This is a genomic window from Burkholderia ubonensis (genome assembly GCF_001718695.1).
Taxonomy (GTDB): domain Bacteria; phylum Pseudomonadota; class Gammaproteobacteria; order Burkholderiales; family Burkholderiaceae; genus Burkholderia; species Burkholderia ubonensis_B.
Map to the genome: position 1 here is coordinate 1,322,113 of NZ_CP013422.1, position 115,343 is coordinate 1,437,455.

At 67.1% G+C, this 115,343-nt stretch carries 101 protein-coding genes and 5 pseudogenes (2 of these 106 only partly in view); 39 read left to right on the forward strand and 67 right to left on the reverse strand.

The window, feature by feature from the left end; genetic code table 11:
• Window positions 1–1,747 carry the 5' portion of a type VI secretion system Vgr family protein gene (locus WJ35_RS25570; RefSeq protein WP_069240297.1) on the reverse strand. Its footprint begins 800 nt before the window's first position, so 1,747 of the gene's 2,547 nt are visible here — the first part of the coding sequence; its start codon is at window positions 1,745–1,747; its stop codon lies off the left edge, out of view.
• A 290-nt stretch (window positions 1,748–2,037) separates the two neighbouring features.
• Here WJ35_RS25570 and tssC point away from each other — a divergent pair, with 290 nt between their 5' ends.
• From tssC to tssE, 4 genes are read left to right on the forward strand one after another with little or no spacing between them, the layout of a single operon-like run.
• Window positions 2,038–3,360, forward strand: coding sequence for a type VI secretion system contractile sheath large subunit (tssC, locus tag WJ35_RS25575; protein WP_069240298.1), 1,323 nt, complete (start codon window positions 2,038–2,040; stop codon window positions 3,358–3,360).
• A 57-nt stretch (window positions 3,361–3,417) separates the two neighbouring features.
• Window positions 3,418–4,764 carry a type VI secretion system baseplate subunit TssK gene (tssK, locus tag WJ35_RS25580; RefSeq protein WP_080434965.1) on the forward strand — a complete coding sequence of 449 codons (1,347 nt, stop codon included), beginning with the start codon at window positions 3,418–3,420 and terminating at the stop codon, window positions 4,762–4,764.
• Complete coding sequence (locus WJ35_RS25585; protein WP_069240299.1) at window positions 4,761–5,423, forward strand: DotU family type IV/VI secretion system protein; 663 nt, start codon at window positions 4,761–4,763, stop codon at window positions 5,421–5,423. The genes tssK and WJ35_RS25585 overlap by 4 nt, the downstream gene beginning before the upstream one ends.
• Window positions 5,424–5,435: 12 nt before the next feature.
• The gene (tssE, locus tag WJ35_RS25590) at window positions 5,436–5,867 is read left to right on the forward strand and encodes a type VI secretion system baseplate subunit TssE (protein WP_069240300.1); all 432 of its coding nucleotides are present in this window, start codon (window positions 5,436–5,438) and stop codon (window positions 5,865–5,867) included.
• A 236-nt stretch (window positions 5,868–6,103) separates the two neighbouring features.
• Here the strand turns inward: tssE and WJ35_RS25595 are convergent, their stop codons facing one another.
• The gene (locus WJ35_RS25595) at window positions 6,104–7,291 is read right to left on the reverse strand and encodes a porin (protein WP_069240301.1); all 1,188 of its coding nucleotides are present in this window, start codon (window positions 7,289–7,291) and stop codon (window positions 6,104–6,106) included.
• A 156-nt stretch (window positions 7,292–7,447) separates the two neighbouring features.
• Between WJ35_RS25595 and WJ35_RS31630 the strand changes: the two genes are divergently transcribed.
• Window positions 7,448–7,636 carry a hypothetical protein gene (locus tag WJ35_RS31630; RefSeq protein ID WP_124259745.1) on the forward strand — a complete coding sequence of 63 codons (189 nt, stop codon included), beginning with the start codon at window positions 7,448–7,450 and terminating at the stop codon, window positions 7,634–7,636.
• A gap of 413 nt (window positions 7,637–8,049) precedes the next feature.
• Here WJ35_RS31630 and WJ35_RS25600 read toward each other — a convergent pair whose 3' ends face one another.
• The 17 genes from WJ35_RS25600 to WJ35_RS25680 form a co-directional block, all read right to left on the reverse strand.
• Window positions 8,050–9,432, reverse strand: coding sequence for an LLM class flavin-dependent oxidoreductase (locus tag WJ35_RS25600; RefSeq protein WP_069240302.1), 1,383 nt, complete (start codon window positions 9,430–9,432; stop codon window positions 8,050–8,052).
• 26 nt (window positions 9,433–9,458) lie between these two features.
• Entirely contained in the window at window positions 9,459–10,226 is a 768-nt protein-coding gene (locus WJ35_RS25605) for an ABC transporter permease (protein ID WP_060235253.1), read from the reverse strand.
• Window positions 10,223–10,957 carry an ABC transporter permease subunit gene (locus WJ35_RS25610; RefSeq protein WP_060235255.1) on the reverse strand — a complete coding sequence of 245 codons (735 nt, stop codon included), beginning with the start codon at window positions 10,955–10,957 and terminating at the stop codon, window positions 10,223–10,225. The genes WJ35_RS25605 and WJ35_RS25610 overlap by 4 nt, the downstream gene beginning before the upstream one ends.
• A 3-nt stretch (window positions 10,958–10,960) precedes the next feature.
• Complete coding sequence (locus WJ35_RS25615; RefSeq protein WP_060235258.1) at window positions 10,961–11,764, reverse strand: transporter substrate-binding domain-containing protein; 804 nt, start codon at window positions 11,762–11,764, stop codon at window positions 10,961–10,963.
• Between the two features lie 363 nt (window positions 11,765–12,127).
• Complete coding sequence (locus WJ35_RS25620; RefSeq protein WP_011882426.1) at window positions 12,128–12,706, reverse strand: LysE family translocator; 579 nt, start codon at window positions 12,704–12,706, stop codon at window positions 12,128–12,130.
• Between the two features lie 49 nt (window positions 12,707–12,755).
• On the reverse strand, window positions 12,756–14,279 hold the full coding sequence (gene ilvA, locus WJ35_RS25625; RefSeq protein WP_069240304.1) for a threonine ammonia-lyase, biosynthetic: 1,524 nt from the start codon (window positions 14,277–14,279) through the stop codon (window positions 12,756–12,758).
• A gap of 34 nt (window positions 14,280–14,313) precedes the next feature.
• On the reverse strand, window positions 14,314–15,825 hold the full coding sequence (locus tag WJ35_RS25630; RefSeq protein ID WP_230459728.1) for a gamma-glutamyltransferase family protein: 1,512 nt from the start codon (window positions 15,823–15,825) through the stop codon (window positions 14,314–14,316).
• A 59-nt stretch (window positions 15,826–15,884) separates the two neighbouring features.
• The gene (locus WJ35_RS25635) at window positions 15,885–16,712 is read right to left on the reverse strand and encodes a thioesterase II family protein (protein ID WP_224056423.1); all 828 of its coding nucleotides are present in this window, start codon (window positions 16,710–16,712) and stop codon (window positions 15,885–15,887) included.
• Window positions 16,713–16,733: 21 nt separating this feature from the next.
• Window positions 16,734–17,357, reverse strand: coding sequence for a LysE family translocator (locus WJ35_RS25640; protein WP_011882430.1), 624 nt, complete (start codon window positions 17,355–17,357; stop codon window positions 16,734–16,736).
• A gap of 65 nt (window positions 17,358–17,422) precedes the next feature.
• Complete coding sequence (locus WJ35_RS25645; protein WP_041494188.1) at window positions 17,423–18,001, reverse strand: GNAT family N-acetyltransferase; 579 nt, start codon at window positions 17,999–18,001, stop codon at window positions 17,423–17,425.
• The gene (locus tag WJ35_RS25650) at window positions 17,998–18,750 is read right to left on the reverse strand and encodes an alpha/beta fold hydrolase (RefSeq protein WP_230459729.1); all 753 of its coding nucleotides are present in this window, start codon (window positions 18,748–18,750) and stop codon (window positions 17,998–18,000) included. Before WJ35_RS25650 ends, WJ35_RS25645 begins: the two co-directional genes overlap by 4 nt.
• Window positions 18,751–18,899: 149 nt before the next feature.
• Complete coding sequence (locus WJ35_RS25655) at window positions 18,900–19,136, reverse strand: phosphopantetheine-binding protein (RefSeq protein ID WP_011882433.1); 237 nt, start codon at window positions 19,134–19,136, stop codon at window positions 18,900–18,902.
• An 89-nt stretch (window positions 19,137–19,225) separates the two neighbouring features.
• Window positions 19,226–20,149, reverse strand: coding sequence for a chlorinating enzyme (locus WJ35_RS25660; protein WP_014725222.1), 924 nt, complete (start codon window positions 20,147–20,149; stop codon window positions 19,226–19,228).
• Window positions 20,150–20,178: 29 nt separating this feature from the next.
• Window positions 20,179–20,436, reverse strand: a complete 258-nt coding sequence (locus WJ35_RS25665; protein ID WP_034195170.1) for an acyl carrier protein — start codon at window positions 20,434–20,436, stop codon at window positions 20,179–20,181.
• Complete coding sequence (locus WJ35_RS25670; RefSeq protein ID WP_069240306.1) at window positions 20,369–21,964, reverse strand: amino acid adenylation domain-containing protein; 1,596 nt, start codon at window positions 21,962–21,964, stop codon at window positions 20,369–20,371. The genes WJ35_RS25665 and WJ35_RS25670 overlap by 68 nt, the downstream gene beginning before the upstream one ends.
• 82 nt (window positions 21,965–22,046) lie before the next feature.
• The gene (locus WJ35_RS25675; RefSeq protein ID WP_069240307.1) at window positions 22,047–22,883 is read right to left on the reverse strand and encodes an alpha/beta fold hydrolase; all 837 of its coding nucleotides are present in this window, start codon (window positions 22,881–22,883) and stop codon (window positions 22,047–22,049) included.
• Window positions 22,884–22,952: 69 nt separating this feature from the next.
• The gene (locus WJ35_RS25680; RefSeq protein WP_011882438.1) at window positions 22,953–23,762 is read right to left on the reverse strand and encodes a hypothetical protein; all 810 of its coding nucleotides are present in this window, start codon (window positions 23,760–23,762) and stop codon (window positions 22,953–22,955) included.
• Between the two features lie 705 nt (window positions 23,763–24,467).
• On the opposite strand from WJ35_RS25680, the gene WJ35_RS25685 reads away from it, so the two are divergent.
• The 6 genes from WJ35_RS25685 (at window position 24,468) to WJ35_RS25710 (ending at window position 31,265) form a co-directional block, all read left to right on the forward strand.
• On the forward strand, window positions 24,468–25,265 hold the full coding sequence (locus tag WJ35_RS25685; RefSeq protein WP_230459754.1) for a GHMP kinase: 798 nt from the start codon (window positions 24,468–24,470) through the stop codon (window positions 25,263–25,265).
• 9 nt (window positions 25,266–25,274) lie between these two features.
• Window positions 25,275–26,279: a PLP-dependent cysteine synthase family protein gene (locus tag WJ35_RS25690; protein WP_045577892.1), complete on the forward strand. Its 1,005-nt coding sequence runs from the start codon at window positions 25,275–25,277 to the stop codon at window positions 26,277–26,279.
• A 3-nt stretch (window positions 26,280–26,282) separates the two neighbouring features.
• Complete coding sequence (locus WJ35_RS25695; RefSeq protein ID WP_069240308.1) at window positions 26,283–28,865, forward strand: lyase family protein; 2,583 nt, start codon at window positions 26,283–26,285, stop codon at window positions 28,863–28,865.
• Window positions 28,862–29,674: a formyl transferase gene (locus tag WJ35_RS25700; RefSeq protein ID WP_059623117.1), complete on the forward strand. Its 813-nt coding sequence runs from the start codon at window positions 28,862–28,864 to the stop codon at window positions 29,672–29,674. Before WJ35_RS25695 ends, WJ35_RS25700 begins: the two co-directional genes overlap by 4 nt.
• Window positions 29,675–30,277, forward strand: coding sequence for a LysE family translocator (locus WJ35_RS25705; protein ID WP_011882443.1), 603 nt, complete (start codon window positions 29,675–29,677; stop codon window positions 30,275–30,277).
• Between the two features lie 79 nt (window positions 30,278–30,356).
• Complete coding sequence (locus WJ35_RS25710; RefSeq protein ID WP_230459730.1) at window positions 30,357–31,265, forward strand: D-aminoacyl-tRNA deacylase; 909 nt, start codon at window positions 30,357–30,359, stop codon at window positions 31,263–31,265.
• 11 nt (window positions 31,266–31,276) lie between these two features.
• On the opposite strand, the gene WJ35_RS25715 is transcribed toward WJ35_RS25710, so the two are convergent.
• The 6 genes and pseudogenes from WJ35_RS25715 to WJ35_RS25735 all read right to left on the reverse strand — a co-directional run bounded on the left by WJ35_RS25715 (window position 31,277) and on the right by WJ35_RS25735 (window position 39,342).
• Window positions 31,277–32,152, reverse strand: a complete 876-nt coding sequence (locus WJ35_RS25715; RefSeq protein ID WP_059463121.1) for a helix-turn-helix transcriptional regulator — start codon at window positions 32,150–32,152, stop codon at window positions 31,277–31,279.
• Window positions 32,153–32,804: 652 nt separating this feature from the next.
• Window positions 32,805–34,502, reverse strand: coding sequence for a methyl-accepting chemotaxis protein (locus WJ35_RS25720; protein ID WP_069224670.1), 1,698 nt, complete (start codon window positions 34,500–34,502; stop codon window positions 32,805–32,807).
• A gap of 211 nt (window positions 34,503–34,713) precedes the next feature.
• Window positions 34,714–35,904 carry an EAL and HDOD domain-containing protein gene (locus WJ35_RS25725; RefSeq protein ID WP_011882448.1) on the reverse strand — a complete coding sequence of 397 codons (1,191 nt, stop codon included), beginning with the start codon at window positions 35,902–35,904 and terminating at the stop codon, window positions 34,714–34,716.
• Between the two features lie 561 nt (window positions 35,905–36,465).
• A pseudogene (locus WJ35_RS32390) lies at window positions 36,466–36,740 on the reverse strand (IS3 family transposase); the annotation flags it as partial.
• A 101-nt stretch (window positions 36,741–36,841) separates the two neighbouring features.
• Complete coding sequence (locus WJ35_RS25730) at window positions 36,842–37,936, reverse strand: potassium channel family protein (protein WP_069240309.1); 1,095 nt, start codon at window positions 37,934–37,936, stop codon at window positions 36,842–36,844.
• A 71-nt stretch (window positions 37,937–38,007) separates the two neighbouring features.
• Window positions 38,008–39,342 (reverse strand): NAD(P)/FAD-dependent oxidoreductase, encoded by a 1,335-nt coding sequence (locus WJ35_RS25735; protein WP_069240310.1) that lies wholly within the window; start codon window positions 39,340–39,342, stop codon window positions 38,008–38,010.
• Between the two features lie 195 nt (window positions 39,343–39,537).
• Here WJ35_RS25735 and WJ35_RS25740 point away from each other — a divergent pair, with 195 nt between their 5' ends.
• The 4 genes from WJ35_RS25740 (at window position 39,538) to WJ35_RS25755 (ending at window position 42,865) form a co-directional block, all read left to right on the forward strand.
• Entirely contained in the window at window positions 39,538–40,185 is a 648-nt protein-coding gene (locus tag WJ35_RS25740) for a hypothetical protein (RefSeq protein WP_069240311.1), read from the forward strand.
• 373 nt (window positions 40,186–40,558) lie between these two features.
• Window positions 40,559–40,843, forward strand: coding sequence for a hypothetical protein (locus tag WJ35_RS25745; protein WP_014725235.1), 285 nt, complete (start codon window positions 40,559–40,561; stop codon window positions 40,841–40,843).
• A 529-nt stretch (window positions 40,844–41,372) separates the two neighbouring features.
• On the forward strand, window positions 41,373–42,278 hold the full coding sequence (locus WJ35_RS25750) for a manganese catalase family protein (RefSeq protein ID WP_011882454.1): 906 nt from the start codon (window positions 41,373–41,375) through the stop codon (window positions 42,276–42,278).
• 68 nt (window positions 42,279–42,346) lie between these two features.
• Window positions 42,347–42,865: a ferritin-like domain-containing protein gene (locus WJ35_RS25755; RefSeq protein WP_011882455.1), complete on the forward strand. Its 519-nt coding sequence runs from the start codon at window positions 42,347–42,349 to the stop codon at window positions 42,863–42,865.
• An 18-nt stretch (window positions 42,866–42,883) separates the two neighbouring features.
• On the opposite strand, the gene WJ35_RS25760 is transcribed toward WJ35_RS25755, so the two are convergent.
• From WJ35_RS25760 to WJ35_RS25775, 4 genes and pseudogenes are all read right to left on the reverse strand, one after another.
• On the reverse strand, window positions 42,884–43,162 hold the full coding sequence (locus WJ35_RS25760) for a hypothetical protein (protein ID WP_034195210.1): 279 nt from the start codon (window positions 43,160–43,162) through the stop codon (window positions 42,884–42,886).
• Window positions 43,163–43,258: 96 nt separating this feature from the next.
• Window positions 43,259–44,881: a chaperonin GroEL gene (groL, locus tag WJ35_RS25765; RefSeq protein ID WP_069240312.1), complete on the reverse strand. Its 1,623-nt coding sequence runs from the start codon at window positions 44,879–44,881 to the stop codon at window positions 43,259–43,261.
• Window positions 44,882–44,961: 80 nt separating this feature from the next.
• Window positions 44,962–45,279 (reverse strand): co-chaperone GroES, encoded by a 318-nt coding sequence (locus WJ35_RS25770; RefSeq protein ID WP_069240635.1) that lies wholly within the window; start codon window positions 45,277–45,279, stop codon window positions 44,962–44,964.
• 166 nt (window positions 45,280–45,445) lie between these two features.
• A pseudogene (locus WJ35_RS25775) lies at window positions 45,446–46,095 on the reverse strand (diguanylate cyclase).
• A 201-nt stretch (window positions 46,096–46,296) separates the two neighbouring features.
• On the opposite strand from WJ35_RS25775, the gene WJ35_RS25780 reads away from it, so the two are divergent.
• The gene (locus WJ35_RS25780) at window positions 46,297–46,626 is read left to right on the forward strand and encodes a hypothetical protein (RefSeq protein WP_069240313.1); all 330 of its coding nucleotides are present in this window, start codon (window positions 46,297–46,299) and stop codon (window positions 46,624–46,626) included.
• 104 nt (window positions 46,627–46,730) lie between these two features.
• Here the strand turns inward: WJ35_RS25780 and WJ35_RS25785 are convergent, their stop codons facing one another.
• Together WJ35_RS25785 and WJ35_RS25790 are read right to left on the reverse strand one after the other, a co-directional pair.
• Entirely contained in the window at window positions 46,731–47,012 is a 282-nt protein-coding gene (locus WJ35_RS25785; protein ID WP_045577881.1) for a hypothetical protein, read from the reverse strand.
• A 209-nt stretch (window positions 47,013–47,221) separates the two neighbouring features.
• Window positions 47,222–47,431, reverse strand: coding sequence for a hypothetical protein (locus WJ35_RS25790; RefSeq protein ID WP_034195215.1), 210 nt, complete (start codon window positions 47,429–47,431; stop codon window positions 47,222–47,224).
• 382 nt (window positions 47,432–47,813) lie between these two features.
• On the opposite strand from WJ35_RS25790, the gene WJ35_RS25795 reads away from it, so the two are divergent.
• Window positions 47,814–48,668 carry a helix-turn-helix domain-containing protein gene (locus WJ35_RS25795; protein WP_060233657.1) on the forward strand — a complete coding sequence of 285 codons (855 nt, stop codon included), beginning with the start codon at window positions 47,814–47,816 and terminating at the stop codon, window positions 48,666–48,668.
• 125 nt (window positions 48,669–48,793) lie between these two features.
• The gene (locus WJ35_RS25800; protein WP_060233655.1) at window positions 48,794–50,461 is read left to right on the forward strand and encodes an ATP-dependent helicase; all 1,668 of its coding nucleotides are present in this window, start codon (window positions 48,794–48,796) and stop codon (window positions 50,459–50,461) included.
• A gap of 32 nt (window positions 50,462–50,493) precedes the next feature.
• Here the strand turns inward: WJ35_RS25800 and WJ35_RS25805 are convergent.
• Window positions 50,494–52,052: pseudogene (locus WJ35_RS25805) on the reverse strand (methyl-accepting chemotaxis protein).
• A gap of 221 nt (window positions 52,053–52,273) precedes the next feature.
• On the opposite strand from WJ35_RS25805, the pseudogene WJ35_RS25810 reads away from it, so the two are divergent.
• Window positions 52,274–53,807, forward strand: a pseudogene (locus WJ35_RS25810) (MDR family MFS transporter).
• 42 nt (window positions 53,808–53,849) lie between these two features.
• Here WJ35_RS25810 and WJ35_RS25815 read toward each other — a convergent pair.
• Entirely contained in the window at window positions 53,850–54,848 is a 999-nt protein-coding gene (locus tag WJ35_RS25815) for a quinone oxidoreductase family protein (RefSeq protein WP_069240314.1), read from the reverse strand.
• A gap of 125 nt (window positions 54,849–54,973) precedes the next feature.
• On the opposite strand from WJ35_RS25815, the gene WJ35_RS25820 reads away from it, so the two are divergent.
• The 4 genes from WJ35_RS25820 to WJ35_RS25835 all read left to right on the forward strand — a co-directional run bounded on the left by WJ35_RS25820 (window position 54,974) and on the right by WJ35_RS25835 (window position 58,486).
• The gene (locus WJ35_RS25820) at window positions 54,974–55,858 is read left to right on the forward strand and encodes a LysR family transcriptional regulator (RefSeq protein WP_060233650.1); all 885 of its coding nucleotides are present in this window, start codon (window positions 54,974–54,976) and stop codon (window positions 55,856–55,858) included.
• Window positions 55,859–55,927: 69 nt separating this feature from the next.
• Window positions 55,928–56,482 (forward strand): GNAT family N-acetyltransferase, encoded by a 555-nt coding sequence (locus WJ35_RS25825; RefSeq protein ID WP_060233649.1) that lies wholly within the window; start codon window positions 55,928–55,930, stop codon window positions 56,480–56,482.
• 57 nt (window positions 56,483–56,539) lie between these two features.
• Window positions 56,540–57,379, forward strand: a complete 840-nt coding sequence (locus WJ35_RS25830; RefSeq protein WP_060233646.1) for a MerR family transcriptional regulator — start codon at window positions 56,540–56,542, stop codon at window positions 57,377–57,379.
• A 126-nt stretch (window positions 57,380–57,505) separates the two neighbouring features.
• Window positions 57,506–58,486 (forward strand): sulfonate ABC transporter substrate-binding protein, encoded by a 981-nt coding sequence (locus WJ35_RS25835; protein WP_069240315.1) that lies wholly within the window; start codon window positions 57,506–57,508, stop codon window positions 58,484–58,486.
• A 192-nt stretch (window positions 58,487–58,678) separates the two neighbouring features.
• Here WJ35_RS25835 and speB read toward each other — a convergent pair whose 3' ends face one another.
• A complete protein-coding gene (speB, locus tag WJ35_RS25840) occupies window positions 58,679–59,641 on the reverse strand; it encodes an agmatinase (RefSeq protein WP_069240316.1) in 963 nt (320 codons plus the stop codon).
• Between the two features lie 348 nt (window positions 59,642–59,989).
• On the opposite strand from speB, the gene WJ35_RS25845 reads away from it, so the two are divergent.
• The 8 genes and pseudogenes from WJ35_RS25845 (at window position 59,990) to WJ35_RS25875 (ending at window position 71,445) form a co-directional block, all read left to right on the forward strand.
• The gene (locus WJ35_RS25845; RefSeq protein ID WP_069240317.1) at window positions 59,990–60,661 is read left to right on the forward strand and encodes a lysoplasmalogenase; all 672 of its coding nucleotides are present in this window, start codon (window positions 59,990–59,992) and stop codon (window positions 60,659–60,661) included.
• Window positions 60,662–60,909: 248 nt separating this feature from the next.
• Window positions 60,910–62,487 carry a flavin-containing monooxygenase gene (locus WJ35_RS25850; RefSeq protein ID WP_060233639.1) on the forward strand — a complete coding sequence of 526 codons (1,578 nt, stop codon included), beginning with the start codon at window positions 60,910–60,912 and terminating at the stop codon, window positions 62,485–62,487.
• 24 nt (window positions 62,488–62,511) lie between these two features.
• Window positions 62,512–63,453 (forward strand): SDR family NAD(P)-dependent oxidoreductase, encoded by a 942-nt coding sequence (locus WJ35_RS25855; protein WP_060233637.1) that lies wholly within the window; start codon window positions 62,512–62,514, stop codon window positions 63,451–63,453.
• Complete coding sequence (locus WJ35_RS25860; RefSeq protein WP_060233635.1) at window positions 63,450–64,355, forward strand: metal-dependent hydrolase; 906 nt, start codon at window positions 63,450–63,452, stop codon at window positions 64,353–64,355. Before WJ35_RS25855 ends, WJ35_RS25860 begins: the two co-directional genes overlap by 4 nt.
• A 4-nt stretch (window positions 64,356–64,359) precedes the next feature.
• A complete protein-coding gene (locus WJ35_RS25865) occupies window positions 64,360–65,223 on the forward strand; it encodes an alpha/beta fold hydrolase (RefSeq protein ID WP_069240318.1) in 864 nt (287 codons plus the stop codon).
• Window positions 65,224–65,398: 175 nt separating this feature from the next.
• The gene (locus tag WJ35_RS25870; protein WP_069240319.1) at window positions 65,399–66,298 is read left to right on the forward strand and encodes an urea transporter; all 900 of its coding nucleotides are present in this window, start codon (window positions 65,399–65,401) and stop codon (window positions 66,296–66,298) included.
• Window positions 66,273–66,359 (forward strand): annotated as a pseudogene (locus WJ35_RS32680) (class II aldolase/adducin family protein); the annotation flags it as partial. The gene WJ35_RS25870 and the pseudogene WJ35_RS32680, both read left to right, overlap by 26 nt.
• A 244-nt stretch (window positions 66,360–66,603) precedes the next feature.
• On the forward strand, window positions 66,604–71,445 hold the full coding sequence (locus tag WJ35_RS25875) for an NAD-glutamate dehydrogenase (RefSeq protein WP_060233626.1): 4,842 nt from the start codon (window positions 66,604–66,606) through the stop codon (window positions 71,443–71,445).
• Between the two features lie 21 nt (window positions 71,446–71,466).
• Here the strand turns inward: WJ35_RS25875 and WJ35_RS25880 are convergent, their stop codons facing one another.
• The 8 genes from WJ35_RS25880 to katG form a co-directional block, all read right to left on the reverse strand.
• Complete coding sequence (locus tag WJ35_RS25880; protein ID WP_069240320.1) at window positions 71,467–72,324, reverse strand: class I SAM-dependent methyltransferase; 858 nt, start codon at window positions 72,322–72,324, stop codon at window positions 71,467–71,469.
• Entirely contained in the window at window positions 72,321–72,482 is a 162-nt protein-coding gene (locus WJ35_RS31925; RefSeq protein WP_166677067.1) for a hypothetical protein, read from the reverse strand. Before WJ35_RS31925 ends, WJ35_RS25880 begins: the two co-directional genes overlap by 4 nt.
• 1 nt (window position 72,483) lies before the next feature.
• Window positions 72,484–72,627 (reverse strand): hypothetical protein, encoded by a 144-nt coding sequence (locus WJ35_RS31930; RefSeq protein WP_166677068.1) that lies wholly within the window; start codon window positions 72,625–72,627, stop codon window positions 72,484–72,486.
• Between the two features lie 102 nt (window positions 72,628–72,729).
• Window positions 72,730–73,563, reverse strand: a complete 834-nt coding sequence (locus WJ35_RS25885; RefSeq protein ID WP_069240321.1) for an arylamine N-acetyltransferase family protein — start codon at window positions 73,561–73,563, stop codon at window positions 72,730–72,732.
• A gap of 115 nt (window positions 73,564–73,678) precedes the next feature.
• Complete coding sequence (locus tag WJ35_RS25890; RefSeq protein ID WP_069240322.1) at window positions 73,679–74,371, reverse strand: hypothetical protein; 693 nt, start codon at window positions 74,369–74,371, stop codon at window positions 73,679–73,681.
• Between the two features lie 215 nt (window positions 74,372–74,586).
• Complete coding sequence (locus WJ35_RS25895; protein ID WP_069240323.1) at window positions 74,587–76,032, reverse strand: amidase; 1,446 nt, start codon at window positions 76,030–76,032, stop codon at window positions 74,587–74,589.
• Window positions 76,033–76,448: 416 nt separating this feature from the next.
• Window positions 76,449–76,907 (reverse strand): pseudoazurin, encoded by a 459-nt coding sequence (locus WJ35_RS25900; protein ID WP_069240324.1) that lies wholly within the window; start codon window positions 76,905–76,907, stop codon window positions 76,449–76,451.
• 57 nt (window positions 76,908–76,964) lie between these two features.
• Complete coding sequence (gene katG / locus WJ35_RS25905) at window positions 76,965–79,190, reverse strand: catalase/peroxidase HPI (RefSeq protein ID WP_069240325.1); 2,226 nt, start codon at window positions 79,188–79,190, stop codon at window positions 76,965–76,967.
• Window positions 79,191–80,013: 823 nt separating this feature from the next.
• On the opposite strand from katG, the gene WJ35_RS25910 reads away from it, so the two are divergent.
• From WJ35_RS25910 to WJ35_RS25925, 4 genes are all read left to right on the forward strand, one after another.
• Window positions 80,014–80,448, forward strand: coding sequence for a universal stress protein (locus WJ35_RS25910; protein WP_069240326.1), 435 nt, complete (start codon window positions 80,014–80,016; stop codon window positions 80,446–80,448).
• A gap of 636 nt (window positions 80,449–81,084) precedes the next feature.
• A complete protein-coding gene (locus tag WJ35_RS25915) occupies window positions 81,085–81,333 on the forward strand; it encodes a hypothetical protein (protein WP_059475213.1) in 249 nt (82 codons plus the stop codon).
• Window positions 81,334–81,802: 469 nt separating this feature from the next.
• Window positions 81,803–83,089, forward strand: a complete 1,287-nt coding sequence (locus WJ35_RS25920) for an Nramp family divalent metal transporter (RefSeq protein WP_014725267.1) — start codon at window positions 81,803–81,805, stop codon at window positions 83,087–83,089.
• A gap of 94 nt (window positions 83,090–83,183) precedes the next feature.
• Window positions 83,184–84,419: a DUF2252 family protein gene (locus WJ35_RS25925; protein WP_059739123.1), complete on the forward strand. Its 1,236-nt coding sequence runs from the start codon at window positions 83,184–83,186 to the stop codon at window positions 84,417–84,419.
• A gap of 153 nt (window positions 84,420–84,572) precedes the next feature.
• Here the strand turns inward: WJ35_RS25925 and WJ35_RS25930 are convergent, their stop codons facing one another.
• The 17 genes from WJ35_RS25930 to WJ35_RS26010 all read right to left on the reverse strand — a co-directional run bounded on the left by WJ35_RS25930 (window position 84,573) and on the right by WJ35_RS26010 (window position 101,255).
• Window positions 84,573–84,974 (reverse strand): PPC domain-containing DNA-binding protein, encoded by a 402-nt coding sequence (locus WJ35_RS25930; protein ID WP_011882493.1) that lies wholly within the window; start codon window positions 84,972–84,974, stop codon window positions 84,573–84,575.
• A gap of 95 nt (window positions 84,975–85,069) precedes the next feature.
• Window positions 85,070–86,092 carry a 2Fe-2S iron-sulfur cluster-binding protein gene (locus WJ35_RS25935; RefSeq protein WP_069240327.1) on the reverse strand — a complete coding sequence of 341 codons (1,023 nt, stop codon included), beginning with the start codon at window positions 86,090–86,092 and terminating at the stop codon, window positions 85,070–85,072.
• Window positions 86,093–86,105: 13 nt separating this feature from the next.
• The gene (gene hcp, locus WJ35_RS25940) at window positions 86,106–87,773 is read right to left on the reverse strand and encodes a hydroxylamine reductase (RefSeq protein ID WP_069240328.1); all 1,668 of its coding nucleotides are present in this window, start codon (window positions 87,771–87,773) and stop codon (window positions 86,106–86,108) included.
• A gap of 185 nt (window positions 87,774–87,958) precedes the next feature.
• Window positions 87,959–88,186 (reverse strand): DUF3079 domain-containing protein, encoded by a 228-nt coding sequence (locus WJ35_RS25945; protein WP_069240329.1) that lies wholly within the window; start codon window positions 88,184–88,186, stop codon window positions 87,959–87,961.
• Between the two features lie 172 nt (window positions 88,187–88,358).
• A complete protein-coding gene (locus WJ35_RS25950) occupies window positions 88,359–88,787 on the reverse strand; it encodes a YbaB/EbfC family DNA-binding protein (protein WP_230459733.1) in 429 nt (142 codons plus the stop codon).
• Window positions 88,788–88,894: 107 nt separating this feature from the next.
• Window positions 88,895–90,529 (reverse strand): Do family serine endopeptidase, encoded by a 1,635-nt coding sequence (locus tag WJ35_RS25955; RefSeq protein WP_069240330.1) that lies wholly within the window; start codon window positions 90,527–90,529, stop codon window positions 88,895–88,897.
• Window positions 90,526–90,867, reverse strand: a complete 342-nt coding sequence (locus tag WJ35_RS25960) for a hypothetical protein (RefSeq protein WP_046425394.1) — start codon at window positions 90,865–90,867, stop codon at window positions 90,526–90,528. The genes WJ35_RS25955 and WJ35_RS25960 overlap by 4 nt, the downstream gene beginning before the upstream one ends.
• A gap of 67 nt (window positions 90,868–90,934) precedes the next feature.
• Window positions 90,935–91,915: a hypothetical protein gene (locus tag WJ35_RS25965; protein ID WP_059568689.1), complete on the reverse strand. Its 981-nt coding sequence runs from the start codon at window positions 91,913–91,915 to the stop codon at window positions 90,935–90,937.
• 6 nt (window positions 91,916–91,921) lie between these two features.
• Complete coding sequence (locus tag WJ35_RS25970; protein ID WP_059696342.1) at window positions 91,922–92,812, reverse strand: peptidylprolyl isomerase; 891 nt, start codon at window positions 92,810–92,812, stop codon at window positions 91,922–91,924.
• Between the two features lie 87 nt (window positions 92,813–92,899).
• On the reverse strand, window positions 92,900–93,319 hold the full coding sequence (locus WJ35_RS25975) for a hypothetical protein (protein ID WP_224056194.1): 420 nt from the start codon (window positions 93,317–93,319) through the stop codon (window positions 92,900–92,902).
• A 17-nt stretch (window positions 93,320–93,336) separates the two neighbouring features.
• A complete protein-coding gene (locus tag WJ35_RS25980) occupies window positions 93,337–93,912 on the reverse strand; it encodes a YbjN domain-containing protein (protein WP_014725277.1) in 576 nt (191 codons plus the stop codon).
• A gap of 56 nt (window positions 93,913–93,968) precedes the next feature.
• A complete protein-coding gene (locus tag WJ35_RS25985) occupies window positions 93,969–94,664 on the reverse strand; it encodes a hypothetical protein (protein WP_069240331.1) in 696 nt (231 codons plus the stop codon).
• A gap of 12 nt (window positions 94,665–94,676) precedes the next feature.
• Window positions 94,677–96,491 (reverse strand): putative porin, encoded by a 1,815-nt coding sequence (locus tag WJ35_RS25990; protein WP_014725279.1) that lies wholly within the window; start codon window positions 96,489–96,491, stop codon window positions 94,677–94,679.
• Between the two features lie 92 nt (window positions 96,492–96,583).
• Window positions 96,584–97,282 carry an energy transducer TonB family protein gene (locus tag WJ35_RS25995; RefSeq protein ID WP_011882506.1) on the reverse strand — a complete coding sequence of 233 codons (699 nt, stop codon included), beginning with the start codon at window positions 97,280–97,282 and terminating at the stop codon, window positions 96,584–96,586.
• 4 nt (window positions 97,283–97,286) lie between these two features.
• On the reverse strand, window positions 97,287–97,697 hold the full coding sequence (locus WJ35_RS26000; protein ID WP_014725280.1) for an ExbD/TolR family protein: 411 nt from the start codon (window positions 97,695–97,697) through the stop codon (window positions 97,287–97,289).
• 19 nt (window positions 97,698–97,716) lie between these two features.
• On the reverse strand, window positions 97,717–99,522 hold the full coding sequence (locus tag WJ35_RS26005; protein WP_045578409.1) for a DUF2341 domain-containing protein: 1,806 nt from the start codon (window positions 99,520–99,522) through the stop codon (window positions 97,717–97,719).
• A gap of 68 nt (window positions 99,523–99,590) precedes the next feature.
• Window positions 99,591–101,255 carry a ShlB/FhaC/HecB family hemolysin secretion/activation protein gene (locus WJ35_RS26010; RefSeq protein ID WP_224056195.1) on the reverse strand — a complete coding sequence of 555 codons (1,665 nt, stop codon included), beginning with the start codon at window positions 101,253–101,255 and terminating at the stop codon, window positions 99,591–99,593.
• An 830-nt stretch (window positions 101,256–102,085) separates the two neighbouring features.
• On the opposite strand from WJ35_RS26010, the gene WJ35_RS26015 reads away from it, so the two are divergent.
• Both WJ35_RS26015 and gspK read left to right on the forward strand, forming a co-directional pair.
• Window positions 102,086–102,667 (forward strand): hypothetical protein, encoded by a 582-nt coding sequence (locus WJ35_RS26015; protein WP_046425334.1) that lies wholly within the window; start codon window positions 102,086–102,088, stop codon window positions 102,665–102,667.
• Between the two features lie 45 nt (window positions 102,668–102,712).
• A complete protein-coding gene (gspK, locus tag WJ35_RS26020) occupies window positions 102,713–103,708 on the forward strand; it encodes a type II secretion system minor pseudopilin GspK (protein ID WP_069240332.1) in 996 nt (331 codons plus the stop codon).
• Window positions 103,709–103,742: 34 nt separating this feature from the next.
• Here the strand turns inward: gspK and WJ35_RS26025 are convergent, their stop codons facing one another.
• From WJ35_RS26025 to WJ35_RS26055, 6 genes are all read right to left on the reverse strand, one after another.
• Window positions 103,743–105,383: a type II toxin-antitoxin system Phd/YefM family antitoxin gene (locus tag WJ35_RS26025; RefSeq protein ID WP_069240333.1), complete on the reverse strand. Its 1,641-nt coding sequence runs from the start codon at window positions 105,381–105,383 to the stop codon at window positions 103,743–103,745.
• A 555-nt stretch (window positions 105,384–105,938) separates the two neighbouring features.
• Window positions 105,939–106,193 carry a FecR/PupR family sigma factor regulator gene (locus WJ35_RS26035; RefSeq protein WP_059560454.1) on the reverse strand — a complete coding sequence of 85 codons (255 nt, stop codon included), beginning with the start codon at window positions 106,191–106,193 and terminating at the stop codon, window positions 105,939–105,941.
• 251 nt (window positions 106,194–106,444) lie between these two features.
• Window positions 106,445–107,443, reverse strand: coding sequence for a FecR family protein (locus tag WJ35_RS26040; RefSeq protein ID WP_052691538.1), 999 nt, complete (start codon window positions 107,441–107,443; stop codon window positions 106,445–106,447).
• 8 nt (window positions 107,444–107,451) lie between these two features.
• Window positions 107,452–108,018, reverse strand: a complete 567-nt coding sequence (locus WJ35_RS26045) for an RNA polymerase sigma factor (RefSeq protein ID WP_011882516.1) — start codon at window positions 108,016–108,018, stop codon at window positions 107,452–107,454.
• 6 nt (window positions 108,019–108,024) lie between these two features.
• On the reverse strand, window positions 108,025–108,762 hold the full coding sequence (locus WJ35_RS26050) for a secretin and TonB N-terminal domain-containing protein (RefSeq protein ID WP_034195242.1): 738 nt from the start codon (window positions 108,760–108,762) through the stop codon (window positions 108,025–108,027).
• Between the two features lie 159 nt (window positions 108,763–108,921).
• A complete protein-coding gene (locus tag WJ35_RS26055; RefSeq protein ID WP_014725291.1) occupies window positions 108,922–109,434 on the reverse strand; it encodes a prepilin-type N-terminal cleavage/methylation domain-containing protein in 513 nt (170 codons plus the stop codon).
• Window positions 109,435–109,491: 57 nt separating this feature from the next.
• Between WJ35_RS26055 and WJ35_RS26060 the strand changes: the two genes are divergently transcribed.
• Window positions 109,492–109,935: a general secretion pathway protein GspC gene (locus WJ35_RS26060; protein WP_059463096.1), complete on the forward strand. Its 444-nt coding sequence runs from the start codon at window positions 109,492–109,494 to the stop codon at window positions 109,933–109,935.
• Window positions 109,936–109,943: 8 nt separating this feature from the next.
• On the opposite strand, the gene gspF is transcribed toward WJ35_RS26060, so the two are convergent.
• The gene (gspF, locus tag WJ35_RS26065; protein ID WP_014725293.1) at window positions 109,944–111,161 is read right to left on the reverse strand and encodes a type II secretion system inner membrane protein GspF; all 1,218 of its coding nucleotides are present in this window, start codon (window positions 111,159–111,161) and stop codon (window positions 109,944–109,946) included.
• A gap of 652 nt (window positions 111,162–111,813) precedes the next feature.
• On the opposite strand from gspF, the gene WJ35_RS26070 reads away from it, so the two are divergent.
• The gene (locus WJ35_RS26070) at window positions 111,814–113,148 is read left to right on the forward strand and encodes a substrate-binding domain-containing protein (protein WP_045577856.1); all 1,335 of its coding nucleotides are present in this window, start codon (window positions 111,814–111,816) and stop codon (window positions 113,146–113,148) included.
• Between the two features lie 386 nt (window positions 113,149–113,534).
• Here the strand turns inward: WJ35_RS26070 and WJ35_RS26075 are convergent, their stop codons facing one another.
• Window positions 113,535–115,343, reverse strand: partial view of a filamentous haemagglutinin family protein gene (locus WJ35_RS26075; RefSeq protein ID WP_069240637.1) — the 3' end only. The gene runs 10,938 nt beyond the window's last position; only the last 1,809 of its 12,747 coding nucleotides appear in the window; its start codon lies beyond the right edge, outside the window — the gene reads right to left on this strand; the stop codon is at window positions 113,535–113,537.

Below are 115,343 nucleotides of genomic sequence, written 5' to 3' on the forward strand. Positions count from 1 at the left end.
CGTCGCCCAGCGACTTCGCCAACGCCAGCGCCTGCTCCAGTTGCGCGATCGTCTCCTGCATGTCGAGTTGCTTCCCGCTCGCACCCGGGCGGTCGTAGGCCGTCAGATGCAGCCCCTTGCCCGCGCGCTCGACACCGTGACCCGACGTGCGCAGTTCGAAACCCTCACCGCGCCGCTCCAGTTTCTCGTCGACCAGATAGCCCAGGTCCAGGTGGCTCGTGCCGGAGTGTTCCGTGCTAAGCTTGATCCCCTCCTGCCCGGCCCAGTCCTCCATCCGCAGCTTGTTGTTGCTTTGCGTGCGGATCACATTGCGCGACAGCCAGCGGCGATCGTTCGTCACCAGATCCCGCGCCTGACTGTGGTGATGGAAACCGATGATCTCCGGCTTGTCCGGGTCCGCATCCCGGAACGAAACGACCGCTTCGTCGTTGTCCAGCGCCGGGAAGTGAAAACCCGTCTGCAACTTGCCCGCGAACGGCTTGGCCAGCCGCAGCGGCACGCTCTCCCCGCCCGACGGCCAGTCCGCGAAGTCGACGTCGAACCGCACCGCGTAGTAGCCGGCCGCCGTCAGGTAAGCGTATTTGTACTTGTCCGGCGACGTGACCCGCGCACTCAGCGTGCCGGCGATCTTCGGCCATTTCTCCGGTTCGAGCCGGAGCCGGAAGCGCCGGTTGGCCGGGATGGCCTTGTAACTGTTCGTGTAGGCCCGATCGCGTGCGCCGCTGTGCGTCACTTCGATCACGACTTGCCCGTCGGGCGCGTCGGGCAGCACGGTGTCCAGGTCCAGCACGCGGCCGGCCTGCAGCGCGAGCACGTTGCTCTCGCCGTCGTAAACGACCTGCCAGGCGATCGCCGCCTCGTGGCGCAACTGCGCTTCCCACTTCGCGCCGGCCTGATCGAGGTGATTCGTACCGTAGACGTACGGCCGCCCATAGGTAGTCTGGTCCTGCGGCGCGACGTTGGCCTCGTCCTTGAAGCGCTCCCACGCCTGCTCGGGGTTGTAGTCGGCCACGCTGAACGCCTGCGGCACCGTCACCGTGTGGGTCTTGAGCGCCGTCACCGCCTCGGCACCCGCCGCCTCGAGCCCTGCCACCTCACGATAAGGAACCGTCAGATGTGGATCCCACAGGTAGTGGTCGACGTCGTCGGCGAACACGACCTGATCGCCGTGCTCGGTCTCGACGATATAGCTGTAGATGCCGGCCTTCTGCATCAGCATCTGCACGTACGACAGATCGTCGGTCTTGTACTGGAAGCGGAACAGGTGCTGCGGATATTCGCGGCGCAGGCGAAACGCGAACTGGTGCCCTTCGAGGCCGTGGCTGCGCAGCACCGCTTCGATGATCTGCGGCGTGCTCTGGTGCTGGTAGATGCGGCTGGTGGTGACGGCCTCGAGACGCGCGAAGTGCGACTTCAGGACGATTTCGTACTTGGTGAAGTCGCGCGTGGTCTGCAGCGTCGAGAAGCGGGCGATGAAGCCGGAGAACCGGCGGGGCGCGCCGTCGTCGGGGACGATCGTGCAAGCCGCGTCGCGATTCAGGTACTCGGTGCGCGCGAGCCGCAGCGGATGCGTAAGCACGACGCGCACCTCGGTGGGATATCCCATCCGCTCGACCGCCATCACCGACACGACCGAGAGTGCAACTGCGCTCTCGGTCCCCGGCACCTCGAAGAAATATGCCTGGCGCCCCGACACCCCGGTCAAGTCCGATACGAACCGCTTCGCATCGTCAAACAGGCTGGCCATTGTTGTTCACCCCGTGTCCAGATAGCGCTGCCAAACACCCGCATCGCGCTCAGAGCCGAGGAAGAACAGTAACTACACTCGCCCTTGTCGTGGAAGAGCGAGCGTGCATTATTCAGGCCGTTTGTTGTATTTGTCCGAAGTCTGACAATTGTTCACGTATTTCGCTATTTTTAAGATGTTCGCCATGCTATATGTCGCATTCCTCTGTTATCCGGCCATGCCAGATGCAACGTCCGATGAGTGAAGGCGCTCAGTGCGACCAATACACCGACGCCAAATTATCTTCAGAAATGCGCATAAATACGATTGCGTGCATCGATTCCGATTTGCTCGATTGGTGTCTGGCGGAACTGGACGAACAACTCGGCCGGCAGCTCGACGCCATCCTGCACCACCCCGCATTTCAGGCACTCGAATCGACTTGGCGAGGCCTGCAATTCCTGGTCGATCGCACCGATTTCCGTCAAAACGTCAAAATCGAAGTGCTCGACGTTTCAAAGGAAGCACTCCATCAAGACTTCGAAGATACGCCCGATATCATCCAGAGCGGCTTGTTCAGACTGACTTATGTCGGCGAGTACGACATGCCGGGTGGACAACCCATCGCCGCGATTATTTCGGCATTTGAATTCGATCATCGCGCGCAGGACGTCGCTCTGTTGCGCAATATATCGAAAGTCGCCGCGGCTGCTCACATGCCATTCATCGGCGCGGTCTCGCCCGCCTTCTTCGACAAACCCACGATGGAGGCAGTCGCAGGCATCCGCGACCTGCCGATCTGGTTCGAGCGGGCCGAATACCTGAAATGGAAAAGCTTCCGTGAAACCGAGGATGCGCGCTACGTCGCGCTGACGATGCCGCGCTTCCTCGCCCGATTGCCCTACGGGCCCGATACGCTGTCCGTGCGCACGTTCAATTACACCGAGAACGTACGAGATTCCGGGCGAAGCGCACATCTGTGGACGAGCGCGGCATTCGCCTTCGCGGTCAACATCGTACGCAGCTTTATACGCAACGGCTGGTGCGTGCAGATTCGCGGCCCGCAAGCGGGTGGCGTCATCAATGACATTCCCGCGCATCGGTACGACCTCGGCGCCGGGCAACTGGGTAAGATTTCCACGGACGCATTGATTTCGGAAACACGCGAGAATGAATTTGCCGATATTGGCCTGATCCCCCTTTCGTACACCAGCAATCACGACCAGACCTGTTTTTTCTCAGCGCATTCGACACAGCGACCGCGAACGTACGATGCGCGCGACGCTTCGGCCAATAGCCGAATCAATGCGCGCCTGCCGTACATTTTCCTGCTGTCGCGCATCGCGCATTATCTGAAGCTGATCCAGCGTGAAAACATCGGCACGACGCGGGACCGCCGATTGCTCGAGCTCGAGCTGAACAACTGGATCAAATCGCTCGTCACGGAAATGACCGATCCGGGCGACGATCTTCAGGCTGCACATCCGCTGCGCGAGGCGAAGGTGACGGTCGAGGATATCGAGGACAACCCGGGCTTCTTCCGCATCAAGCTGTTCATCGTCCCGCATTTTCAGATCGAAGGCGTCGACATCAACCTCTCCCTCGTTTCGCAGATGCCGAAGGCGAAGCAGTGACACGCGCACCGATGCACATTTTCGCATTGCGCCTTTTATTCAAGACCAGCCAATAAGATGAAGATAACCAGACCGCTGTGGGCCAAGGGGATTTTCATGACGCCGCAGCACTTCCAGCAGCAGGCGATATGGGAACAGTACGTCCACGACCAAGTTGCACGCATCGCGAGCCCCGACGCCTGGGGCGCGGTGCATGTGGCACTCGACGACCAGGCGCTGAGCGTCAATCGCCTGCAATGCACGGCGCTCGCGCTGCGCCTGCCGGACGGTACGCTGATCGACAGCGAAACCGCCGACTGGCTTCCCGCGGCGCGCAGTCTTGACGACGTGCCTGCAACGGTGGACACCGTGACCGTGCTGGCCGGCGTGGCGCTGATGGACGCGCAGGGCGGCAACTGCGTCGAACCCGGCGAAAAGCCGGCCCGCCCTCGCCGCGTGACCCGCGAGTACAAGCATGTTGCCGATCTGAACGGCGACGGGCAGGAAGAAATCAGTGTCGAACGTAACGTGGTGACGTTGCTGTTCGACTTCGAGCAGGGCGGCGACTATGTGACGTGTCCGGTCGCGCGACTCGTGCGCACCCCGCAAGGACGCTTCGAGCCCGACACGGCGTTTGTCCCGCCGTGCCTGTTTCTGTCCGCGAGCGATCGCCTGATGCATCGCGCGCAGCGCCTGTCGGAGATTCTGTTAGCCAAGAGCGCCAGCCTTGCGGTGCGCCGCAAAGAGCGCTCGGACCAGATCGCCGACTTCGCCGTGTCCGACGTGGCGCTGTTCTGGCTGCTCCACAGCGTCAATAGCGCCTGGCCCGAGCTCGCACGCCTCGTACAGGCGCCGGATCAACATCCCGAGCGACTGTACGCGGTGCTCGCCCGACTGGCGGGCTCGTTGCTGACGTTCTCCACGACCGAATCGCTCCAGGCGATTCCACTGTACGATCACCGCGCACCAGAGCCGACGTTTGCCGAGCTCGAATCGCTGATTCGCACGCTGCTCGATGCGGTCATTCCGTCCCGCGTCGTACCGATTGCGCTGGAACGCGTACGCGCGACCACATGGCTCGGCCGGATCAACGACGAACGGCTGACCGAAGGCGCGGAATACTATCTTTCGGTGCAAGCGGCGATGCCGGCACACGCCCTCATCGATCATCTGCCGCGTCTATGCAAAGTGGGCGCACCGGACGAGGTCGAGCAGATCGTCAATTCCGCGCTGCCGGGCATCGCCTTGCGGCCGATGTCGCGGCTGCCGGCCGCGATTCCCGTGCGGATCGAAAACCAGTACTTCGCGCTGGACAGCAATGATGCCGCGTTCAAGCGGATGATCGACGCGCACGCCTGCCAGATCTATGTGCCGGCATCGATTCCCGAGGCGTCGCTCGAACTGTATGCGGTGCTGCCGTCATGAGCACGATGACCGTCGCAGATTCCCCTCTGCTCCCCGTCGCGCTACGTGACACGGCGCGCACGGTCACCGCACTGGCCGAAGAGCCGCTGTCGTTCGACACGCTTCGAGGCCAATGCAACACGCAGATCGACCAACTGCGCTCCGATCTGGGCTTGCGGGGCCTCCCGGATCACGTGATCAACGATGCGGTCTACGCGCTGTGCGCACTGCTCGACGAGGCCGCATTGAAGCACCTCACGGGAGAAGCTCGCGAAAGCTGGGAGAAGCGGCCGCTCCAGGAGGAACGTTTCTCGAGAAACGATGCCGGCGAGGAGTTGGTACGACGCATCGAGGATCGCTTGCTCGAGCCACGGTCGCCGCGGGTGCTGCTCGCGATATTCGCAGCGGTGCTGTCGCTTGGCTTCACCGGACGGTTTGCGATGGACGGGAGTACAGCGCGTGCGGCGCTTATTCGCACCCTCGACGAACGGCTTGGGCGCACGACTGCGGCGGAGGACAACCCCGCAGCGGCCGCTTCGATCGTGGTGAACAGCACCGACGCCCGCCCGCAGCGCATTTCTCCGCTGACTTGGGTGGTCGCCTCGTGCGTCGCCGTCGGCGTCGCCTGGTTCATGGTCGATCGATGGTTCATCGCGTCGATTGCTCAGATCGCGCAATAAAGGAACTCCACGATGTGGGTGGGTCCCGGGTTATTCGAGCGGATCACCGGACACTTCGCGGACGGCTCTGGCGTGGACGACTTCGCGTCAGAAGTGCAGGTTTTCCTGTCGGTGCGCGACAATATCGAGCGCATCCTGAACAGCCGGCGCGGATCGCTCGCCCATCTCCCGGACTATGGGCTCGACGACCTGTCGGAGATCTATCGGCATCTGCCATCGTCGGCACACAAGCTGCAACGCGCCATCGAGGCAACCTTGCTCACCTACGAGCCGCGGCTGAAGAAAGTGGAAATCGAGATTCACCCGCCTGAACCGGGCATGCTGATCAGCTTCACGATGGCCTGCCATTTGCACCGGGAAGGGCTCGTGCGCTTCGGCACGAATTTCATGCCGGACGGGAAGACGCGGCTACGCATGCTGCAGGCAGCGCTCGACCGATACTGAAATAGCGTCGAATACGCGTTACATGAGCGCGATCATGATCGGCGACCTTGCATCACGCTGCACGCCAACCGGTCCACGCTCGACGACGGCGTGCCGCTCGCGGCGTAGATGGATCCGGCGTCGTGTACCGGCCTTAGTCATAATCGGCAGCGCTTCGCGTATCCACTCGCCGCAGGATGCAAGCCGCCGACGAAAAACGCGCGGCATCCACCACAGGTGCCCATCCGGCGAGACGATCAGAACCGGCGTCGCAAACCGAGTGACGCAATGAGCTGGTTCGCGCCGGACGCCCGTGAAAAATTGGCGATCTGCGCGCCACGGATACCTGTTCCGGCCAGTTGGTTGGCCCGTTGATAGACCGCCTCGGCGTAGATGTCCGTCGTCGGCGAAAGGAAGTAGGTGTTGACGATGCCGACCTGATGCCACTTCGGATAACGAACGCCCGCCGGCGTCGCGAAGCGGCCCGCAGTAAACGTATAACCGGCCGAAACGTCCCAGTTCTGCAGCACGCTATAGCGCACGTTCACCTCGACGTTCTGAAACCGCACGTCGTCGCCCGGCAGGCTGACTGCGGTATCCACGACGTCGTTGATCGACGTGGCATGATCGAGACGCGTCTCGCTGAGCACGAGGCCGGCCGCACCGTTGCCGAAATGGAGCAGCCCGCCCGCAGCCCAGGTGCGCTGGCGCGCCGCGTTGAACGGTGCGCCGGCCGGTGCCGCGCCGTTCACGTTGGCGCTGGAGAGATTCGATGCGTTGTTGAACTGCACATAGCCCGCGCCGAGATCGAGATTGCCGTATTGATACGACGCGCCGAGGCTATACGCGCGGTTGTTGTCGAAACCGCCAGCCTGGTTCGAAAATCCATACAGCATACCCAGCTTGAGGCCACCCAGCAGCGGGCTCACGTACTTGACCGAGTTGTTGATGCGCGTCCAGTTGTCGAGGTTGTCGTTGTCGAAGACGTGCGCGAACGCCGTGCCGCCATATCGCGTCCCTCCCAGGGAAAACGGTTCGACGAACTGCACGACCTCGTCGAACTGGCGCCCCGCAATCAGCGAGCCGAGCTGTTGCGATTGCAACGCAACCCAGGACTGGAAGCCGAACAACCGGCCCTGCTGCGAAGCCGTGCCCGTCATCGGCGCAAAGCCGTTCGCCAGCATGAACGCCGCATTCAGATCTCCACCGAGGTCTTCCCTGCCCGACAGGATCCAGCGGCTACCGTTGATGTCACCACTCTTTGCCTGCCACGCGCTCTGATGCCCGTGGGTATTGCCGCTATCGCTCACGTACGCAATGCCCGCGTCGATGATCCCCGACAGCTGGACGGCGCTCTGCGCCTGCGTCGCGGAACTTGTCGTCGCCAACAACGCGCCCGCGAATGCAATGGTATGGCTCGTTCTGAAAAGTGCTGCTTGTGTCATCTTCCGCTGCCTGCCTTCCGGTCACCGTCAATTCGGGTTACGAATTAGTAAATACGAATTCATGCTTGAACGATTCTGTCACTGGCCACGCAGCACGGCTGCCGCAAGCAAGATTGCCAGTCGGCAAATATTCGCGACGACGCACGTTTCGATATAGTGCAAAAGCTGGAAGAGTCCTTTGTCGCGTGCATCAAACGCATCGGTGTCCATACGGTGCAAGCCACAGCTCTCGATCCGCTTTTTATCTATATGGATTTCCAGATTTCTCGTTTGACAGCGTCATCGATTCAGGGCGGCAGATTCGCCGGGAGCGTGCGTCACGTCGCATTGCACGGTGCGCTGTGAGAGAAACCGCCGGGCCTGCGCATCGTGGCGGGATTCGTTGGACCGCGCCGATCACCGTCGGCACGCATGGATCGACGCGGCACATACCGGCACCGCTGCGTGGGCCGGCTAATCGCGGCGGCCACGGCCGACGAGCAGTGCCGCCGTGCGGCTCACGGAAACGCAGCTGATCGTCGGCACGACCCGTCGGTCTTGTCGCTCGTCAGCGTACCGTCAGATGCTCGCCGCCGCGAGAATGGGCTGCAATGGCGGCCGATGTGATCGACCGCCACGCATCGGACCGTTCCGCTCATTCGCCACGCTAGCGACACCGGTAGAATCGGTTCGCGCGAGCGGTGGATTCGCAATCGGAACAGCGCGTCACGATCCATGCCGCGCAACGCGCCGATCTTTGCTCCGTCGCTAACCGTTCGTCAGCGTCCGCCGGATGCCGATTGCCGGAACGATGCGCCATGCGCGGTATCCGGCAGCCTGTCGCGGCCGCTTAGCCGCGAGCGGAAGGTGCCGGCCGGCGGCGTCGTTCGGTACAAGCCGCGCTTTTTCAACTCCGGTACGATCAGTTCGGCGAAATCGTCGAGCGTTCCCGGGCTGATCAGCGGATTGAGCATGTAGCCGCTCGTCGTCGACTGCCGCGCATGCTCGGCGAGCCGATCGACGACTTCGTCGGGCGAGCCGACGAGGATCAGGTCGGTGCCGCGCGTGACGCTCGCGAACTTGCGCCGCACGTCGCCGGCGGTGAGCGGCTTGCCGCTGCCGTCGGGCCGCACCACGTAGGACGTGAGCCCTTCCGTCTGCGTCGTCAGCGGTTCGTCGTCCGCATAGCGATCGATGTCGATGCCGGTGTCGCCCGCATAGCTGACGAGTTGCGCGTGCCGGTGATAGTGCTGCTGCAGCGTGTGGTATTTCTCCTTCGCGTCGCTCGACGAGCGCGCGGTCACGATTCGCAGCACCGTCAGCGACTTCACGTCGTCCGCCGCACGGCCGCGCTCCGCCGCGAGCCGGCGAATCTCGTCGAGGCCCGCACGAATCTCGTGCGGATTCGACTTCGCGACGAACACCACCTCCGCGTGCTTCGCCGCGAACTCACGTCCGCGCCCGGACCAGCCGGCCTGGATCAGCACCGGCGAGCGCTGCGGCGACGGCGCACAGACGTGCGGCCCCTGCACGCGATAGTGCGTGCCTTCGTGCGCGATCGGCCGCACGCGATCGCCGCGCGCATAGCGCGGCGCGTGCTTGTCGGCGACGACCGCATCGTCCGCCCAGCTCCCTTCCCACAGCTTGTACACGACGTCGAGAAACTCGTCCGCGCGCGCGTAGCGTTCGTCGTGGCCGATCATCCGGTCGAGCCCGAAATTGCGCGCCGCGCTCGTCAGGTACGACGTCACGATGTTCCAGCCGATCCGGCCGTTGCTCAGGTGATCGAGCGTGCTGAAGCGGCGCGCGAGCGCGAACGGATGCTCATAGGTCGTGCTCGCGGTCACGCCGAACGCGAGCCGCTCGGTCTGCGCGACGAGCGCCGGAATCAGCATCATCGGATCGTTCGCGGGCGACTCCACCGCCCATCGCAGTGCCGCGTCGGCCGAGCCGCCATAAACGTCGTACAGGCCGAGCACGTCCGCGAAGAACAGCATGTCGAGATCGGCCTGCTCGGCCGTGCGCGCGAGGTTCGACCAGAACGCGAGCGTATTCGCGCGGAGCCGTTCGTCGGCCGGATGGGTCCACAGGCTCGGCGCACCGCCGCAGCCGACGCTGGCTTGTTCATACAGGGAAAACAGCAAGGGGCGAGGATCGGACATCGTGGAATTCGTTACCAGGACATGAATCAGTTGGGTGCCGCCCATGCGCCCGACGATGCGCGGCGGCGCCGGGCAGGCATGCGAGCGTCGGGCACGCGCGTCAGATAGCGATTGACGCGCTTCTCGAGACGAGCGGCCGGAATGGTCAGCAGCGCGACCAGCGCAACATAGACGATAGCCGCGCCGGCCAGCGGTTCGTACACGCGCAACGTCTCGAAGCGCACCGTATTGGCCGTCCCCATCACGTCGAACACGGTAACGGTCGACGCGAGGACGGTCGATTTCAGCAGCAGGATCGCCTCGCCGGCGAGCGCGGGCAGCGCGAGCCGCCACGCGCGCGGGCCGACGATGCGGCGCAGCACCTGCACGCGTGTCATCCCGTATGCGTGGCCGGCTTCGATCTCGCCGGCCGGCACGCCGGCGATCGCGCCGCGCAGGATCGTCGCGACATACGTGCTCTCGTTCACGCTCAACGCGACGATCGCGTACCAGAACGCGTCGCGCAGCAACGGCGATGCCCAGCTGTCGCGCATCCATTCGCGCGGGACGATCTGCCCGAATCCGTAGTACAGCAGATAGAGCTGAACGAGCAGCGGCGTGCCGCGAATCAGCATGAGCCAGCCGCGTGCGGACCAGCGCAGCGGCGCATGGCGCGCACCGGCGGCGAGCGCGAGCGGCACGCCCAGCAGCACGCTGGCCGCGCCCGACAAAAGCGTCAGCGCGAGCGTCGTCGGCACCGCGGCGAGCAGCTTCGGCATTACCGTATCGAGCAGGAACGGCAGCGAGAAGATCATGCGGTTGCGCGCCTCGTGCCACGGTTCGCATGCCGCTCGAGCGCCGCGAAGATGCCCGTCGACGCGATGCTCAGCAGCAGGAACAGCGCGGCCGTGACCAGATAGAAGAATACGTGGTGCCGCGTCGCGCCGGCCGCGAGCTGGCTCGCCTTCAGCAGATCCGTGAACGAGCCGAGCACGCTGATGAACGACGCATCCTTGGTCGCGTTCAGCCACACGTTGCCGACGCCCGGCAGCGCGAGCCGTGCGGCGGCCGGGAGCCGGATGCGGATCAATGTCTGCCATGGCGTCATCCCATATGCGTGCGCGGCTTCGACCTGGCCAGCCGGCACGTTGACGAGCGCCGCGCGGAAGATGTCGGTCAGATACGCGCCCTGGATGAACCCGAGCGACAGTGCGGCGACGACGACCGGATCGAACGCGAAGCCGTCGGACACGATCCCGCTGTCGCGAAGCGCATGCTCGACGGCCGGTGCCACCGTATAGAAGGCGAGCAGCAGGCACAACAGCTCGGGCAGCGCGCGCACGAGCATCGTGTAGAGCCGCGCGAGCGATGCGAGCGGCGCGTACCGCGACAGCTTGCCGAGCGCGCCGGTGATGCCGAGCAGCACGCCGGTGCAGAACGACGCTGCCGCGACGCCAAACGTCAGCGCGAACGCGCTCGCGAACACACGGCCATACCCGCCGTCGCCGAATGCGAGCAACGCGAGCAGCGAATCGTCCGCGGCCATCGGTCAGCGGCCCTTCTCGATCGTGCCCTTCAAGTTCGGATAGCGGGCGGTGATCGCATCCCACGTGCCGTCCTGCTGCAGTTGCGCGATCGCGGTCGACAGCTTGCCGCGCAGCGCATCGCCGTGGCGCACGCCCGCGCCGATGCCGAGGCCCAGCACCGGATTGTCCGCGCACGTGGCCTTGACCTCGAAGTCCTTGCCGTCGCGCGACGCGAGGAACGCCGTGAACAATCCCTTGCCTTCCTGCACGTAGTCGACACGGCCGGACACCAGATCCGCGAGCGCATTGTCGAATTTGTCGAACGCCTTGATCTGCGCATCCTGCTTGAAGCGGGAATCGAGGAACGCCGAGAAGTTCGTGCCGGCCTCGACGCCGATCACGCGGCCCTTGAAGCTCGCGGGCACCGCGCAGTCGACACGGCGCCGGTCGCTTTTCGCGCCGACGAACACCGTCGGCGATTCGTAATACGCACGGCTGAAATCGACCGCTTTCTGCCGTTCGCCGGTGATCGTCATCGACGACCAGATCACGTCGATCCTGCGGTTCTGCAACGCCGGAATCAGGCCGTCCCACGCAATGTCGGTGAGCTCGCACCGCACGTTCAGTTTGCCGCACGCGGCATCGAGCACGTCGATTTCCCAGCCCTTCCACTTGCCGGCCGCGTCCTTCGAAAAGAACGGCGGATACGACTCGGCGTCGATGCCTACGCGCAACGTCGGCTGGGCCGCATGGGAAGCCGGCACGAGGCCGAGCACGAACAGCGCGGCCGCGGCGCGGCGGCCCCTGGAACGCATCAAACGATTCATGTGGCGAATTTCTGAAATAACGTCGGAACGACCGGCGTCGCAGCCGGCAGGAGGCGAAACTGTAATGCGCGCCGAAGCGTGTACCAAATGGTTATTTTTTAGATGGATATCTGTTCGGACGATATGTGGCGAGTCGAGCATCGCGCGGGGGCTACGAGCAAGCCGTTCGGCGCTGCGCCGACACCGTCGGCAGTTGCCGTTGAACGTCGGCAGAAAGCCCGCTCGACCGGCACCCAGCGCAACTGTCAGGATCTTCACGTTGCCCACGACCGCGCCGTCCGACACCGCCTCGCCAATAGCAGCCGTGTTCGATCACCGCCGGCCCCGTCCCGCCGTTCATCGTCGCGTTGCAACGTCAGCAACTCATTTGACGAGCGAATACAGCAGGGTCCCTGAAAACAGCACCAGTACCATCGATGAAAAGCGAAGCACGGCAGTGACATGGTGTGAGCCGGACGCCAGCATGCGCGTTGCGCGCCCCAGGCTGGCCCATCCGGTCCCAACCGGTATGAGCACGAGCAGAAACACGCCGAATGCCTGGGCCGCGCTGCTCGAATCGTGAAACGTCTGCCATGGAAACGCCGTGCTTGCGAGCAGAAAGGCTTTCGGATTCAGCAAGGTGGCGACGAGCAGGTTCCGCCACGTCACCGCTTTCGGACGTTGATCTTCCTCCAGCCTGCCTCGCGTCCACATCTTGGCGGCCAACAGCAGCAGGTACGACGAACAGGCGAGCTTGATCACGCTCAGGACGTGAGGATGCTGCGCCGCGAACGCCAGCAGCGAAACGCCCCAGACGGAAATGGCGATGACGTACCCGGCCGCTTCCGCAAGCACGAGCGGCAGCGTGCGCGCCAGGCCCACGCTGATTCCCGACGAAAACAACAGCGTGTTGGTCGGCCCCGGAACGATCAATACCAGGATCGTGTAGAAGCACATCGTCATCAATTGATGGGAGTTCAACGTAGCCTCGCCCGCGATAGTGACCGGTCTTTCAGCGTCGCTCGCCCTGCAGCGAAGCCAGATACGGCGACGCATCGGCTTGCTCGCTGAACTCGAAATTCGTCGCCTCCAGTGCACCGTACAGGCGGGCCGAATCCGCCTCGCCGCAGCGAATGCCGATCAGTACGCGCCCGTAGTCGAACCCTTCGTTACGATAGTGAAACAGGCTGATGTCCCACGCATCGTCGAGCTTGCGCAGAAACTCCAGCAAGGCGCCGCGGCGCTCGGGGAACATCACCTGAAAGAGCTTCTCGTCGTCGATGCGGAACGCCTCCGCGCCGACGAGCTGATGACCATGCGTGCGCCAAAGCGTACTCCCGCCGAGATCGGTGGCCCGGTATCCGGCCGCCGCCAGATCCTGTACGATCTTGCGCGCGCCCTCGGCTCCCGGCGTCCGCACGCCGACGAAAACCTGCGCGTCGCCGCCCGTTGCGCGGCGATAGTCGAACGCGGTCACGACACAATCGCCGAGTTGCTCGATGAGCGCGCGAAAGCTCCCGGGACGCTCGGCGATCGAAACAGCGAAGCGCGCCTCTCGGTTTTCGCCGAGCGTCGAACGCTCGGCGATGTAGCGCAGCTGATCGAAATTCATGTTGGCCCCGGATGCAATCGCGACCAGCGTCCCGCCCTTCTGCTCGCGTCGTTGCCACGCCTTCAATCCGGCGAGCGCCAGAGCGCCCGACGGCTCGAGAATCGAGCGCGTATCGACGAAGACGTCCTTGATCGCTGCGCAAACCTCGTCGTTGTCGACGCGCACGACGCCGTCGAGATACTGCCTGCACAGCTCGAAGCTGTGGGCGCCGACCTGACGCACCGCCACGCCGTCGCAGAATCGGCCAACGTGCGCGAGCCGCACCGGCGCGCCGCCCTCGAGCGCCTGATACATGCTGTCGGCGTCGCTCGGCTCCACACCGAAAATCCTGATCTGCGGCTTCACGCGCTTGACGTACGCGCAAATGCCGGCGGCCAGCCCTCCTCCGCCGACCGGCACGAAAATCGCATCGAGTTGGGTCGTCTGCTGGAGAATTTCCATCCCGACGGTCCCCTGGCCGGCAATCACGTGAGGATGATCGAACGGCGGCACGAAGGTGCTGCCACGCTCGCGCGCATCGGCCAGCGCGGCATCGCAGGCATCGTCGAAATTGTCGCCGTACAGCACGACCTCGGCGCCATAGCGGGCGACGGCCTGGACCTTGATGTCGGGTGTGGTGTGCGGCATGAACACGCGCGCGCGGCACCCGAGCGTGTGTGCCGCGAGCGCCACGCCCTGCGCATGATTGCCGGCGGAGGCCGTCACCACCCCGCGGGCGAGCGCCTCCGCGGACAGCCGCGCCATCAGCGTATAGGCGCCCCGGACCTTGAAGCTGAAGCTCGGCTGCATGTCTTCCCGCTTGAGCAAGACGCGACTGCCCAGGCGTTCGGACAGCCGCGACAGGGATTCGAGCGGGGTCTTGACGGCCACGTCGTAGACGGGAGCGTTCAGGATACTGGTCAGATAATTGAAGTCTTCGTGCATGGTGTGATCGGACGTGAACTGAATCGCGGCCGCCTCAATGTGCGTCGCGCTCGGCCACCGCCGCCGACCACGGGGACGAGACGAACGCGCCCCCGGTCAGCTGGCGGGTTTGGCCATCGCGCAGGACGACGTTGGGGCAACCGAACAGATTGGGTGCGACGAGATTGGCGGCCCGCCTGACTTCGTGAGCCGCTCCGATGGCCTGCGCAACCGATGCGTCGAAGCGATCGTCGATCGTGACCCACGGGTCGCCGCTCGCATCGAGACGCGGGAAGTGAATCGCGTCCTCGATCGACATGCCGCAATCGACCAGATACGCGACGAGTTGCATGACGGCCGGCATTATCCGTCGGCCGCCCGACGCACCGAGCGCCAGTACGTCTCCGGTCGCGCGCTTGACCACCGTCGGGCACATGTTCGACAGCGGCACGGCGCCCGGCATGATCGAGTTGGCCTTTCCCGGTCGCGGATCGAACCACATGACGGCGTTGTTCATGACGATCCCCGTTTGCGGCAACGTCACCTTGGAGCCGAACATCGACAACAGCGTCTGGGTCAGCGCGACCGCGTTGCCGTGTCGATCGACGACACTGATATGCGTCGTGCACGTCCCGCGTCGCGCATCGTCGCCCGGCGCCGCGCCGCCGATCCGCTCGGCATAGGTCTGCGTCAGCGCGTCGGCGATGCGCGAGAAGAATCGCGCGTCCGGACGTGCCGTCCCGTCGGCGTCCGCTTGCCGCGCGAACAGGGACAGCGCGCGCGTCAGCGCCGGTCCTGCCGTGAGCGCCGATGAGGTCAGGATGGATGCATCGCGGTAGCGCAGCGCTTCGATCGGCGTGATTTCGGCCCGATACGCGGCGAGATCGTCGAAGCTCAGACGCGACCCCACGGTTGCGAAATCGGCGGCGATTCGGTGAGCGAGCGCACCACGATAGAAATCGTCGCCGCCGCGCTCGGCAATCGCCTCCAGCGTGGCCGCCTGATCCTCCAGCACGATCGGCGACGCCGCGCCCGCCCAGTCCGACGCAGGCGCGTGTCCGTCCCGCAGATAGCATGCACTGCTTCCCGGATAACGTGCGAGCCCCGCGGCAACGGACGCGATCTTCAAGGTCAAGTACCAATCGATTTCGAGTCCTTCCCGCGCGCAACGAACCGCCGGCTCCACCAGCCGCCGCCACGGCAACGAGCCGCATTCGCGATGTGCCAGCGTCATGCCGGCGACCTGCCCCGGAACGCCGATCGAGAACGGACCTTCCAGATTGCGGTCGTCGACGACCGCGGGCCACCCGAACATGCCCCGCGCCGGTTCTCCGGTCAGGCGATAGTCGTCGGCTTCGAGCGCCAACGGCGCTCTCGCTGCGAAGTCGATGCTGAATGCAGTTCGGCCGGCCGGCGCAACGACCATATGCCCGACGCCGCCCAACCCGCTTTGCCACGGTTCGAGCACGCCGATCGCGAAACTCGCGGCTATCGCGGCATCGACCGCGTTGCCGCCGTCCTCCAGCACCGCCGCGCCGATGCTCGATGCCTTGTAGTGCTGGCTCACGACGATGCCGCCCGATGCGGAAATCGCGGCCTTGCGGATCTGCCAATTTTCTAGATGCGTCACTTCATCCCTCTGTCGTGATCGGGCGCACACGCTTGGCGTGCCGGCGCAACGGATTCGCCGTGACGAAGCGCCAGCGAATGCTGGACGATCGCAGCCAGGTGATCCAGTACGGCTTGCATTGCCGAATGGATAAAAAAATGTCCGCCGTCGAAACGACGTATCGAAAACTCCGTCGACGTGAAGGCGTGCCACGCCAGCGCATCCGCTTCCGATACCAGCCCGTCGTCCGCGCCGGTCAGCACGTGGACCGGTATGCGCAGATCGTGCGGCGTGCTGCGCCAGGTTTCCCGGCACTGCAGGTCGGCGCGAATCGTCGGCATGAAGGTATCGAGGAAATCCCTGCGCTCGCGCGCAATGGGCGGCAGCCCGTCGAGATGGATCAACGCTTCGATCAGCGCGTCGCGCGGCAGCAAATGCAGCACGTGCTCACGCCGAATCGGCAGGTGCGGCGCGGCACATGCCGACGCGACGAGGGCGATCGGAGGCCGCCCGAGCTCGACCAGCCGACGTGCCAGCTCAGCCGCCACGACGGCCCCCATGCTGTGGCCGAACAACGCGAACGGCGCAGGCGGACAGTCGCCGACCATGCGAACCAGCTCGTCGACCACGGCATCCATATGCGTCAGCGCCGGTTCGGCAAATCGGCTGCCGCGCCCGGGCAATTCGATCGCACAGACTTCGAGGCTCGCGGGCAGCGCGTGTCGCCAGCCGGCGAAGATCGAGGCACTGCCGCCCGCGTAGGGCAGACAGAAAATCCGGGCGTCCGCGTGCCCGTCGGTGGGAAAGGACACGATACCGCGGGGAAGCCGCGTGGTTTCGGGCATGACGGGCATATCCGCGCGCGCCTATTTCCAGAACAGCAACGGCACGCATGCGAGCAGCAGCAGCGCCATCGTGCGGTTATAGATCACGCGCGCACGATCGGTATGCAGCAGCTTCTGCATCCCGACGCCGAGCGCGGCCCACACCGACACGGCCGGAAAATTGATCGCCACCATCAATATGCAGATTCCGATTACCGATGAAATGAAGCCCTGACCGTCGACCGAGAACAGAATGATCAGGTTCGCGGCCATCAGCCAGGTTTTCGGATTGACGAACTGGAACGTCGCGGCCTGAACGAACGAAAAGGGCTTCGTTTGCGCGTCCTTGGCCGCGGGCCGCCCGGCGTTCGCGATCTTGAACGCGAGGTATGCCAGATAGAGCGCGCCAACCACGAACAACGCCAGTCTTGCCGCCGGATATTCGGTGAACACGACCCCGAGCCCGGTCGCACTCAGCGCGACCAGAACGGTTGCGCCCACCGTAATGCCCAGCAAATGCGGTAACGTGCGCACGAATCCGAAGTTCGCGCCGGACGCGGCAAGCATCACGTTGTTCGGGCCAGGCGTAATCGAGAGCGCGAGAATATACGCGGCGACGGCCAGCGGCTTGAATTGTTCGATTCCTGATGCAAGAGCAAACGACATGAGGTCCCCCTGACGGACATTTCAACGGCGTTACGAAGACAGCACGCGCTGCCGGCGAATCGAGATCAGCGTGCGGTCGATCTGACGAATTTCTCGATGGCGTCGAGTTCTGCGCGCAGCACGCGATAGCTGACCGTTTTGACGGGATTGCGCAGCATCGGCATGTCAATGACGCCCTCGCCGTGCGGCTCGATCCCGAGCTTGCTTTTGACGCGCTGCGCCGAAACGTTTTCGGCAGGCGTCTCGAAGCGGATGCTCTCCAGATCGAATCGATCGAAGAAGATGCGCATGGCTGCCAGATACGACACCGGTCCGATGCCGGCGCCGCGGTATCGGGCCTGCCAGATATGGGCGTGCATCACGGCACTGCGCCCCGGGTCGAGGTGCGTCAGCTCGTGGACGCCGATCGCCTCACCGATGTGACGGATCGTCAATATCGGCGCAGGCGCGACACCGCCGCATGCCCGCCGTACCAGAATCGTCAGCAACTCGCGCATGCGTCGCTCGCTCGGCAGCTTGTCGACGTCGACGTTCATCGACTCCATCAGCGCCGGCGGCGACCGATACCAGTAGTCGAGACAAGGGCCGATGTCTTGCTCGGCGAAATCGTCGACGCGGATATCCGGCAAATGAATCCTGTTCATGATCGCGCCACAATGAAATCGATGATCGATCGGTTCACGTCGGCCGGCTTTTCAAGGTGAAGGAAATGCCCGGCCCCGTCGACGATCTCGCGCGTGAGCGCCGCTGAAAAATATTCCGGCACGCCGTCACCCGAAAATGCTTCGAGACGCCCTTCGCGATCGTGAGTGCCGTGCATCAGGAGCGTCGGCACGGTGACCGGCCCGGCGGCGATGCGGGCCTGCTGTTCACGACGCTCCGGGTCGCGCAACGCGACATGGCGACAGCGGTATTGCGCGAGCGCCGCGTCTAGCACGCCTGGCTGGCGAAACGTGGTCTTGACCGCTTCGACGATGTCCCGCGGCACGTCCCAGTTGCGCGAAGCATCGCGCCACCACGCCTCGATGAACGCGAAATCGTCGTGGGCCAGCACCTGCTCGGCCGACGGCGACTGAAAGAAGAACGTGTGCCAGATGCCTTTCAGGTAGTCGTAGTGCAGCCGCTGCGCCGCGTCGGGACGGCTCCATCCGAGCGCCACCAGCTTCGTGACGCGCTCCGGAAACAGAATGGCCGCCGCAATGGACGCCTGTGCGCCCCAGTCGTGCCCGACCAGGATCGCCTGTTCGACACCCAGCGCGTCGATCAACGCGCGCAGGTCATGCGCCATGTAGCAGGTGTGGTACTGATCCGCCGGGGCGGTGCCGGACGGCGCGTAGCCGCGCAGGTACGGTGCGACGGCCGTGAAACCCGCGTGCGCCAGCTCGGCGAGCAAAGGCAGGAACGAGCGCGCATGGTCCGGAAAGCCGTGCGAGCAGATGACCAGCGGGCCGCTGCCTTGCCGCAGATAATGAATCTCGATGCCGTTCGCGTCGATCGCGCCGCGCGTTACGTCCATCGGGTTCGACAAGCAGGCTGCGTGACTCATGCGACGTTGCTCAGCCGTTGTTCGACGACCGCGGCGAAACCGTCGACCGTCGAATGATTCATGAAGTCCAGCAACGACACTTCGATACCGCACGCCTGCTCGACCTTCGTGACCAGCACCGCCGCGGCCAGCGACCCGCCGCCGAGCACGAAGAAGTCCGCATCGGCCGCGACGTGCTCGACGCCGAGCGCTTCGGAAAACAGGCGCTTCACGAGTGCCCTGGTTGTCTGCATGTTCACTCCATCACGTGAATCGGATCGCCACCGCCGTCGCCGCGCGCGCGGCGACGATCCGGATATCGCTGGTATCGAGCCGTCGGCCGTCAGCCGCGGTCGTCGAAAGCAAACGCCCGCCCTCGCGCATTGCTGAGCGCGCGCCGGTTGTGACCGTAATGGTCCTCACCCGAGACCAGCACGACGCCATACTTGTCGAGCGAAATGGCGCTGCCGTACTCCTCGACGACGTTCGTATCCGGATACACCTTCACGCCGGTCGGAACGTAGCGGCTCGCGTAGCCGAGCCGCGTCACGTCGGCCGTCGAATTCGGAAACGACGAATGCATCAGCGTGGACCAGAAGATCACGCACTCGCCGGCCTGCATCGTGATCGACACCGCCTGCGACTCATCCGGCTTCCACGACGGATCCTTCTGAAGGGAGCGGTAGTCGTAACCGAAAAAACCGCGCTTGATCCCGTCCTTCTCCTGGGTATTGATCTTCGAAGCGTCGTAGGCCATCTTCTTCGACTCGTCGTAGAACATTTCCTCGTGCGTGCCGGGAATGAAGCGCAGACAGCCGTTCTCCTCGGTCGCATCGGTGAACGCGGTCCAGGCGGTAATCGCCCCGCCGAAACGGCTTTCGCCGGGCCAGACTATCTGCGGCGCGCCCGATGCATGCGCGAACGTATCGGCCTGATGCCAGTCCGTCCCTTCGTCGCCCGGGTACTTCGGAAACATCTCCGATCGCCAGCACAACAGGTCCGGCCCGAGCATGCTCGCGACGCGATCGACGATCTCGCGCCGGCCGATGTGCTCGCTGAGCAGGTTCACGTCGAGGTGACGATCGTAATTGGCGATCGGGCTCGTCGGCGGCAGATCGTAGATAGCGTGTTCCCTGTCGAACAGCTCGGCGCGAATCGCCCTGTATCGCTCGCGCGCCTCGTCGGGCGAGTACACGCGAAACGGCCCGAAAAAGCCTTGTGCACGGAATCGGGCAAGTTCGTCTGGAGTCAGTGAAAACTGCGTCATGTCGATCCTCTCGGTTGAGTCGCTTTGCGCTATTTCTCTACGGCGGTTGCGGCAACGGCTGCCGCTCGATAAAGCCCGGTCCAGCCGGCCAGCGTCGGCGCTAGCATCAGCTTGGCCGTGGGTACGGTCACGCCCAGATCCTCCTCGATCTTGACTTGCAGCTCGACGATCGACAGCGAACTGGCGCCCAGGTCGAAAAAGTCGTCGTCGTCGCCGATCTCACGATCCTTCAACAACTCGGCCAGTCGTTTCCGAATGGGTTCCTTGAATTGCAGCGATTCGCTCATGTTCATCTCCGGTATTGCGGTTCTCCTGCGAACTCATCAGGCTCCGCCGGTTGACCTTGCCATTGACGGTCAACGGCAGCGCCACTTGCACTTCGATTACGTCGGGAATCATGTAGCTCGCCAGATGTCGCCCGAGGTGGCGCCGGACGGCCGCCCTGACCTCGGCGGGATCCCGCGACGACTGCACGAACGCGACGAGACGCTTTTCTCCCAGCTCGTCGCGTCCGACGTCGACGATCGCGTCCTCCACGTCGTCGGCCGTCGCGAGCACCTGCTGCACCTGTTCGACCGATACGCGATAGCCGCGTATCTTCACTTGCCTGTCGACGCGACCGATGAATTCGTAGGCGCCGTCGTGGCCTTCCCGCACGAGATCGCCCGTCCGGTAAACCTTGCGATCCCGGTCGTGCGGATCGTCGACGAACACGGCCCTCGTTTTCTCCGGATCGTTCAGATAACCGAGCGCGAGGCCGATACCGCCCGCATAGAGCTCGCCCACCTCGCCCGGGCGCACCGGCTGCCCGCTCGCGTCGAGCACGCACACCGTGGTACCGGTGACCGGCCTGCCGATGGGCACCGTCGCGACCGGCGGTGCAGCGGCCGTCATCACATGGCAGCAGGTAAATGTCGTGTTTTCCGTCGGTCCGTATCCGTTGATCACGGTCAGCGAGGGAAATGCGGCGAGCACGCGTGCGACCGCGTCGGCCTGGACCACGTCGCCGCCCGCGAGGAGCACGCGAAGTTCCGATAGCAGCGGCAGCCGATTGCGCACCACCAGATGGAAAAGCGCAGCCGTCAACCACATGACCGTCACGCGCTCGTCGCGCAACAGACGGCCCAGCGCGTTCAGATCGAGCACCGGCGATTCCTCGACCACCAGCGTCGCGCCGTTGAGCAGCGCCCCCCATATTTCGAACGTCGATGCGTCGAACGTGATCGGCGCCATCTGCAGCACACGATCGTGCGGACTCAGCGCGATGTAGTTCGTCTCGACGACCAGACGGTGAACCGCTTGATGCGGCACCAGTACGCCCTTCGGCTTGCCCGTGCTGCCGGAGGTAAACATCGCGTAGGCCGGCGAGATCGGCGCCTGCGCGGGTGCGCTCGTCTGCGCACCGTCGCTCCGGTCCGGCAAGACCCCGTCGCGCCCGATCTCGACAAGCGCGATGCCGGCGAGATCCAGATCGGACCGCACCTGCGCGACGGACTCGGGCAACGTCAGTGCGACGCGCGCACCGAGTTCGCGCAATTGCTCGTTCAGCACCGAGGCCGGGCCGGCCGGATCGACCGGAACGTAGTAGGCGCCGGCCTTCAGCACGGCAATCATCGCAATCACTGCGCCGGGCGAACGCGGCAACAGCAGCACGACCGGCGAACCCGCGGTAACGCCGGATAGGGCGAGGCGCGCCGCCAACCGATCGGACAGCGCGTCAAGTTGCGCGTAGGTGTACCGCGCACTTTCCGCGGCAAGCGCGGTGTGCTCGGCATGACGCCGGACCATCTGTCCGAATCGCTCGAGTATGCTCATCTCCAGTCCTGCCGGCTCGACATCAAACAGACACTCGCTTCGGGACCGACGAATCGTCCGTAGCGAACCAAGGCGCACGTCGTCATGCCGCTCCTCTACCGCCAAGGAACTCGACGATCGAATCGTTGACCGCGTTCCTGCCCCGCAGGATCTCGTAGTGATCGCCCGGCACCACGACGTGTTGCTCGGCATTGCGCAACAGCGCCGCAATGACCCGCGAGCTGGCGGCACTCACCTGTTCGTCGCGGTCGGTCGAGATCAGCCGCGTCGGGTGCGGTACGCCGCCGGCCAACGCCATGAAATCGGTGCCGCGATACGTCAGGTAATTCAACCCGTGGCGATGCAGACGTGCAGCCGACGAGAACGGCACGAGAACCTCCTCGTCGAATTCGGTCCTGGCCGGCGCGCGCACGCGGCTCGCCGTGAGCTTCTCGCACAAGGCGGCCGCATGATTCAGGCTTTGCGCCGCCAGCGGCAACAGGCTGTCGACTTCCCGTTGAAAATTCGATTGCGGGCAGACCGTGGGGCTCAGCATGTACTCTCCGCAAACCAGCGCGAGACGATCGATGCGATGTCCCTCGATGGTTGCGGCGACGAGCGCGATGCCGGCGCCCGAGCAAAACCCGACGACGTCCGTCTTGCGCACGTCAAATGCGTCCAGCACCGAGCACATGTCCCGAACATGCGCCTCCGGCGTCATTCCGCTCTCGTGCGGCGCGAGGGGCCGATCGCACAACGAGCGCCCTTGCCAGGTGAGCACATTGAATTCGCTCGCCAACAGCGCGAACAGCGTGCGCGCGGCATCGACGCGAAGCCCGAACGGAAGTATCAACGTCAGGAACGGCCTCGTTTCAAGCCAGTCGCCATGCAGTACGCGCAGCTGCTTTCCATCGGACGCGGTAATGAACGATTCGTACATAGACAGGGTTTTCGTCGAGACTGGATGCATCTTGCGATGGACGAGCGGGCGTGATGGACGTCGACCGGACTAGTGCAGTAGTTTCCAGCCCGCCTCGTGATACACGAGGAACGTGCCGATCGTTCGGCGCAGCGACGAGCAGCGCTCGACCGCATGCAGATTGCGGCTATTGAAGACACACAGCTGACCGCTGCGTGGCCGCACCGTCAGCGCATCGACCCCGTCGAGCACGCCCAGCGTCTTGTGCTGCGCATACTCTTCGGCCCACTGGTCGAGCTGGCGACGCGATTCCGGGCGGATGTTCCACAGAACGAAGCCCGCTTCGTTCTCGGCCTTCTGTATCGTGATGAAGGCGCCCAGCTGCTCGAGATTGAGCCGGAACGGCCACCGTTCGACGTCGCGCCCGAAGTCGATGCAGTCGCAGTGCGGCGCGAAGCTGAACGGATCGCCTTCGAAAGGCGGATATTCGCGCTTCGTCGCCAGCATGAATTGACTCCAGTTGCCGAACTGGAGCGTTTCCGCGCCCAGCTCCTTCATGAACAACTGAATGAAGCGCGTGTCGCGCATCGGGATATTCGCGACGCCGGCATGGCCGAAGTACTCGGCGATATTGCTCACCAACGATTCGGGATGGGAACGCTGAAGCTGACCGAGCGTTATCCCGGTTGCGTTCAGCGCGCGGTGGTACTGATGGTTGCGCAAATCGGGGAAGCCGCGATCGTTCCACCATGCATCGATTTCGTCGGGGCCGACCACATCCAGCAATGCCACGGCAACTTCCCGATCCCGCACGCACTCGGCGGCCTCGCGCAGCGTCATGCGCCTGTCGACGCCTTGTCCGTCGAATGTCATAAACCGGCCAGCGAATACCGTTTCCATTTCACGTTTCCAGAATGGTTGAGTGATTTCCGCGTGCCCGCGAACCGACGCGTCCTGACTCGAAAGTCAAAACCCGTCGACGCGTCGACGCCGCAAACGAAGCTTCGATTGAATTGAATCGGATAACTACGCATCGACACGGCGGTCCGATCCATGTTCGATCGTGCGATGTCGACTTCGACGAAACTCGGGCAATGACGGATGCCGTGCGCACCGCCTCGTTGCAACGAGAGTGGGCACGCCGTCTTCCGTGGTGGAAACACTCTATCCCGCACCGGCCGCGTACGTAAAGAGTGGTCGACTCGCTCGAGCTCGCCACGCCACCGGCATCGCCGCGCGATCTCAGCGTCCCTGACGCTGCACCGCTCACCCGGCCTCAAACCCATACCCAGCAAGGATCCGAAGCGCTTCGTCGGCGCTTTTGGCGAGACGGAATCCGCTCCGGCCGCACGCGTTTTTCAATCGATCCGGCTCGCGCCGCCACGCGCGGCTGAGCAACATTTCGATACTAGTGCGCAATTTTCATAAAGAAGCGGACGAGCGGCCGTCGCTATGCTCTGGGCTCGACATCACGATTTGCCTTCATTCCGAGAGGAGAAAATGGCCGTTCTGTCAGAGCAAGACGATGCGCTACGAAACGACGCGTTCCTGTCGCTTTTCCCCAGAGGCGAATGTCACGGAACGTTCGGCGAGCTGATGCAAGGCGTGTTGCCGGACAATCGACATTTCCTGGTCACGTTGCCGGTCAACCTGAAGAGCGTCGTCGAGTTCGAGATCACCGGCGCCGATCGCGTTGCCGTGGATGTCGGATTCAAGACCAAGGCATGTCGCGCGGTTCAGGACTATCTGCGCCTGCACGGGCTGCCACCGGGCGGCATGCTGCATTTCAAGTCGATGTTCGCGGTCGGCAAGGGGCTGGCGAGTTCGTCCGCCGACATGGTCGCGGCGATCCGTGCGGCCGCATACGCGTACGGCCGAACACCGGCGCCCGAGACCATCGAGTCGATCCTGCGCGCCATCGAACCGACGGACGGCGTGATGTACGACGGCGTCGTGTCGTTCTATCACCGCGAGGTAAAGCTCGACGAGCGACTCGGCAAGACCCCCGCGCTCGTGATCGTCAGCGCCGATCGCGGCGGCGAATGCGACACGATCGAGTTCAACCGGAAGAAACGCGATCCGTCCGCGGAAGTGCGCGACGAATATCGCGGCATGCTGATGCGGATGAAAGCGGCGGTTCGCGCCCAGGACCTGCGCGAGCTCGGCGAGATCGCGACGCGCAGCTGCCAGTTGTCGCAGGCATTCAATCCTCATCCGCACATCGACGTCCTGCGCAAGCTGCGCGCCGAGACCGACGCGCTCGGCCTCGTCGCGACCCATTCCGGCACGTGCGTCGGGCTGCTCTACGACGCGAACGCTCCCGAAACGGCGACCGCGGCCGCCTATGCCCAAGCGCGCCTGCAGGTCCGTCGAATCGAATCCATTCAATACACAACGGTATAGGAATCGTACATGCTTCAATACGAATCGTCGCTGGATGCGATGCGGGACGCCGTGCTGTTTCCGATCGGGCAAGCCTTGCACATGGTGTCGTTCAAAGCGATGAAGATCGTGCCGGCCCATTACATCATCAGCAAGGCGCGCGATCGCGGCGACCTGCAGCCGGGCAAGACCGTGGTGGAAACGTCGAGCGGCAACTTTGCGCTCGGGATGGCCATCGTATGCAACCGCCTGAACCATCCGTTCGTGGCGATCGGCGATCCCGCGATCGATCCGGCGTTCAAACGCCAGCTCGAAATGCTGGGCGGCCGGGTTGAAATCGTCACGGACAAGAAGGGCAGCCAGGGATACCAAAAGGCACGACTTGACCGGCTGCAAGAGATTCTCGCCGCCGAGCAAGGTGCCTTCTGGTGCCGCCAGTACGACAACGAGAACAACGGGCTCGCTTATGCAAACATCGCGCGCGAGCTGCTCGAAATCATCGGCCCTCGCCTGATTCTCGTCGCACCGGTCGGTTCCGGCGGATCGAGCTGCGGGATCGCAGCCGCGCTGCGCGCCGGCGGGGCGGATTGCACGCTCGTCGGCGTAGACACATTCAACAGCGTCCTGTTCGGCCAGATCGACGGCCCGCGCAAGTTGCGCGGGCTCGGCAATACCATCATGCCCGGCAACCTGAAGCACACGCTGTTCGACGACGTGCATTGGGTCAGCTCCGAACTCGCCGATCATTTCACGCGCAAACTCTACAAGGCCACCGGCCATTTTCGCGGGCCGACCACCGGCGCCGCATTCGCCGTCGTCCGCTTCGTGCGCAACCGATATCCGGATGCACCCATCGTATTCCTCAGCCCGGACGATGGCTCCCGCTATGTCGACACGACCTTCGCCAGCAACGACGACAGCCCGGCCTACGATCAGCTGCGACCCGTGGAGATCGGGCACCCCACCGCGTACGACGCGAATACGGAATGGGCGTGGATGAAATGGGATCGCTCCGACATTCACCGGTTTCAATGAATCATGGCGATCGTCTACATCGAATCGAACACCACCGGGTTCGGGCAAAGCCTGCTCGACGCGTCGCTGAACCATGACGAAACCTGCTTTCTCGTGCGCGACCGCGCGCGCTACCCCTTTCTCGCGAGACTGTCGCCTGCGGTTCGGGTGATCGATTGCGACACGCAGTCTGTCGACGCGCTCGAGCGCGTCGTCGGCGAGATTCCGGACGTGCGTTATATCGCGTCGACGAGCGACGCGTTCATCGAGAACGCCGCACGACTGTCGCAGCGCCTGGGCCTGCCTGGCACGCCCGCGGAGGCCGTCGCATTATGCCGGGACAAGTTGCGGCTTCAGGATACGCTGCGCGACCATGGCGTCCCGTACCCGTACACGACGGCGATCGAATCGGCGGATGCCGCGCGCAAGCTGACCTATCCGGTCATCGTGAAGCCCAGGCAGGGCACCGGAAGCATCGGCGTGCGCCTTGTCGAACGCGAGCAGGACTTTCCGGACACATCGGGCGGCGCGTTCATTTGCCAGCGCTTCATTCCGGGCGCGGAGTTCTCCGTCGAATCGTTCAGCGACGCCGACGGACACCATGTGCTCGCAGTCACACGCAAGTTCCTGACCAAACCGCCCCATTTCCTGGAGCTGGCGCACGTCCTGCCCGCCGACCTCGACGCGGCGACCCAGGCCCGCATCGTCGATACCGTGCGGCGGGCGCTCGATGCGGTCGGTTACGCGTTCGGTCCCGCGCACACGGAACTGAAGGTCCACGGCGACACGATCACCATCATCGAGATCAATGCGCGCCTGGCCGGCGGCATGATTCCCCGTTTGATGGAACGTGCGTATGGATGGTCGATCGCCGACCTGTACGTGCGCAGCCATCTGTCGCGTCGCAGCCAGTTCGTCGTACCGACACCCGCGCTGTACAGCGCCGTTGCGTTCGTCGTGCCGGAAGTCGGGCGCCGCTACGTCGGCATCGATTTTCCGGACGGCTGCGCGGATGCCGGGCTGTTTCGCGACGAAGGCGTCAACGCCGGCAAGTTCGACTTTTCGGATCGCGCCGGCTACGTGATTTCGTTCGGCCGCAGCGCGTCCTCGGTGCTCCGGAAAGCGCTGTCGCTGCGGATGCGTTCGCGCGTGCTTTACGACGATCCGGAGCGGACGATTCCCGGCCGCGACGCGATTCACGACATCGTCTACGAATCCTCTCCCCCATGCTTCGGCAAGCTCACGGTCAATCTGCTCGCGATCGAGAAGGCCCATCTGATCATGCTGCGCGAACAAGGGATTCTCAGCGCGGAACAGTTTCGCTCGCTGCGAGAAGCGGTAACGACGCTGGAGGCGAATCCGGCATTGTTGAGCGAACATGTTTCCGGTCGCGGAGACTACTTCGACTACGAGCAGTACGTGATCGACCGCTGCGGACGAGACACGGGCGGCATGATTCAGGCGGCGCGCTCACGCAATGACATCAATGCCACGCACCTCCTGCTGACCGTGCGTCAGGCGCTGTCGCATGTCACGCGGCGCGTCGTCGATCTCGGCGAGACGCTCGCACGACGCGCCGCGGATTCGGCCGAGGTCCTGCTGCCGATCTACAGCCAATACCAAACCGCGATGCCGGGGTCGGCGGGCCACTATCTCGTCGCGCAGTGCGAGATATTGCTCGGCACGCTCGACGCGCTGGCGTCACTGCGCGACGGTCTTGGCTCTTCTGCGCTCGGCGCGTGCGCCGGTGCGGGCACCACGTTCGTCACCGACCCGCGGCGCACGGCGGTTTTGCTCGGCTTCTCGACGGGGCCGCTCAACTCGCTGAGCGCGATCACCGACAAGAATCCGGCGCTGCGCTGCGCCTGCCTGCTGACCGAGTTGAGCAGCAATCTGAACCGTATCGCGACGGATCTTCAGCTCTGGTCGATGCGCGAAATCGCGATCGTCACGCTGCCCGACGGCATGTACGGCGGGTCGTCCAACATGCCGCAAAAACGCAATCCGTATCTGCTCGAATGGCTGCGCCTCGGCCACGATCGCATCGCCGGATATTGCGCCACGGCGCTCTCTTCGCTATCGCATCTGCCGACCGGCAACTCCTATCAGGCAAGCCGCACTGCGGTGGAAACCGTCAGCGAGATGAGCGGACTCGTCATCGACATGCTGAGCGTGCTCGTCTATTCGATCGACGGCATCCGCTTCGACGCCAACGCCGCGCGCCGCGCGATCGACATGGGCAACGCAGGCGCAACGCTCGTTGCGGAATCGCTGGTGCAGCAACGCATGGCCTCGTTCAGGGACGCCCACGCGGCGGTCGGTCGTGCACTGTCGAGCCCGCCCGATGCCGCGCCGGATGCCGCAGCGGATCCGCTCGGCTCCGCCGCGGCCGCGTTGCTCGGGCGTCTCCATGACGAATTCGAAGGGGCGCACGTGTTCGACCGGCTCGACGGCGGCAGCGGACCGTCGACGCGCAACACGCACGCCGCGCTGACGATACTCGCCGCCCGCCTGCTGGAGCAGCGCCGACGCCAGCGATCGTGCGAATCGCGCGAGACTGCGGTAAGGCAGGCGCTCGATCGGTGCTTCATGAATGTGCAAGCATGACAAACATCACACTGCTTTGTTCGGACGGCCCGCATCATCTGTATCTCGCCGCGGAAATCCTCGACGCGTTCGGACGCGTTCGCGTCATCGTCGAGCCCGGGCGAGAACAGGCATCGCGCCTGCTGCGCAACGGCCACTATCGCGCGTATCTGTGGACGCGCTATCACGAATGGCGACGCAGGCTGTTCGGCTATGACGCGTACCGGCGGCGCTACTTCGTTCGCGAGCGGGAACCGCGCACATGGGACGCGCTTCGACGTCATGCGGGCGTGCGGTATCTGGAAACGTCATGGATCAACGACACGACCGTGCTCGATGCGCTGCGCGACGACCTTTCCGACGTCTATATCGTGATGGGCACCAAGAAGATCGGCGAGGCCTTGCTGTCGCTCGTCCCGGCCGACCGCATCATCAACATCCATGGTGGCCACCTGCCGTACTACCGAGGCAATCACTGCTTCTTCTTTGCGCTGCACCACGGCGAACTCGACAAGCTGAGCACGACGATCCACCGCGTGTCGGCGGGCCTCGATACCGGCGCCATCATCAGCCGCCATTCGGTTCGGTTCTGCGCGGACGACAATTCGGAAACGCTCTATTCGCGCGCCGAACGAGCCGCAATCGACAGCCTCGTGGCGCGCCTGAAGCGCGAACCCGACATCGCCGCATGGAGCAGCGAGCCGCAGCCGAACGTCGGCTCCACCTATCGCATGCGCGACCGCGGCCCGCTCGTCGAACTCGTGCATCACCTCGGCGCCATTCGCCGCCGGCTGGCGGCAGGCCCGAATCGCGGCAAGGAGACCAGTTAGATGAACGTTGACGATGCACTTGTCGGCAAGTTGCTGCAGATCATCCTGTTCTCGACCCCGCTGATCATTTCGCCGGGGCCGAACAACTTGATGACGACCGCCAACTGCGCGCAATTCGGCTATCGGCGCACGCTGCCATCGCTGACCGGCATCTCGGTCGGCGTGGTCGTCCTGTTCATGGTCGTCGCGCTCGGGCTGTTCAGCGTGATGAGCCGTCACCCGTTGCTGCAACACGCACTCAAGGTGGTCGGCTCCGCGTACATCCTGTACCTCGCCTACAAGCTCTACACGGCTCAGTCCGAACACGCCGAACGCCGCTCGATCGAGCGTCCCATCACGTTCGGCGAGGCAGCCCTGCTCCAGATCGTCAATCCGAAAATCTGGCTGCTCGGCGCCAGCGCGGCGTCGACGTTCCTGCCGTTGACGGGGAACGCCTACGTCGACGCGACGCTCCTGTCGCTCACGCTCGGGATCGTTTTCTTCCCGTGCAACTCGATCTGGGCGGTATGCGGTCTCATGATGCACCGCATGCTGCACGGCAAGACGCTCCAGCGCATCATGGCGCTGCTGTCCGCCTCTTCGATCGTGTTCCTGCTGTTCTGAACTCGCTCGCCCCTCAAGGAAACGCTCGACCGTGAATCACATCGTCCTGGCATTCTGTACCGATCTCGACAAGGACCCGGTGTCGTCGCGCGTGCTCGCGCGACTTCTGGCATCCGGCATCGACTGGCACGCCGATGGCGTCGTGGACGGGCGCCCTATCCTGCACATGCAATCCGGCGCGGTGCGCTACAGCCTGCTGCAGCTCGACAACGTGTTCAGCCACGACTATCGGCGCTACGCCCCGCTGGCGAACAGCGTCTTCGCCGACGCCGACGCGATCGTGATCGTCAACTGGCATGAAGGGAAGAACGCGCCCGACCGGATCTTCACGATCCAGACCACCGGCGACATGGAAAGCGGAACGTTCAGCCCGGTGGACCCGGCCGTCACACGCAGCCTGTTTCTGGCTGTCGAGCACGCGCGCCAGCAAGCGGGCCTGGATTCGTATTCGACCTGGATGGAGGCCACGCACTGGTCCGGCCCGCTCTACGGCGCGCAGTCCGGTTGCCTGGTCTCCGCCGTCGAGCCGTCGGTCATCGATCTGGAAATCGGCAGCACCACGGACGCATGGGCGTGCCCCGATGCCGTCGACGTGCTGGCACGCGCGTTGCTGACGGTAGGCGAGCGAATCGCTCGACCGGCGATCTCGCTGCTCTGTATCGGCGGCGTCCACTTCGAGCCCGGCTTCACGCAACTGCTGCGCGATTACGGCGACACGCAAGGACTCGCGCTATCGCACGTGCTGCCCAATCACTGGCTGGTCGCGTACGGTTACGATTCGCCCGAACGCCTGGCGGACCTGCTCGCGTGTGCCCGATCGATCAAGGGCGGTGTCGATGCGATCGCGTTTCATGACAACCTTAAGGGCGCGCACAAGCAGCAGGTGCGTAGTCTCGCGAGCGAACTTGGCGTTCCCGCGCTCTCGCATCGAAAATTGAGGTCACCCGATCTGGCCGGCCTGATCAACGATGCGAAAACCGTCGCTTGACGTCGGCGTTGTCACTTGCCGCGCACCGCGCCGGGAGAATAGCCGTAATGCCGCTTGAACGCGGTGGAGAACCGGCTGTGCTGGGCGTAGCCGCACTCGAGTGCGATGCTCATGATCTTGTGATCGGTATGTTTCAGCAGGTCGTGCGCGCGAAGCATCCGCAATTCGGTCAAGAATGCGTGCGGAGACCGGTCGAACGTGTTCTTGAATTTGCGCAGGAAGTGATAGCGGCTGAGATTGACCAGATCGGCAAGATGCTCGAGCCGCACGGCCTCACCGAGATTGGCGTTGCAATATTCGCGGATCTGCTCGGCCTGCTTCGCCGACAGCCGGCCGCGCGCATCCACGCGCTCCAGGTCGGCCATCGCGTAACGGCTGATCGCATTCAGCAGAATCCAGCTCATCAGGCTATCGATGCCGAGCGACAGCGTGTCGTCGTTCCAGTCGGCCTGCGCGATGCTGGTCGCGGCCGCGCTGATGACGGGGGACGCCTCCTGGAATACCTCGCGGAACCGGTAAGCCTCCGCCGGCTGGCGCAAGGACCGGATCAGGCTCGGCTCCAGATTGGGCAAATCGAAATAAATATGCAGGAAATTGAGGCGCTCGGTAATCCGCCACTGCGATTCGCCTTCGCCGACCGGGAACAGACAGACCGCGCTTTTAAAGCCTCGGCGTACGATGTGCCGGCCATCGACCTGCGCACAATTCTCGCCACCGGACAAATAGACGCTCAGCACGTTCTCGGACGAACTCTTATATTCGGTCAGTGTGTTCTGACCTGTCCATTCTGACAGGATGATGCCCGACGGCAATTGCATGGATCGAACGACTTCGGCCCCAGCCGAATTCAGCGCGCCTCGAACCGTAATCGAGTTTGAAGAAGACATGTGTCGCAATCGTAGGTTGGGAATCTGATGCGAAACGACGGCTTTCCCGCTGGAGAGATACCGCACGCGCGTTCTGAAGCACGTTGCACCACGCCGGGGAAGCATCCGCCAGTGACGCGCGAAGCCGTTCTGTCCTCACCGGCGAGTGCAGTCATGCGTCGTTAGATTACCTTAAGTGCGCCTCAAATGGTCGAACGATACGTCGCGAATTCGTGCCGGACTGCATGGGGATATGTGTCGCGAATTCGTCGCGGGACCGATGATTGGACTGAATCGCAAAGCCAGGAACGCCATCTCGGCGGGATTTTTCGGGAAATGCACGCGGCAAACGAAGCCAGCGGGATTCGATGAATGCTGTCCCCGAGGAAGCTGGCGTGATAATCCCCGCTTTACGTGGGATTCAGAAGCAGAAACTAAGCGGCCATGGCCGCCGCTGCTTTGGGGTTAATACGCGCAGCGGATTTGCTGTTCGGTGAACTTGCCCGCTTTCACGACGTGATTCCTCGTCTCGATGACAACATCACGCCGGAAATTTCGACTTTGAAGTCGGCAATTTTTACTGGACCGAGTCACAGCGACCCGTTCAACAAGAAACGACGCCGGCGGGCGCATGCCCGCCGGCGGTCCATCAAAAATCAGAACGTGTCACGGACTAGAACGACTGCCAGCTCGCGGCGCTTTCATTGGCCACGACTGCGGCCTCGGTTTTGCGTTGAACCGTCTTTCGCACGGCCGGCTTCGGGCGCGGCTGGACCTCTGCCGCTCGCTCCGTTGGGCTGGCCGCGACCGCCATCCCGTCAGGCAGGCGGAAGATCGAAACCAGTTCGCGTAACGCGTTCGACTGCGATGCCATCGACTGCGCCGCTGCAGAAGCCTCCTCAACGAGCGCGGCGTTCTGTTGCGTGACCTCGTCCATCTGCATGACCGCCTGATTGACCTGCTCGATGCCGGTATGCTGCTCGACCGACGCCGACGCAATTTCGCCCATGAGGTCGGTGACACGCTTTACCGCGACGACGACCTCGTTCATCGTGGCGCCGGCGTTGTCGACGAGAGACGTGCCGGCCTCCACTTTGGCCACCGACTGACTGATCAGCTCCTTGATCTCCTTGGCCGCCGATGCGCTTCGCTGCGCAAGCGCCCGCACTTCGCTCGCCACCACCGCGAAGCCGCGACCTTGCTCGCCGGCCCGGGCTGCCTCAACGGCCGCGTTCAGTGCGAGGATGTTCGTCTGGAAGGCGATGCCCTCGATGACGGCGATGATTTCAGCGACCTTTGCCGAGCTGTGGGAAATGTCGTGCATCGTATCGACGACCTTCGCCACCACCTGCCCGCCTCGGACCGCGACCTCAGAAGCATTGCCGGCGAGCGTGTTCCCCTGCCGCGCGTTCTCCGTGTTCTGTTTGACCGTCGCCGTCAACTGCTCCATGCTGGCCGCGGTTTCCTCGAGCGAGGCCGCCTGCTCCTCGGTACGCTGGCTGAGATCGGTGTTGCCGGCAGCGATCTGCGCGGAGCCCGACGCGATGCTTTCGCTGCTCGAGCGCACGCGCCCCACCACGTCCTGCAGCCGCGCGTTCATATTCCGCAGCGCCAGCAGAAGCTGGCTCGTCTCGTCGCGACCGGATACTTCGATATTGGACGTGAGATCGCCGCGCGCGACCGTCTCCGCGATGCCGACTGCGCGACCGAGCGGTGTGACGATGGAACGGGTAATCAACCATGCGACAGCGACCGACAGCAGTAGCGCCGTGCCGCACAACACACCGGTCAACAGGAGCGTCGAGTGATAGTTGGTTGCCGCTTCGGCCGTCGCGACGCCCGCGCCCGCGCGGTTCAGCTTCACATCTTGCTCGACGAGGTCCAATGCCTGCGCGAACAGCATTGCAGACTCCCCTGTCGCAAGCGATCTGGCCGCAGCAAATCCGGCATCGCCCGATTCCGACAGCGCCAGAAGTTTAGCGTCGGAGGCCAGGAATGCGCTCCATGCTTTACCCATACTGTCGAAAAGCTGTCGCTCCTCGGGCGAAGAAACGAGCTTCTCATAGCTGGCCATCGCAGCTTTCATGGATGCCAGCGCGGCATCGTGCTGACTACGCTGGCTATTCTTCGCCGAAGCCTCACTTTCCAGCACGGACCGGAGGGTAGCCCGCCGGACGCCGTTGGCGAGCGCCCTGATTTCACCCAATGTCTGAACGCTGACGAGCCAGTTGTCGGCGATCTCGCGGGTGCCCTCATAAATTCGCGATGCCTGCAACATGGCGAGTCCGCCCGTCACCATCAGCAGCAGCAACGTAATGCCAAAACCCACTCTGAGGCGAGTTCCAATGCGCAGGTTAACTAAGTACTTCATAAGCCATTCTCCATTTGACGTTCCATATAACGACTTAGTCTCATCAAGCCGACCGGCGATCGAGCGCAAAATCGACGCATCCGATCGCCATCGAAATCACTGCAGTTGCGCCCGGTATTCCGGGTCGCTTGGCGACTTCCTTCGGCCGGCGAGGGGTCCGCGAGACGCATTCGGCCTTCGCAGACGTGCCGGGCAAAGGAAGTGCCATCGGCTATCTCTGTCCTTGCCCCTCCGATGTGGAATCCCGTCCGCGCTCGAATATCTCGGCAGCGCCGAGCAGCTCTCCGAGCTTGCCGGACCGCCCGGTAAGAGCCGCTTTCATACCCGGCTCGAGCGGCAGTTCTTCTGCGAACTCATCCTGTTGCCGGCCGTAGACGACGTGCAACAGCGACAGCATGCCGGTCAGGTAAGCGGTCTGTGCGAAGGCCGTCTCGTTCGGGGACTCGAAGAGCGCGACGTCCAGCATGAAGGAAGCACGTTGTCTCGCTAGCGCGATCAGCGGATCTCGACAAACCGTCTCCGGATCGGGATGGTTGTAGAGCAGCAGGCTGCACCATTGGAATAGCCGTGTAGTGCCGATCGCAGCGAGTGCGTGATGCAGCGAAGCGATGGCCGTGCGCTTCGGGTTCACGTTGCCGGAGCAGTTGGCGAGGCGCAGAACCTGCGCCACCAGCACGGGCATGTCGGATAGCGCGTGAATGACGCGATGATCGCCAGCGTCTTCGATCAGCAGGTTGAGCAGATCCACCAGTTGCCCCAGGTCGGGCACCAGACGGCGCGCCTCCATCACCTGCGGTCTGCTGAAGTAAAAGCCCTGGACCATGTCGCAGCCGCTGCCAATTGCGGCATGCCACTGTTCGTGGCTATCGATCTTCTCGGCAACCACGATCTTGCCGGCGCGTTTCAGATCGCCCACCATCGCGCGCGCGCTCGGCGCGTCGAATGCCGGCCACTCGAGCTTGACGATGTCGACTGCCGGCAGAAACGCGACGATGTCGGGCGTGAGCTTCGCGACATCGTCGAGCGCCACGCGAAAGCCGGCTGCGCGCAATGCATTGCAGCGCTTTTTCAGCGACTCGTCGAGTTCACACGATTCGAGGACTTCGAGCACGAATCGCGGACCGGTCAAGATCTGCGGCACATCGGAGTGCAGGAAATGCGACGTGCAATTCAGGTATCCGTCGAGGCCCGCGAGCACCGTATCGAGGCCCAACGCACCCACGGTACGCTCGACGACATGTGCGGTGCTGCCGAAGCCGTCGACGACATCGGCGGTGGCCGTGTGGCCGTTCCTGAACAGCAGTTCGTAGGCGACGGTCCGGCCGTCCCGGTCGACGATAGGCTGGCGTGCGACGAACGTCGATGCGCCCTGATTGAGTACCCGTTGCCAAGCCTGGATCATTCCCTGATTCCCCGTTTTTTTTCGTCTCTTATTGCTGTCGCTGGCTGCGCTGCGCGGTTCCTGCAACGTATACGTATCGATGGGCGGTTCGGATGCGTTGCGGTGCGGGCCATCTGTACGAAATGTTCCGGACAATCGCCGGTCGCTCGATACCCAGGTACACGCCTGCCCGTGCTCTTCTTCCGCTTCTTACCGGTATGTCGGCACATTGCAAACTTACTGTAATTGATGCGCTCGCCGGCCAAGGAGACATTTCTCAAGACGGCCGAATAAATCGGTTCGCTTGCCCTGCCACGCGGACGCGTCAGCGTGACTGCCAGCCCTCGCAAACGATCAACTGCGAATTAATTTTTTTATTGGCTGATGAGAAAAATATTGTGTTGGACGTAATGAGAAATGTTTAAATCGTCAGATGAAATTGGGAATCGATGAATCTTTCTTCCGCGTCGTTGCAACGTCCGCGGATACGGCAGATAAACCCTCATCGATTCGTGAAGATCGATGAAGTGCCGACAGCGAAGGCGATCGATCTCATCCGCGGGGAGCGGAAAACCGGCAGCATTCGTACCGAACGGTTCGGTTGTATCGTTCGAGGTATGCGTTCTGCTGCGTCTTGCACGGACGGCTGTAGTCCAGCCGAATGTCGTACTGTCGAGCCCATTCGAAAATCGCCGCGCTCAGAGACTCCGGCGCGTTACCACACCGCAGCGTTTTGGGCCTCGCCATGCACGGCTCACGCGCTCTGACGGCAGCGAAAAGTCGATCTCGATATCAAGGGCTTCGCGGTTGAAATCTTCAATCACGTTGAACAACCGGAAGCAGCGCCCGTGGGCCAAATGTCACTACTGGACCGCGCATGCATCGCCACCTCATGCGCGCAAGGTGCAACTCAATCTTTTTTGCGAGCGAATTTGGATTTAATCAGAGGCAGCATCCCTCAACCATCCCCCTCCGGAATCCGCGCCGACTGGATCACGACGAGCGTATCGCCGGCCTGGATCCGGCACGGCGGGTCTTCGTAGAACGAGTGGATCTTGCCGCCGCGGTCGAGCCCGACGACGATCGCGCCCGGCACGACGTTCGTCATGCAGCCGATCTCGTGCTTCATCGCCGGCCGTTCGACCAGCGTCGCGCGGCCGCGGGTCGACAGCATGTCGTTGACGAACGGCACGATATAGCGGCTCTGCACCGCATCCGCGAGCAGCAGCGCGCCGATCTTCGTCGACGACACGATCACGTCCGCCCCCGCCTGCCGCAGCTGCCGCTGGTACAGGTTCTCCTGGATGCGCACGACGATCTTCGTGTCGGGTGCAATGCTGCGCACCGACAGCGTCAGCAGGATCGCGGTCGGATCGTCGGTCACCGAGATGATCACCGCCTTCGCGGCGCGCACCTGCGCCTGCTGCAGCAGGTCCTCGTGCGCGGGATCGCCGAGCAGCCCGGTCACGCCGAGCGAGGTCGCGGCCTCGAGCGCCTGCTGCTGCGAGTCGATCACGATCACCGTCGCCGGATCGACGCCGCTTTCGAGCAGCTCGCGCACGGCGATCGAGCCGGACAGGCCGTAGCCGCACACGACGATGTGATCGGTCAGTTGCTTTTGCAGGCGTTTCATGCGGAATTCCTCGACGACGCGCTGGATCACGAACTGATACGCCGTGCCCAGGAAGATGAACCAGATGCCGATGCGGATCGGCACGATGAAGAAGGCATCGATCAGGCGCGCCCGCGCGGTGACGGGCACGATGTCGCCGTAGCCGACCGTCGCGACCGTGACCATCGTGAAATAGACGAGGTCGGCGATGCCCATCGGCGTGCTCTTCGTCGAATCGCGCAGGCCGTCGCGATCGAGATACAGCACGAGGAACGCGAGCGCGCACAGGAACACGACGAGGGCGAGGCGAAACAGCAGCGTGCGATGCGGCGACGTCGCGGGACGCGTGAACAGCGTGCGCGCGCGCGGCGCCTGCCACGGATTGCGGGCGCGGCGCAGGCGGGAGCGCAACGACCGGCGCTGGTCGGAAGGCGTTGCCAACGGGATTCTCCTGAACAATGCGGGCTCGATTCTACGACGGCCTACGACGCGAGCGTGCGCGCCCACGCGCGTCACAGCACGCTGCGCGGACGCACCATCGTCCCGTCGACGAAACGCCGCGCGCGGAACGCGGCGAGATCGAGCGACGGCGCACCGGTGTCGACCCATTCGGCGAGCAGCCGGCCGACGATCGGCCCCATCGCGAACCCGTGGCCGCAGAAGCCGGTCGCGATCGCGAGCCCCGCCGGCGTGCCGGGCGCGTCGATCACCGGGATGCCGTCGGGCAGCACGTCGATCAGGCCGGCCCACGCCTCGACGACCTGCGCGTCCTTCAGCGCCGGAAAGATCGCCTTCAGCTTCGCGAGCGCGCGCGGCGCATGCGCGGGGTTCGGCTGCGGCTGCGGATCGCGCGGCTCGATCGGCCCGGGCCCGCCGTTGACCCGCGCGGCCAGGTCGCGCCACGCGGCGCCGTTCAGGTGGAGGCGGAATTTCTCGCGCTGCGACCAGAACTCCGGCCAGAACAGGCTCAGCCCGCGCAGGTGGCCGAGCGTCAGGTCGACGTCCGCCTGCATGTCGTCGGCGAGATTGATCGCGCCGTTGCTGCGCTGGCGGATGCCGAGGCCGTGCCCCCAGAGCGTCGACGCGGACACCGGCGGCAGCACGTTGGTGCGCATGCAGGTGCCGCGCACGGCCTGCTGCGGCAACCGGATGCCGACGCCGTCGAGCAGCCGGAAGCTCGTCGCGCCGGCCGCGCAGATCACGCGCGACGCGCGGATCGTGCCGCGCTCGGTCGCGACGCCGACGACCGCGCCGCCCGCCGTTTCGATGGCCGTCACGCCGCAGCCTTCGAAGAAGCGCGCACCGGCCTCGGTCGCGCGCGCGGCAAACGCGGCGGCCACGCGCTGCGGCTCGGCCTGGCCGTCCGAAGCCGTATATAGCCCGCCGAGCGTGCGCACGTGCGCGGAGAGTCCGCTCACGCGCCCGTCGATCTCCGCGCGTGTGACGGTGCGCGTGTCGAGCCCGTGGTCGCGGGCGACGCTCAGCCACGCCTGAAACGACGCCCAGGCCGCTTCGTTGTCCGCAATATAGAGACAGCCGCCCTGCCGCCATTCGAGATCGAAACCGAGCGCGGCCTCCAGTCCTTCCCAGATCCGCATGCCGGCCATCATCAGCGGCACTTCGGGGGCTTCGCGCCCCTGCTGGCGCACGAAGCCCCATGCGCGCGCGGATTGCTGCCCGGCGAGCCGGGACTTGTCGAGCACGACGGCCTTCAGGCCGCGCAAGCCCAGGTAGTACGCGGCCGCGCAGCCCATGATGCCGGCGCCCGCGATCACCACGTCGGCATCGGTCGGAAATGCCGTGTCGGCGCGGGTCAATGCATCGTGCAACGGATAAGTGGTCGTCATCGTTCTCGGTGGCGTGAGGTGTCCGGCCGCGCATCGCCATTCGCGATGGTCGCCGCCGAATCGGGCTGTCGAAGGTCGGATCGTGCGCGAACGCACGGCAAGGCATGCGAGCGGCCGTCCCCATTTTTTCGTCTTGACGGCGCTATGTTACCGCGCGCTAAACTGTACATCCATACAGTGTTTTATGCAGTGGCAATGATCCTCCCCCCATTCGATCCTCCGAAGCTGAACGACCTCGCCGAATGGTGGACGAAGTGCACCTATGCGGACGTGCAGCGCCTGATTCTGGAAGTCCAGCATCTGCGTCTGACGCTATGGGAACTGAAGGCGCATGTCGCCGACGCATCGCGCCGGATTCGCGTGCTCGATCCCGACATGCTCGCGCACGGCTCCGCGCTGCGGCGGCTGACCTACCTGCTCGAAAAGGAAATCGAACGCGCCAATCCGATCGGCCGCTCGCGCGACGTCTATGCGCCGTTTTCGGACGAATGGCGTGCTCGCGAAGCGCTGCGCTGCGCATTGCGCGCGCAACCGGGGCCGGCGCAAGCCGGCGCACGCGTACGCACGATGCCGGCGTTCGAGCGCGTCACGTGGGCCGAACTGCGCGAACGCTGGCGCCGCTCGAGCGACCGGCAATCGAGCCACTACAGCCTCGAACAACGCATGGTGCTCGAGATCGCGCGACAGCGCGTGGTGATACTCGCGCGTGCGCGCAAACTGGTCGACGACGCGATCGACGAAGCCGCCGCCGACGGCAAGCAATTGTTCGCGCTCGATCAGCTCAGGCGGCTGCTGTCCGTCGAGCGCGAAGACGGCGAGCCGTTCACGTACTTGCCGTCCTGACGCGTTCGTCCCGTAGCGCGAGTTCGTACGGTGATGCATCCGCTCGCGGCCGCCACATCACCACGAAAATCGCGCACACGTCTGTTCGCCATCGCACGTTGCACGTGTCACAGCGACGTCACTCGCACGGCCATACCATCAATCACGCGCGGCGCACCGTATGTCGTCCTTGCCGCGGCCGGGAACGAAACGTGCTGCGCCACACCGCCTGCCGGGACTCATTTATTTTCTTTGACGAGATCGGCATAACCGGCGAATATTCGCGTCGATCCATCGGTTAGTACTTCTTCAAAACACAAAAAATACGCCGCTCTCCGAGCAAAACGAGGACTTACGTTGTTTCGCGAACTGATATCCGATCGAAGGGGAAGAAATGACGCCGCCGTCCCAGGATGTGAGCATCAGAAAACCCGCTTCCGTAGCGAAAGCCGCCGAGCCTTCGCCCACCTTCTGGAAGCCCGCGCCGCCGATCGACGTGCCTGCGCCGCAACCGGAGCAGCAGCCGATGCCCGATCTGCGCGATTTTTTCGCAGCCGCGGCACTGCAAGGACTGTTGTCGCGCGATGCCGGTCGCAACGTGTCGTCGATCGCCGACTATGAATCGAAGCGCGCCGTTACCGCCTATCGGCTCGCCGACGAAATGCTGAAGGCGCGATAAGCACGCAAGCCTGCGAAAACCGCGGGCTTGCCTTCCCACCGGCCGGCTGCCGTGCCCGGCCACACGCAACCCCGCATCGACTCTCTTCCAATAAAGCTGCTTCTGCCGCGCGTAAGCGAAATGACAAGCGCTTGAAAAATCCGCCGACGCTTGCACGCATCGCGAAAGCGCCGCTCGCGTCTCGTCTTCCCCGCATCGCGAAAGCGCCTCAAACGGCCACGAACTTTGCCGTAGCGGCACAAGCGTTTGTCGGCCCGCACAGGTCATTGCGCCGAACCGCACCGTCATCGTCCGATCGCTACGCGCATCACTACGACGCGTTCGCGCGGCATCACACGCCGCACACGCCGCTCAAGCTCCGTCGAACCGCACCTACGTTCGCGAACACGCCGCTCGTCGCGCAGCGAGCGCAGACGCTCTGCGCGGCAACCGCTCGAGCGACGAACCGGCCGCTCGATCGACTGCGGGATCGCTTCCTGCTGTACGGCCATCGCGGATCTTCACGCGCAACCCACTTCATGGAGACTTCATGTTCATTCACAACACACGGCTTCAGTACACGGTGCGCGTCGATGCGCCCAATCCGGGGCTCGCGAACCTGCTGCTCGAACAGTTCGGCGGCCCGCAGGGCGAACTCGCCGCCGCGATGCGCTATTTCACGCAGGCGGTCACCGAGGAGGATCCGGGCCGCAAGGACATGCTGTTCGACATCGCCACCGAGGAGCTGAGCCACCTCGAAGTGATCGGCTCGCTGGTCGCGATGCTCAATCGCGGCGCGAAGGGCGAACTCGCCGAGGCCGTCGACGAGCAGGCCGAGCTGTACCGCAAGCTGCACGGCGCGGGCAACGACAGCCACGTGACGCAGCTGCTGTACGGCGCCGGCACGCCGCTCACCAATTCGGGCGGCGTGCCGTGGACGGCCGCGTACATCGACACGATCGGCGAGCCGACCGCCGACCTGCGCTCGAACATCGCGGCCGAAGCGCGCGCGAAAATCATCTACGAGCGGCTCATCAACGTGACCGACGATCCCGGCATCCGCGACGCGCTCGGCTTCCTGATGACGCGCGAGGTATCGCATCAGAAGTCGTTCGAGAAGGCGCTGTACGCGATCACCGCGAACTTCCCGCCGGGCAAGCTGCCGCCGGTCGAGCCCTACGACCGCGTGTACTTCCGCATGCAGCCGGACGCTGCCGCGCTGGTCGGCCCGTGGAATCACGGCGCCGGCCTGGAGATTCGTCCCGGCGAGCCTGCGGTCGACGGCGGCACCGGCATTGCGGAGGGCATGCTGGAACCGGAGCAGGCAGACGCGATCGACGCGATGTCGCAACGGCTGGCATCGGACCGCAACAGCGATCCGCTGACCGGCGCGGAGCTCGGCTCTGGCGCACCGACGCCGCAGCCGGGCGCGGCCGACGAACCCGATGACGCATGAACCATCACGCGACGGACGTGCGCTTGCGAGCGGAACGCCGCTTCACCCAATCGAACGGAGAGAACGCAATGACCACGGACACGACCGCAGCAGAGGAAAACCTGATGGACTGGCTGCGCGACGCGCACGCGATGGAAGAACAGGCTGAGACGATGCTCACGTCGATGGCCGGTCGGATCGACCACTATCCGGATCTGAAGCGGCGCATCGAGCAACACATCGAAGAAACGCGCGAGCAGGCACGCCTGATACGCGGCTGCATCGAACGGCGCGGCGGATCGGTGTCGACGATGAAGGACGTCGGCGCCAAGACGATGGCGTGGGTGCAGGGCCTCGCGGGCATGTTCGCCTCCGACGAGATCGTCAAGGGCGGCATGGCGAGCTACACCTTCGAGCATTTCGAAATCGCCGCGTATCGCAACCTGATCGAAGCGGCACGCTTCGTCGGCGACCGCGAGACGATGACGATCTGCGAGCGGATCCTGCCCGAGGAGCAGGCGATGGCCGCGTGGCTCGAACACAACATGGCGGGCGTCGTGCGCACCTATCTCGCCCGCGATGAGACCGACGCGCCCGCGAAACGCTGACGGCGCCGAGCCTCGCGATCACGCGCCCGCTGCGCCGGGCTCGGACTGGTCGGCCATCAGGTACTGAATGACGAGCGTCGGATCCGCGACGTCGAGAATCAGGCGACGCATCACACGCTTGCGCATGTGCGCGTCGTCGAGGGTCCACGGGCCGGCCGCGTCGCCGAGGTAGCGGGCCACCGCATCGCGGTGGTCGCCGTCCGGCGGCAGGCCGAGCCGCGCGGCGAGCAGCCCCGCGACGACATCGTCGATCTCGATGTGCAGCGGCTTCGAATCGATCGACAGCTGAAGTTTCATGATCGGTCTCTGCAACATGAAAAAGACGGTGCGCGCGCCTATCGCGCGCACCGAACCGTGCCGCGCCGGCCAGCGGCGGCGCCAGTGTCGGCGCGTTCAGTAACCGAGCTCGGGGGACGGCGCGGCTTCAGCGCGTTCGTCCTTCGGTGCGTCGGCGACGGTCGCATCGGTCGTCAGCACGAGGCCGGCGATCGACGCCGCGTTCTGCAGCGCGGTGCGCGTGACCTTGGTGGGATCGACCACACCCGCCTCGACGAGATCGCCATACTCGCCGGTGGCCGCGTTGTAGCCGAAGTTGCCCTTGCCTTCGAGCACCTTCGCGATGACCACCGAAGGCTCATCCCCCGCGTTCGAGGCGATGACGCGCAGCGGTGCTTCGAGCGCGCGCAGCACGATATGGACACCGGCGTCCTGATCACTGTTGGCGCCTTTCAGGCTCGTCACCGCCGAACGCGCGCGCAGAAGCGCGACGCCGCCGCCCGGCACGATGCCTTCCTCGACCGCCGCGCGCGTCGCATGCAGCGCGTCGTCGACACGGTCCTTCTTCTCCTTCATCTCGATCTCGGTCGCCGCGCCGACCTTGATCACGGCTACACCGCCCGCGAGCTTCGCCACGCGTTCCTGCAGCTTCTCGCGGTCGTAGTCGCTCGTGGCTTCCTCGATCTGCGTACGGATGGACTTCACGCGCGCTTCGATGCGCTTCTCGTCGCCCGCGCCGTCGATGATGATCGTGTCGTCCTTGCGCACCTCGACGCGCTTGGCACGGCCGAGATCCTCGAGTGCTGCCTTCTGCAGTTGCTTGCCGGTTTCTTCCGAGATGACGGTCGCGCCAGTCAGGATGGCGATGTCCTCGAGCATGGCCTTGCGCCGGTCGCCGAAACCGGGCGCCTTGACCGCCGCCACCTTCAGGATGCCTCGCATCGCGTTGACCACGAGCGTGGCCAGGGCTTCGCCGTCGACATCTTCCGCAATGATCAGCAGCGGCTTGCCTGCCTTGGAGGTCGCCTCGAGGACCGGCAGCAGATCCCGGATGTTCGATATCTTTTTGTCGTGCAACAGGATCAGCGCGTCGTCCAGATACGCGGCCTGCTTTTCCGGATCGTTGATGAAATAGGGGCTGACGTAGCCGCGGTCGAACTGCATCCCTTCAACCACGTCCAGCTCATTCTCGAGCGACTTGCCATCCTCGACCGTGATGACGCCTTCCTTGCCGACCTTCTCCATGGCGTCAGCGATTATCTTGCCGATCGCCTCGTCGGCGTTCGCCGAGATCGAACCCACCTGCGCGATCTCCCTGTTCGTGGAAATCGGCTTTGACAGCTTGCGCAGCTCGTCGAGCACGGCGGCCACGGCCTTGTCGATGCCGCGCTTGAGGTCCATCGGATTCATGCCGGCGGCAACGTGCTTCATGCCTTCCTGCACGATTGCCTGCGCGAGCACGGTGGCCGTGGTGGTACCGTCGCCGGCCACATCGGCGGTCTTCGATGCGACCTGCTTGACGATCTGCGCGCCCATGTTTTCGAAGCGGTCCTTCAGCTCGATTTCCTTCGCGACCGACACGCCATCCTTCGTGATGGTGGGTGCGCCGAAGCTGCGCTCGATCAGCACATTGCGGCCTTTCGGCCCCAGCGTGACCTTCACGGCATCGGCGAGGACGTTCACGCCTTTGACGATCTGGCTACGCGCACCGTCGCGGAATTTCACGTCTTTTGCAGTCATTTCGTTGCTCCGGGTAAAGTCGTTGAACGGAATGCCGCGCTCACCGGCCGCCTGCCGGCGCGGCGCGGGCGCATCGCGCTTCAGGCCGCCTTGCGGGCAGCCGGCGATGCCACTTCGAGGACGCCCATGACGTCTTCCTCGCGCATGACGAGTAGTTCCTCGCCATTGACCTTGACGGTCTGGCCTGCGTATTTGCCGAAGAGAACCTGGTCACCGACTTTCAACTGGAGCGCGCGCAGCGTTCCATCCTGCAGCAGCCGGCCGCTGCCGACCGCGACGACTTCGCCTTGTTCTGGTTTTTCTGCTGCTGAATCGGGTATCACGATGCCCGAAGCCGTCGTCCGCTGCATTTCGATTCGCTTGACGATAACCCGGTCGTAGAGGGGACGAATCTGCATTTCCATCTCCTGAGCGATTAAAGGATCACCAATAAGGGAATCCGGCAGCGCAGCCACCGGCGAAAGCCGCGATGCGCTGCCGTGCCGTCGATCGGCGAAAAGCGAAATAGTGGCGAGCGAACGCGCTTCAAGACCCGCGCGCACGATGCGTTTGTAACAAAATGTTTCAACGCATCAGGATGCGGCGCACCTCACCCAGCCGGTAGCGCACAGGCGCCGCGCGCTGCAGCGACGGCCGCCACGGCCGCGGCGGGATCGGGCACGGCGGCTGCCGGCCGCCGTCCGCATCGAGGGTGTCGTCCGGCTCATCGAGCGTGCGCCACAGGCCGCCCTTGACGGGCCGGAACAGCCAGCGCGCGTAGCCTTTGCGGCCGCCAGCTGCATCAGCGCGTCGCGCTCCGGCGCGCCGTCGACGAGATGACGTTCGGCGCATGCGCCGGCACCGTAATCGCCGTAGTCGCCGAACGCTTGGCGACACACGAGCGCTTCGCCGGCCGACGCGCCGAGCGTATTGCACGCGCGCCGCTCGACGCGCTCGACCTCCCACGCGCCCAACCGCCATGCCGCATCGAGCAGCATCGCCTCGACGGATTCGAGCGCCGGCCCCGGACGCTCGAACTGGATCGCGCTGCCGGGCACCGGGCGCAGCGGCACGTCGATGCCGGGCAGCGCGAGCGGCGTTTCGCGCAGCAAGCCATGCCAGTGCAGGATCGCGATCAACGGCGTGTCGGCACGTGCGGCGGCGGTCACGGTCACGGCATAGAGCGGCAGTCGAACGGCGTCGATCTGCTCGTTCACGATGTCGAAAAGGTCCATGAAACCTCCCATTCTTTCGAAAGCGGACGGCCCCTTGAAATTCGCAACGCGTGACCTATTTTAGGTGTCGCTCGACGCAGTCGCGGTTCTCGCGCTGCGTGCTTCGATGGGTTATCGGCCAGGCAGGCAACGGCACGGTAGCGCACCGGTTCGTCGCGCATCGGGTTGCCGCCAGGCGATGCTTTGACATGAGAGACGAACATGCTGAGTCCACACGAATTCGCGACCTTGATGCTGATCCGTCATGCGCCGGATCAGCTGGACAACGGCCGTGCCGAAATCGACACGCTGCTCGCACGCCAATTGATCATGCTGGAACATCGCGCCGACGGCGATCGGCGCGTGCATCTGACGCCGCGCGGGCACGCGATGCTCGACGCGTTCGGCGCGAGTGGCGCCCGCCGCCACCGCGCGAGCGGTCGTCCGCCCGCGCTCGCGCACGACCGCGACGAGCCAGACGCGCAGTGCGGTCAATGGTTCGGCGCGGCGGCCGCCGATGCCGGCAGCGCGCAGCCGCAGACGCAGACCTGATAGTCGCGGCAATGCTCGCCGTATGCGGTGCCGCATACGGCGATGCGCGTGAATCGTGGAAAGGGTCTCCGGCGGCAAACGCCGGCAGTCGGGCGCGGCCCGAATCAGTGGCTATGGCGCGTGCGGTTGCGGTTTCCGCTCGCGCGGTCGAACGGCTGCAATCTGGCGAGTTGCTCGACCGACATCGTGACGACTTCGAGAACATGCCGCGCGATCTGCTCGTCGGTCATCCCGGCGCTCAAATACTGTTCGATGCTGATCGTGCGCGGGGGATAGCTGCCCGATTCGTCGTCGACGATGTGGATCCTGGCGGTTCGCCGCTCGGGTGAGAGCACGACCTGGACGGTCCTGCCGTGAACGATGGTCTGCATGCACAAGGCTGACATTGACGGTCTCCCGTTGCGTGTCGTTCTACCAATCATCGGCCGATACCGGCGATTCACCTGAGCAATCTACAAATTTACGTCGCCATTCGCAACCATATGGAATGAATCAAGGCGATCGCACGTGGCACGCCTGGCATGGCTGGCTTCGTTGAACGCGTTCGGCTGTCAGGAGAGCGTACTGCCCGAGGGTTCCGCAACCCGTCGGCACGCTATGCGTAGCGGCTCAACCATTCTTCCGAGAATTTCTTCGCGTACGCGACGGCTTCCGCTTCGGTGTCGAATTCGCCCAGCTTGCGGAATGCGGCCTCGCGGCTGAAACCCAGCTTCGTCACCTCGACTTGCGCGGCATATTTGCCGTTCTCGGTCACGCGCGGCTCGCAGTTCATCTCATACCCGCGCATCACAAACTTTTTCTGCATCGCTTCGATCTGTTTTGAGACGAGCGAAATCGTAGCATGGCGTGCGGCTCGTGCACGCAGCGCCCGGCAACTGTAACTTCATCGGTTGCGCTAGAGGATTTCATCGAAAAAGGGCCGCATGCTGCGCCGCTGCGCGCCGAGGCCTACGCGGCGCACCCGGGCCCGGCGCCGACCGTTATGCATGCCCCGAAGCGGTGCGCATCGCGTAACGTCGTGACACACCTTTCACAGAAACCCATCTTTTCGGCCACGGAATGGCCGCAGTTTTGCGGTAAAGTTATCTTTTCCGCGCGTGGCCGGTCGGCTCGCTACTGAACCTCCCCGAGATTGTCCGACGAGTACCGCCGCAAGGCGTCGTCTTGAACCGATCCGCTCCCGTAGCATGACCACTGAAGCAATAACCACGGATTCCCTCGCGGTCGCCGAGCGCGTGCGCGAGTTGATGACCCGCAACGGCATCGGCAAGCGGCAGCAGACCACCGAGCTGTGCCGTATCCTCGATCTCAGCTTTTCCCAGGGCCACCGCAAACTGCGCGGCAGCAGCCCGTGGACGCTCGCGCAGATCAAGAAAGTCGCCGAAGCCTACGGCGAGCCCGCCGCGCAGTTGTTCGGCGCGCAGACGCTCGACCCCGGCATGGTCGGCGCGTATTCGCAGGAAGCCGTGCTGTACGCGGGCGTGGCCGAGATTCCATGCACCGCGTGGATCGGCGCACCGCTCGAAGCCGGCGCGCGGCCCGAGTTCGTCGCGTACGAGCAGAACGGCCACTGGCGCGTGCTGCGCCATAGCGGCGTGCTCTATCAGAACGCGTACGACGTGCACAAGATCGAAATCTATCCGCGCCGCGCGGAGAGCGACAAGCTGTTCGTCGCCGTGATCGACCCCGATCGCGTCAGCGCGACCGAACTGTGCCGCTATCTCGAACGGCAAGGCTTCGCGACGGCCACGTTCGACGGCCTCACCGCATTCGTCGACGCGCTGCAGGGCCAGGCGTTCGACGCGGTCGTCACCGAATGGCTGTTCGACGACTGCACGGCGGCGACCGGGATCAAGGCGGTGCGCACGTCCGACAACCCCGGCGCGCCGATTTTCGTGCTGACGGGCGACCTGCTCACCGGCCGCGCGAGCGAGGCGGACATCAGCGAAGTGATCCGCGCATTCGACGTGGTCTGCTACGAGAAACCCGCGCGCATGGCGATCCTCAGCGCGGATCTCGCGAAACGGCTCGCGCGGAGCTGAGCACCGCGCCCGCCCCCATCGGCCGGATGGCCAGCGCACGCGCCGCATCGCGGCCGCGAGCGGGTTCCTCAGTACAATAGCCGCACCCGTTCACGCCCACGCCGGCAACCGCCGCGTCCGACCTCATGGCCCGCCTGATCCCCGACGACTGGAAAAGCCTCGCCGCGACCGGCGCGGCGGAACGCGAGCGCGAGACGCTCGCCGCACTCGAACACGCGCTGCCGGACAGCTACACCGTGTACCACGGCGTGCACTGGACCCGCGCCGAACAGGGCTTCTCGGTGTTCGGCGAAGCGGCGTTCGTCGTCGTCAGCCCGGCCGGGCGCGTCCTGCTGATCGAGCAGAAGGCGGGCTTTTTGCGCGAGACGCCGAAGGGGCTCGTCAAGGTCTACCTGCAGACCGAGCGCAACGTGCCGATCCAGCTCGCGCGCACGCAGGAGACGCTGCACCGCCGCCTGACCGCCGCGCTCGGCGCGGGCGTCTACGGCGTGGAGGCGTTGCTTTACTGCCCCGACTACACGATCCGGCAGGCCGCGATCGCGGGCGTCCCGTCCGAGCGCATCGTCGACGCGACGCGCAAGACGCAGCTCGCGCAGGTCATTCAGCAGATCCTGCCCGCCGACGAGCCGCGCGTCGCGAACGCACCGAAGATCCATCACTTCCTCGCCGACGAGCTGGCGCTCACGCCCGATACGAGCGCGCTCGTCGGGCAAGCCGGCACGCTCGTCACGCGGCTGTCCGGCGGCCTCGCCTCGTGGGCGCGCCAACTCGAATTCACGCCGTTCCGGCTGCGCGTCATCGGCACCGCGGGCTCGGGCAAGACGCAGCTCGCGGTGCAGGCGATGCGCGACGCGATCGCCGCGGGCCGGCGCGTGCTCTACGTCTGCTTCAACCGGCCGCTCGCCGACTACATCGCGCGCATCGCGCCGCCCGGCGCGAAGATCGCGAACTACCACCAGCTGTGCGACTGGGTCGCGCGCGACGGCGGCTACACGCCGGATTTCGACGCGCCCGACGCGTTCGGGCGGCTCGAGGCCCGCTTCGCGGAAACGCCGGTGCCCGAGCGCTGGCGCTTCGACGTGCTGATCGTCGACGAGGGGCAGGATTTCCATCCGTCATGGGCGACCGCGCTGGAGCGGCTGCTCGCGCCGGACGGCGCGTGGTGGTGGCTCGAGGATCCATTGCAGAACCTCTACATGCGCGAGCCGGTCGCGCTGCCGGGCTGGGTCTCGCTGAAGGCGCTCACCAACTACCGCAGCCCGCGCGACCTGCTCGATTTCGTGCGCGACGTCGTCGGCCGCGTCGAGCCGCTGGCGGCCGAGCTGCGCTCGGGCAGCCCGTTCGACGGCTCCGATCTCGTCGTGTCCGCCTACGGCGATGCGAACGCGTCGCCCGCCGCGCTGGCCGACGCGTGCATCGACGCGACCAAGCGCGCGATCACGCAGGCGCTGTCGCTCGGGTTCCGCAAGCAGGACATCGCGGTACTGTCGTACCGCGGGCGCGAAGGCTCGGCGCTCGCGGCGCTCGACCAGCTCGGGCCGCACCAGGTCAAGCGCTTCACCGGCAAGTACGACCTGTTCGGCAACCCCGAATACCACGACGGCGACGTGCTGCTCGATTCGATCTATCGCTTCAAGGGACAGTCGGCGCCGTGCGTGATCCTCACCGAGATCGACTTCGACACGCTCGACGCGCGCGCGGCCCGCAAGCTGTTCGTCGGCGCGACCCGCGCGACGATGAAGCTGCTGCTCGTCGCATCGGCGCGCGCGGCTGCGCAGCTCACGGGCGTGTAAGGGGTTGCCCGGACCGGGACTGGCAAACCCGCTTACGCGACCCGGAACGCGCCGACCGCGCGGCGCAGGCCATCGGCCTGCTCTTCAAGCGAAGCGGCGGCCGCCGCCGCCTCTTCGACGAGTGCCGCGTTCTGCTGCGACACCTGATCCATCTGCGACACCGCGAGGTTCACCTGCTCGATCCCGTCGCGCTGCTCGTTCGACGCCGCCGCGATCTCGGACATGATGCTGGTCACGCGCGCGATCGCCTGCTGGATGTCCTGCATCGTCGCGCCGGCCACGCCGACGAGCCGCGAGCCGTTCGCGACGCGCTCGACCGATTCGCCGATCAGCGTGCGGATCTCCTTCGCCGCGGTGGCCGAGCGCTGCGCGAGCGTGCGCACCTCGCCCGCGACCACCGCGAAGCCGCGGCCCTGCTCGCCCGCGCGCGCCGCTTCCACGGCGGCATTCAGCGCGAGGATGTTGGTCTGGAACGCAATCCCTTCGATCGTGCCGATGATGTCGGCAACCTTCTGCGAACTCTGGTCGATCTCGTTCATCGTGCCGATCACCTCGCCGACGACCGTCGCCCCCTTCGCCGCGATCTCGGACGCGCTGTCCGCGCACGCCTGCGCTTCGGCCGCGTTGTCGGCGTTCTGCTTCACCGTCGCCGTCAGCTGCTCCATGCTCGCGGCCGTCTCCTCGAGCGCGGCGGCCTGCTCCTCGGTGCGCTGCGACAGGTCGGTGTTGCCTGCGGCAATCTGATGCGTCGCGGTAACGATCGCCTCGGAACCTCGCGTGACCTGGCGCACGGTGTCGGCCAGGCTGGACTGCATGCCCTGCACGCCCTTGACCAGTTCGGCCATCTCGTCGCGCGACGCCCAGCGCACCTCCGAGGTCAGGTCGCCGTCCGACAGGCGGCGGAAGTGCGCCAGCAGCCGCGCGAGCGGCTGCGAGATCGCGAAATGCAGGCCGATCGCGCAGCCAAGGCATGCCGCGAGGCCGAACGCGATGCCGGCGACCGCGCCCATGCGCAGCCATTCGTAATACGTCTGCGCCGTGTCGAACACCTCCTTGCCGCGCGCCACCTGGAATGCGTCGAGCGCATCGGTCGCCTGCGTGAGCGCGACCGACAGCGGCGGCGCGACCGTCATCAGCAGCCGGTCGGCCTCGTCGCGGCGGCCGGCCCGGATCGCGTCGGACATCGGCTTGAGCGCCTGCCCGATCAGCGCCTGGCGCGCGGCGTCCATGCGGCCGGCAAGCCGCTCTCGTCGCCGTCGTGCGGCATCGCCGCGTAGGCGCGCCACGCGGCGTCCGCCTTCGCCAGGTAGTTGTCCGCCTTCGACAGCAGATCCGGCACTTCGGGCGCCTCGGGATGCAGCATCGCGCGGTCGAGCGTCGTGCGCACGATCGTCAGGTTCAGGGTCGCCGCGGACAGCGCCGTCTTCGAGGCCAGCTGGCCAGAATACGCCTCTTCGAGCGCGCGGTTCGAGCTTTGCATGCCGGCAAGGCCGATCAGCCCGGAAATGACGAGCAGGCCCGCGACCAGGCCAAGCGTGGAGAAGATCCGGGTCCGGATCGTGAATCGGGAAAACAGGGCGTTCAGGTTCATGACGGAACGTGGGCGGTAAAAAAAGTCTCGCGGCGATCGGTGCGCAGCATTTTGTATTACGGATTGCCTGCAGAAAACTTGAGTCCGGCCCCTTTCGTTCCGTGATTTACGTCAAATTCGGCGCCCTGCATCGTCTTCCTGTTACGCCTGAAACAATTAAGGTATGAGCAGAAATTGACCAGGCAACCTTTAGCCTCTATATTCCCGAACAATTCACTGCCATGGCAGATATCCCCATGCAAACCGAAACCGTCCCCCACTCGCCGGCCGCCGACACAGCCCGCCGCGACACGCCCGTCGGGCTGATCATCGCCGCGCTGCTGCTCGTGATGCTGCTGTCCGCGCTCGACCAGACCATCGTGTCCACCGCGCTGCCGACGATCGTCGGCGAGCTCGGCGGGCTCGACCAGCTGTCGTGGGTCGTGACCGCGTACCTGCTGTCGTCCACCGTCGTGCTGCCGCTGTACGGCAAGCTCGGCGACCTGTACGGCCGCAAGATCGTGCTGCAGGCGGCGATCGTGCTGTTCCTGGCCGGCTCGGTGCTCTGCGGCGTCGCGCAGGACATGACGCAGCTGATCGTGCTGCGCGCGCTGCAGGGGCTCGGCGGCGGCGGCCTGATGGTGGTCACGATGGCCGCGATCGGCGACCTGATCCCGCCAGACGAGCGCGGCCGGCCGCTACCAGGGGATGCTCGGCGGCGTGTACGGCCTCGCGACGATCGTCGGGCCGCTGCTCGGCGGCTTCCTCGTCGAGCACCTGTCGTGGCGCTGGATCTTCTATATCAACCTGCCGCTCGGCTTCGTCGCGCTCGCGGTGATCGGCGTCGCGTTCAAGCCGAACGCCGCGCACGTGAAGCACCGGATCGACTACCTGGGCGCCGCGTTCCTCGCGACCGCCCTCACCTGCATCATCCTGTTCACGAGCGAAGGCGGCTCGCTGCTGCCGTGGTCGTCGCCGCAGCTGTGGATGACGCTCGTGCTCGGCATCGTCGCGATCGGCGGGTTCGTCTACGAGGAGCGGCTCGCCGTGGAGCCGATCATGCCGCTCGCGCTGTTCCGCCACCGCACTTTCGTGCTGTGCAGCCTGATCGGCTTCGTCGTCGGCATCGCGCTGTTCGGCTCGGTCACGTTCATTCCGCTGTACCTGCAGGTCGTGAAAGGCTCGACGCCGTCGCAGGCCGGGATGCAGCTGCTGCCGATGATGGGCGGGATGCTCGCGATGTCGGTGGCGAGCGGCCGCCTGATCTCGCGGTTCGGCCGGTACCGCGCGTTTCCGATCGCGGGGACGCTCGTCGGCGGCGTCGCGATGGCGCTGCTGTCCACGCTGTCGCTCGCCACGCCGCTGAGCACGATGTACGGCTACATGGCGCTGCTCGGCATCGGGCTCGGGATGGTGATGCCGGTGCTCGTGCTCGCGGTGCAGAACACGATCGATTTCCGCCACATGGGCGTCGCGACGTCGGGCGTCACGCTGTTCCGCTCGATCGGCGGCTCGCTCGGCGTCGCGGCATTCGGCGCGCTGTTCTCGAACGGGCTGCAGACGCGGCTCGCGAATACGCTGCCGGCCGGCGCCGAGCTGCCGCCGTCGCTCGGCCCGGCCGCCGTGCACCGGTTGCCGGACGCGGTGCGCGACGCGTACCTGCACGCGTTCGCGGGGTCGCTGCACGTCGTGTATCTCGCGGCGGCGGCCGTGATCGCGATCGCGTTCGTGCTCGCGTGGTTCGTCGAGGACGCGCCGCTGCGCAAGCACGCGTGAACGGGGGAGCGGGCATGGGCCTGCCGGCTTGCCCACGCCCCGTCACGGCACCAGCACCACCGCCCCCGTCGTCGCCCGCGCTTCCAGCATCCGGTGCGCATCGGCCGCCTGCCCGAGCGGCAGCCGTGCGCCGATCTCGACGCGCATCCCGCCCGCCAGCCGCTCGAGCGTCACGCGCGCGGCTTCCCGGTAGCCGGCGACGTCGCGCGCGATGAAGCCGAGCACGCTCGGCCGTGCCAGCGCGATCGAGCGCGCCGGCCCGAGTTCGTCGAGATCGATCGTCTGGCGCGCGCCGACCGCGGCAACCTGCCCGATGCTCGCGACCATCCCGAACGGCCTGACCGCGCCGAGCGTGCGGGTCAGCACGTCGCCGCCGATCCCGTCGATCGCGTAGTCGACGCCGGCGCCGCCGCCGAACGCGCGCGCCGCCGCGACGAAATCGTCGTCGCGATACGCCACCACCGCTTCCGCGCCACATGCACGCACGAGCGCGGCCTTGGCCGCCGATCCGACCGTGCCGATCACGCGCGCGCCGAGCGCGCTCGCCCACTGCGTGACCAGCAGGCCGACGCCGCCGGCCGCCGCGTGGACGAGCACGCTGTCGCCGGCCGCCACCTGCCGCACGCGGTGCAACAGCATGTAGACGGTGATCCCCTTCAACAGGCCGCCGGCCACCGTTTCGTCGCTCACGCCGTCTGGCACCGGCACCACGCGCTCGGCGGGCAGCGTGCGCAGGCTCGCGTAGCTGCCGGTCGGCAAGCCCGCGTATGCGACGCGCTGGCCGGCGACGACGGCGTCCACGCCCGGCCCGACCGCGTCGATCACGCCCGCCGCCTCGACACCCAGCACGCCCGGCAGCGCCGGCAGCGGATGCGCGCCGCTGCGGAAATAGATATCGACGAAATTCACGCCGACCGCGGTCTGGCGAATCCGCACCTCGCCCGCGCCGGGCGGCGCAACGTGCGCCTCCACGCGGCGCAGCACGCCGGCGTCGCCATGGCGGTCGATCCCGATGCGGATCGCGGTTTCAGTTCGGGTCATGGCATTCCTCGCGTTCGTATGAAGTGACGCGATGATCCCATCGTGCATAATCGAGCGGAATTCCCATTTCCCGCCCACTTCCTGTGCAAAATTCGACCGATCCATCCAGCGGTTCCGCGCCGGCGATGAGCTGGGACGACATCCGCTACTTCCTCGCGGTGATGCGCGGCGGCAGCCTGTCGGCCGCCGCGCGGGCGCTGCGGGTCCAGCATTCGACGGTCGCGCGGCGCATCGACGCGCTGGAGCACGCGCTCGGCATCCGGCTGTTCGATCGGCTGCCGCGCGGCTGGCCGCCGACCGACGAAGGCCTGCATCTGGCCGCGCACGCCGCGCGCCTCGAAGCGGACGCGCATGCGTTCGCGCGCGCGGCGCAGGGCGCGGCGGACCTGGACGGCGTCGTGCGCGTGTCGGCGTCGCCGGTCTTCGCGAGCCACTTCCTCGCGCCGCGGCTCGCGCGGGCGCAGCGCGCGTGGCCCCGGCTGCGGATCGACCTGATCGGCGAGATGCACGCGGCCAACCTGTACGCGCGCGAAGCCGACCTCGCGGTGCGCCTGTCGCGTCCGCAGGAGCCGGGGCTCGCCGCGCGCCGGCTCGGCACGATGCGCTTCGTGCTGTGCGCGACGCCCGATTGGGCCGCCGCCCCGCCCGACACGTGGCAGTTTCTCGGTTACGACGACGCGCTCGCGCAGACGCCGCAGCAGCAATGGCTCGAACGGTTCGCGGCCGGACGCCGCTTCGCGTTCGTGTCGAACGATCTGGCGACGCTGCACCGCGCGTGCCTGGCCGGCGCGGGCATTGCGCTGCTGCCGCGCTTTCTAATTGATGGCTCGCTTGAGTCAACTGCCTCGCCCCCGCCCGCGTCGCTCGTCGAGCTGACGTCGACGCCCCGCTGCGACATCGAGCGCGAGATCTGGCTCGTCGTGCACCCGGACGTGCGCCGCTCGCCGCGCGTGCAGACCGTCGCGGACGCGATCGCCGACGCGATCCGCGCGGCCGACGGCGCGCTGTAGCGCCCGGGCCCCCTTTACCGGTTTGCCGTCCGAACTCATAGTAGAGGCCTCACGCGCCATCACACCGCCATGCCCACCACTCCCGACACCGTTTCATGCATCGTCCGCGACTCGACCGACGGCGACCTCGACGCGATCCAAGCGATCTACGCGCACCACGTGCGCCACAGTGTCGCGTCGTTCGAGGAGACCCCGCCCGACGTCGCCGAGCTACGCGCACGCCGCGACACGGTGCTGCGCCACGGCCTGCCGCACCTCGTCGCCGAGCACGACGGCCGGGTCGCCGGCTACACGTACGCGACGCCGTACCGTACGCGCAGCGCCTACCGCTACACGATCGAGGACTCGATCTACATCGACGACGCACGGCGCGGACGCGGCATCGGGCGGGCGTTGCTCGCGGCGTTGATCGCACGCTGCGAAGCCGGCCCCTGGCGGCAGATGGTTGCGGTGATCGCCGACGGCGGCACCGGCGGCTCGACGTCGCTGCATCGCGCGTTCGGCTTCGAGCCGATCGGCACGCTGAAGGCGGTCGGCTTCAAGCACGGCCGCTGGATCGACACCGCGCTGCTGCAGCGGCCGCTCGGCGAAGGCGCGCACGACGCGCCCCGCCCCCGCCCGTAACCGGCCCGCGCCGGCCTGTCATCTCCGAAGCGCACCCCGTCGCGCTAGAATGGCCGCATGCCAAAACCGACTCACACCACACCTGACGAGGCCGCTGCGGAGACCCGCAACGAGTACACGGTCGACGAGCTCGCGCGCGTGTCCGACACCACCGTGCGCAACGTCCGCGCGTACCAGGATCGCGGCCTGCTCGCGCCGCCCGAGAAGCGCGGCCGCGTCGGCATCTACGACGACACGCACGTCGCCCGCCTGAAGGTCATCAACCATCTGCTGGCGCGCGGCTACACGCTGTCGAACATCCAGGACCTGATCATGGCGATCGACGAGGGCCACGACCTGCGCTCGATCCTCGGCCTGGAAAACGCGATCGGCGGCCGCTGGTCGCACGAGCGGCCGAAGACGTACTCGCTCGCCGCGCTCGCGCAGATGTTCGGCCCGCAAACGCCCGCGCAGCTCGCGCGCGTGACCGAGCTCGGCCTGCTCGAGCGGCACGGCCTGTCGTTCGTCGCGAAGAGCCCCGCGCTGCTCGAGGCGGCGGCCGCGATGGCGAAGGAAGGCATTCCGCCGCGCGAGCTGCTCGACATGATCAGCGTCGCGCGCCCGCATTTCGACGCGATCGCGCGGCTGCTGGTCGATCTCGTCGTGAAGCGGCTCGACCGCTACGACGCCGGCGCGCTGCCGCCGCCGACCGACGTGCCCGCGCTCGTCGACGCGATCTGGCGCCTGCGCCCGCTCGCGGCCGTGTTCGTCGAAGGCGAGATGAACCGCGCGCTCGAAACCGCGGCGAGCGCGTACCTCGGCGGCCGCGTCGCGACCATCCTCGACAGGAAGCTCAGCGACGAGGCCGCGCGGCAGGCCGGCGCGCCCGATCGGCAAGGCGACGGCGACAAAGCATAGGCGCGCCGGCGTCATATTGATATCGGCAATGCTTCGTTGGTCGCCGATATCGCCCATGCGACGATTCTTCCAACCGAGCGGCACACCCGCCGCTCGCCCGAAGACGTTTCGCATGGAGTCCGCAAGATGATTCGTTTCACCCGCTGGATCACCCGCACCGCTGCCGCGACGCTCGTCGCGGTTTCCGCCGCATCTACGTTCGCGCAAGGCGGCGCCGACCCGGTCGTGCGCATCGGCTATCAGAAGGCCGGCCTGCTGTCGGTCGTCAAGGCGCAAGGCGCGCTCGAGACGCGGCTCAAGCCGCTCGGCTACCGCGTCCAGTGGTTCGAATTCCCGGCGGGCCCGCAACTGCTCGAAGCGCTGAATGCGAACAGCATCGACTTCGGCTATACCGGCGCGCCGCCGCCCGTGTTCGCGCAGGCGGCCGGCGTGCGCTTCGTGTACGTCGGCGCGGAGCCGCCGGCGCCGCACAACGAGGCGGTGGTCGTGAAGCCCGATTCGCCGATCAAGTCGGTGGCCGACTTGCGCGGCAAGAAAGTCGCACTGCAGAAGGGCTCCAGCGCGAACTACCTGCTGCTGAAGGCGCTGCAGAAAGCCGGCGTGCGCTACGACGAGATCCGTCCGGTCTACCTGCCGCCCGCCGACGCGCGCGCCGCGTTCGAAAGCGGCAACGTCGATGCGTGGGCGATCTGGGATCCCTATTACGCGGCCGCGCAGGACACGCTGAAGGTCCGCACGCTGTCCGATTACACGGGCCTCACGCCGACCAGCAACTTCTACGAGGCGACGCGCACGTTCGCCGAACAGCATGCGGACGTGGTCGGCACGATCCTGCAGCAGGCGCGCGCGACCGGCCTGTGGGTCAACGGGCATCCGGCCGAGACCGCCGCGCTGCTCGCGCCGAAGGTCGGCCTGTCCGAGCCGCTCGTCGAGGCGTGGATCAAGCGCGTGCCGTTCGGCGCGGTGCCGATCGACGAGAACATCGTGGCCGTGCAGCAGCGCGTGGCCGACGCGTTTTATGCAGCGAAGCTGATTCCGCAGAAGCTGAGCGTGGCGGAGAATGCGTGGACGGACAAGCGCGTGGCGACCGCGCTGGCGGCGAAGTAATACACGCGGCGGCATCCGCTCGAATCAGGCCGACGGGCGCCCTGCCCGTCGGCCTTCGTGCTTCATCGGTGCCGCGCGCTGCGATACACGCGCTCTGCGTCTGCTGTGCGGACGTCGCACGCAAGCCGCCATCGGCGAACGCTCGCGGCCACCGACCTTGCCGGCTGCGCGACGCGCGCACGACGCGCCACCTCAGCGTCCAGCCACCTTCTTCTGGCGCCACAGACACAGCAGATCGCATGCGACGTGCGCGGCCGCGATCGCCGTGATGTCCGCATGGTCGTAGGCCGGCGCGACCTCGACCACATCCGCGCCGATCAGATCCACCGCGCCGAGCCCGCGCACGATCGCCAGCGCCTGCGCGGACGACAGCCCGCCGGCAACCGGCGTGCCCGTGCCCGGCGCAAAGGCCGGATCGAGGCAGTCGATGTCGAACGTCAGATAGGCAGGCCGCGCGCCGACGATCCCGACGATGCGCTCGACCGCCGCGCGCGCGCCATGGTCATGCACCCACGCGGCATCGAGCCGCTCGATGCCGAGGAAGTCGTCGTTCCACGTGCGGATGCCGACCTGCACCGACGTCGCCGGATCGATCAGCCCTTCCTTCACCGCCTTGTAGAACATCGTGCCGTGATTGAGGCTGTCCGGTTCGTCGTCGGCCCAGGTATCGCAATGCGCGTCGAAATGAATCAGCGACAGCGGACGGCCGTAGCGCTCCGCATGCGCGACCAGCAGCGGATAGGTGATGAAGTGGTCGCCGCCGAGCGTGAGCATCTTCGCGCCCGAGCGCAGGATCGTGCGCGCATGCTCGACGATCGCCGGCTTGATCGACAGCGGATTGTGCGCGTCGAACCAGCAGTCGCCGTAGTCGACGGCCGCGAGATCGTCGAACGGGTCGAAGCCCCACGGATACGGATGCAGCTCCGCGAGCTGCACGCTCGCCGCGCGGATCGCGGCCGGCCCGAGCCGCGCGCCGGAGCGATAGGTCGTCGCGAGATCGAGCGGCACGCCGGAAATCGCGACGTCGACGCCGTCGAGCACACGCGAATAGTTGCGGCGCATGAACGACAGCACGCCCGCGTAGGTGTTCTCGATCGACGAGCCGTACGGCGTCGTGCGACGGATCGCGCCGTCGCCATGCAGAAGTTCGGTCATGGTGGAACCTGTCATGCGTGGAATGCGTGGAGGCCGTCCTGCGCAATGGCGCGGGCCGGGCACGGGTTCATCGGGCTCGCACCGGCGCGCATCGCTACGCACGGCCGGGCGGGACAACGTCAATACCGGAAGCGAGCATAGCAAGGCGGACCGCAACCCTTGCCCCGGCGCGACCGGGGCAACGTGCAAAAAAACCGCTTGGTCACGCCGCTCGCGCGCCGTCGTTTCCTAGAGGGATTCGCCGGTTTTCGCGCGCCGTTTGTTCCCGATAATGCGTGCAGCCGCGCGCTCGCCCGCGCGCCGTCCATCGCAAACCATCGCAGACCACCACGATCCGGAGACACCGCGTTGATCGCCACGCTTCCCGCCGCCTATCGCCGCCTCTGGCCGCTCGCCGTCGCCGCCGCGCTCGCGTACGGCCTGTCGCTCGCCGCCGCACCCTATCCCGGCCAAGCCGCCGCGAAGGCCGCGATGGGCGTGCTGCTGCTCGCGGCGGCCTGGGCGTGCGACGCGCCGCGCGAACGCGCGTGGTTGTGCGCGGCGCTCGCGGCCGCCGTGCTCGGCGACGTGCTGCTCGCGCTGCCCGGCTGGCCGCCGTCGTTCGTCGGCGGGCTCGGCGCGTTCCTGCTCACGCATCTGGGCTATTGCGCGATTTTCCTGCGCTGGCGCGCGCGCCCGCACGGCTGGCGCGTCGGCGCTTCGATCGCGCTGTGGATCGCGGCGGCCGCCTGCTACGTCGCGTTCTTCGCACACCTCGGCGATCTGCTCGTACCGGTGGCCATCTACATGCTCGTGCTGTGCGCGATGGCGAGCTTCGCGCTCGCCGCACGCACCCGCGGCCCGCTCGTCGCACTCGGCAGCCTGATCTTCGTCGGCTCCGACACGCTGATCGGCGTCGGCCGCTTCCTCGGCGGATTCGCCGGCATCGACTACCTGATCTGGGCGCTGTATGCGCTCGCGCAGGTCACGATCGTCGCCGGGGTTTTCCATGAGACGACGGGCGCAACGATCCGGCCCTGAGCGTGTTTCAAACGGGCGGCCGCCGACCGGCTCTCATCTGGCCGCGCGGCCGAACACCGCCGGCGGGTGCTTGCGGCCCTCCCGCACCGCCGCAACACCACACCGTTCCAAACGGCGCAAACCCTTCTGCCACGCGGCTTCCGGCCATTAGAGCCCATCGTCTAGCCCCTTGCGGTTTCCAGGTTCACCCACTATCGTTACATCGAACAATGTAACATTCTAAAATGAGCCATAACGGAGACACCCGGATGAATGCTCGCGCGTTGCCTTTCGGCCCCCCTGATCACGACGGCCCCGACGAAACCGTCGACATCGCCATCATCGGCACCGGCTTTGCCGGTCTCGGGATGGCCATTCGTCTGCGGCAGACGGGCGTGACCGATTTCGTCGTGCTCGAGAAGGCGGCGTCGGTCGGCGGCACGTGGCGCGACAACCATTACCCCGGGTGTGCATGCGACGTGCAATCGCACGTCTACTCGTTCTCGTTCGCGCCGAACCCGCGCTGGACGCGCATGTTCGCGCCGCAGCCGGAGATCCGCGCGTATCTCGAAGACTGCGTGCAGCGCTTCGGGATCGGCGCGCACCTGCGCCTGAACCACGAGCTGCAGCGCGCCGAGTACGACGAGACCGCGCAGCGCTGGCGCCTCGCGTTCGCGAGCGGCAAGCGGCTGTCAGCTCGCGTGCTGGTGTCGGGGATGGGCGGCCTGTCGCGCGCGGCGCTGCCGGCGATCCCCGGCGTCGAGACCTTCAAGGGCCGCGCGTTCCACTCGCAGCAGTGGGACCACGACTATTCGCTCGACGGCAAGCGCGTCGCGGTGATCGGCACCGGTGCGAGCGCGATCCAGTTCGTCCCGCAGATCGCGCCGCGCGTGAAGGCGCTCGCGCTGTTCCAGCGCACGCCGCCGTGGATCATGCCGAAGCCCGACCGCAACGTGACGAAGCTCGAGCAGTGGCTGTTCCGCACGCTGCCGTTCACGCAGAAGGCCGTGAGGAGCGGCATCTACTGGATGCTCGAATCGCGCGTGCTCGGCTTCGCGATCCATCCGTCGCTGATGAGGAACGTGCAGAAGCTCGCGCTGCGCCATATCAGGAAGCAGATTCCCGATCCGGACCTGCGCCGCGCCGTGACGCCGGACTACACGCTCGGCTGCAAGCGCGTGCTGATCTCGAACGACTACTACCCGGCGCTGTCGCGCAAGAACGTCGACGTGGTCACGACCGGCATCGAGCGGATCGAGGAAAACGCAGTCGTCACGACCGACGGCAAGCGCCACGAAGTCGACTGCCTGATCTACGGCACCGGCTTCCAGGTTGCCGATCCGTTTCCGCGCGGCGCGATCGTCGGCCGCGGCGGCCTCGACATCGTCGATGCGTGGCGCGACGGCGCGCATGCGTATCTCGGCACGACGCTGCCCGGCTATCCGAACTTCTTCATGCTCGTCGGCCCGAACACCGGCCTCGGCCACAGCTCGATGGTGTTCATGATCGAGTCGCAGATCGAGTACATCCTCGGCGCGCTGCAGGCGATGCGCCGCGAGCGCGCGGACGCGATCGAGGTGCGCCCCCTCGTCGAGGCGCGGTTCAACCACGACCTGCAGGGCCGGCTGAAGAAGGCGATCTGGTCGACGGGCGGCTGCAAGAGCTGGTATCTCGACCCGCGCACCGGCAAGAACACGACGCTGTGGCCGGGCTTCACGTGGCGCTTCCGGCAGGCGACCGCGCGCTTCTCGATGGCCGACTACCACGCGTACGGCATCCCGCAACACGACACGGCCGCGCGGCCGATCGCCGCGCCCGCCGCTTCCGCTTCCGCCGAAGCGGCCTGAGCCTCGAACAGGAGCCCAACAGACATGAGAGATTTCGCCAACAAGGTCGCCGCGATCACCGGCGCGGGCTCCGGCATGGGCCGCGCGCTCGCGGTGCAGCTCGCGCAGGCCGGCTGCCACGTGGCGCTCGCCGACAAGAACGCGGTCGGCCTCGCCGAAACCGAACGGATCGTCCGCACGGTCGCGCCGGGCGTGAGCGTGACGACGCGCGTGCTGGACGTCGGCGACCGCGCCGCGATGTTCGCATGGGCCGACGACACCGCGCACGAACACGGCAAGGTCAACCTGATCTTCAACAACGCGGGCGTCGCGCTGTCGAGCACGATCGACGGGATGGAATACAGCGATCTCGAATGGATCGTGAACATCAACTTCTGGGGCGTCGTGCACGGCACGAAGGCGTTCCTGCCGCATCTGAAAGCGTCCGGCGACGGTCACGTGATCAACACGTCGAGCATCTTCGGGATCTTCGCGCAGCCGGGCATGAGCGGCTACAACGCGACCAAGTACGCGGTGCGCGGCTTCACCGAATCGCTGCGCCAGGAGCTCGACATGATGAACTGCGGCGTGTCGGCGACCTGCGTGCATCCGGGCGGCATCCGCACCAACATCGCGCAGTCGAGCCGCGTCGCGAAGAACATGGTCGGCTTCATGGTCGAGAGCGAGCAACAGGGCAAGGACGCGTTCGAGAAATTCTTCATCACCACCGCCGACGACGCCGCGCGCACGATTCTCGCCGGCGTGCGCCGGAACAAGCGCCGCGTGCTGATCGGCCGCGACGCGCGCGGCGCCGACTGGCTCGCGCGCATCCTGCCGGCTGCATATCAGGCACTGGTTGTGTTCGCAACCAGGCACGAGGCCGCGAAAGCGCGCCGCCGCGCCGCGCGCGCCCCGGCCGCACCCGCGCCCGCACCGGCCCACGCAACGTACAACAACGCTGGCAATCAGGGAGGAGAACAATCATGACGACACCGCAGATGATGCCCGTGCGGCGCGACATCCGTTTCGCGCTGCCCCCGGAGCGCGCGCGCGACTGGCATGTCCAGGGCGTGCCCGTCACCCACTTCATGAACGCACTGTCGCTGCTGTTCCCGGCCGGCGAACGGTTCTTCATGGACTCGGTGCGCAACTACCGCGACCGGATCGACGACCCGGAACTGAAGAAGCAGGTAATGGGCTTCATCGGCCAGGAGGCGATGCACACGCGCGAGCACATCGAGTACAACGACCTGCTGCAGGCGTCGGGGCTGCCCGCGCACAAGCTCGACAAGCGCCTGTGGGCGATCCTCGGCTGGTTCAAGAAGGTGCTGCCGCATTCGATGCAGCTCGCGATCACGATCGCGCTCGAGCACTACACGGCGATTCTCGCGAACCAGCTGCTGTCGGGCCACGAGCACCGGATCGACGGCTCCGTCGAGGGCTACCAGCAGATGTGGATGTGGCACGCGATGGAAGAGACCGAGCACAAGGCCGTCTCATACGACGTGTGGAACGCCGTGATGAAGCCGGGCCTCGGCAGCTACCTGCTGCGCACCGGCACGATGCTGACGACGACCTTGATGTTCTGGACGATCGTGTTCGACTTCCACGTGCGCCTGATGCTCGCGCATCGGCGCCGTCACGGCAAATTCAGCGGCATGTGGCGGCTCGTGAAGTACCTGTACAGCCCGAGGAATGGCGTGTTCCCGAGCATCGCGCGAGAATGGCTCGACTACTTCCGGCCGGGCTTCCATCCATGGGACCACGACAACCACCAGTACCTGCAGGGGCTCGACACGCTGCTCGCGAACATCGACGCGACCAACGCGCGCTACGCCGCGCAGGCCGCGCCGCGCCGCGTGCCGCTGCATCCCGTCCCGCAGGCGTGACGCGATGGCGCGCGCAAGCGAGATGCTGACCGTCCAGTTCGGCGACGTGAAGCTCGCCGTCTACGCGAGCGGCTCGCGCCGCGCGCCGCCGGTGATCCTCGTGCACGGCTACCCCGATTCCGCGAGGGTGTGGGAGCCGGTCCGCGCGCGGCTCGCGAAACGCTACCGCGTGATTGCGTACGACGTGCGCGGCGCGGGCGCCTCCGACGCGCCGCGCCGCCGCGCCGACTACACGCTCGCGCGGCTCGCCGACGATTTGAGGGCCGTCGCCGACGCCACCTGCGGCGGCCGGCCGTTCCACCTCGTCGGCCACGACTGGGGGTCGATCCAGTGCTGGGAAGCCGTGACCGATCCGGCGTTGCGCGGGCGCATCGCGTCGTACACGTCGATCTCCGGGCCGTGCCTCGACCATGTGTTCCGCGCGAGGATGCGGCTCAGGCAGAGCCTGAAGTCGTGGTACATCGCGTTCTTCCACCTGCCGCTCGTGCCGTCGCTGGTGTGGCGGCTCGGCGGCGCGGCGCTGTGGCCGCCCTGGCTGCAGCTCACCGAACGGGTTCGCCCCGAGCGCGACCCGGCGCAGTTGAAGAACGCGCTGAACGGCATGCAGATGTACCGCGCGAACTTCATCGCGCGGGCCCGGCGGCCGCGCGAGCGTCACGCGCAGGCGCCGGTGCAGATCCTCGTGCCGGTGCGCGACCGCTACGTGACGCCGGAGATGTCGGCCGGCCTCGACCGCTGGCTCGGCGAGCACGTGCGCGAGGAAATCGACGGCGCGCACTGGATCGTGTTGCGCGACCCCGACCTGATCGCGGCGCGGATCGAACGATTCGCGACCATGCATGAAAGGCGCGCGGTCACGGTCGCATAAGCGGGCGCAGGGGCGCACGGGCGGGCGATGAGCGGTAGCGGCAATTCAGTGCCGCCAGGCGTGTCGTAATCGGCCACGTCTGCGCCCGACGACAAATTCCCGGTATCCGGAATACCCCGTTCCGAAGCGGCGGTTGGTGTCCTATGCTCGCGGCTCGCCCTGTTCGTCCGCTGCCATGCCTACCGCCCATTCAGCCAGCCCGTCGATCGACCTGCGCATCCTGCTGCGCAGCCTCGGGCAGATCGTGCTGCAGGCGCACGCGCTGACGGGCGCGCTGCTGCTCGCCGCGCTGGCGCTCACCGACGCGCGGCTCGCGTGCGCGGCGCTGCTCGGCGCGGCCGTCGCGAACCTGACGGCGGCGCTGAGCGGCGCCGCGCATTGCGACGTCGAACAGGGCCGGCACGGCTTCAACGGCGCGCTCGCCGCGCTGGCCGCCGTTTCGTTTGCGCCTGCTCCGCTCGCGGCGCTCGCGCTCGCGCTCGCGCCGTCGGCCGCGCTCGGCGCAGCGCTCGTGCAGCGCGCGCTGCGCCGGCCGCTCGAAAAGTGGCGCCAGTGCCCGTATTCGAGCCCGTGCCTTGCCGTCACCGCGCTGTGGCTGCCGTTTGTCGCGGTGCAACACCCGATCGACGCCGCGACGAGCGCGACGCTGACGCCTGCGTCGATCGCGTGCGCACTGTCGTCCGGTATCGCGCAGGCCGCCTTCGCGCAAGGCGCATGGGCCGGCGCGCTGATCGTCGCCGGGCTCGCCGCCGCGTCGCGCCGCGCGGCCGCGTTCGCGCTCGGCGGCGCGGCCGTGTCGTCCGCGCTGCTGATCGCGCTCGGCGCCAGCGGCGCGGCGTTCGACGCCGGCCAGCTCGGCGTCAACGGCGCGCTCGCCGCGCTTGCGCTGATGCCGCGCGGCACCCGCACGGCGCTCGCCGCAGCCGCGCTCGCCGCGTTGCTCCAGTGGCTCGCGATGCGTGTGGGCCTCGTCGCGCTCACCGCGCCGTTCGCGCTCGCATCGTGGGTCACGGTGGCCGTCGCGCGGCGCTTCCCCCTCGGAGAAACCGATGTCGTCATTCGCTCACCGTCCTGACGCCGTCACGCCCGGCGGCCCGATCTCGGCTGCCGGGTTCCGGCTGCGAGCCGCGCTCGCTGTACATCGCGCTCACCGACATGAAAAAGGACAACCGCGCGACGGGCGGCAAGCTGTGGAGCGACGCGGGCTGACAGTCGCCGCGCGGCCGCGTGACCCTATCGGCCGGCACGCAGCATGCGGCGCTCTGCGCAGGCCGCCGTTGTGCGTCCGCACATCGCGCGGTGACGCGATCGGCACACCAATCGGCGCATAATGCCGAACACACCCGCAGCAGCCGATGGCCACCCGTCCAGGAGACCGCCATGGAAGCGAAGAACGAAGAAGTCGTCGCACACCTGCTCTCCGACGTCGTCGAATTCGCGCGCGAGCGCTTGCCCGAGGCGACGTTCCGGATCGTCGAACCCTTCCTCCGCCATTACTACGACTTCGTCGACGCCGACGACCTGCAAAGCCGCGGCATCGCCGATCTGTACGGTGCCGCGATGGCGCACTGGCAAACCGCCCAGAAATTCGTGCCCGGCAGCGAGCGGCTGCGCGTGTACAACCCGATCCTCGAACAGCACGGCTGGCACTCCGATCACACGGTGATCGAAATCGTCAACGACGACATGCCGTTCCTCGTCGATTCGGTGTCGATGGCCGTCAACCGCCTCGGCCTCGCGCTGCACTCGGCGATGCACCCCGTGTTCCGGATCTGGCGCGGCAAGAACGGCAATATCGAGCGCGCCGACGTGGGCGGCCTCGCGACCGACGACGGGCACTCGCAGCTCGCGTCGTTCATTCATTTCGAGGTCGACCGGTGCGGCGACGCGGCGATGCTCGACTCGCTGCGCAACGACATCGCACGCGTGCTCGGCGACGTGCGCGCGTCGGTCGAGGACTGGCCGAAGATCGTCGACATCGCGCGCAGCACGATCAAGGAGATGAAGGCGCGCGAGACGAGCGCCGAAGACATCGAGGCGCGCGCGTTCCTCGAATGGATGGTGGCCGACCATTTCACGTTCCTCGGGCAGCGCGACTACGCGCTCGTGTCGCACGGCGCCGGCTTCGCGCTGCGCGGCGTCGAAGGCTCGGGCTTCGGCATCCTGCGCGAAGCGCTGCGCGCGCCCGGCACGCCGGACCTGACGCCGCTGCCGCCCGCCGCGGCGGAAATCATCCACGGCGCCTGGCCGATCTTCCTGACCAAGGCGAACTCGCGCGCGACCGTGCACCGCCCCGGCTATCTCGACTACGTCGGCGTCAAGCTGCTCGGCCCCGACGGCAAGGTCTGCGGCGAGCGGCGCTTCATCGGGCTCTACACGTCGACCGCGTACATGGTGTCCAGCTCGGAAATCCCGATCGTGCGGCGCAAGTGCGCGAACATCGTGCGGCGCGCAGGCTTTCTGCCGAAAGGCCATCTCGGCAAGACGCTCGTGACGGTGCTCGAAACCTATCCGCGCGACGAGCTGTTCCAGGCCGACGAAGACCAGCTTTACGACATCGCGCTCGGCGTGCTGCGGCTGCAGGAGCATCAGCGCACGCGCCTGTTCGTGCGACGCGACCGCTTCGACCGCTTCGTGTCGTGCCTCGTGTACGTGCCGCGCGACAAGTACACCACCGACCTGCGCCGGCGCATCGCGCGGCTGCTCGTCGACGCGTTCAAGGGCATCAACGTCGAATTCACGCCGCTGCTGTCGGAATCCGCGATCGCGCGGATTCACTTCGTCGTGCACGCGGAACCGGGCACGATGCCCGACGTCGATACACGCGAGCTCGAAACGCGCCTCATCCAGGTCACGCGCCGCTGGCAGGACGACCTGTCGGACGCGCTGCTCGACGCGTTCGGCGAGGAGCAAGGCAACCGCCTGCTGCAGCGCTATGCCGATTCGTTCCCGGCCGGCTACCGCGACGACTATCCGGCGCGCACCGCGGTGCGCGACATCGAACTGATCGAGCGCGTGAACGGCACCGAGCGCCTCGCGATGAACCTGTACCGGCCGATCGAGGCCGAAGCGCGCGCGTTCCGCTTCAAGGTCTACCGCTCCGGCGAGCCGATCGCGCTGTCGCGCAGCCTGCCGATGCTCGAACACCTCGGCGTGCGCGTCGACGAGGAACGGCCGTACCGGATCCAGGCGCAGGGTGGCGCGCCCGCGTGGGTGCACGATTTCGGCCTCGAAATGGCGGACGACACCGAGTTCGACATCGAGCGCGTGAAGGGGCTGTTCGAGGACGCGTTCGACCGGATCTGGAGCGGCCTGATCGAGAACGACGATTTCAACCGGCTCGTGCTGCGCGCGCACCTGAGCGCGCGCGAAGTCACGATCCTGCGCGCGTATGCGAAGTACCTGCGGCAGGTCGGCTCGACGTTCAGCGATGCGTACATCGAGCGCGCGCTGACCGGCAATCCGGCGATCGCGCGGCAGCTCGTCGAGCTGTTCGTCGTGCGTTTCGATCCGCGCATCGGCAGCCCGCGCGACGCGCAGGCCGAGCGGCTGCTGAAGGCGATCGAGACCGCGCTCGACCAGGTGCCGAATCTCGACGAGGACCGGATCCTGCGCCAGTTCCTCGGCGTGATCAACGCGACCGAGCGCACCAACTACTACCGGCACGACGCCGACGGCGAGCCCAAGCCGTACCTGTCGTTCAAGTTCGATCCGGCGAAAGTGCCCGGCCTGCCCGAGCCGAAGCCGATGTTCGAGATCTGGGTGTATTCGCCGCGCGTCGAGGGCGTGCACCTGCGCGGCGGGCGCGTCGCGCGCGGCGGCCTGCGCTGGTCCGACCGCCGCGAGGATTTCCGCACCGAGGTGCTCGGCCTGATGAAGGCGCAGATGGTGAAGAACGTCGTGATCGTGCCGGTCGGCTCGAAAGGCGGCTTCGTCGTGAAGAACCCGCCGCCGCCGAGCGACCGCGAGGCGTGGATGCGCGAAGGCGTCGCGTGCTACCAGACGTTCCTGCGCGGCCTGCTCGACCTGACCGACAACCTCGCCGGCAATGCGGTCGAGCCGCCGCCCGACGTCGTGCGGCACGATCCCGACGATCCGTATCTCGTCGTCGCGGCCGACAAGGGCACGGCCACCTTCTCCGACTACGCGAACGCGATCTCGCACGAATACGGCTTCTGGCTCGACGATGCATTCGCGTCGGGCGGCTCGGTCGGCTACGACCACAAGAAGATGGCGATCACCGCGCGCGGCGCGTGGGAGTCGGTCAAGCGGCATTTCCGCGAGATGGGCGTCGACACGCAGACGACCGACTTCACGGTGGTCGGCGTCGGCGACATGTCGGGCGACGTGTTCGGCAACGGCATGCTGCTGTCGCCGCACATCCGGCTCGTCGCGGCGTTCGACCACCGGCACGTGTTCCTCGACCCGAACCCCGATCCGGCCGCGAGCTTCGCGGAGCGCGCGCGGCTGTTCGCGCTCGAGCGTTCGAGCTGGGCCGACTATGATTCGGCGGCAATCTCCACGGGCGGCGGCGTCTATCCGCGCACCGCGAAGACGATCCCGCTGTCCGCCGCGGTGCAGGCCGCGCTCGGCATCGACGCGGCCGCGCTCGCGCCGAACGAGCTGATCCGCGCGATCCTGCAGGCGCCGGTCGACCTGCTGTACAACGGCGGGATCGGCACCTACGTGAAGGCGGCCCGCGAGACCAACGCGCAGGTCGGCGACCGCGCGAACGACGCGGTGCGCGTGAACGGCTCGGACCTGCGCTGCAAAGTCGTCGGCGAAGGCGGCAACCTCGGCTTCACGCAGTTCGGGCGCATCGAGTTCGCGCAGCATGGCGGACGCATCAACACCGACGCGATCGACAACTCGGCCGGCGTCGACTGTTCGGATCACGAAGTCAACATCAAGATCCTGCTCGGGCTGGTCGTCACCGACGGCGAGATGACCGAAAAGCAGCGCAACGCGCTGCTCGCCGAAATGACCGACGAGGTCGGGCTGCTCGTGCTGCGCGACAACTACTACCAGACCCAGGCGCTGTCGATCGCGGGCCGCTATACGGTCGAGCTGCTCGATGCCGAGGCGCGCCTGATGCGCTGGCTCCAACGCGCGGGGCGCCTGAACCGCGTGATCGAGTTCCTGCCGACCGACGACGACGTCGCCGAGCGCCAGGCCGCGAAGCTCGGCCTCACGTCGCCGGAGCGCGCGGTGCTGCTCGCGTACAGCAAGATGTGGCTGTACGACGCGCTGCTCGAATCCGACGTGCCGGAAGACCCGCTGGTCGCCGGCATGCTGGTCGACTATTTCCCGAAGCCGCTGCAGCAGCGCTTCAGCGAACCGATGCGCCGCCATCCGCTGCGCCGCGAGATCCTCGCGACCCACCTGACGAACGCGCTCGTCAACCGGGTCGGCTGCGCGTTCGTGCACCGTCTGATGGAGGAAACCGACGCGCAACCCGGCGACATCGTGCGCGCGTGCATCATGGCGCGCGACGTGTTCGATCTCGACGCGGTCTGGCGCGACATCGATGCGCTCGACAACCGCGTTGCCGACGACGTGCAGGCGCGCATGTTCGTCGACGTCGCGCGGCTGCTCGAACGCGCGGCGCTGTGGTTCCTGCGGCACCTGCAGGCGGGCGCGATCGGCGACGGCGGCGTCGGCGAACTGCTCGCGCGCTGCCGCGACGCCGCCGAGCGGCTGGCGCCGCAACTGCCGGCGCTGCTGCCGGCGGCCGATCTCGACGCGCTGTCCGAGCGGCAGCGCGTGCTGGTCGACGCGGGCGTCGACAGCGCGCTCGCGGTGCGCGTCGCGAGCGGCGACATCTCGGCTGCGCTGCTCGACATCGCCGAGGTGGCCGCGACCTGCAACCGCAGCCTGGAGCTCGTCGCGGGCGTGTACTTCGCGCTCGGCACGCAGCTCAACTACGGCTGGATCAGCGAGCGCGCGGCGGCGCTGCCGACGCCCACGCACTGGGACATGATGGCGCGCGCGGCGGCGCTCGCGGACGTCGCGCGCCTCAAGCGCGCGCTGACGACGAGCGCGCTCGGCGAAGCCGCCGAAACGGCGACGCCGGAGGCGATCGTCGACGCGTGGCGCGCACGGCGCGACGCCGCGCTCGAGCGCTATGCGCATCTGCTCGCCGACCTGCGCGCGACGGGCGGCGCGAGCCTCGCCGTGCTGCTCGTGATCGTGCGGGAGATGGCGGTGCTCGAACGCGCGTGACGGGCGGCAACGCGACGGGCGTCAGACCGTCGCGACGAGCAGCTCTTCGGCGTTGTTCGGCGGCCGCAGGCCGTCGGCACGGCCGGCGAAATAGCGGCGCGCGAGCGCGTCGGCCGACACGTGCTCGGCGCGCGCGAAGCCGGCGGCCGTCGCGAGCGCACGGATTTCGTCCGGCATGAAGAAGCTGATGAACGGCGTGCCGCTCGCGCGCGCGCCCTGCTCGGCCATCTCGAGCCCCGGCCGCACGTCCGGGTCCGCATGCTCGAGCGGCAGCAGGAACGTCATCGCGAGCGTCGTGCCGCGCGCGAGCGACGCGACTTCGCGCAACGCCGCCGCGTTCGCTTCGCGCGTCAGGTACATGCTGACGCCGGTGGACACCACGACCGCCGGCTTGCCCGCGTCGAAACCGGCGCGCACCAGCGCGTCGCGCCACGACTGCTTCGCCTCGAAATCGACCGGCACGAGATGCAGCCATTCCGGCACGCCGAAACCGAGCTCGACGAGCCGGCGGCGCTTCCACGCTTGCGGCGCGGGCGGATCGACTTCGAAGACGGTCACGCGCGACGCCATCTCCGGCCGGCGCTGCGCGAAGGTGTCGAGGCCCGCGCCGAGCAGCACGTACTGGCTCACGCCCTGCGCGGCCTGCTCGACGACGAGGTCTTCGATGAAGCGCGCCCGCGCGACGATCGACGCGCGAAACGGCCGCGTGAACTGCGGGTCCATGTCGCCGCGCTGCTGCCAGCCGGGCGCCGGCGCGAGCAGGCGCAAGCCGATTTCGTCGGCGAGCACGTGCGGCGGCGCGTCGAGCTCGACGTGCAGCGCGCGCCACAGCGCGACGCGCGCGGCGGTGCTGTCGGGTGCTGCTTTCGCATCGCTCATCGCCGTCCCCTCACGCGGCCGGCTGGCGCGGCGCCTGCAAGCGAGTTGTTGTGATCGGTCTCGAATTCCAGCGTGAACGCCGGCGCCGGGAAGAACTTCGCCGACTTGCCCCAGTTGTGCGTGGTGAGATACGCCGCTTCGATTCGCTCGGACGACATGTCATTCCTCCTCGGCAGGCGGCCGCCCCGACTGCGGCGCGGCCAGATAGGCGCGCAATGCGTCGGCCACCAGCGCGGACGACGACTGCTGCGCTTCGATGGCCCGGAACTTGCCCTGCCGGATCAGGCTGAGCGGCAGGTACACGTTGAACTGCTTCCCTTCTTCGTCGCTCGTGATTGCCAGCGTGCTGGCAAAATAGCAAAAGTCAAACGCCGAGGCACGGCCCCACGGCCGCGCAATCCGCGTTCAGATGTTGCCGGCCCGCGCGGCAACCCGCGCGAACAGCGCGTCGAGATCGAAGCCCGTCGTGTCGATCCCGATCGTGTCGCGCAGGCACGCGCTCCACGCAGCCGCGTCGTCGAACGTGACGGTGCGCCCGGCGCCGGCCGCGTCGCGCAGCGTCAGCACGGTGTTGAACAGCGCCGCGCGGCCGGTCGGCAGCACGCGGCAAGCGATCAGGTCGTTGACGAACAGCGAATCGGGATACGTCGACGTGAACCAGCTCGCGCTCTCGTAATCGATCCATTCGGCCCGCTTCAGCGAGAACCTGTAGGTCGTCTGCCAGCCGTCCGGCGTCTCGCACTGCATGTCGAGCTCGCCCGCGACCGGCGCGTCGACGACGCGGAACGCGCCGTGCGGCGTCAGCTGGCGCTCGCCCGGCAGATGACGCAGCGGCGCGGTCAGCGTCGCCGTGCCGAAGCCGATGTCCGCGAACCACGCGGCATCGTCGAGATCGACGCGCAGCAGCATGTGCGTCTGCGCGGTGACGTCTTCCGGCGCCCGCATCCAGCGCACGCGCGCAATCAGCGGCGTGACGCGAAAGCCGATGTGCGTGAGCACGGTGTAGAACAGCTTGTTCAGTTCGAAGCAGTAGCCGCCGCGCCGCCGCTCGACCAGCTTGTCGACGATTGCGGGCAAGTCGAGCGCGACGCGCGCGCCGGTCAGCGGATTGAGGTTTTCGAACGGGATCGCCTGCGGATGCAGCAGGTGGACGCGGCGCAGCACGTCGAGGGTCGGCGCGACGGGGCCGTCGTAGCCGATGCGGGTGAAATAGCGTGAGAGGTCGAACGAGTCAGTCATGAAGCGGCACCGGAAGCGGAGAACACGTCACGATAGCATCGCGCGAAATCCCCGGGTTGCACGGGGCCATCGCGCGCAGCGGCGGCGCGCGCAGCGGCGGCGCGCGCCGCCGGCGTTACGGCAGCAGCTTCAGCGCCGACGTCGCGACCGACGGCACCGAGATGCCCTGGCTCGTCGCGAACTGGACCGCCTGGCTCAGCGTCGCCGCGAGCGACTGCAGCTGGCCGGGTACGCTTTGCGCGATATACGACGCGGCCTGCGCGTTCTGCGGATTCAGGCCCGCCTGCAGCAGCTCGGCCGGGTTCGTCGAGCCGAGGCCGCCGAGCCCCGACTGCAGCTGCGAATACTGCGTGAGGCCCTGGCCGAGCGATGCGAGGCCGTTGCTGAACGCCTGCTTGTCGACCGGGCCGTGCGCGGCGCCGCCGGTCGCGAACGCCTGGCCCAGCGCCTGCGACACCGATTGCTGCGCGCCGCCCATCTGCGACAGCGCGGCCGGCGTGAGCACGTTGCCGCCGCTGCTGCCCAGCAGGCTCGCCGCCTGCCGCGCCTGGCCGGCCGCGCCGGTGAGCCCCATCGCCGACGCGAGCGACGACTGCCCCGCCAGCACCTGCTGATTCGCGCCGACATACGCCTGCAGCAGTTGCCCGATCGCGCCCTGCGCCGGCGCCGCCTGCTGCTGCCCGCCGCCGAGCAGCGATGCGCCCAGCGATTGAAGGTCGAGCTGCGCGTGCGCGGCGCCGCTCAGCAGCGCGCCGCAAACGGCGCCTGCCCACGCCAGACGCTTGCCCGTCGCGCGAATCCTGTTCATGTCCTGTTCTCCCGTGCCGGAATGATGAGGCGGATATTTTCGAAGCCCGCTACGCGACGCCGCAACGATTGATACACATCGATACGAAATCGCCAGTGACGGGCGTGCGCATTCGCGCGCAACCGCTGCGCGATATCGGGGCCGCTTCGGCATTCGTTCCTTTTGCGCAGCAATACCGGCGGTCGGCGCGGCCCGCCCTTGCGCACGATGGCCGCTTACGCGGCGATCCAGCCCGGCTGCCGCCGGCCGACCCAGTCGGCCGCCTGCTCGTAGCCGCGCGCGAGCTGCAGCACCGCCAGGTCCGCGCGCGGCCGGCCGATCAGCTGCATCCCCATCGGCAGCCCGGCCGCGTTGAAGCCGACCGGCACGCTGATCACCGGACAGCCCGCGAGCGTCCACGGCATGACCGTTTCCATCCAGCGGTGATAGGTGTCCATCGCGCGGCCCGCGATCTGCTGCGGCCAGCGCGCGTCCACGTCGAACGGGAACACCTGAGCGGCCGGCGCGGCAATGAAGTCGTAGCGCTCGAAGAAGCCGAGCAGCGTCTGGTGCCACGCGGTGCGCTCGACGCTCGCGTCGAAGATCGCCTGCGCCGGCAGCGCGAGCAAGCCTTCGACCTCGTAGATCGCCTCCGGCTTCAGCAGCGCGCGGCGCGCCGGATCGCGGTAGTGCGCGAGCAGCCCGCCGCCGGACAGGAAGTGCCGGTGCGCGAGCCAGATCCCCCACAGCCGTTCCGGCGCGAACGCCGGCAGCGCGGCGTCGACGTCGCAGCCGATCTCGCGCAGCGTCGCGAGCCCCGTCTCGCACTGTGCGAGCACGCCCGGTTCGGTCGCCAGATAGCCGTTCCAGTCGCCGACCCACGCGACACGCTTGCCGCGCAGGTCCGCGTCGAGCGGCTGCGCGAACACGGCCGGGTCCTCCGCGAGCGACAGCGGATCGTGCGGGTCGTAGCCGGCCTGGATCGCGAGCAGGTTCGCGACGTCGCCGACGGTGCGCCCCATCGGCCCTTCGGTCCCGAGCTGCTGCACGAACACGTCGACGCCCGGCCAGCGCGGCACGCGGCCCTGCGACGGCCGGAAGCCGTAGACGTTGCAGAACGCCGCCGGATTGCGCAGCGAGCCGCCGAAATCGCTGCCGTCCGCGACCGGCAGCATCCGCGCCGCCAGCGCGGCCGCCGCGCCGCCGCTGCTGCCGCCGGCGCTCTTCGTCAGGTCATACGGATTGCGCGTCGCGCCGTAGACGTCGTTGAACGTATGCGAGCCGAGACCGAATTCCGGCGTGTTGGTCTTGCCGATGAAGATCGCGCCGGCCGCGCGCATCCGCGCGACGCCGACGGAATCGGCCTGCGGCACGTTGTTGCGGAAGATCGGCGAACCGAACGTCGTCGCGATGCCCTTCGTCATCGCGAGATCCTTCGGCGCCTGCGGGATCCCGTGCAGCCAGCCGTGGTATTCGCCACGGGCCAGCGCCGCGTCCTTTTCCGCGGCTTCGGCGAGCAAGGTCGCGCGATCGCGCAGCGAAATCAGCGCGTTCACCGCACCGTTCACCCGCTCGATGTGATCGAGATATGCACGCATCGTCTCGACGCACGACACGTCCTTGCGGCGGATCGCCGACGCGAGCGCGCTCGCGGACAGGCGCACGATCGGATCGACGGGAATGGAGGCGGGAGCGAGAAGCTACGGGGCGCCGTGCGGCATGCGAGGTCTCCTGGGATCGGGATGGGCCGAGGGCCGCGCGATGGCGGCGCTCCGTTCCGGACAGCCGGAATGGAGGCGCGCTGCGGCCGACGCTCAACTGTACGCGACTCGTCGCGGGTTGCCCGACGCGTGAGTGGCTACGGCTCATGGCGTGCCGCATCGATACGGTGTCCATCGGAGATCGCGTTTCAGACGGCATGCGTCTCGGCCATGACCGCATGGCCGGCCGGGCTATCCGACGCCGGGCAAGCGATCCTGCCCATCGCGCGTCCGACGCCTGCGCGCGCTCGCTGCGACCGAACCGTCATCGATCCGGCACCCCACACCGTTTCGAGCGCGGCCGGGTTGGCGCGCCCCGCCCCCGGCCGATGCATCGGCTACTTCTGCGTGGGCTGCTCGTGGTCCAGCGTCGCGAACAGTTGATCGAAACGCGCCTTCGCCTCGCGCGGCTGCGCGACGCTGCGCGCCGCGGCCTCGTTGGTCGGGTGTCCCACCACGATCAAGCCGACCATCCCCAACATGTAATGCGGGATGCAGCGATAGCCATAGACGCCCGGTTTGTCGAACGTCACGGTCAGATCTTCACTGATCTTTCCGGAAAAGGCCCCGGCTCCGGCCGGCGCCATGCCGGGAATGCTTTCGACGCCATGCCCGCTGTCCGCGGCAACAAAATGCACGCTGTCGCCCACGTCGATGTGGACGAGGGCCGGCTCGAAGCCCCGTTGACCGTCCGACGCGCGGTTCAGCATCCGAACCTCGACGTCGGCCGCATGCGCGCCCATCGATACCAGTAGCCCCGCACCTGCGATCAGGCGCAGCCATCCGATTTTCCTCATTTCGCCCTCCGATGGACCGGCCGCGGAATCGCTTCCGCGGCCGGTCCGATCACGGTATTAGATGCGCTTCAGATCGAAGCGATCGAGGTTCATGACCTTGGTCCATGCAGCGACGAAGTCGCGCACGAACTTCTCGTGCGCATCGTCCGATGCATAGACTTCGGCGACGGCGCGCAGCTCGGAACTGGACCCGAACACCAGATCGACCGGACTTGCCGTCCACCTGAGCGCACCCGTCTTGCGATCGCGCCCTTCGTAAGTCCCGTCGGCGCTCGGCGACTTCTTCCATTCGGTCGACATGTCCAGCAGATTCACGAAGAACTCGTTGCTCAGCGTGCCGGGATGATTCGTCAGGACGCCCAGCTTCGAATGGCCCGTGTTCGCGTCGAGCGCGCGCAGGCCGCCCACCAGCACCGTCATCTCCGGCACGGTCAGATCCAGCTTGCTCGCGCGGTCGACCAGCAATTCGGCGGGCGAGCGCTCATTGCCTTTCTGGTAGTAGTTGCGGAACCCGTCGGCGGTCGGCTCGAGCACGGCGAACGACGCGACATCCGTCTGCGCCTGCGTCGCATCCACGCGTCCCGGCGCAAACGGCACGGTGATGTCGTAACCGGCCTTGCGGGCCGCATCCTCGACGGCGGCGCTGCCGCCCAGCACGATCAGGTCGGCGAGCGACACCTGCTTGCCGTCCGTTCTGCCCTTGTTGAAGCCGGACTGGATGGCTTCCAGCGACTTCAGCACTTTCGCCACGCTCGCCGGATCGTTCACGGCCCAGCCGTTCTCGGGCGCGAGACGGATGCGCGCGCCATTGGCGCCGCCTCGGTAGTCGGTGCCGCGGAACGACGCCGCCGATGCCCACGCGGTCTTGATCAGTTCGGACTTCGGCAGCCCCGATGCCAGGATTCGGCTCTTCAGATCCGCAATGTCGGCAGCGCCGATCGTCTGGTAGCCGGCGACGGGCAGCGGGTCCTGCCAGATCAGGTCGACCTTGGGCACGTCCTTGCCCAGATAGCGCGCCTTCGGCCCGAGGTCGCGATGCGTCAGCTTGAACCAGGCCTTGGCGAAGGCCAGCTTGAATTCGTCGGGATGCTCCTCGAAGCGCTTCGCGATCTTGCTGTACGCGGGATCGACCTTCAGTGCGATATCGGTCGTGAACATCATCAACGGATGGAGTTTCGACGGATCGTGTGCGTCCGGCACGATGCTCTGCGCATCCTTCGGCATCCACTGGTGCGCACCGGCCGGGCTCTTCGTCAGCACCCAGTCGTGGCCGAGCAGGTTGTCGAGGTACTGCATCGTGAAATGCACCGGATCGACCGACCACGCGCCTTCGAGGCCGCTGGTGATCGTGTCGGCGCCCTTGCCGGTGCCGCACTTGTTGGCCCAGCCGAGACCTTGCGCTTCGACGCCCGCGCCGGCAGGCGCCACGCCGACGCATTTGTCCGGGGAAGCCGCGCCATGCGCCTTGCCGAACGTGTGGCCGCCGGCGATCAGGGCGAGGGTTTCCTCGTCGTTCATCGCCATGCGGCCGAAGGCTTCGCGAATGTCCTGCGCCGCCGCAACGGGATCAGGATTGCCATTCGGACCTTCCGGATTGACGTAAATCAAACCCATTTGGGTCGCAGCGAGCGGCTTTTCGAGTTTGCCGTTCTTGTCGCGGTTATTCGACATGAATTTCGGTCCCGCGCCCCAATAAACCAGATCCGATTGCCAATCGTCTTCACGGCCGCCGCCGAATCCGAAGGTTTGAAAACCCATGGATTCGAGCGCAACATTGCCCGTCAGAACCATCAGGTCGCCCCACGAAATATTCTGGCCATATTTCTTCTTGACCGGCCACAACAAACGGCGAGCTTTATCGAGATTTGCATTATCCGGCCAGCTATTCAGCGGTTCGAATCGCTGCTGTGCGCCGCCGGCGCCGCCGCGGCCGTCGTAGGTGCGATAGGTGCCGGCTCCATGCCAGGCCATGCGGATGAAGAACGGACCATAGTTGCCGTAGTCCGCGGGCCACCAGTCTTGCGAGGTCGTGAGCGTCGTCCGAATGTCCTTCTTCACGGCCTCGATATCGAGCTTCTGGAATGCCTGCGCGTAGTCGAAATCCTTGCCGTACGGATTCGACTCGACATCGTGCTGACGTAGCGGCGAAAGATCGAGCGTCTCCGGCCACCAGAAGCCATTCGCGCGCGGCGCTCCGTCCGCGCGGGCAGAAATGGAACCGGCGCTCATCGCGATAACGGCGACCGCAGCCAGCACCGATTTTGCGATACGATTTCTTTGCATATGACCTCTCCACAATTGAACGTAATGTTGGAATGCGGGAGGATTGTGATCTTGTAGGGAATTCGTCGGCCAATCGGTAGTATTTATTCCTTCAATTGATCCAGACTATGACGGCGATTCGAATTCGGTCGAATAAAATAAGTCAATCGAATCCATCAAATCGCGTCGCCGGTAGTGCGCGCAATTGAATCAACGTTCGGAAGGGTTTCGAATTGGACGCCGGCGTGGGCCACGATGCGAGTCATCACGAATCAGATGCGAGGAACCGGCTCGATGATTTCGTGGATCGGCAGAGTCATTAGCGTTTGAGCCGTACAGGCGTCATCCCCGCTGTCGATAGAGGCGGCAGCATGGAGTAGCCGTGGAAATTCGCGAAGTTGCACGTCGCGGCTCGAAGCCGTCGTTGCTATCGGCGTTGCAAAGCGCCCGCGCACGGTGACGCGCGGGTGATCTCGAACGCGGCGACCGACCAGCCGATACGGCAGCTTCAATTGCGCATGGACGACTCGCAGCCCTGAGTGAGGCGCGCCGAACCGTTCATGCGACGAATGTCGGTGCGCAGCGATGCTCGGCGCACGCAGTACCCCGCCTCGACGAAGCGCCGGACTGACGTACCGACCGCCCGCCACGTCACTGAAATCCCCGTCCCGCGCCGCGATCAGTGAAAACGTTTATGCGCATAAACTTAAATTTCTTATATTTCTAATAAGAGCGGCAAGCCGGCCGGCGTTGACGACATTTTTACGCGGCCGGCCGCTTTCTTTAGCGCGTGCCTTCCTGGCGCGCGCTACGCTGCAACCGTCACCACTTCCGGGCGCTCGCCATGCTCAAGCTGCTGGTTCCGGTCGGCCACTCGTCCCGCTCGCTGCAGGCGGTGCGCCATGCGACCTTCCTCTACCGGGAACGGTGCGCGTCGGAAATCGTGCTGATCAATGTGCAGCCGCCGCTCGAAGCGACACGGCTGGAGGCGTTTCACCCGCTGTCGCGGTTGCGCTCGATCGAGGACAGGTTTGCGTGCGACGATCTGGCGATGGCCGAGCGCGTGCTGCGCGAAGCCGGCGCCAGATATAGCGTGGTGAAGAAGGTCGGGCCGGTGGCCGACACGATCGCGGCCGCAGCGGCCGAGACGGGCTGCGACGAGATCGTCGTGGTCGCGCCGCGGCACGACCCGATTCATGCCCTGCTGTCGATGTTTCGCCGCAGCGTGATGAGCCGGCTGGTCCGGATCTCGAACGTGCCGGTGACGGCCGTCCGATAAGCCGCTGAAGAGAACTGTGCCGGCAGCATCGGTGCGCGGCGCAACGAATCGGTCGTGGACCGGATTCGGCGGGTCTTTCGATTCAAGTCGGCGCGGCGATGCGCCGTGACGGACGCGATGCCGTACCGCACCGTCTACACCGCTGCGCTGCGCCTGAGTATGCGTGCGCGCAGCGCCGGCGTGCTTACTTGATGACCTTGCGGACGAACAGCAGATAGGTTGCCAATGAAGACGCGCCCAGCAGGATGACCCACAACGGCGCCATGCTGATCAGTACGGAAGAGACGTTTAGCATTTGGATTCCTCACCATTTCGATAGCGGTGTGCAACGAATGACCGCAGTGCCCGGAGCGGAGCCGCTGCGCGGTCACATGCCCGCGCATCGTGTTCCACAAACATGCATTCATGCTATCGCTTTGAACGCGCGCGCGACCGTCAGCCCGCGCGCGCATCCTGATATTGGTCAAACTCGCGTCACTCGCGCCGCTGCCGGGACGATCGCGCCCGATTGCGCTGCCGGTGAAAAAAGGACACGACCGATTCCGGCCAGCCGTTTCCGCAGACGTTAACCGGGGGAAGCCCCAAGTGCGGCGCGAGCCGTGCCCGCGTTACGCTCGGGCAACGAGGAGACGAATCATGAGACGAGTCGTGCACATCGCTTTTTTTGCGCTGCTGGCATACCTGATCGGCGATCGCGCGCTGCTGCACGCGCAAGGCCGCGACGCCACGCCGAGTGCATGCTCGCAGCGCGCCGAGCAGGTGAAATACGACGCGCTCGGCCGCGGCTTCGGCGCCGCGGCTGCCGGCAGCCAAAGCGAGGCGTTCATGTCGGGATGCCTCGTGAGCGGGCGCGCCGATATGGATGCGACGACCGCGTCCCGTTGACGTTCGGTGCGCGGCGTCCGCTGCGGCTCTCGCGCGGACTTCGGTAGCGATCGGCGCTTTTCGTCGGCTTGCGGCTTGCGGCTTGCGGCTTCGGGCTTCGGGCTTCGGGCTTCGGGCTTCGGGCTTCGGGCTTCGGGCTTCCGGCTTCCGCGGCTTGCGACTGATGGAGCCGACACCCACATCGCGGTGATACTCGCCCCACTACCCTACTGCGCCCGACGCGGTCGATAGACACGCACGCCGCATCCCTCGGCCGACACGGCCGCCGCTGCCGTTCCGCGCCGCAACCCACGCCCGCGACGCTCACATCGCTCCCGCCACGCGCCTCCGCCGCGCCGCTGCCTGATCCCCATCGTTTGTTGTCCGGCGACCCACCGCATCGCTTGTCCGCGCCCCCTCGCAGCAACCGCCTCCCCCAGGTACACCGATTGCTCCCCGATCGCCATATCCCCACGGGCCGCCAACCTACATGAACGACAACAACTCACTCGATTCCGCCCAAACTCGTCCGCATCGCGGCTCGTGGCTGCGTCGCCTCGGCCCCGGTCTCGTCACCGGCGCCGCCGACGACGACCCTTCCGGCATCGGCACCTACTCGCAGGCCGGCGCGCAATTCGGCCTCGAACTGCTGTGGTCGCTGCTGCTCACCTATCCGCTAATGACGGCCATCCAGCTCGTCAGCGCGCGCATCGGTCGCGTGACGGGCAAGGGGCTCGCCTCGAACATGCGCGCCCACTATCCGCCGTGGCTGCTCTACGCCACCGTGGTGCTGCTGATCGTCGCGAACGTGATCAACATCGCGGCCGACCTCGCGGCGATGGGCGCAGCCGTCAATCTGCTGCTGCACGGTCCGCAGGAACTCTATGTCGTCTTCCTCGGCGCGTTGTCGGCCCTGCTGCAGATCTTCGTGCCGTACGACCGCTATGCGCGCCTGCTCAAATGGACCGCATTGGCGCTGCTCGCGTATGTCGCAGTCGCGCTGATCGTGCCGGTCGATTGGGGTGAAGTCGGCCGCGCGCTCGTGCGGCCGCGGTTCCAGTTGACCGCGGCGTACCTGACCACGGTCGTCGCCGTGCTCGGCACGACGATCAGCCCCTACCTGTTCTTCTGGCAGGCGTCGCAGGAAGTCGAGGAATTGCGCGCGAAACCGAACCAGAAGTCGTTGCGGCGGGCGCCACACCAGGCGCCCGCGCAACTGCAACGAATCAACTTCGACACCTGGGTCGGCATGGGCGTATCGAACGTCATCGCGTTCTTCATCACGCTCACGGCCGCGGCCACGCTGAACCGGCATCACATCGACGTGAAGACCTCGGCGGATGCCGCGCGCGCGCTCGAACCGATCGCCGGCCACTTCGCGTACATCCTGTTCGCGCTCGGGATCATCGGCACGGGCCTGCTGGCGCTGCCCGTGCTCGCCGGATCGGCCGCCTACGCGGCCGCGGGCACCTTCCGCTGGCGCAACAGTCTCGCGCTGAAGGTCGGTGTCGCGCCCGAGTTCTATGCGGTGATCGCGTTGGCGATCATCGGCGGCGTCGCGATCACGTTCATGCATTTCGATCCGATCCGCGCGCTCTACTGGAGCGCGGTCATCAACGGCGTGACCGCCGTGCCGATCATGATCGTGATGATGTTGATGGCGCGCAGCCGACGCATCATGGGCGAGTTCGCGGTCCGGGGCGTGCTGGCCTGGGGCGGCTGGATCGCGACGGCCGCGATGGCGATCGCCGCCACCGGCGTGTTCGTGCCGGGCTGAGTCGCAAGGCCGATCCCGGCGCACTCGGCGGACGTCTCGTGCGCCGACCTGCCTGCCGACAGGCCGGCGCCGTGTGGAAGAAGGAGGAAGCATCGTGGCGAAACAAAGCGCAGCATCCGCGCGGCTGCCCGCGAGCGACGAACGCGCGCGCATTCTCGAGCGCCTGCGCAGCCGCAAGATGGCGCGCTCGATCCACACGTACACGCGCGGCAGCGCCGAACGCTTCTACGCGTGGCTGGCCGACCATCGAACCGGCACGTTGCCCGACGGCCCCGCGGTGTGGATCTGCGGCGACTGCCATCTCGGCAACCTCGGGCCGGTCGCGGCGAAGACGGGCGAAGTCGCCGTGCAGATACGCGACCTCGACCAGAGCGTGATCGGCAATCCGGTGCACGACCTGCTGCGGCTCGGCTTCTCGCTGGCGACCGCGGCGCGCAGCTCGGATCTGCCCGGCGTCATCACATGGCGCATGATGGAAGCGCTGATCGACGGCTATGCGCTCGCGTTCGATCCGCGGCGTCGCGACGAACTCGCCCGAACGAAGCGCCCGACCGCAGTGAAAGTAGCGATGCAGGCGGCGCTGCACCGATCGTGGCGCAAGCTCGAGCGGCAGACGCTGCGCAAACGCGCGCCGCACATTCCGCTCGGCAAGCGCTTCTGGCCACTGTCCGAAGCCGAGCGGCGCGCCATTCACGTGCTGTTCGAATCGGCTCCGGTGTCTCCGGTCAGCGCCGCGCTCAGTCATGCGGCTTGCGCCAACGCGCGCATGACGGTGCTCGACGCCGCCTACTGGGTCAAGGGATGCAGCTCGCTCGGCCGGCGCCGCTTCGCGGTGATGCTCGAGATCGACGACGGGTGTCCCGATGAGCGCCGCCCCTATCTGATCGACATCAAGGAGGCCACCACGGCCGACGCGCCGAAACAGAGAGGCATACGCATGCCGCAGGATGCCGCGCAGCGCGTGCTCGAAGGCGCGCGGCACGTGTCGCCGATGCTCGGAAGTCGCATGTGCGCGGCGCGCCTCGACGGGCGCCCGGTCGTCATGCGCGAATTGATGCCGCAGGATCTGAAGCTGGACGCCGAACGCCTGTCGGAAGCGGACGCGATCGACGCGGCGCGATATCTTGCGCGCGTGGTCGGACACGCACATGCGATACAGATGGACGACGCGACGCAACGGGCATGGCGTAACGAGTTGCGGAGCCGGCGTCCGAAGACGGTCGACGCACCGTCCTGGCTGTGGCGAAGCATCATCGAATTGATGGCCGCGCATGAGCAGGCGTATCTGCAGCATTGCCGTCGCCATGTGCTGCGGAGGACGGGGCGCTGAATCGTGGCCGCGGGATCACGCGATGCGCGGTGTAGCACGGTGCCGCTTCGGGCCGCGCCATGTCGTGTCGTGTCGCGCACGACCGCACCAGCTCGCTCGCGGCCCGGCCCCACCGTATCGCACACGATCGACCCAGCCGGCCACCCCACCCGATCAACCGCTCGCCGGCCGAATCACGAGCTCGTCGAAGCCGGTACGCGCATCGCGTTCGCGCGAAAATCGATGCGCGGGCAACGATGCAACGAGCAGTTCAACGGTCGTACGCACGACACAGCCGCTCGCGACGTGTCCGCCCGACACGCGCCCGGATGCGTCGGCAACCGTCATGTGCAGGTGCGCGCCGTCCGGCGACACCGAGCCGGCCAGCGTCAGTATTTCGAGGTCGCCGTGCAACTCGGCCGGCGAATCGACGCCCGCATAACGCACGCGCGCGACGCTGAGGCTGCCGATGCCCTGCAGCACGAACGCCGCATGAACATCGAGCCGACGCAACGCGTGCTCGATCGACGCGCGCAGATCGTCACCGGGAGACAGACGTAAAGGAAGGGCTTGCATGGTCGATCACCTGCTCGAGAGCCGCGGTATCGACGCAGCGTACGTGCGCCCGCGCAATCCGGCAAGCCGCTGCCGGACCGCACGGCGCACGCGCATCACACGGTGAAGCGCTCGCTGGCGAACTGCGCGGCCGGCAGGCCGGCCGCGGCGGCCGCTTCACGCGCGCCCTCGACGAGCGCCGGCGGCCCGCACACGTAGAGGTCCGGCGACACGTCGGCCTGCGCGAGCGCCGCGCGCAATGCATCGACCGGCGTGCCGTGGAGTCCGGCCCATTGCGGGCCGGGCCGCCACACGCACAGGTCGACCAGCAACTGCGGCAGGTCGGCCTGCAGCCGCTCCAGCTCGTCGAGCAGGAACAGCTCGCTTTCCTCATTGACGCCGAAGAACAGCCGCGCGTCGGCGAGCTCCTGATACTCGGCCATCCGCCGCAGCATCGACAGGATCGGCGCGAGCCCCGTGCCGCCGGCGACGAACCAGCGCGGCCGCAGGCTTTCCGCGAACAGGCCGAAGCCGCCCATCGGCGCGCGCACGGTCAGCGGATCGCCGGGCTGCGCGCGCTCCCGCAGGTACGTCGAGAACCATCCGTCCGGCCGCAGCCGGATCAGGAATTCGAGGCGCCCCTCCCAGTTGCTCGTGTTGGCGAGCGAAAACGGCCGGCGCACGCCGCTGCCCGGCACCTCCAGCTCCGCGAACTGGCCGGCCTCGAACTCCACGGCCGAGCCGTTCGCGTCGTCGGGCTCGACCTGCAGCTCGACGCGCATCGTCTGGTCCGCGATCGTGTCGAGCGCCGCGATCCGCGCGATGCGCACCGGCACCGGCTGCAGCAGCACCTTCGCGTGGTCGTACGGCGCGACGACGCGCAAGTCGCTGCGCGGCGTCGTCCGGCACATCAGGATCGCGCCCGGCTGGCCGGCCGGCAGCGCGTCGATGCTGTGCTCTCGCAAGTCGTAGTCGCCTTCGGCGACCGTTGCGTGACACGCGCCGCAACTGCCGCGCCGGCATTGCGACGGCAGCGTGATGCCGGCCTGCGCAGCGGCGGCGAGCACGTCCTGGCCCGGTTCGCAGTCGAAGCCGAACGGCTGCCCGTCGCGCGTCGTGATCTCGATCTGATAGGTCATCGAATCATCCCGCTCACGCTGCCTGGCGCGTCAGCGCAGCGGCGAGGTCCGCACTGGCGTCGCCGATCGGCTGGATGCCGAACTGCTCCACCAGCACGCCGAGCACACCCGGCGTGAGGAACGCCGGCAGCGTCGGCCCGAGCCGGATGTTGCGCAGGCCGAGCGCGAGCAGCGTCAGCAGCACCGCCGCCGCCTTCTGCTCGAACCACGAGATCACCAGCGACAGCGGCAGGTCGTTCACGCCGCACTCGAACGCATCGGCAAGCGCGGTCGCAATGCGGATCGCCGAGTAGCTGTCGTTGCACTGGCCGATGTCGAGCAGGCGCGGAATGCCGCCGATGTCGCCGAATGCGTGCCTGTTGAAACGGTACTTGTTGCAGCCGAGCGTCATCACGACCGTATCGCCGGGCGCCTGCTCCGCGAATTCCGTGTAGTAGTTACGGCCCGGCGCGGCGCCGTCGCAGCCGCCGATCAGGAAGAAGTGGCGAATCTGGCCGGCCTTGACCGCGTCGATCACCTTGTCCGCGACGCCGAGCACCGCGTGCCGGCCGAAGCCGACCGTGATGGTCTCTTCCGGCGCCGTCGCCGGGAAGCCGGGCAACGCCCGCGCCGCCTGGATCAGCGTCGAGAAATCGTGATGCTCGAGATGGCGCACGCCCGGCCAGCCCACCGGCCCCGTCGTGAAGATGCGCTGCCGGTATTGCGGCAACGGCTCGATGATGCAGTTGGACGTCATCAGGATCGGGCCGGGGAAATGCGCGAAGTCGCTCTGCTGGTCCTGCCACGCGCCGCCATAGTTGCCGGCGAGATGCGGGAACGCCTTGAGCGTCGGGTACGCATGGGCCGGCAGCATTTCGCCGTGCGTGTAGACCTGGATGCCGGTTCCCGCGGTCTGTTCGAGCAGCGCATGCAGGTCGCCGAGATCGTGGCCGGACACCAGGATCGCCTTGCCCGCCACCGGCGTCACGCGCACCGACGTGGGCTGCTGCGCGCCGAAGCGGCCGGTGTTCGCGCTGTCGAGCAGCTCCATCACCTTCAGGTTCAGCCGGCCGAGATCGAGCGCCTGCTCGAGCAATGCGTTCAGGTCGGTTGGGTCGGTCGCGAGAAACGCGAGCGCCGCTTCGATGCCTTCGTAGATGTCGTCGCGTTCGTAGCCGAGCACCCGCGCATGATGCGCATACGCGCACACGCCTTTCAGGCCGTACAGCACCAGTGCGCGCAGCCCGACGATGTCGGCGCCCACCGTATCGAGGCCCGCGTCGATGCCGACGGCCGCTGCCTGCTTCAGCAGACCGGGCAGATCGTCCGCCGGCTGCCACGCGGCCGGACCCTGCAGCGCCGGCAGCGCCGCGCCCGTGGCGCGCGCCTGCGCGTCGCATGCGGCCTTCACGCGGTCGCGCGTCTGCGCGGCTTCGCGCAGCAGCGTCACGAAGCGCGCCGCGTGAAAGTTCACGTTGGTCAGCGTCGTGAACATCGCGTACAGTACGAACCGGTCGGCCTCGCGGTCGGGCTCGCCCATGCCGCGCGCGAGCGCGCCGTACTGCGCGATGCCCTTCACCGCATGAACGAGCAGGTCCTGCAGGTCGGCCGTCGTCGCGTCCTTGCCGCAATTCCCCTTCGCCGACGCGCAGCCGGGCCGCGCACCGGTCCGGTCAGTCTGTTCGCATTGGTAGCAAAACACGGTGCTCTCCTTTGTCGATCATGGGGACGCGGGTCGGTGCGTCGGCGCCGCAAATCGTGTTTCGGCCGCCGGGCGCTACGCCCGCTTCAAGATGCGTTCTTGATGCATCTTTTTCATGATCTTTCGGCGCAGCATCTGCCACCCTGACGCAGATCAAAAAAGCACACGTGTGGGACAACTTGTCGCTATGACTGCGCGCCGGCCGGTTCGGCGGGCGCGTCGTCGGCTTCGCCTTCGCTGAATTCGATGCCCCAGTCGCCGTACTGATACCAGTCGTCGCCGAGCAGCTCGGCGGGATGCTGGGTACGGCTGGAGCCGTTGCCGCAACGCATCGACTGGGTCGGGCAGTAGTTGTCGCAGCCCCAGCAGATCCGCTCCGGATGCGCCGGGTGCAGCGCGAATTTCTTGGCCATGATGCGTTGTCCTGAAGTCGGTGGGTACGCTACCGTCCGACTCTAGTACGCACACCGCACGATGCCGATGCGACATTCGTTCGCAGCGCAGAGGCGGGATCGATGGCGCGTGCGGAGGCCGTTTCGGTGTTGCTCAGGATGGACCGCGCTCGTCATGTCGCGCGACGTCTCGTCACGGCGTACGCGTGTCCGACGCCGCCACGGCTTGCGGATTCGCGATCAGCTGCAAGCGCACGCGCAGCGGCTGCAGCATGTCCGGCGGCGGCGCTTCGGCGAGCGCTCGCGCGACGAGCAACTGACGCAGCGCCGCGTCCGCATCGGCCGAGCCGAGCGTCGCGAAATCCACTCGTGTGACCACGCCGTTCGCACCGATCCATGCGCGTATCGCGATCGGCGACGGCGCATCGGCGCTCACATCCGGGCCGCGCGCTTCGAGATAACGATGCAGCCGCTGCGACGCGTCTCCGCCCGCTTCGAGCCACATCTCGAACTGATGCCCGACCAACTGTGCATATGTGATCCAGGACTGCGGCACGTCGGTCGTCTGTGCGGCGACCGACGTACACGCGGCCAGCAACGCCGCGCAAACGCCTGCGCGCAACCATCCGGATACCGTCCCTACCCGCGTTCGCGTCATCCCGCCTCCCGTTCCATGTGTATCGCTCGCGTGCGCGAACGGCGCGCATCGCACCGCGTCGGCCTGCGCGTTCATCCTGCCCCGATCGGCACATACAGCCGCGTGCCGCCGCGTTGCACGAGCAGCACGACGTTGCCGTGCGCGGCGTCCATCGCGGCCATCAACGTGTCGATGCTCGCGACCGTCGCGCCGTTGACCGACAGCACGACGTCGCCCGGCTGCAACCCCGCGCGCGCCGCCTGACCGCTCGCCCGTTCGACGACGAGCGCCTGGCCCACGCCGAGCCGCCGCCGTTCGCGGTCGGTCGCGGCGCGCAGCACGAGCCCGAAGCGGGCCGGTCCGCGCGCGACGCCGGCCGGCGCCGCCCCGCTGTCGAACGCGCCGACCGTCGCGCCGACATGCATCGCCCGCCCCGCGCGCCACAGGAGCAGATCGACCTGCCGCCCGGCCCGCATGCCGGCGATCGTGCCGAGCAGATCCGCCGATTCGGCGACCGCGTTGCCGTCCACCGCGAGCACGACGTCGCCTGCCTGCAATCCCGCCTGCGCGGCCGGGCCGTCGGGCTCGACCATCGTGATCAGCGCGCCGTCCGGGCCCGGGAGGCCGAACGAGCGCGCGAGCGCGCGGCTCACTTCCTGCACGGCCACGCCGAGCCGGCCGCGCACGACCTTGCCGGTGCGCAGCAACTGGTCCTTCACGTCGAGCGCGATATCGATCGGGATCGCGAACGCGAGCCCCTGATAGCCGCCCGTCTTCGAGAAGATCATCGAATTGATCGCGATCACGCGGCCGTCGAGATCGAACAGCGGCCCGCCCGAATTGCCGGGATTGATCGGCACGTCGGTCTGGATGAACGGAATCGCGCGCTCGCCGGGCAACGAGCGCGACTTCGCGCTGACGATGCCCTGCGTGACCGTATTGGCAAACCCGTACGGCGATCCGATCGCCATCACCCAGTCACCGACCTCGGTGCGTGCCGGATCGCCGGTCGCGACGACCGGCAGGTTGTGCGCGTCGATACGTATCACCGCGACGTCGGACAGCGGATCGCTGCCGAGCACGCGGCCCGTGAACTCGCGCTTGTCGGTGAGCTTCACGTCGACGCTCGTTGCGTCGCCGACTACGTGCCGGTTCGTGAGGATCACGCCGTCCGCGTCGACGATGAAGCCGGAGCCGAGGCTCACCTCCTCGCGGTTGCCGATCACACGTCGCGCGAGAAACGGCGCGAGCGGATGATCGGGTGCGATGCCGGGCGGCAGCTGGATGCCCATCTGCGCGACTTCGCGCGTGACGCTGATGTTGACGACGGCCGGGCCTACGCGCCGCACGAGCGCCGCAAAGTTCGGCAGTGCGACGGTTGCGGATGCGCGGTTGTTCGTGGCGATGGGGCTGCGCTCGGTTGGCGCGGGCGTCGTGGCGGCCGTGGGAGCCGTGGGAGCCGTGGGAGCCGTGGAAGCCGCGGAAGCCGCGGAAATCGCGGAAATCGCGGAAATCGCGGAAATCGTGGAAGTCGTGGAAGTCGTGGAAGTCGTGGAAGTCGCCGGAGCCGTGGCAACCGTGGCAGCCCTGGCAACTGTGGTAGCCGCGATCCCCGCGCACGCGAGCACGAGCCCACCCGTCAGCGCTCGCAGCAACGTGGCGCGGCCCGCCTTCATGCGCATGCGCATGGCATCGCCGCGCGCCGGCCGCCGATACCGCGCGATCATCGCTTCGGCGGCACCGCGACCGGCGCGTCGGGCCGCTGCGGCGTCGCCGAGCGGCCCCAGTTCGAGCCGAAGCGGTTGCGTTCGGTCGACAGGTTGAACGTGCCGAGGCGGTTCGACGGCTGCTTCGACAGCCGTTCGGCATCGGTCTGCGGTGCGCCGCCCGGTTGCGCGTCGGACGCCGGCTTCAGTTGCCGGCTCAGGCAGTCATAGGACAGCGCGCGCTTGCCGTCGACCTCCGCATCGACGCACACCGGCTTCCCAGCCGAACCGGGCTCGGCAGCCGCGCCGCCGCCCTGCGCGTGCGCGCCCGCGGCCTGCAGCACGCATGCGATCGTCATCATTACCCCAAGTCGTCTGTTCATCCGTTCTCCGTGGATCATGACCGGTCCGTCAGCATTCGCGCGCTCATGCACGCACCGCGCACGCGGCCGGTTGCGCCAGAAAGCGCGCGAACGCCGCGCGCTCGGCCGCGCCGACCGCTGGCTCGCGCGCATCCGCGCATTGCACCCAGAGGTCGCGCATCCCGTCGATCGGCTGCCACGCGAGCACCTGTGCGCCGGTCGGATACGGCGTGACAACGGGCTCGCGATAGTCGACGCGAAAGAGCCGCGGCGCATCGCCGCCCGCGGTCCACAAATCGCCGACGTCACGCACGCTCGCGTCGAACCAGAAACGCACCCAGCGCGCCGTCGGGGCGAGCGCGGCAGCGCCGCGCGCGACGGCCGGTGGTGTGTCGGCAGACGGTGTATCCGCGGACGGCGCATCGGCACACCGCGCAACAGCAGATGACGTGACAGCGGACGGCGCATCGGCAAACCGCGCAACAGCACACGCCACATCACCAGCCGCTGTATCCGCCCGCACCGCATCCCCGCCCACCACCTCCGGCACGCGCATAAACCCCGCCAGCACGAGCAGCACGGCGGCCAGATCGTCGTCGCGCAACATTCGGTACGACCACAGATCCGCGACGTCCGCGCACGCGATCACCGCGATGAAGCGCTCGATCGTCAGCGCGGGCCACACATGCCGCATCGATGCGTAATGACACGCCCACCGCGCGACGAACCGCTCGCGATGACGCGCCGCGACCTCCACATCGCTCGACCCGCGGATCGCGAGCTCATCCGGTTGATATTGCCGCGTCGTCAGCACGCATTGCGCGGAGCAACGCGCGCTGCGGTGCCGCGCATAGCCGCCCGCGCCGGGCAGCGGCTCGAGCGCGCCGAAGCACAGCGGACAATGCGTCGGCCATTCGCCGCGGCGGCTCGGCCACGGCGTCGCCTTCGGCAGGCGCGGACGATCGGACGCGACGGCCGCTCGCCGCCGCTCCGGCGTGCGCGCATCGGGAGCCGCGACCGGCGGCGTCGGACGGACAGTTGCCATGGCGGCCTACCGGGCAGCGGCGAGCGCTTTCTTCAGCGCGTCTTCGTTGATCGGCGCGTTCGCGGCAAGGTTCGCGAGATACGTGCGCGCATTCTGCTGCGTGCGCTGCGCGCGCAGCATCGTGCGCAGCTGCTCCTTCACGTCGGCCAGCGGACGCGGCGCAGCCGCGCGCACGTCGATCAGCTTCACGACATGAAAACCCGACGGCGTGCGAACCGGCGCGGACACCTGCCCGGGCTTCAGCGCGTCGGCCGCCTGCCGCACGGCCGGCAGCATCAGCGAATCCGGTACGAAACCGAGATCGCCGCCGTTCGCCGCGCTCGCGGCGTCCTGCGAATTCGCCCGCGCAAGCGCAGCGAAATCGCCGCCGCGAGCACGGTTCGCGAGATCGGCCGCCCGTTTGCGAGCGGCTTCGAGCGTCGCGGCGTCCGCGTTCGACGGCACCGCGATGTAGATCTGGGCGACGTGCAGCGCACGCGGCGTAGTGAGCGCCGCGCGGTTCTGCTCGTATGCGGACTGGATCTCGGCATCGGACGGATAGTCGGCAGGCGGCGCACTGACGGATGCGAGATAACTGCGCGCGACGATGTCGCGCCGCGCCTGCTCGATCGCCGCCTGCACCTGCGCGTCCTTCTCCCAGCCTTTCGACTTCGCCTCGGCGAGCACCGCCTTCTGCGCGAGCGTCGCGCGCACGACCTGGTCGAGCGCCGCCGGGTCGGCAGCGAGCCGCTCGCGGCCTTCGGCGTTCACCGCCTTCAGCACGCCGGCGATATCGGCCTGCGTGACCGACGCCTGCGCGACGCTCGCGATCACGTCGTCCTGCGCATGCGCGGCGAGCGGTGCGGCCAGCAGCAAGCCGGCCGTCACGAGCGCCCGCGTCTTCATCTTCGTCATCATCGTTGCACCGCCCTCTCGGTTGCTGTTCAAGTGCGCACGCCGCCGGTCGCACGACATGCGCGTCGCCACGTTCATCGCCGCATCGCCCTAGCGCACGCTCGACAGCGTCATGCGCAACACGATCGGCTGCGTCATGCCCCGCGGCGGCGCACTGCCGACCGCGCGGCCCACGAGCGCGTCGCGCAGCGCGGCATCGACCGCAGGATCGCCGGCCGGCACGCTATCGACGCGCGTCACGTGCCCGCGCCCGTCGAGCCACGCACGTATCGGCAGCACCGGCCGGTCGTCGCCGGTATCGGCGAGCCGATCGGCCCAGCGCCCGACATCCGCGCGCACCCGGCACGCGACGGCATCGTCGCCGTCGAGCACCGCCTGCAGGCGCCGCGACACGCACTCCGCATACGCGACCCAGACGGCCGGCGCCGCGTCGCTCGCCACCGCGCTCGCAGCGGGCAGCGCATGCGGCGGCAGCAGCGCACGCAGCGCGGCACCGATCCGACGTCCCACGCGTGCGCTCGCGGCGATCATGACGGCACCGCGGCCCCGGACGACGCCGTCACGGCAGCCGGCGCATCCGGACGGTCGGCGTCGGCCGCACGGGCCGCCGCTTCCTGCTCGGCGAGCGTCGGACGGTCGCGCAGATGCAGCAGGAATTCCTGGATCAGCCGGTCCCACAGCTCGACCGTCGAGCGCAGATGGCGCTCGGACACGCCGCCCGCGACCACCACGTCCATCTCGAGCGCGAGAAACGCGCCGTGGCTCGCGAGACGCGCGAAGCGCTTGGTCCGGTTCCAGTTCGCCACCAGTTCGGCCGGCAACTCGCCTTGCACCTGCAACACGCAGGACAGCGTGTAGTCGAGGTAGACGATCCGCGCGGCGTCGATGGCCGGCGGCACGCCTACGGCCGGATTGCCGAAGCGCACCGCGAAGCCGACGCCCTGGCTCGCGCTCATCAGCTGCATCGCACCGTTCTGTTCGGCCACCGTCACGCGATAGCCCGCGCGTCGCAGGATCTCGGCGAGCCGCTCGGCGCTGACGGCTTCGATCGGCGCATCGTGTGCCGCGCGTTCGTCGGCGGTGTTGGTTTGCTCATGTTCCATGTCTGTGTTCCCGGTATTCAACGAATCGATCGGTTCGGGCCGGCGCCGGCTCGCGGTCACTGCCCGCTCGCACTTGCACCGGCGCTCGCGGCCGATGCGGCGGCCGCCGACGCGGGTGCCGCAGCCGGCGCGCGTGCGGCCGCGTCGTACTTGCCCGCATACAGCGCATCGCCGTAGCGTTGCGCGAGCTCGTCGTACTTGACGCGCGCCGACTGCGCGAACGGCTGGCGCGACGCGAAGAACGTGCCGATGCCGACATGCTCGTACGCGTCGAGGATCTCGTGGCCGACGCGATACAGCGCCGCATTGTGGGCCTCGCAGGTTTTCAGTTGCGTGTCACGCGCGGCGAGATCCTGCTGCGCCTGCACATGCTGCGCATCGCGCGTACGCGACACGGCGAGCAAATCGTCGTACGACGCCTTGTACTTCGCGAGCGAGCGCGCATCCTGCTCGCGCGCCGCCCGTTCGGCCGCCAGCGCGCGCTTCGCGGCCGCTTCGGCGCCCGTGTCGCCGCGTGCGGCCGCGAGCTGGGCCTGCGCAGCCTTCAACTGGGCGAGCGCGTCGTCGCGCTGCTTCTCAGCGGCCGCCTTGTCGGCCTGCAACTGCGCCTGGTTGTCCTGCAGCTGGCGCAACTCCTGCACGGTCGAGCGCAGCTGGCTGCGCAGCTTGTCGTCGATGCTCTGCGCATGCGCCGCGCCGGCCGCCAGCAGCAGCAGCACGCCCGCGAGCATCGTGCGATAGGTCGTGTTCATGCGCGGCTCCGGTCAGAAACGAGCGTTGAGCTCGAGCTGCAGCACGTCGATCGACACCGGCGGCCCGTACACTTCCTTCGAGCTCAGGTAGCGGGCCGACACCCACGTATCGCGCGCGACCGCATAGGCCGCGCCGATCACGTAGCCGCGCGCGTTGGTGCCGCCGAGATGGAAGTCGGAATCGTTGAATGCGTCGAGCACCGCGTCCGGCTGCAGGTACTTGTATGCGATCGAGAAATTCCACTGGCCCTTCTCGCGCAGCTCCGGCTCGCCGATCGTCGCCTTCGCGAGGAAGCCGTTCGGGCCGCTGCGATAGTCGGCGCGCGTCGCGTTCACCGACGTCGACTCGTAGTTGTTGACCGGCAGCGACGCCGCCGCGAACGCCTTGTTGTCGTTGTACGCGAGGTTGCGCACGTATTCGCCGTCCAGGCGCAGCTTGATGCGATCGGCGACGACCGTATCCCACTGCGCCTTCAGGTCGAGCAGCCGGTAGTTGTACGCGAGACCGAACAGCTGCGGCTGCGGCGTCATCCCCGGTGCGAGGTTCGGGTTCTGCACGATGTTGCGCAGCGCCATCAGCGTGTTGCCGCCCTGCATGAACACGGGCGCCTCGTTGTCGGTGCTGCAGCTGGTCGCGCCGAGATACAGCGCGCACGGCGACGACAGCGTGCCGCGCATGTTCTGGAAGTCGTAGTACGCAACCGCGCCCCTCAGCCGGTTCCGCGCGTCGATCTTCCAGTCCGCGCCGAACTGCGCGCCGAACATCCACTTGGTATCGCTGCCGGCCTTGTCGGTGCTGTTGGACGGGAAGTTCTCGCCCGTGTACTGGATCGGGAACACGCCGAGCGTGCCGAACAGCGTGACGTCCGGATTCCACGGCAGCGCATGCTGCAGGTTCGCGGCGAAGCCGTCCATCATCAGGTCGTCGGAGAACACCAGGTCCGACTTGAAGAACGGGTTGTCGAAACGGCCGGCCGTCAGGTTCAGCCACGGCGCAGGCCGGTACGCGAAGAACGCCTTGTTCAGCCAGATGCTCTTCTTGCCCCAGCCGCCGCCGGCCGTCCCCGTCGTGGACACCGGGCCGTTGTCGTTGCCGCTCGCGAGCTGCAGGCCGGCGATCATCTCGTCGGACAGCGTCGCGGTCACGCCGAGCCGCGCACGGTAGCGCAGCAGGTTGTTGCGGTTTTGCGTGGTGTTCTGCGTCGGCAGCTGCGTGGTGTTGGTGTTCGAGTTGATGTCGAAGCCGCCGCCCTGGTTGATCGCCGCGAAGTTCGTCACGTTGTTCGCGTTGCGGCTGCCGTAGAAGTGGTATTCGTCGCGCACGCGCATGTCGCCGTCGAGCTTGATGCGCGACACCCAGTCGGGGAACGTGTTCGGCTGCGCCCAGTTCTCGGCCTTCGCCTGCGCGATCACCTCCTGCTTCACCTGGTCGCGGATCTGGTCGCGCACGAGCTGCGGCACGTACGGCACCGCGACGTCGCCCGGCTGCGTCGGCGGGTTCACGACACCCGCAGCGGCCGCGACCGGCACGCCGGCGCCGCGCGCGGCGCGCGCCTGCACGGCCTCGCTGCGCGCCTCGCTGATCAGCTCGTTCGCGTTCTGCTGCGTGAGCACGCCGCGCTTGACGAGCAGGTTGATCAGGTTGATCACCACGCTCTCGGTCGGCGCGGCCTTGCCCGCCGCGGCTTGCGTGGCCAGCGATTGCGCGTGCGCGGTCGACGCGCAGGCCAGCCCGAGCGTGAGCACCGCCGCGCCGACGCGCGACAGGCGCGCGGGCAGCGCCCCGCTGCGGGGCGCCGCGCCCGGTCCATTCATCTTGTGACTCATCGAAGCACTCCGAACAATTTCCGTTTCTTGTGCGGCAGCATCCGTGCGACGGAGCTGCCCCTTGGATTGATTCGCCATTCGCGCGCGGTGCGTCATGCGGGCTTGCGCCCCTGCAGCCGCACCAGCACCGGATACGCGGTCGCGGGCGGCGGCGCTTCGTCGACCCGGCCGAGCGACTCGACCGCCGCGAGCACCGCCGCGTCGATCTTCGCGTCGCCGGTCGACTGCGCGATCGTCACCTTCGTGATGCGCCCGGACGCGTCCATCCACAGGTTCAGGCTACCCGCGAAGCGCGCGCCGCCGGCTTCCTGCACGCCCTTGTCCTGCTCGATCGCGCGCTGCAGCACGTACACCATGTACTGCGCGTAGCTCGCATTGCCGAACTTGCCGCCGCCGCCGCTGCCGACCATCCCCGAACCGTCGCCCGCGCCGATGTTGAAGCTGTCGGTGCCGGCCTGCGCGGGCGCGTTCATCGTCATCTGCTTCGGCTGGTCGTCCGACGGCTTCGGCGCTTCGGACGGCTTCGGCGCGATCGTCGGCCGCTCGACCGGCGTCTTGACCTCGTCCTTCACCTTCTCGGGCGGCGGCTTCTTCGGCGGCGGCGGTGGCGGCGGCGGCAGCGGGATCACCGTCGTCACCTGCGGCGCGCTCGCGCGCTTCACGCCGGCCGTATCGCCCGCGAAATGCCAGATCAGCGCGGCGAGCGCGGCCAGCGCGAGCGCGATCGCGACCGGCTTCACGTAGCGGCCGGGGCCCTTGTGCGGCGGGCCGCCGTTGTAGGTCATTTCCATCGCGTCAGCCGCCCTGCTTCGCCTTGCCCGTCACGAGGCCGACCTGCGACAGGTCGAGGCGGCGCAGCAGGTCGAGCACGTCCATCACCTTCTGGTATTGCACGGCGGCATCGCCCTTGAGCACGATCGGGAATTCCGGGTTGGTCGCCTTCTCGGTGCGCAGCCGGCTCTCTAGCTCGTCCATCGTCACCGGATACGCGTCGAGAAAGATCTGCCCGGAATCGGCCACGGTGATCGCCTTCGTCTTGGGCTTCGCGAGGCTCGCGGACGAGCTCGCCTTCGGCAGATCGACCTTGATGCCCTGCACCGACGCGGTGGTCATGATGATGAAGATGATCAGCAGCACGTACGCGAGGTCCAGCATCGGCGTGATGTTGATGTCGTCGTACGGCTTGTCGTCGTCCTGAACCTGCATGGTGGTCTCCTGCGTGCGTTCAGTCGGCCAGCACCGCGTGATCCGGCGTGCGGTGCGCTTCGGCGAGGCGCGTGACGAACTCGTCGACGAACACCTGCATGTTGGCGGTCACGTTCTTGTTGCGGATCAGCAGGTAGTTGTAGCCGAACAGCGCGGGAATCGCGACGAACAGCCCGGTGACCGTCGCGAGCAGCGCGGCCGCGATACCCGGCGCGATCGCGTTCACGTTCACGTCGCCGGCCGCGGCGATCGCGGCGAACGTGATCATCACGCCGACCACCGTGCCGAGCAGGCCGAGGAACGGGCCGCCGGAGATCGCGATGGTCAGCAGCACCATCGACTTCGACAGCCGCTGGTTCTCGCGCACGAGCGTCGCGTCCATCGACGCGCGAATCGCCTCGATCGATTCGCTGGTGATCACCGTGCGGCCGTTGCCGTCCACGCGGCTGTGGATCTCGTGCACACCGGCCTTGTAGAGGCGGTACAGCGACGACTGGTACAGCCGGCGCCCGTCGGCGCTCGCCTCGTCGACGTGCGCGAGGCCCACCAGATGACGGCCGGCCACTTCGCGAAAGCGCTGCACGAAGTACTGGTTCGCCTTGTCGACGGTGCCGACGTAGCGCGCCTTGGTCCACATCACGACCCACGACACGAGCGCCATGCCGAGCAGGATCGTGATCACGACCCAGGCGTCCACCGTCACCGACTGCACGATCACGCCGAAGTAGCCGAAGCCGAAGCCCGACTGCTTCTCGTCCGCGCCGTAGGCGACGAGCTTCGATTCCGAGCCCTGCGCGAGCGCATCGAGCGCGAGCGCGGCCGGCGTGCGCGCGATCTTCGACAGCCGCAGCTCGTCGAGTGCACCGTTGTACGCGGCAAAGCCGGCCGGCGCGCCGGCCGCGTCCGCACCGACCGTCGCTGCGCCGTTCAGCGCCGGCAGCACCGCCGCGACCTGCGCGGCCTGCTTGCCGTTCACGTAGACGGTGAGGTTCTTGCCGTCGGCGGTCACCGCGAGATAGGCCCACTGGTTCGCGGCGAGCGGCGCCGCAGTCGGCGTGCGCACCGGCGCCGCGCTGCCGGCCGCGCCGTCGACCTGCGCGAACGGCACGCCGTTGTCGAGGCCGATCAGCAACGCGTTCGCGCCGTCGCGGCGGCCGTACAGCAGCGTGTTCGGCGCGAGCGCGGCCGGCTTGACCCACGCGCTGAACGTGAAGCTGCCGCCGGCCGGCACGTTCAGCGACGGGCTCGCGGGCAGCGTCAGCGATGCATTGCCGTCGAAGCGCGCGCCCTTGCCGACGATGCCGTCCTCGATCGCGCGCGACGTCGCGTTCTGCGCGTTGTTCGCGTACGCGGTCGCGTCCTTCGGCGGCGTGCCCGGCGCGCCGTTGAAGTGGTACACGAGCGTGTAGTCGGCGTCGAACGTGTCGGCCGGCTTGCCGCCGTCCGGCGCCTTCTTGTTGCCGTAGTACATCCAGATCGATTCCGCCGCGCCCGCCGGCATCTTCGGCACGTCGACCCAGATCAGCGCGACGCCGAGCACCGGGTCGTACTGTTCGACGTGGTAGTTCAGCGGGGTCTTGTCGTCGGCCGCGACGAAGCGGATGTCCGCGCCGTTGTCGGCCAGCCCGTCGAACTGGAAGTTGCCCGAATGCAGGCGAATCAGCAGCGGCACGCGGCCGGCCGACTCGGCGAGGTTCGCGCCTTTCGGGCTCGCGTCGATGGTGATCGCCTTCCGGTACGACCAGTCGTTCTGCCACCATGCGTTGGCAATGCCGGGCAGCACGCCGAGCATCGCCGCCAACAGGAAAAACAAGACTCGCTTCACGATCCACTCCCCGAATGTGCGGGCGCCGCGCTCGCCGCAGCGCCCCGGCACGGTCAAAAAAAAATCCGTCAGAACCCCAGCCGTACGTAGAAATCGAAACGCGGGCTGTACTGCCGCGTATAGACGCCGGCCTTCAGCGGCCATCCGGCCTCGAAATCCGCGCTCGCGTACTTCATCAGCTGCAGCCGCGTGCCGACGCCGACGCTCATCAGGTTGAAGCGCGACGTCTGCTCCGGCAGCGGGCTCAGCAGCCACAGATGCGCGGCGTCGAAAAATGCGTGGAAGCGCCACTCGTTCACGCGGCTGCCGACCGCGCCGCCGAGCCACTTCGACAGCGACGGGCTGCGCAGCTCGAGCGACGCGATCACGCCGCTGTCCGCGGTGTCTTCGGCCTGCATGTAGCCGCGCACGCTGTTCATCCCGCCCGCGGCGAACTGCTCGCTCGACACGAGCGGCGAGTTCGACAGCTGCGCGCTCACGTGCGCGTTGGCCTGCATGTCGTTCGCGAAGCGCTGCGTATGGTTGACGTCGAACTTGCCGTACACGAAATCCGGCGTCGCGTTGTAGCGCTTGTTGTCCCAGGCACCCCAGTCGCTGCCGAGGCCGCGGATGTTGGTCGTCAGCGACGCGGAGAACGACGTCTGCGAGTTCGTCAGGCTCAGCTGGCCGCTGTACGAGAACGTCACCGGCACATAGGTCAGCGGCGCGGTGGAGGTCTGGCCGACCACGCTCACGTTCTCGTCGTAATGCTTGCGGTCGATCTCGATGCTGACCGTGTGCGCGTAGGTTTCGGATCCGGGCAGCGCATAAATCGCGGTGAAGCCGTACGTCGTGCCCTTGCCGAGCACGTTGGTGCCGCCGACCGACGCGACGTTGCTGTCCGAATGCACGACGGTCGCGAGGAAGCTCCAGCGCGTGTCCCTGATCGGCGCGAGATACGAAAACGCATAGACGCGCGCATCGTTCGGATGCTGCGGCGCGATCACGTAGGTGCCGGAGATCACGTGGCCGAGCTGCCAGAGGTTCGAGTAGCTGAGGCTCGCACTCGTGCGCAGCGCGGACGTGCCGGGGCTGTTGTCGTTGTTCAGTTCGAGCGTGCCGTGCAGCGGGCTGTGATCGTCGACCTTGAGATCCACGTCGACCGTCTGCGGCATCGTGCCCGGCTTGAGCACCGGAATCACCTGCCGGTCCGCCGAGCGGTTCAGGCCCGTGAGCTGCTGCTGCGCCTGGTTGAAGTCGGGCACCTTGCCTTCGGCGAGCGCGGGCACCGCGTCGCGGATGTTCTGCGGCGAGTCGTATCGCGCACCTTCGACGCGCAGCCGGCCGACCTTCGCCTCGGTCACCTGCAGCAGGATCACGCCGTTCTTCACCTGCTGCTGCGGCAACTCGACGACGACCGACTGATAGCCGCGATCCTGATAGACCTTCTGCAGCGCATCGCGCGCGCCGTTCACGTCGGCCAGCGTGCGGCCCGGCCCTTCGAACGGATAGACGGCCTTCTCGATCTCGAGCGCGGGCAACGTCGTGTTGCCGCGCACGACGAATGCGTTGACGTCGAACGTCTGCGGCGCCGGCGCTTGCGGCGCGGCGGCGCTCGCGGCCGGCGCCGCGGCGGCTTGCTGTGCGCGCACGCCCGGTGCGCCGCACAGGCCGCCGGCCAATACGGCGCCGGCCAGGCATCGGCATCTCAGCCGCCATCGTTCGCGTGACTTGCGGTCTACTCTCGGCGGCATGCGCCATTCCCCTATGTGGTTCCGATTCCCGGACCGGCCGTGCTGCATGCGCCGCCCGCTCCGTTATCAAATGCCTGTTTCACTTTGATGACGCTTGGTTCGCCATCCTTATCGTGGACTGCGCGGTGCGTTGCCGAGATTTCCGATACCCGCAGCCGTAGCATCGAACGATGGCGCCGTTCGTGTCGCCGCCGTCGCACTGTCGAACGGCCTCGACCGTGTCAATCGGAAAGGACGAATCGTCATCGCACAACCCGCAACCATCGACGCGGCCGCATCGCATTCGACCGCGTCGCGAGCGTGCCCGATGCACCGGCTTGCCGCTCTCACCTACCTAGACGGAACGAAGTACGCATTGCCGCAAACTTTTTTGTGCGAGCAGCCGGCGCGACGCCTAACACGTGCAGCCGCCGCTCGGCCCGCGAATACGCGCGGCCGACGGCGCCGCTCCAGCAGCGGCGTCGACGGCATGCGGCCTGCAATGCGCGCACGGCGGAAGCCCGCGCGCTCGCGCGGGATGCCGTGCAGGAATGTGCGTGGCCCCCGGTTTCGTATGCGTATCGTTTGCGTGGCCATCACGGCTCTACGGCGTTGCACTTGCTTGCAGCGTCGGCAAACGTACGCCGCCCGACGGGCATCGCGCGATGCGCGACGCGCCATGCGGGCAGCCCGACCATCGTCTGATGCTATCGGGAAGTTTTTGTGACATTGAGCTGAAGATATCCACCAGAGCGACGGCGATCGCGCACGCATCGTGAAAGGCTGCGGTATCGCGCGCCCCGATCCGTCTTAATCAAATGAGAACAACACGCCGACGAAGGGTCCGTTTCATGTCATTCGCCACGATGCTCGTGCGCTGGCTCGCCGGTCGAATCGCCGGCGTGGCCGCACCGCCGAACCCGCAGCGCGCGGCCGTCGCCCGCAGCACCGTGCCGCCGCGTCCGTCGCGTCCGTTGCGCTGGCGGGCGCCGTGGCTCGCGTGGCAACTGCTGTCATGGTGCGCATTGACGCTGCTCGCACCGCCGGTCTGGTCGATCGGCGCGCTGCTGCTGGTCAACGCGTCGAGCGACCAGCCGCTGTTCTGGGCATTCGCCATCGCGATCGTGCCCGTCGCGAACGGCATCGCGATCGTCGCGGCGAATCAGCGCCATCACCGCATGCCGTTCACGCGCCGCTCGACGGTCGCGCTGTTCATGTTCTTCGTTGCGACGGCGATCGGCTGCACGCTGTTCGTGCTGCTGATGTGGCGCTCGCATGCGATCGCGGCGCTGGTCGGGCCGCTCGCCGTCGACGGCGGCGACCTGCGCCCCGCGACGCTCGCATGCTGGGTCGCGGCGCTTGCGGCGACGTTCGGCGTCACGTCATCTGCGCATGCGAGCATCGCTCACGCATGGCTGGCGTTCGAGGCCTGAATCAGGATCTGAACGCGGCTGCGACCACATAACGGGGGCACGCGAATGCATCGATACGGAAGATCCTGTGCAACACGCGCGCCGCGCGCGCGCGGCATCGCGATCGTGACGGTGCTGCTGGTCGTCGCGCTGGCGGCGACACTCGCGGCCAGCGTGCTGTGGCGCCAGCAGGTGGCGACGCGCGACGTCGAGAACCAGCGGCTCGCGACGCAAACGATGTGGGTCGAGCGCGCCGCGGTCGAATGGGCGCGTGCGCTGCTGCGCGCGCAGAACGCGACGTCGAACGTCACCTTCGTCGGCCAGCCGTGGTCGACGCCGTTCGCCGACGTGCGGCTGTCCGACCTGCTGCCGCCGGATGCGATCGCGGTCAATGCAGAGCTTGCGCGCGCGTCGATCGCCGGCAACGTCGAGGACGCGCAGGCGCGCTTCAACCTGCTGAACCTCGTGTCGCGCGTCGCGCCGGGCAAGCCGTGGCAGGCCAACGCGGAAGGCGTGCTCGCGTATCGGCGCCTGCTCGGCGCACTCGGGCTCGACGCCGCGCTCGCGCAAGCGACGGCCGACTACATGCTGCGCTCGCTGCGCGACACGAACGGCCCCGACGGCTGGCCGCTGCAACTCGTGAGCGTCGACGATCTCGCCCGCATTCCCGGCTACGACGCACGTGCGATCGATGCGCTCGCACCGTTCGTGACGGTGCTGCCCGACCTGACGATGGTGAATGCGAACACGGCGGCCGAGCCGGTGCTCGTCGCGGCGATTCCGACCCTGTCGGCAAGCCAGGCAAAGCGGCTCGTCGACCGGCGCGCCACCGCGTACTTCGTCAGCACCGGCGACATCGCCGAATATCTGCTGCCCGCGCCGGGCGGCAACGCGACGCTGCCCGACGGCGCGGCCGTGGGCGTCACCAGCGGCTACTTCATCGTGCATTGCCGCGTGCATTCGGCGCGGATCAACGCACGCGTCGACACGCTGATCGCGCGCTACGGCAGCGGCAACTTCACGTGGACATCGGTGATCTGGGTGCGGCGGCTCACGAGTTGAAGCGGGCCGCGCTGGTTGCGCAGGCGCCGCCGCGCTAGACGGGCGACGACTCGGTCAACCCGACCGTGCGCGCCGCTTGCGGGGCCATCGCACACTCGAACGTCAAGCGCGTGAGGCTCGTCTCCCGCACTTCGCCGAGCAGGCGGTTCCAGTCGTCGATCGACACGAGCAGCGCGATCGGCCGGTTGTATTTCGTGACCATCACGAGCGCATCGCCCGCATGCCGCAGCGCCTTCGACGGATTGCTGCTGAAGTCGCGCGTCCCCATCGCGATCGTGCGCAGGCTGAACACGTTCGCGGCCGTATCGTCGCCGTCGTCGTGCAGCAGCCGTTCGAGCGTCGCCGCGCGCAGCAGCGCCTGCGATTTCGCGGACAGCCGGTCGCGCCGTTTGCGCCGCTCGCTGCGCGGATCGACATGCACGGCGAGCAGCCGCACGATCTGGCCGAGCGTGGTCGCGGGCAGCTGGTCGTAGCGGCGCCACCAGTCGGGCGGCAGCGCGACCATCATCCCCGCGTAGACCGCGGTGACGCCGTCGGCGATATGCGCAGGAAGACGCTCGGCGTTGCGCGCGTCGAGGTCGAGCGCCGCGCCGATCACCTGGGTCATCATGCTGAACGCGTTGTACGCGAGCGCCGCGATACCGCACGCGAGCAGCGACGCGCGCGCCGGCGCGTCGCCGAACGGCGCACCTTCCCGTACCGGCTCGAGCGGCAACGGCAGCGCGTCGCGCCAGCGTCGGCGCGACAGCTGCACGATCTGCACCGCATCGAACCGGGCGGGCGACAAGTCCGTCAACAGCGTGGTCGTCCCCGCAAGCTCGCCGTCCGCCCGCGCGCGACGCCATTCGATGCGGCGCAACGCACCGGCCGCATCGTCGTCGCCCGCCATCGCGACCGGCTGCTCGTACACAAGGCCGTCGCCGCATGCGCCGGCCTCGCGCCACGCACCGAGCGGCCGGCATCCGCTTGCGCGCCCATGTTCGCGCAAGATCAACGCGCCGCCGCGGCGCGGCCAGCCCGACAGGATCGCATCCGCATCGAAGCCTCCGTCGACGATCCACAGCTCGCCGGGCCGCACCGTCTCGAGCAGCGCGGCGACGAACGCGCGCGCGTTCTGCCGGCCGCGTTCGACCGGCAGCAGATCGACGATCAACCCGAGATCGGGATCGTAGACGGGCAGCACGCGCGCGCCGGTGTCGGGCGCGCGTTCGCGCGCAGCAGCGTCGCGCGGCCGACCGCCATCGCCGGCATCCGGCGCGGCCATCCATCCGTCGTCCGCGTCCTCGAGCACGCGCAGCCGCATCCCCTCGAATCCGCGCTCGTCCGCGCGCACCGCCGCGATCGGCTGCAGCAGCTCCGCGCTGTCCTTCACGAGCGCACGCCCCCAGCCGGCGCGCAGCCGGCTCATCGCGTCGTGCAGCGCGGCGACCGCGGCGCCGCCGGTCGATGCGCTGCCGCCCGCATCGGATCGCGTGCGCGCCCGTGCGGCGATCGCCGCGATCGCATCGACCGCGCGCGCGAACAGCGCCTCGCGGATCGGCTCGTCGTCGGGCTCGCCGCCTGCATCGTCGCGCGTATCGGGCCAGTCGTCGTGCAGCGCGCATTGCAGCATGAGCCGCGTCATGATCGCCATCGGGCTCTGTTCGACGAAGCGTTCGACCACCGCGCGCGTCATCGGGCCGCTCCGTATCGTTCGCCCCGGCACGCTCGCCGTTGCCGGGCCGCAGCAGCCGCCTCGCGAGCGACCGAACGCGCACCGCCGCCTGCCGTCGCGGCGCGCGGTTCGCCATCGACGCACGCGGTGACGCGCACTTTACTTACGCGCACGTCGCGACGATGCCTGACTGGCGCCCGGCGCAGGTCCGGCACGGCGGCGAGCTGCTGCAATGGATGGTCGACCATATCGTTGCTCTGCAAGAATCCGCCCGTTGTTCGAACGCTTCCCGTTTCTGTGTGAACCGCCACGCGACGTGGACGATCGGCTAGACGCCGCGCGGCGTGGCACGTACGACTGCCCGCGGCCGGCCGCTCACTGCGCCACACCCCACGCCCCACGCGGCGGCGATCCGCAGGCCCGCATCGGCCTCCGGTCCCGCTTCACGGCCCCCTCGCTCTCTCGTATACAAGGTCGAAGCGGGCGCGCCTAACCCGCAGAATTTCGCGCACGACGCGCTGCCGCGCAGACGAAAACGATTCCGCCGCGGCCCGGCATGCCGCGTGGACCGGGCGCTCAATGCGTACGCGTCGAGCCGCCCCGCTCCGGGCCGCCGATCGCCGCGAGCACGGCCCACATCCAGATCAGCTCGCGCACGGTGCGCGCATGCTCGTCGCTCTGCGCGCGCCAGCGCCGGAACGCGTCGAGTTCGTGTTCCGTGGTCTCGCCGGTGCGCAGCCACAGCAGCCAGCGCACCGCGCCTTCGCGGATCGCGTCGGCGCGCGCGTGCGCGGCGCCGGAATCCGCATCCCGTTGCGATTCGTCGATCATCACGCCACCGCCCGAAGCTGCCTCGACACCGATCCCCCGCGCCGCGCATCGCTGCACGGCCGGGGCGCCCGCCATCCACGCCCCGGATCCGACCACGCGCCACCGGGCAGCCGCATACGGCGGCCCGACGTTTGCCGGCCCTCATTGATCAGGTCGTATCGGACGACGGTAACCCGCAACGCGCGCGCGGCAGCGCGAGCGCGCCGCCCGTTGCGGCAGAGGAAGGAGAAAGAAGGCGAAGAACGCGCCGGTCAGCTCAGCAACACGATGTTGCCGGGCAGGCGCGTGATGTGCGCGCCGTACAGGCGGCCGACCATGTCGATCACGTCGTCGAGCCGCGCGATCGGAAACTGCGCCTGCATCCGGTTGGCGCCGAGCGCGGTGCGCCGCAGCACGACCCGGCCGGGACGATAGCGGTTGATTTCGTCGATGACGCTCGACAGCGGCACGTCGTTGAACACCAGCATGCCGCGCCGCCACGCGCTGATCGCGCCCGGATCGGCGCGCGTTACGGGCTGCACGCCGCGATCGTCGTAGACCACCTGATCGTCGGCCTTCAGCGTGCGCGCGCCGCGCGGATGCGCGAGCGCGACCGTGCCGGACAGGCACGTCACGCACACCTGCGCACCGGTGCGCCGCACGTTGAAGCGCGCGACGGTAGCCTGCATGCGGCCGTCGCCGGCGACCACGGTCACCGGCTGGAGCGGCGTCGCGCGGCCGGCGAGCGGCGTGGCCGCGTCGATCTCCGCCTCGCCCGCGACGACTTCGACACCGTGCGCGGCATCGCTCGCGGGCAGCATGTCGATGCGCGTCTGCGTGTTGAGCGCGACCGTCACGCGCGACGACAGCGCGACGCTGCGCTGCTCGCCGGTGCCCGTGTGGTAATCGGCGGTCAGGTCGCCGAGCGACGGCCACAGCTGCAGCGGCGGGCGCACCGCGAGCCACGACGCGCCCGCGGCTACCGCGAAGCCGATGAACGCGCGGCGGCCCGTGCGCATCGTGCGCTCGCGCTTCGCGACGCTGGCCCACGCGGCGTTCGTGCGTTCTTCCTGCGCGAGTTCGGCGGCCGCCGTGCGCAACGATCCCCACGTGTCGCGCAGCAGCGCGGCCGCCTGCGGACGCTGCGCGCACCAGCGCTCGAACGCGTCGGCGTCGGCCTGGCTCGCTTCGCCCGAGCGCAGACGCAGCAGCCACGCGCTCGCTTCGTCGAGGGCGTCGTGGGCGGGTTCTGCCTGGGCTTTCGTCATCATCCGGGTACTCAAAATTTACGCGGCCCGCCTCGCGAGCCCGTGTACGAATCGCCGTCTTCCTGCATGCGTTGCAGGCAGTACTTCATCGCCGCGCTCAGTTCGCTTTCGACGAGCCGCAACGAGATGCCGAACTGCTCGGCGATCTCGCGGTTCAGCAGCCCGTCCACGCGCGCGGCCAGCAGGATCGCACGGCGCCGCGGCGGCAGGCCGAGCAGCACGTCCTTCAGCGTGTCGACCTTGCGGCGCGCCGCAACGATGCGCTCCGGGTCGGCCAGCTCGTCGGGCGTCTCGAGCAGCGTTTCGACGTCGTCGTCGTGCAGATGGCGGCGCTCGCGGCGATGCTGGTCGATCGCGACATTGTTCGCCATCCCGAGGATGTAGGCGTCCGCGTTCGTCACCTGCGTCGACACGTTGGCGTTCTCGAGGCGCAGCCAGGTCTCGTGCAGCGCGTCGGTCGCGCCGTCCTTCGAGCCGGTCACGCGCTCCAGACGCCTGACCAGGTACGCGTAGCGCGCCGCCAGCAGCTTCCGGAGGCCGCCGCGCGTGGTGTCGGACGTATCTGACGTATCGGACATGTCGCCCTAGCCTCGCGACGCCGCCGGCGGACAACGAAAATGCACGCCGTTGCCTTCCGGCCGCAGCAGGATCGTGACCGGCTGCGGCAGGTCGGCCGGCGGCGCATCGTCCAGCTTCAGCGCGCGCAACGCGTGCAGCACCGCCGCGTCGCGGGCGGCCGAACCGCTCGATGCCACCATGTTGACTGCCACCACCGTCCCCCTGTTGTCGATGCGCACCTGCGCGACGAGTCGATAGCTGCCCGGCACGGCCGCGGGCTGCGCGCACAGCGCATCGATCAGATGCGCCTGCAGCATGCCCGCGAACGCACGCCGCTCGCCCGATTCGCCTATCCCGTCGATCGGCAGCGCGGCGTCCGATGCGTCGGCCGCGGACGGCGCCGCATCGGCGGCCGGCTGCGCGACGATGATCGCTTCGTCGGGGCGAGCGAATTCCGCGCGCAACCCCGTTCCTGCCAGCATCCGCTCGAGCGCGTCGCGCGGTGCGAAGTCCCCCTGCACCGGTGCGCTCGTGCGGCCGTCGAGCAGCGGCGCCGGCGCGAGCACGAGCAGCTCGGTCAAGCGCGCGAAATCCTGCAGCGCCTTCGCGAGCGGCTGCGCGCGCAGCGCGAAGTGCGCGACGCTGCCCGGCGGGCGGCCCGCGACACCCGCCTCCTGCGCGAGCGCGCCGCGCAGGCACGGCACGACGAACACGAGCCACGCGACGAGCGCCACGACACCGGTCGGCGCCCGTGAACGAGTCATGAATCCCTGGTCGGAAGTGGAGTTGCACGCCGCGTGCCGGAACGCATCCCGCCGACAGCCGTACCGTCGCGAGCGAACGTCAGATTGTGAGCGGCCACTGTGACAGCCAGGTGAAGCGTGCGGTCGCGCGAAACCGGCCCGCCTCATGCGCCGCATCGCTCACGGCCGGCGCACGACGAAGTTGCCGATACCGGTGCCGACCACCGCCATCCGCACGTCGCCGGACCACAGCGTGATCGTGACGGGCACGTCGATGCCCTCGTTGCCGAGCACGACCGGCGACGGTGCGTCGCCGCCGCCGGTGTAGCGTACGGTGACGCCGGTCACCGCGGCGCCCCAGCGGCGCGCGCGATACAGGTCGTCCGTCATCGGCGCCCAGCCACCGCCGTCGGTGCGCTGGACGAACCGGTAGCCGCCGCCGACCGCTTGCCATGCGATCGGTATCGAGCGCACCTGCGCGTCGTCGCCCGCCGATTCGAGCAGGTTCGCGAGCCGCTGCGCTTCCTCGGCGAGATCGGTACGGCGATTGCGCGACGGCGTGAGCGTGACGACCGCGACCAGCAGCCCGACGATCACGAGCACGACCAGCATCTCGAGCAACGTGAAGCCGCGTTGCGTGCCTGCGCGCGGCCGCCGCGCGTCCGTGGTTCGTGGGTTTTCGTGCCGCGTCATCGTGGATTCACCGTTGCGTCAAAGAATGGAAAGCGTCGCCCGAACCGCCCGATCGCCATGAAACCGCTCACGCTGCTCCACACCGTCGCGTCCCGCGCGGATCCCGTCGCCGTCGTCGCGACGCTGGCCGCCGCGGCCGCGCTCGTCGCCGTATCGCTGTATGCGGTACGCGTGCTCGGCACGACCGCAGCGCCGGTTGCCGCGCCGATGCTGCCCGCACCGCCCGACGTCACGGCCGGCGCACGGCTGTTCGGCGCGCCGCCCGATGACGGGCGCGATGCGGTCCGGGTGCTCGGCGTGATCGCATTCGACGCACGCCGCGCGGCCGCGATCGTCGGCGTCGGCGGCGACGCGGCCCGCGTCGTGTCGCGCGGCGCGCCGATCGGCGCAACCGCGACGCTCGCCGACGTGCGCGCGCGTTCGATCGTCGTCGAGCGCAACGGGCTGCGCCGCGAGATCACGCTGCCCGCGGCCGGGCACGCCGACGCGTTCGTGCGCTGACACGCCCATCACTGCACCATGTTGTTCAGCTCGATGATCGGCATCATCACCGCCAGCACGATCACGAGCACCACGCCGCCCATCGCGAGGATCAGCAGCGGTTCGAGCAGGCTCGTCAGAAACATCGTGCGGCGCTCCAGCTCGCGTGACTCGCCTTCGGATGCGCGATCGAGCATCGTCGTCACGTCGCCGGTCGCTTCGCCCGAGCGGATCAGGTGCACGAGCACCGGCGGAAACGTCTTCGTATGGGCCAGCGCGCGCGACAGCGCCGAGCCTTCGCGCACGCGCACGATCGCATCGTCGACGTTCGCGCGCATCGCGCGGTTCGACAGCGTCTCGCCGGCCGCCTGCAACGCGCGCAGGATCGGCACGCCGGCCGCCGTCAGAATGCCGAGCGTGCTCGCGAAGCGCACCGTGTTGTAGCCGCGCACGAGCTTGCCGGCGAGCGGCGCGGTCAGCACCCACGTGTCGAACCTGAGGCGCGGCGCATCCCGCGACAGCACCTTGTGGATCGCATAGACGATCGCGACCGTCGCCGCGAGCGACGCCCACCACCAGTGCCGCACGAAACCGGACAGCGCCATCATCACGACCGTCAGCGTCGGCAGCTGCTGCTTCGTGCTGGTGAACACGTTCGCCACCTGCGGCACCACGTAGCTCAGCAGGAACGTGACGATGCCGAACGCGATCAGCGTGACGATGCCCGGATACGTGAAGGCCAGCAGGATCTTTTGTTTCAGCGCGTTGCTCTGCTCGATGTAGTCGGCGAGCCGCGCCAGCACGACGCCGAGCTTGCCGGTGTGTTCGCCGGCCGCGACCAGCGCGCGGTAGATGTCGGGGAAGTCGCGCGGATGCTGCGTCAACGCATTCGCGAACGAATGCCCGCCGACCACTTCCGCGCGGATCGACGCCATCAGTTCGCGCACGTATTCGCGCTCCGCCTGCTCGCTCAGCACCGACAGCGATTCGTCGAGCGGCAGCCCCGCGACGAGCAGGCTCGCGAGCTGGCGCGTGATGATCGCCTGTTCGCGCTGCGACAGCTTGCGGCCGAGCGACAGACGCCGCTGACGCGCACCGTTCAGACGTTGCGCGGCCAGTTCGACGACGAGCGGGGTGAGGCCTTGCGTGCGCAACTGGCTGCGGCCGGCGCGCGCGCTGTCGGCTTCGAGCACGCCCTTCAGCGTGCGGCCGGTGGGATCGATCGCTTCGTAGCGGAATGCCGACATGCCGGGATTCTCCTGTCACGTACGCGACCGCCCGCGATGACTTGAGACGGCAAGGCGGATCGCGTCGCCCGCGCAAGACTAAGGCGCGAACCGGCGCAAATTTGTGACGGATGTTGGGCTACCTTTTTGATCGCGGCCGATTATCGGCCGATATGATTCAACTCGCCTCACAAAAAAACGATTTCATAACACGCACCTTAATCTCCGAATCTTTAAATCACTCGCTCTTATAATGCAGATCGAATACTCGATTCAATACGTTTCGCCGATTTAAATACGCCGACGAAAACGTCGTTCAAGCGACGACGCGTGAAATGTTACGCACCATTCGACATGAAACCGACTTGGCATTGGGTTAGCGCTTTGCAGTGCGCCGGCTCGGCGCAAGCGCGGCGCCCGGGCGAGCATTGCGACGATGCGTCGATGCGATGCCCAACATCCGGGACGCCGGTCCGCAGCGAACGCAGGCGAAATAACCGCATCGCCAATTCCAGTAACGAAAAGCCGTATTCGCTCAAAATGTTACGCATCATTCGTTATGAAAAATTCACACGGACATTTTCGATTTACACCTACATTTACCCGGCGGTCCACAAGTATTCCAACCGCAGTAGCAGGGGTTCCCGTTTATCTTCGTCCAAGGAAATTTCTCATGAAATCCAGCAAGCGCAAGATCTGTCAGGTCCTGGCTCTCGTCGTCGCGGGCATGGGCGCATCGGTGGCGATGGCCGCCGGCCCGGTGCTTCAGGGCGGCGGCTCGTCGCTCGTCGCACCGACGATCGGCGCCGTGTCGCCGGCGTCCGGCGAAATCGGCCTGTTCGGCACGTCCGAAGGCACGTTCACGTACTACTCGGTCGGCTCGGGCGCCGGCCAGAACGCGTTCCTGAACAACCAGCCGACCTTCTTCGGCTCGGGCGTGACCGGCACGGTGCATTTCGCCAACAGCGATGCCGCGCTCACGACCGCTCAGGTCAGCGCGTACAACAACACGGGCCTCGGCACCAGCAACGGCCCGCTGATCCAGATCCCGTACATCGTGACGGCCATCACGGTGCCGGTCGTCAACGGCCCTGCCGTGACGAGCACGACGACGCCGCAAACGACGCCGGGTCAGGCGCACAGCGTCGCGCTGAACGACGACGACCTGTGCGGCATCTTCTCGGGCAAGCTGACGAACTGGAACCAGGTCACCAACCCGGAAACCGGCTCGGCCTATCCGCTGAACAAGGCGATCTCGGTCGTCTACCGTGCGGACGGCAGCGGCACGACCGAACTGCTGACCCGCCATCTGCACGCGGTTTGCACGACGGCCAATACCAAGACCGGCGTGTCGTTCGTCGATTCGCTGACGTTCGCGAACACGGTCGCATTCCCGTCCGGCGTGCCGGCGAACTTCGTCGCGGCGTCGGGCAGCGGCGGCGTGCGCGCTTCGCTCGCGTCGTTGTCGGCTGCCGGTACGGCCGCCGTCGCGTATCTGAGCCCGGACTACACGAACACGTTCCTCGCGTCGCAAAGCTCGGTCGTCACGTCGTCGGGCGCGCTGCAACTGCCGATCGCGAGCCTGTACAACACGGCGGCCAAGGCGTACTACGCCCCGACGTATACGAACGCCAAGACGGCGCTCGGCACGATCGCTCCGCCTTCGGGCATTGCCGCCAGCGATCCGACCAACTGGGTGCCGGTGTCGGGCTCGGCGTATACCGCATTGGCGAACCCTGCATCCGGTTATCCGGTCTCCGGCACGAGCCAGATCATCCTGAGCCAGTGCTATGCGAACGGCGCCGCGGCTACGGCGATCCACGACTTCCTCAACAACCACTACACGAACGCGAGCTACGCGTCGGTCGTGCACGGCAACGGCTTCGACACCGTTCCGTCGAGCTTCCAGACCGCGATTTCCGCGAACTTCCTGAGCAACTCGAGCGGCAACTTCCTCGACATCAACGACTCGACCATCTGCGGTTCGGGTGGCTACGCGGGCCGGTAAGCCGGATCGCTTCCGAATCGGCGCGCGGATGAAGCGCGTCGAGTGACGGACGGAGCCCCAAAGGTCGGAAGCCGACCTTTGGGGTTTTTCATTGCGGACAGCGCAGCGATTCACGCGAGCCGTGGTGAAGCGATGCATCGGGTTCGAACCGAAAGGAGAGAGCCGAGCGCCTGCGCGATACGGCGCTGCCCGATGCGGCACAGTGAGCCGATAACCGATCACGCTGGGGCCGAAGCACACGGCGTCTGCGACTGCCCCAGCGTCGATGAAATCTCGCCAAGCACTACGCGCGTCACATCGTCGATCTCGATGTCGACTTTCCGCGGCCGGCGACCGACGTCACCCGTCGCCGCCCCGGCAGCGCGCGTCCCGCTGCGACGCGCGCTTCAGAACCGGTTCAGCTTCGCCAGCTCGTCCTTGCTCAGCAGCGTCTTCTGCGTCGCCCCCGGCGCGCCGAAGCCGAGCAGCGAAACCGAATTCGACGAATCGTAGCCGACCTGCTCCGGCCTGCGCCGCTTCGATCCGCCATCCGGACCGTTGTCGCCGAAGCCCTCGACCTGCACGCTGATCGTCCAGCGACGCGGCGCGACGCCCGACGCGTTGTTCTTCGCAATGTCCTGCGCGGCCTGGCTCGCGGCCGAGGCGGCCGAACTCGCGGCGGTCAACGCCCCGGTGTTCACCGCCTGCACGAGCGGGATGCCGTTCACGGTGCCCGTCACCTGGATGTTGTCCGCATTCACGACGTGCAACGCGGCAACGTTCAGGTTGCCCGCACGAATGCCGGCGTCGCCCGCATCGACGGTGCCGCGCGGCGCGATCAGATTCACCGTGCCTTTCGGCGCGCCCGGTATGCTCTGCAGCGTCGCGATGCCGGCGCCCGTCACCTGCCCGCGCGCGTCGACGGTGCAGTAATGGTTCGCGTCGCACACGTACTGCGGCGCCGGCGTGTCGGCCGCCGTTTTCGCGCCCTTGCCCGCGTTGATGTCGCCGCTCGAACTCCAGATCGTCATGTCGCCGCCCTGCTCGGTGAAGATCCGGCTCTGCGCGAGCAGTACGCTCTGGTCCGTGAAGATGTCGACGTTGCCCTTCTCGAGCGTCAGGATCCCCATCGTGCCGGGGCCGGCGACCACGCTCCCGGTGCCGTCGACGATCTGCGGCGGCGCCGTCGTGCTGCCGACGAGCGCCTGCCCGCCGGGGCCGAGGATCGTCACGTCGCCGCCCTGCTGGGTCTGGATCGTCGTGCTGCGAATGTCGAGATTGCCGGTCGCGACCTGCCGGTTCGCGCCGTTCGATCCGCCGCCCAGACTGTTCGCCGTATAGCCCAGCGAACCGGGGAACAGTGTGTTGATCGCCTGATAGCCTCGCGCATACTGGCCGCGGTACGGACTCGACGGATCGTTGTAGTCGGCCCCGACCTGCGCGAGCACGCCGAACAGCACCTTCTGCGCGAAGCGTTGCTGCACATACGACGGCAACGCCTGGAATTGCTTCCACGCTTCGGCGGCCGTCAGCCGGCCGACGTTCGCGAGCGCCGCGTCGTGGTCGGCCTGCAGCCCCGTATCGACGCGCAGCCCCGCGTCGTACTGCTCCATGAACGCGATCAACGCCGGCGTCGCGCTCGGCACGCCGGCGACCGAACTGCCCGGCGCGACGTAGGCCGCCACGAAACCGGGAACATCGATGCCGGGGCCCACGCCGAACAGCACGTCGAGGTTCGCGCTCTGGTGCGGCAGATTCGGGTTGTTCGCGTTGCCGACCGCGTCGATGCCCGTGAACACGTGCGCGATTCCGCCTGTGTTGGCGTGCTGGTTGTAGAGCTCGGCCTGGCTCGTCAGCGGGCCGATGTTGCGGCCGGCCTGGACATCGAACCAGCCAGGGCCGCCGACCGACAGGACCGGCACCACGCCGCTGCCGTTCTGAGGCGTCGGCGTGTCGTATATGTCGCGGCCGGCAACGATCCGCGTCACGTCCGAGCCGCGCAGGTTTTGCCCCCAGAACGCGAGGTTCACGATGTCCTGTCCGGCCTGCACGAGCGACGGCTTGTCGATCGACAGCGTGAGGAGGTTGCGATAGAAGCCATCGCCGTCGGCGGACGTGTCGGCGACGCCGTTGACGATGCTGCCGTTCACGCTGTAGATCCGCGCCGGGGTCGCGTCGTCCCCGTGCAGCGCCGTGCGCGCATGGGCGGCGAGCGT

Coding starts and splice junctions, on each gene's coding strand:
- WJ35_RS25750 (WP_011882454.1), top strand. CDS start 41,373: ATGTTCATTCACAACACACGGCTTCAGTACACGGTGCGCGTCGATGCG.
- ilvA (WP_069240304.1), bottom strand. CDS start 14,279: ATGCACGAAGACTTCAATTATCTGACCAGTATCCTGAACGCTCCCGTC.
- WJ35_RS25740 (WP_069240311.1), top strand. CDS start 39,538: ATGATCCTCCCCCCATTCGATCCTCCGAAGCTGAACGACCTCGCCGAA.
- WJ35_RS25745 (WP_014725235.1), top strand. CDS start 40,559: ATGACGCCGCCGTCCCAGGATGTGAGCATCAGAAAACCCGCTTCCGTA.
- WJ35_RS25795 (WP_060233657.1), top strand. CDS start 47,814: ATGACCACTGAAGCAATAACCACGGATTCCCTCGCGGTCGCCGAGCGC.
- speB (WP_069240316.1), bottom strand. CDS start 59,641: ATGACCGAACTTCTGCATGGCGACGGCGCGATCCGTCGCACGACGCCG.
- WJ35_RS25585 (WP_069240299.1), top strand. CDS start 4,761: ATGAGCACGATGACCGTCGCAGATTCCCCTCTGCTCCCCGTCGCGCTA.
- WJ35_RS25880 (WP_069240320.1), bottom strand. CDS start 72,324: ATGAGCGATGCGAAAGCAGCACCCGACAGCACCGCCGCGCGCGTCGCG.
- WJ35_RS25725 (WP_011882448.1), bottom strand. CDS start 35,904: ATGATCCAGGCTTGGCAACGGGTACTCAATCAGGGCGCATCGACGTTC.
- groL (WP_069240312.1), bottom strand. CDS start 44,881: ATGACTGCAAAAGACGTGAAATTCCGCGACGGTGCGCGTAGCCAGATC.
- WJ35_RS25655 (WP_011882433.1), bottom strand. CDS start 19,136: ATGCAGACAACCAGGGCACTCGTGAAGCGCCTGTTTTCCGAAGCGCTC.
- WJ35_RS25785 (WP_045577881.1), bottom strand. CDS start 47,012: ATGTCAGCCTTGTGCATGCAGACCATCGTTCACGGCAGGACCGTCCAG.
- WJ35_RS26060 (WP_059463096.1), top strand. CDS start 109,492: ATGAAACCGCTCACGCTGCTCCACACCGTCGCGTCCCGCGCGGATCCC.
- WJ35_RS25675 (WP_069240307.1), bottom strand. CDS start 22,883: ATGTACGAATCGTTCATTACCGCGTCCGATGGAAAGCAGCTGCGCGTA.
- WJ35_RS25935 (WP_069240327.1), bottom strand. CDS start 86,092: ATGACCTATCAGATCGAGATCACGACGCGCGACGGGCAGCCGTTCGGC.
- WJ35_RS25800 (WP_060233655.1), top strand. CDS start 48,794: ATGGCCCGCCTGATCCCCGACGACTGGAAAAGCCTCGCCGCGACCGGC.
- WJ35_RS25600 (WP_069240302.1), bottom strand. CDS start 9,432: ATGTCCGATCCTCGCCCCTTGCTGTTTTCCCTGTATGAACAAGCCAGC.
- WJ35_RS25850 (WP_060233639.1), top strand. CDS start 60,910: ATGAATGCTCGCGCGTTGCCTTTCGGCCCCCCTGATCACGACGGCCCC.
- WJ35_RS25670 (WP_069240306.1), bottom strand. CDS start 21,964: ATGAGCATACTCGAGCGATTCGGACAGATGGTCCGGCGTCATGCCGAG.
- WJ35_RS25830 (WP_060233646.1), top strand. CDS start 56,540: ATGCCAAAACCGACTCACACCACACCTGACGAGGCCGCTGCGGAGACC.
- WJ35_RS25760 (WP_034195210.1), bottom strand. CDS start 43,162: ATGAAACTTCAGCTGTCGATCGATTCGAAGCCGCTGCACATCGAGATC.
- WJ35_RS25755 (WP_011882455.1), top strand. CDS start 42,347: ATGACCACGGACACGACCGCAGCAGAGGAAAACCTGATGGACTGGCTG.
- WJ35_RS26050 (WP_034195242.1), bottom strand. CDS start 108,762: ATGACTCGTTCACGGGCGCCGACCGGTGTCGTGGCGCTCGTCGCGTGG.
- WJ35_RS25910 (WP_069240326.1), top strand. CDS start 80,014: ATGCTCAAGCTGCTGGTTCCGGTCGGCCACTCGTCCCGCTCGCTGCAG.
- WJ35_RS25635 (WP_224056423.1), bottom strand. CDS start 16,712: ATGCCCGAAACCACGCGGCTTCCCCGCGGTATCGTGTCCTTTCCCACC.
- WJ35_RS25965 (WP_059568689.1), bottom strand. CDS start 91,915: ATGGCAACTGTCCGTCCGACGCCGCCGGTCGCGGCTCCCGATGCGCGC.
- WJ35_RS25820 (WP_060233650.1), top strand. CDS start 54,974: ATGAGCTGGGACGACATCCGCTACTTCCTCGCGGTGATGCGCGGCGGC.
- WJ35_RS25735 (WP_069240310.1), bottom strand. CDS start 39,342: ATGACGACCACTTATCCGTTGCACGATGCATTGACCCGCGCCGACACG.
- WJ35_RS25615 (WP_060235258.1), bottom strand. CDS start 11,764: ATGAATCGTTTGATGCGTTCCAGGGGCCGCCGCGCCGCGGCCGCGCTG.
- WJ35_RS25825 (WP_060233649.1), top strand. CDS start 55,928: ATGCCCACCACTCCCGACACCGTTTCATGCATCGTCCGCGACTCGACC.
- WJ35_RS25960 (WP_046425394.1), bottom strand. CDS start 90,867: ATGACGATCGCATGCGTGCTGCAGGCCGCGGGCGCGCACGCGCAGGGC.
- WJ35_RS25860 (WP_060233635.1), top strand. CDS start 63,450: ATGACGACACCGCAGATGATGCCCGTGCGGCGCGACATCCGTTTCGCG.
- WJ35_RS25695 (WP_069240308.1), top strand. CDS start 26,283: ATGGCGATCGTCTACATCGAATCGAACACCACCGGGTTCGGGCAAAGC.
- WJ35_RS25690 (WP_045577892.1), top strand. CDS start 25,275: ATGCTTCAATACGAATCGTCGCTGGATGCGATGCGGGACGCCGTGCTG.
- WJ35_RS25990 (WP_014725279.1), bottom strand. CDS start 96,491: ATGAGTCACAAGATGAATGGACCGGGCGCGGCGCCCCGCAGCGGGGCG.
- WJ35_RS26025 (WP_069240333.1), bottom strand. CDS start 105,383: ATGACGCGCGCGGTGGTCGAACGCTTCGTCGAACAGAGCCCGATGGCG.
- tssK (WP_080434965.1), top strand. CDS start 3,418: ATGAAGATAACCAGACCGCTGTGGGCCAAGGGGATTTTCATGACGCCG.
- WJ35_RS25890 (WP_069240322.1), bottom strand. CDS start 74,371: ATGAACAGGATTCGCGCGACGGGCAAGCGTCTGGCGTGGGCAGGCGCC.
- WJ35_RS25970 (WP_059696342.1), bottom strand. CDS start 92,812: ATGATGACGAAGATGAAGACGCGGGCGCTCGTGACGGCCGGCTTGCTG.
- WJ35_RS25980 (WP_014725277.1), bottom strand. CDS start 93,912: ATGGAACATGAGCAAACCAACACCGCCGACGAACGCGCGGCACACGAT.
- WJ35_RS25780 (WP_069240313.1), top strand. CDS start 46,297: ATGCTGAGTCCACACGAATTCGCGACCTTGATGCTGATCCGTCATGCG.
- WJ35_RS25945 (WP_069240329.1), bottom strand. CDS start 88,186: ATGGCCAAGAAATTCGCGCTGCACCCGGCGCATCCGGAGCGGATCTGC.
- WJ35_RS25815 (WP_069240314.1), bottom strand. CDS start 54,848: ATGACCCGAACTGAAACCGCGATCCGCATCGGGATCGACCGCCATGGC.
- WJ35_RS26045 (WP_011882516.1), bottom strand. CDS start 108,018: ATGTCCGATACGTCAGATACGTCCGACACCACGCGCGGCGGCCTCCGG.
- katG (WP_069240325.1), bottom strand. CDS start 79,190: ATGCAAAGAAATCGTATCGCAAAATCGGTGCTGGCTGCGGTCGCCGTT.
- WJ35_RS25930 (WP_011882493.1), bottom strand. CDS start 84,974: ATGCAAGCCCTTCCTTTACGTCTGTCTCCCGGTGACGATCTGCGCGCG.
- WJ35_RS26015 (WP_046425334.1), top strand. CDS start 102,086: ATGTCATTCGCCACGATGCTCGTGCGCTGGCTCGCCGGTCGAATCGCC.
- WJ35_RS25595 (WP_069240301.1), bottom strand. CDS start 7,291: ATGACACAAGCAGCACTTTTCAGAACGAGCCATACCATTGCATTCGCG.
- gspF (WP_014725293.1), bottom strand. CDS start 111,161: ATGTCGGCATTCCGCTACGAAGCGATCGATCCCACCGGCCGCACGCTG.
- WJ35_RS26000 (WP_014725280.1), bottom strand. CDS start 97,697: ATGCAGGTTCAGGACGACGACAAGCCGTACGACGACATCAACATCACG.
- WJ35_RS25700 (WP_059623117.1), top strand. CDS start 28,862: ATGACAAACATCACACTGCTTTGTTCGGACGGCCCGCATCATCTGTAT.
- WJ35_RS25870 (WP_069240319.1), top strand. CDS start 65,399: ATGCCTACCGCCCATTCAGCCAGCCCGTCGATCGACCTGCGCATCCTG.
- WJ35_RS25645 (WP_041494188.1), bottom strand. CDS start 18,001: ATGAACAGGATTCATTTGCCGGATATCCGCGTCGACGATTTCGCCGAG.
- WJ35_RS25610 (WP_060235255.1), bottom strand. CDS start 10,957: ATGGCCGCGGACGATTCGCTGCTCGCGTTGCTCGCATTCGGCGACGGC.
- WJ35_RS26055 (WP_014725291.1), bottom strand. CDS start 109,434: ATGACGCGGCACGAAAACCCACGAACCACGGACGCGCGGCGGCCGCGC.
- WJ35_RS25680 (WP_011882438.1), bottom strand. CDS start 23,762: ATGGAAACGGTATTCGCTGGCCGGTTTATGACATTCGACGGACAAGGC.
- WJ35_RS25885 (WP_069240321.1), bottom strand. CDS start 73,563: ATGACTGACTCGTTCGACCTCTCACGCTATTTCACCCGCATCGGCTAC.
- WJ35_RS26035 (WP_059560454.1), bottom strand. CDS start 106,193: ATGATCGACGAATCGCAACGGGATGCGGATTCCGGCGCCGCGCACGCG.
- WJ35_RS25900 (WP_069240324.1), bottom strand. CDS start 76,907: ATGAGGAAAATCGGATGGCTGCGCCTGATCGCAGGTGCGGGGCTACTG.
- WJ35_RS25915 (WP_059475213.1), top strand. CDS start 81,085: ATGAGACGAGTCGTGCACATCGCTTTTTTTGCGCTGCTGGCATACCTG.
- WJ35_RS25770 (WP_069240635.1), bottom strand. CDS start 45,279: ATGCAGATTCGTCCCCTCTACGACCGGGTTATCGTCAAGCGAATCGAA.
- WJ35_RS25835 (WP_069240315.1), top strand. CDS start 57,506: ATGATTCGTTTCACCCGCTGGATCACCCGCACCGCTGCCGCGACGCTC.
- tssE (WP_069240300.1), top strand. CDS start 5,436: ATGTGGGTGGGTCCCGGGTTATTCGAGCGGATCACCGGACACTTCGCG.
- WJ35_RS25660 (WP_014725222.1), bottom strand. CDS start 20,149: ATGACGCAGTTTTCACTGACTCCAGACGAACTTGCCCGATTCCGTGCA.
- WJ35_RS25620 (WP_011882426.1), bottom strand. CDS start 12,706: ATGACGATGTGCTTCTACACGATCCTGGTATTGATCGTTCCGGGGCCG.
- gspK (WP_069240332.1), top strand. CDS start 102,713: ATGCATCGATACGGAAGATCCTGTGCAACACGCGCGCCGCGCGCGCGC.
- WJ35_RS26040 (WP_052691538.1), bottom strand. CDS start 107,443: ATGATGACGAAAGCCCAGGCAGAACCCGCCCACGACGCCCTCGACGAA.
- WJ35_RS25705 (WP_011882443.1), top strand. CDS start 29,675: ATGAACGTTGACGATGCACTTGTCGGCAAGTTGCTGCAGATCATCCTG.
- WJ35_RS26010 (WP_224056195.1), bottom strand. CDS start 101,255: ATGCCGCCGAGAGTAGACCGCAAGTCACGCGAACGATGGCGGCTGAGA.
- tssC (WP_069240298.1), top strand. CDS start 2,038: ATGCGCATAAATACGATTGCGTGCATCGATTCCGATTTGCTCGATTGG.
- WJ35_RS25855 (WP_060233637.1), top strand. CDS start 62,512: ATGAGAGATTTCGCCAACAAGGTCGCCGCGATCACCGGCGCGGGCTCC.
- WJ35_RS25995 (WP_011882506.1), bottom strand. CDS start 97,282: ATGGAAATGACCTACAACGGCGGCCCGCCGCACAAGGGCCCCGGCCGC.
- WJ35_RS31925 (WP_166677067.1), bottom strand. CDS start 72,482: ATGTCGTCCGAGCGAATCGAAGCGGCGTATCTCACCACGCACAACTGG.
- WJ35_RS25640 (WP_011882430.1), bottom strand. CDS start 17,357: ATGTCGTTTGCTCTTGCATCAGGAATCGAACAATTCAAGCCGCTGGCC.
- WJ35_RS25790 (WP_034195215.1), bottom strand. CDS start 47,431: ATGCAGAAAAAGTTTGTGATGCGCGGGTATGAGATGAACTGCGAGCCG.
- WJ35_RS25955 (WP_069240330.1), bottom strand. CDS start 90,529: ATGATCGCGCGGTATCGGCGGCCGGCGCGCGGCGATGCCATGCGCATG.
- WJ35_RS25875 (WP_060233626.1), top strand. CDS start 66,604: ATGGAAGCGAAGAACGAAGAAGTCGTCGCACACCTGCTCTCCGACGTC.
- WJ35_RS25665 (WP_034195170.1), bottom strand. CDS start 20,436: ATGAGCGAATCGCTGCAATTCAAGGAACCCATTCGGAAACGACTGGCC.
- WJ35_RS25715 (WP_059463121.1), bottom strand. CDS start 32,152: ATGTCTTCTTCAAACTCGATTACGGTTCGAGGCGCGCTGAATTCGGCT.
- WJ35_RS25865 (WP_069240318.1), top strand. CDS start 64,360: ATGGCGCGCGCAAGCGAGATGCTGACCGTCCAGTTCGGCGACGTGAAG.
- WJ35_RS25605 (WP_060235253.1), bottom strand. CDS start 10,226: ATGATCTTCTCGCTGCCGTTCCTGCTCGATACGGTAATGCCGAAGCTG.
- WJ35_RS25720 (WP_069224670.1), bottom strand. CDS start 34,502: ATGAAGTACTTAGTTAACCTGCGCATTGGAACTCGCCTCAGAGTGGGT.
- WJ35_RS25920 (WP_014725267.1), top strand. CDS start 81,803: ATGAACGACAACAACTCACTCGATTCCGCCCAAACTCGTCCGCATCGC.
- WJ35_RS25985 (WP_069240331.1), bottom strand. CDS start 94,664: ATGAACACGACCTATCGCACGATGCTCGCGGGCGTGCTGCTGCTGCTG.
- WJ35_RS26070 (WP_045577856.1), top strand. CDS start 111,814: ATGAAATCCAGCAAGCGCAAGATCTGTCAGGTCCTGGCTCTCGTCGTC.